This is a genomic window from Paenibacillus sp. NPDC093718, assembly GCF_050279985.1.
GTDB lineage: Bacteria > Bacillota > Bacilli > Paenibacillales > Paenibacillaceae > Paenibacillus_AQ.
Map to the genome: position 1 here is coordinate 518,394 of NZ_JBNNUS010000004.1, position 115,343 is coordinate 633,736.

Annotated in this window: 90 protein-coding genes, 2 pseudogenes and 2 riboswitches (2 of these 94 cut by a window edge); of the genes and pseudogenes, 27 read left to right on the forward strand and 65 right to left on the reverse strand. The window is 48.5% G+C overall.

Going from position 1 to position 115,343, the window contains the following annotated elements; genetic code table 11:
* The 11 genes and pseudogenes from ACQKPA_RS15215 to ACQKPA_RS15265 all read right to left on the reverse strand — a co-directional run.
* Positions 1-515, reverse strand: partial view of an isopeptide-forming domain-containing fimbrial protein gene (locus ACQKPA_RS15215; RefSeq protein WP_427493457.1) — the 5' portion only. It extends 2,728 nt beyond the left edge of the window; 515 of the gene's 3,243 nt are visible here — the first part of the coding sequence; its start codon is at positions 513-515; the stop codon falls past the left edge of the window.
* A gap of 724 nt (positions 516-1,239) precedes the next feature.
* A riboswitch (cyclic di-GMP riboswitch) is annotated at positions 1,240-1,331 on the reverse strand.
* Positions 1,332-1,590: 259 nt separating this feature from the next.
* Positions 1,591-4,670 (reverse strand): annotated as a pseudogene (locus ACQKPA_RS15220) (ATP-binding protein).
* 366 nt (positions 4,671-5,036) lie between these two features.
* Entirely contained in the window at positions 5,037-7,817 is a 2,781-nt protein-coding gene (locus tag ACQKPA_RS15225) for an endo-beta-N-acetylglucosaminidase (protein ID WP_427493458.1), read from the reverse strand.
* Between the two features lie 94 nt (positions 7,818-7,911).
* Complete coding sequence (locus ACQKPA_RS15230; protein WP_427493459.1) at positions 7,912-9,432, reverse strand: ABC transporter substrate-binding protein; 1,521 nt, start codon at positions 9,430-9,432, stop codon at positions 7,912-7,914.
* A 115-nt stretch (positions 9,433-9,547) separates the two neighbouring features.
* A complete protein-coding gene (locus ACQKPA_RS15235; RefSeq protein ID WP_427493460.1) occupies positions 9,548-10,495 on the reverse strand; it encodes a carbohydrate ABC transporter permease in 948 nt (315 codons plus the stop codon).
* A 21-nt stretch (positions 10,496-10,516) separates the two neighbouring features.
* Positions 10,517-11,446 carry an ABC transporter permease gene (locus tag ACQKPA_RS15240; RefSeq protein WP_427493461.1) on the reverse strand — a complete coding sequence of 310 codons (930 nt, stop codon included), beginning with the start codon at positions 11,444-11,446 and terminating at the stop codon, positions 10,517-10,519.
* Positions 11,447-11,688: 242 nt separating this feature from the next.
* A complete protein-coding gene (locus ACQKPA_RS15245) occupies positions 11,689-13,239 on the reverse strand; it encodes a response regulator (protein WP_427493462.1) in 1,551 nt (516 codons plus the stop codon).
* Positions 13,236-15,140 carry a sensor histidine kinase gene (locus ACQKPA_RS15250; RefSeq protein WP_427493463.1) on the reverse strand — a complete coding sequence of 635 codons (1,905 nt, stop codon included), beginning with the start codon at positions 15,138-15,140 and terminating at the stop codon, positions 13,236-13,238. The genes ACQKPA_RS15245 and ACQKPA_RS15250 overlap by 4 nt, the downstream gene beginning before the upstream one ends.
* A gap of 614 nt (positions 15,141-15,754) precedes the next feature.
* A complete protein-coding gene (locus ACQKPA_RS15255; protein WP_427493464.1) occupies positions 15,755-15,943 on the reverse strand; it encodes a hypothetical protein in 189 nt (62 codons plus the stop codon).
* Positions 15,944-15,972: 29 nt separating this feature from the next.
* On the reverse strand, positions 15,973-17,172 hold the full coding sequence (locus ACQKPA_RS15260) for an ArsA family ATPase (RefSeq protein WP_427493465.1): 1,200 nt from the start codon (positions 17,170-17,172) through the stop codon (positions 15,973-15,975).
* 63 nt (positions 17,173-17,235) lie between these two features.
* Positions 17,236-17,721, reverse strand: coding sequence for a MarR family winged helix-turn-helix transcriptional regulator (locus ACQKPA_RS15265; protein ID WP_427493466.1), 486 nt, complete (start codon positions 17,719-17,721; stop codon positions 17,236-17,238).
* Positions 17,722-17,925: 204 nt separating this feature from the next.
* Here ACQKPA_RS15265 and ACQKPA_RS15270 point away from each other — a divergent pair, with 204 nt between their 5' ends.
* The 10 genes from ACQKPA_RS15270 to ACQKPA_RS15315 all read left to right on the forward strand — a co-directional run bounded on the left by ACQKPA_RS15270 (position 17,926) and on the right by ACQKPA_RS15315 (position 28,925).
* A complete protein-coding gene (locus ACQKPA_RS15270) occupies positions 17,926-18,312 on the forward strand; it encodes a hypothetical protein (RefSeq protein WP_427493467.1) in 387 nt (128 codons plus the stop codon).
* A 178-nt stretch (positions 18,313-18,490) separates the two neighbouring features.
* Positions 18,491-21,124 carry a family 16 glycosylhydrolase gene (locus ACQKPA_RS15275; RefSeq protein ID WP_427493468.1) on the forward strand — a complete coding sequence of 878 codons (2,634 nt, stop codon included), beginning with the start codon at positions 18,491-18,493 and terminating at the stop codon, positions 21,122-21,124.
* A 461-nt stretch (positions 21,125-21,585) separates the two neighbouring features.
* Positions 21,586-23,037 carry a helix-turn-helix domain-containing protein gene (locus ACQKPA_RS15280; RefSeq protein ID WP_427493469.1) on the forward strand — a complete coding sequence of 484 codons (1,452 nt, stop codon included), beginning with the start codon at positions 21,586-21,588 and terminating at the stop codon, positions 23,035-23,037.
* 136 nt (positions 23,038-23,173) lie between these two features.
* Complete coding sequence (gene deoD / locus ACQKPA_RS15285; RefSeq protein WP_427493470.1) at positions 23,174-23,884, forward strand: purine-nucleoside phosphorylase; 711 nt, start codon at positions 23,174-23,176, stop codon at positions 23,882-23,884.
* 50 nt (positions 23,885-23,934) lie between these two features.
* Complete coding sequence (locus ACQKPA_RS15290) at positions 23,935-24,534, forward strand: ECF transporter S component (RefSeq protein ID WP_427493471.1); 600 nt, start codon at positions 23,935-23,937, stop codon at positions 24,532-24,534.
* Between the two features lie 44 nt (positions 24,535-24,578).
* A complete protein-coding gene (locus ACQKPA_RS15295; RefSeq protein ID WP_427493472.1) occupies positions 24,579-25,328 on the forward strand; it encodes an energy-coupling factor transporter transmembrane component T in 750 nt (249 codons plus the stop codon).
* Entirely contained in the window at positions 25,325-26,185 is an 861-nt protein-coding gene (locus tag ACQKPA_RS15300) for an energy-coupling factor ABC transporter ATP-binding protein (protein ID WP_427493473.1), read from the forward strand. Before ACQKPA_RS15295 ends, ACQKPA_RS15300 begins: the two co-directional genes overlap by 4 nt.
* Positions 26,182-26,988, forward strand: a complete 807-nt coding sequence (locus tag ACQKPA_RS15305; protein WP_427493474.1) for an energy-coupling factor ABC transporter ATP-binding protein — start codon at positions 26,182-26,184, stop codon at positions 26,986-26,988. Before ACQKPA_RS15300 ends, ACQKPA_RS15305 begins: the two co-directional genes overlap by 4 nt.
* Before the next feature lie 23 nt (positions 26,989-27,011).
* Positions 27,012-27,965 (forward strand): nucleoside hydrolase, encoded by a 954-nt coding sequence (locus ACQKPA_RS15310; RefSeq protein WP_427493475.1) that lies wholly within the window; start codon positions 27,012-27,014, stop codon positions 27,963-27,965.
* Between the two features lie 24 nt (positions 27,966-27,989).
* Positions 27,990-28,925: a nucleoside hydrolase gene (locus ACQKPA_RS15315; protein WP_427493476.1), complete on the forward strand. Its 936-nt coding sequence runs from the start codon at positions 27,990-27,992 to the stop codon at positions 28,923-28,925.
* Positions 28,926-28,968: 43 nt separating this feature from the next.
* On the opposite strand, the gene ACQKPA_RS15320 is transcribed toward ACQKPA_RS15315, so the two are convergent.
* Complete coding sequence (locus ACQKPA_RS15320; RefSeq protein ID WP_427493477.1) at positions 28,969-29,541, reverse strand: uracil-DNA glycosylase; 573 nt, start codon at positions 29,539-29,541, stop codon at positions 28,969-28,971.
* On the opposite strand from ACQKPA_RS15320, the gene ACQKPA_RS15325 reads away from it, so the two are divergent.
* On the forward strand, positions 29,540-29,881 hold the full coding sequence (locus ACQKPA_RS15325; protein WP_427493478.1) for an ATP-binding protein: 342 nt from the start codon (positions 29,540-29,542) through the stop codon (positions 29,879-29,881). The genes ACQKPA_RS15320 and ACQKPA_RS15325 overlap by 2 nt on opposite strands.
* Positions 29,882-29,930: 49 nt before the next feature.
* Here the strand turns inward: ACQKPA_RS15325 and ACQKPA_RS15330 are convergent, their stop codons facing one another.
* The gene (locus ACQKPA_RS15330; RefSeq protein WP_427493479.1) at positions 29,931-32,063 is read right to left on the reverse strand and encodes a multicopper oxidase family protein; all 2,133 of its coding nucleotides are present in this window, start codon (positions 32,061-32,063) and stop codon (positions 29,931-29,933) included.
* Positions 32,064-32,290: 227 nt separating this feature from the next.
* On the opposite strand from ACQKPA_RS15330, the gene ACQKPA_RS15335 reads away from it, so the two are divergent.
* A complete protein-coding gene (locus tag ACQKPA_RS15335; RefSeq protein ID WP_427493480.1) occupies positions 32,291-32,989 on the forward strand; it encodes a response regulator in 699 nt (232 codons plus the stop codon).
* Positions 32,979-34,310 carry a sensor histidine kinase gene (locus ACQKPA_RS15340; RefSeq protein WP_427493481.1) on the forward strand — a complete coding sequence of 444 codons (1,332 nt, stop codon included), beginning with the start codon at positions 32,979-32,981 and terminating at the stop codon, positions 34,308-34,310. The genes ACQKPA_RS15335 and ACQKPA_RS15340 overlap by 11 nt, the downstream gene beginning before the upstream one ends.
* Positions 34,311-34,381: 71 nt before the next feature.
* Here the strand turns inward: ACQKPA_RS15340 and ACQKPA_RS15345 are convergent, their stop codons facing one another.
* The 4 genes from ACQKPA_RS15345 to ACQKPA_RS15360 all read right to left on the reverse strand — a co-directional run bounded on the left by ACQKPA_RS15345 (position 34,382) and on the right by ACQKPA_RS15360 (position 37,832).
* Complete coding sequence (locus tag ACQKPA_RS15345) at positions 34,382-35,158, reverse strand: AAC(3) family N-acetyltransferase (protein WP_427493482.1); 777 nt, start codon at positions 35,156-35,158, stop codon at positions 34,382-34,384.
* A gap of 45 nt (positions 35,159-35,203) precedes the next feature.
* Positions 35,204-35,590, reverse strand: a complete 387-nt coding sequence (locus ACQKPA_RS15350; protein ID WP_427493483.1) for a hypothetical protein — start codon at positions 35,588-35,590, stop codon at positions 35,204-35,206.
* A gap of 629 nt (positions 35,591-36,219) precedes the next feature.
* Complete coding sequence (locus ACQKPA_RS15355) at positions 36,220-36,798, reverse strand: TMEM175 family protein (RefSeq protein WP_427493484.1); 579 nt, start codon at positions 36,796-36,798, stop codon at positions 36,220-36,222.
* 335 nt (positions 36,799-37,133) lie between these two features.
* On the reverse strand, positions 37,134-37,832 hold the full coding sequence (locus ACQKPA_RS15360; RefSeq protein ID WP_427493485.1) for a DUF4386 domain-containing protein: 699 nt from the start codon (positions 37,830-37,832) through the stop codon (positions 37,134-37,136).
* Between the two features lie 74 nt (positions 37,833-37,906).
* Here ACQKPA_RS15360 and ACQKPA_RS15365 point away from each other — a divergent pair, with 74 nt between their 5' ends.
* The 4 genes from ACQKPA_RS15365 to ACQKPA_RS15380 all read left to right on the forward strand — a co-directional run bounded on the left by ACQKPA_RS15365 (position 37,907) and on the right by ACQKPA_RS15380 (position 39,463).
* Positions 37,907-38,107: an AraC family transcriptional regulator gene (locus tag ACQKPA_RS15365; RefSeq protein WP_427493486.1), complete on the forward strand. Its 201-nt coding sequence runs from the start codon at positions 37,907-37,909 to the stop codon at positions 38,105-38,107.
* Between the two features lie 480 nt (positions 38,108-38,587).
* On the forward strand, positions 38,588-38,830 hold the full coding sequence (locus ACQKPA_RS15370; RefSeq protein ID WP_427493487.1) for a MarR family transcriptional regulator: 243 nt from the start codon (positions 38,588-38,590) through the stop codon (positions 38,828-38,830).
* Between the two features lie 200 nt (positions 38,831-39,030).
* On the forward strand, positions 39,031-39,279 hold the full coding sequence (locus ACQKPA_RS15375; protein ID WP_427493488.1) for a flavodoxin domain-containing protein: 249 nt from the start codon (positions 39,031-39,033) through the stop codon (positions 39,277-39,279).
* On the forward strand, positions 39,257-39,463 hold the full coding sequence (locus tag ACQKPA_RS15380; RefSeq protein ID WP_427493489.1) for a hypothetical protein: 207 nt from the start codon (positions 39,257-39,259) through the stop codon (positions 39,461-39,463). The genes ACQKPA_RS15375 and ACQKPA_RS15380 overlap by 23 nt, the downstream gene beginning before the upstream one ends.
* Positions 39,464-39,561: 98 nt before the next feature.
* Here ACQKPA_RS15380 and ACQKPA_RS15385 read toward each other — a convergent pair whose 3' ends face one another.
* From ACQKPA_RS15385 to ACQKPA_RS15425, 9 genes are all read right to left on the reverse strand, one after another.
* The gene (locus ACQKPA_RS15385) at positions 39,562-41,058 is read right to left on the reverse strand and encodes a serine hydrolase domain-containing protein (RefSeq protein ID WP_427493490.1); all 1,497 of its coding nucleotides are present in this window, start codon (positions 41,056-41,058) and stop codon (positions 39,562-39,564) included.
* 50 nt (positions 41,059-41,108) lie between these two features.
* Entirely contained in the window at positions 41,109-42,215 is a 1,107-nt protein-coding gene (locus ACQKPA_RS15390; protein ID WP_427493491.1) for a HAMP domain-containing sensor histidine kinase, read from the reverse strand.
* Positions 42,203-42,874 (reverse strand): response regulator transcription factor, encoded by a 672-nt coding sequence (locus ACQKPA_RS15395; protein WP_427493492.1) that lies wholly within the window; start codon positions 42,872-42,874, stop codon positions 42,203-42,205. Before ACQKPA_RS15395 ends, ACQKPA_RS15390 begins: the two co-directional genes overlap by 13 nt.
* Positions 42,875-43,027: 153 nt before the next feature.
* Positions 43,028-43,468, reverse strand: a complete 441-nt coding sequence (locus ACQKPA_RS15400; protein ID WP_427493493.1) for an SRPBCC family protein — start codon at positions 43,466-43,468, stop codon at positions 43,028-43,030.
* A gap of 501 nt (positions 43,469-43,969) precedes the next feature.
* Positions 43,970-44,518 (reverse strand): NADPH-dependent FMN reductase, encoded by a 549-nt coding sequence (locus tag ACQKPA_RS15405; RefSeq protein WP_427493494.1) that lies wholly within the window; start codon positions 44,516-44,518, stop codon positions 43,970-43,972.
* Positions 44,519-44,595: 77 nt separating this feature from the next.
* A complete protein-coding gene (locus ACQKPA_RS15410) occupies positions 44,596-45,768 on the reverse strand; it encodes an MFS transporter (protein WP_427493495.1) in 1,173 nt (390 codons plus the stop codon).
* Between the two features lie 58 nt (positions 45,769-45,826).
* Positions 45,827-46,411 (reverse strand): TetR/AcrR family transcriptional regulator, encoded by a 585-nt coding sequence (locus ACQKPA_RS15415; protein ID WP_427493496.1) that lies wholly within the window; start codon positions 46,409-46,411, stop codon positions 45,827-45,829.
* Between the two features lie 783 nt (positions 46,412-47,194).
* Entirely contained in the window at positions 47,195-48,070 is an 876-nt protein-coding gene (locus tag ACQKPA_RS15420; RefSeq protein WP_427493497.1) for a DUF4261 domain-containing protein, read from the reverse strand.
* A 357-nt stretch (positions 48,071-48,427) separates the two neighbouring features.
* A complete protein-coding gene (locus tag ACQKPA_RS15425; RefSeq protein ID WP_427493498.1) occupies positions 48,428-50,551 on the reverse strand; it encodes a bifunctional metallophosphatase/5'-nucleotidase in 2,124 nt (707 codons plus the stop codon).
* A gap of 546 nt (positions 50,552-51,097) precedes the next feature.
* On the opposite strand from ACQKPA_RS15425, the gene ACQKPA_RS15430 reads away from it, so the two are divergent.
* The 3 genes from ACQKPA_RS15430 to ACQKPA_RS15440 all read left to right on the forward strand — a co-directional run bounded on the left by ACQKPA_RS15430 (position 51,098) and on the right by ACQKPA_RS15440 (position 53,950).
* Positions 51,098-52,273 carry a sensor histidine kinase gene (locus ACQKPA_RS15430; protein WP_427493499.1) on the forward strand — a complete coding sequence of 392 codons (1,176 nt, stop codon included), beginning with the start codon at positions 51,098-51,100 and terminating at the stop codon, positions 52,271-52,273.
* Positions 52,260-52,907 carry a response regulator gene (locus tag ACQKPA_RS15435; RefSeq protein WP_427493500.1) on the forward strand — a complete coding sequence of 216 codons (648 nt, stop codon included), beginning with the start codon at positions 52,260-52,262 and terminating at the stop codon, positions 52,905-52,907. The genes ACQKPA_RS15430 and ACQKPA_RS15435 overlap by 14 nt, the downstream gene beginning before the upstream one ends.
* Before the next feature lie 149 nt (positions 52,908-53,056).
* Entirely contained in the window at positions 53,057-53,950 is an 894-nt protein-coding gene (locus ACQKPA_RS15440) for a CPBP family intramembrane glutamic endopeptidase (protein WP_427493501.1), read from the forward strand.
* Positions 53,951-54,146: 196 nt separating this feature from the next.
* On the opposite strand, the gene ACQKPA_RS15445 is transcribed toward ACQKPA_RS15440, so the two are convergent.
* From ACQKPA_RS15445 to ACQKPA_RS15475, 7 genes are all read right to left on the reverse strand, one after another.
* Entirely contained in the window at positions 54,147-60,215 is a 6,069-nt protein-coding gene (locus ACQKPA_RS15445) for a CehA/McbA family metallohydrolase (protein ID WP_427493502.1), read from the reverse strand.
* Positions 60,216-60,255: 40 nt separating this feature from the next.
* Positions 60,256-61,362, reverse strand: coding sequence for an SGNH/GDSL hydrolase family protein (locus tag ACQKPA_RS15450; RefSeq protein WP_427493503.1), 1,107 nt, complete (start codon positions 61,360-61,362; stop codon positions 60,256-60,258).
* Between the two features lie 107 nt (positions 61,363-61,469).
* On the reverse strand, positions 61,470-62,234 hold the full coding sequence (locus ACQKPA_RS15455; RefSeq protein ID WP_427493504.1) for a Cof-type HAD-IIB family hydrolase: 765 nt from the start codon (positions 62,232-62,234) through the stop codon (positions 61,470-61,472).
* On the reverse strand, positions 62,231-63,067 hold the full coding sequence (locus ACQKPA_RS15460; protein WP_071219381.1) for a carbohydrate ABC transporter permease: 837 nt from the start codon (positions 63,065-63,067) through the stop codon (positions 62,231-62,233). The genes ACQKPA_RS15455 and ACQKPA_RS15460 overlap by 4 nt, the downstream gene beginning before the upstream one ends.
* A 29-nt stretch (positions 63,068-63,096) precedes the next feature.
* Positions 63,097-64,047, reverse strand: coding sequence for a carbohydrate ABC transporter permease (locus ACQKPA_RS15465; protein ID WP_427493505.1), 951 nt, complete (start codon positions 64,045-64,047; stop codon positions 63,097-63,099).
* A 299-nt stretch (positions 64,048-64,346) separates the two neighbouring features.
* Positions 64,347-65,822 carry an ABC transporter substrate-binding protein gene (locus ACQKPA_RS15470; protein WP_427493506.1) on the reverse strand — a complete coding sequence of 492 codons (1,476 nt, stop codon included), beginning with the start codon at positions 65,820-65,822 and terminating at the stop codon, positions 64,347-64,349.
* A 193-nt stretch (positions 65,823-66,015) separates the two neighbouring features.
* Entirely contained in the window at positions 66,016-66,600 is a 585-nt protein-coding gene (locus ACQKPA_RS15475; protein ID WP_427493507.1) for a YdcF family protein, read from the reverse strand.
* A 320-nt stretch (positions 66,601-66,920) separates the two neighbouring features.
* On the opposite strand from ACQKPA_RS15475, the gene ACQKPA_RS15480 reads away from it, so the two are divergent.
* Complete coding sequence (locus ACQKPA_RS15480) at positions 66,921-68,105, forward strand: ROK family transcriptional regulator (protein ID WP_427493508.1); 1,185 nt, start codon at positions 66,921-66,923, stop codon at positions 68,103-68,105.
* Between the two features lie 157 nt (positions 68,106-68,262).
* Here ACQKPA_RS15480 and ACQKPA_RS15485 read toward each other — a convergent pair whose 3' ends face one another.
* The 5 genes and pseudogenes from ACQKPA_RS15485 to pnuC all read right to left on the reverse strand — a co-directional run bounded on the left by ACQKPA_RS15485 (position 68,263) and on the right by pnuC (position 72,482).
* Positions 68,263-69,066, reverse strand: coding sequence for a hypothetical protein (locus tag ACQKPA_RS15485; protein WP_427493509.1), 804 nt, complete (start codon positions 69,064-69,066; stop codon positions 68,263-68,265).
* Between the two features lie 218 nt (positions 69,067-69,284).
* Positions 69,285-69,834, reverse strand: a pseudogene (locus tag ACQKPA_RS15490) (NADAR family protein).
* A 2-nt stretch (positions 69,835-69,836) separates the two neighbouring features.
* Entirely contained in the window at positions 69,837-70,721 is an 885-nt protein-coding gene (locus tag ACQKPA_RS15495) for an NUDIX domain-containing protein (protein WP_427493510.1), read from the reverse strand.
* 76 nt (positions 70,722-70,797) lie between these two features.
* Complete coding sequence (locus tag ACQKPA_RS15500; protein WP_427493511.1) at positions 70,798-71,808, reverse strand: AAA family ATPase; 1,011 nt, start codon at positions 71,806-71,808, stop codon at positions 70,798-70,800.
* On the reverse strand, positions 71,805-72,482 hold the full coding sequence (gene pnuC, locus ACQKPA_RS15505) for a nicotinamide riboside transporter PnuC (protein WP_427493512.1): 678 nt from the start codon (positions 72,480-72,482) through the stop codon (positions 71,805-71,807). Before pnuC ends, ACQKPA_RS15500 begins: the two co-directional genes overlap by 4 nt.
* A 312-nt stretch (positions 72,483-72,794) precedes the next feature.
* Between pnuC and ACQKPA_RS15510 the strand changes: the two genes are divergently transcribed.
* Positions 72,795-73,901: a PRK06851 family protein gene (locus ACQKPA_RS15510; RefSeq protein WP_427493513.1), complete on the forward strand. Its 1,107-nt coding sequence runs from the start codon at positions 72,795-72,797 to the stop codon at positions 73,899-73,901.
* A 123-nt stretch (positions 73,902-74,024) separates the two neighbouring features.
* Here ACQKPA_RS15510 and ACQKPA_RS15515 read toward each other — a convergent pair whose 3' ends face one another.
* The 3 genes from ACQKPA_RS15515 to ACQKPA_RS15525 all read right to left on the reverse strand — a co-directional run bounded on the left by ACQKPA_RS15515 (position 74,025) and on the right by ACQKPA_RS15525 (position 83,334).
* Positions 74,025-74,429, reverse strand: coding sequence for a VOC family protein (locus tag ACQKPA_RS15515; RefSeq protein ID WP_427493514.1), 405 nt, complete (start codon positions 74,427-74,429; stop codon positions 74,025-74,027).
* Positions 74,430-74,735: 306 nt separating this feature from the next.
* Positions 74,736-78,044, reverse strand: a complete 3,309-nt coding sequence (locus ACQKPA_RS15520) for an S-layer homology domain-containing protein (RefSeq protein WP_427493515.1) — start codon at positions 78,042-78,044, stop codon at positions 74,736-74,738.
* 277 nt (positions 78,045-78,321) lie between these two features.
* Positions 78,322-78,420: riboswitch (cyclic di-GMP riboswitch) on the reverse strand.
* A gap of 465 nt (positions 78,421-78,885) precedes the next feature.
* Positions 78,886-83,334, reverse strand: coding sequence for an S-layer homology domain-containing protein (locus tag ACQKPA_RS15525; protein WP_427493579.1), 4,449 nt, complete (start codon positions 83,332-83,334; stop codon positions 78,886-78,888).
* Between the two features lie 529 nt (positions 83,335-83,863).
* On the opposite strand from ACQKPA_RS15525, the gene ACQKPA_RS15530 reads away from it, so the two are divergent.
* Complete coding sequence (locus ACQKPA_RS15530; RefSeq protein WP_427493516.1) at positions 83,864-84,298, forward strand: TetR family transcriptional regulator C-terminal domain-containing protein; 435 nt, start codon at positions 83,864-83,866, stop codon at positions 84,296-84,298.
* Between the two features lie 37 nt (positions 84,299-84,335).
* On the opposite strand, the gene ACQKPA_RS15535 is transcribed toward ACQKPA_RS15530, so the two are convergent.
* The 4 genes from ACQKPA_RS15535 to ACQKPA_RS15550 all read right to left on the reverse strand — a co-directional run bounded on the left by ACQKPA_RS15535 (position 84,336) and on the right by ACQKPA_RS15550 (position 89,009).
* Positions 84,336-86,378: an isopeptide-forming domain-containing fimbrial protein gene (locus tag ACQKPA_RS15535; RefSeq protein ID WP_427493517.1), complete on the reverse strand. Its 2,043-nt coding sequence runs from the start codon at positions 86,376-86,378 to the stop codon at positions 84,336-84,338.
* Positions 86,379-86,563: 185 nt separating this feature from the next.
* Positions 86,564-87,043: a 23S rRNA (pseudouridine(1915)-N(3))-methyltransferase RlmH gene (rlmH, locus tag ACQKPA_RS15540; RefSeq protein ID WP_427493518.1), complete on the reverse strand. Its 480-nt coding sequence runs from the start codon at positions 87,041-87,043 to the stop codon at positions 86,564-86,566.
* A 185-nt stretch (positions 87,044-87,228) separates the two neighbouring features.
* On the reverse strand, positions 87,229-88,353 hold the full coding sequence (locus ACQKPA_RS15545) for a cytochrome P450 (protein WP_427493519.1): 1,125 nt from the start codon (positions 88,351-88,353) through the stop codon (positions 87,229-87,231).
* A gap of 77 nt (positions 88,354-88,430) precedes the next feature.
* Positions 88,431-89,009 (reverse strand): TetR/AcrR family transcriptional regulator, encoded by a 579-nt coding sequence (locus ACQKPA_RS15550; RefSeq protein WP_427493520.1) that lies wholly within the window; start codon positions 89,007-89,009, stop codon positions 88,431-88,433.
* 265 nt (positions 89,010-89,274) lie between these two features.
* Between ACQKPA_RS15550 and ACQKPA_RS15555 the strand changes: the two genes are divergently transcribed.
* From ACQKPA_RS15555 to ACQKPA_RS15565, 3 genes are all read left to right on the forward strand, one after another.
* A complete protein-coding gene (locus ACQKPA_RS15555) occupies positions 89,275-89,448 on the forward strand; it encodes a DUF3934 family protein (protein WP_098749563.1) in 174 nt (57 codons plus the stop codon).
* A gap of 53 nt (positions 89,449-89,501) precedes the next feature.
* Entirely contained in the window at positions 89,502-89,945 is a 444-nt protein-coding gene (locus ACQKPA_RS15560) for a HEAT repeat domain-containing protein (protein ID WP_427493521.1), read from the forward strand.
* A gap of 108 nt (positions 89,946-90,053) precedes the next feature.
* A complete protein-coding gene (locus ACQKPA_RS15565) occupies positions 90,054-90,347 on the forward strand; it encodes a hypothetical protein (RefSeq protein ID WP_071219362.1) in 294 nt (97 codons plus the stop codon).
* Between the two features lie 106 nt (positions 90,348-90,453).
* Here the strand turns inward: ACQKPA_RS15565 and ACQKPA_RS15570 are convergent, their stop codons facing one another.
* The 3 genes from ACQKPA_RS15570 to ACQKPA_RS15580 form a co-directional block, all read right to left on the reverse strand.
* Positions 90,454-91,488, reverse strand: coding sequence for a GTPase (locus ACQKPA_RS15570; RefSeq protein WP_427493522.1), 1,035 nt, complete (start codon positions 91,486-91,488; stop codon positions 90,454-90,456).
* 269 nt (positions 91,489-91,757) lie between these two features.
* Positions 91,758-91,925: a CxxH/CxxC protein gene (locus ACQKPA_RS15575; protein WP_006207301.1), complete on the reverse strand. Its 168-nt coding sequence runs from the start codon at positions 91,923-91,925 to the stop codon at positions 91,758-91,760.
* A 412-nt stretch (positions 91,926-92,337) separates the two neighbouring features.
* Entirely contained in the window at positions 92,338-93,705 is a 1,368-nt protein-coding gene (locus ACQKPA_RS15580) for a S1C family serine protease (RefSeq protein WP_427493523.1), read from the reverse strand.
* A gap of 1,116 nt (positions 93,706-94,821) precedes the next feature.
* Here ACQKPA_RS15580 and ACQKPA_RS15585 point away from each other — a divergent pair.
* Positions 94,822-95,085, forward strand: a complete 264-nt coding sequence (locus tag ACQKPA_RS15585) for an alpha/beta-type small acid-soluble spore protein (RefSeq protein WP_427493524.1) — start codon at positions 94,822-94,824, stop codon at positions 95,083-95,085.
* 224 nt (positions 95,086-95,309) lie between these two features.
* On the opposite strand, the gene ACQKPA_RS15590 is transcribed toward ACQKPA_RS15585, so the two are convergent.
* From ACQKPA_RS15590 to ACQKPA_RS15670, 17 genes are all read right to left on the reverse strand, one after another.
* Entirely contained in the window at positions 95,310-96,113 is an 804-nt protein-coding gene (locus ACQKPA_RS15590) for an MBL fold metallo-hydrolase (protein WP_071219359.1), read from the reverse strand.
* 7 nt (positions 96,114-96,120) lie between these two features.
* Entirely contained in the window at positions 96,121-96,870 is a 750-nt protein-coding gene (gene yycI / locus ACQKPA_RS15595; protein ID WP_427493525.1) for a two-component system regulatory protein YycI, read from the reverse strand.
* Positions 96,871-96,908: 38 nt separating this feature from the next.
* Entirely contained in the window at positions 96,909-98,189 is a 1,281-nt protein-coding gene (locus ACQKPA_RS15600; protein ID WP_427493526.1) for a YycH family regulatory protein, read from the reverse strand.
* Positions 98,186-100,015: a cell wall metabolism sensor histidine kinase WalK gene (gene walK, locus ACQKPA_RS15605; protein ID WP_427493527.1), complete on the reverse strand. Its 1,830-nt coding sequence runs from the start codon at positions 100,013-100,015 to the stop codon at positions 98,186-98,188. Before walK ends, ACQKPA_RS15600 begins: the two co-directional genes overlap by 4 nt.
* Positions 100,015-100,746 carry a response regulator YycF gene (yycF, locus tag ACQKPA_RS15610; protein WP_071219355.1) on the reverse strand — a complete coding sequence of 244 codons (732 nt, stop codon included), beginning with the start codon at positions 100,744-100,746 and terminating at the stop codon, positions 100,015-100,017. The genes walK and yycF overlap by 1 nt, the downstream gene beginning before the upstream one ends.
* Before the next feature lie 1,160 nt (positions 100,747-101,906).
* Positions 101,907-103,475: a peptidoglycan DD-metalloendopeptidase family protein gene (locus ACQKPA_RS15615; protein WP_427493528.1), complete on the reverse strand. Its 1,569-nt coding sequence runs from the start codon at positions 103,473-103,475 to the stop codon at positions 101,907-101,909.
* 272 nt (positions 103,476-103,747) lie between these two features.
* On the reverse strand, positions 103,748-104,434 hold the full coding sequence (locus ACQKPA_RS15620; protein WP_427493529.1) for a hypothetical protein: 687 nt from the start codon (positions 104,432-104,434) through the stop codon (positions 103,748-103,750).
* A gap of 589 nt (positions 104,435-105,023) precedes the next feature.
* Positions 105,024-106,313 (reverse strand): adenylosuccinate synthase, encoded by a 1,290-nt coding sequence (locus tag ACQKPA_RS15625; RefSeq protein ID WP_427493530.1) that lies wholly within the window; start codon positions 106,311-106,313, stop codon positions 105,024-105,026.
* A 352-nt stretch (positions 106,314-106,665) separates the two neighbouring features.
* Complete coding sequence (gene dnaB, locus ACQKPA_RS15630; protein ID WP_071219350.1) at positions 106,666-108,030, reverse strand: replicative DNA helicase; 1,365 nt, start codon at positions 108,028-108,030, stop codon at positions 106,666-106,668.
* A gap of 1 nt (position 108,031) precedes the next feature.
* Positions 108,032-108,475 (reverse strand): 50S ribosomal protein L9, encoded by a 444-nt coding sequence (rplI, locus tag ACQKPA_RS15635; protein WP_071219349.1) that lies wholly within the window; start codon positions 108,473-108,475, stop codon positions 108,032-108,034.
* Positions 108,472-110,472, reverse strand: coding sequence for a DHH family phosphoesterase (locus tag ACQKPA_RS15640; protein ID WP_427493531.1), 2,001 nt, complete (start codon positions 110,470-110,472; stop codon positions 108,472-108,474). Before ACQKPA_RS15640 ends, rplI begins: the two co-directional genes overlap by 4 nt.
* Positions 110,473-110,483: 11 nt before the next feature.
* Positions 110,484-111,401 (reverse strand): DUF2232 domain-containing protein, encoded by a 918-nt coding sequence (locus tag ACQKPA_RS15645; RefSeq protein ID WP_427493532.1) that lies wholly within the window; start codon positions 111,399-111,401, stop codon positions 110,484-110,486.
* 5 nt (positions 111,402-111,406) lie between these two features.
* Complete coding sequence (locus tag ACQKPA_RS15650) at positions 111,407-111,709, reverse strand: MazG-like family protein (protein ID WP_174819218.1); 303 nt, start codon at positions 111,707-111,709, stop codon at positions 111,407-111,409.
* 262 nt (positions 111,710-111,971) lie between these two features.
* On the reverse strand, positions 111,972-112,406 hold the full coding sequence (locus ACQKPA_RS15655; protein WP_427493533.1) for a CBS domain-containing protein: 435 nt from the start codon (positions 112,404-112,406) through the stop codon (positions 111,972-111,974).
* Positions 112,407-112,629: 223 nt separating this feature from the next.
* Positions 112,630-113,616 carry an LCP family protein gene (locus ACQKPA_RS15660; RefSeq protein WP_427493534.1) on the reverse strand — a complete coding sequence of 329 codons (987 nt, stop codon included), beginning with the start codon at positions 113,614-113,616 and terminating at the stop codon, positions 112,630-112,632.
* Positions 113,617-113,857: 241 nt separating this feature from the next.
* A complete protein-coding gene (locus tag ACQKPA_RS15665) occupies positions 113,858-114,829 on the reverse strand; it encodes a D-alanyl-D-alanine carboxypeptidase family protein (protein WP_427493535.1) in 972 nt (323 codons plus the stop codon).
* Between the two features lie 215 nt (positions 114,830-115,044).
* Positions 115,045-115,343: the 3' portion of an ABC transporter ATP-binding protein gene (locus tag ACQKPA_RS15670; RefSeq protein ID WP_427493536.1), read on the reverse strand. The gene runs 667 nt beyond the window's last position; only the last 299 of its 966 coding nucleotides appear in the window; its start codon lies off the right edge, out of view; it ends in the stop codon at positions 115,045-115,047.

Here is a 115,343-nt window from a genome sequence, read left to right on the forward strand (position 1 = left end):
AAATCATAGTTATATATATCCGTGTTAGCCGGCGTTCGATCTGGATTTCTTGTACTTACATTTTGTCCGTTTTTTGTAATGCTTCCATTCCAAAAGTTAAATTCTTCTCTAGTACTATCACTCACATACGCGTCATTAAGGATTTGGTTATCTTTAAATGCGGTCATTTTATATTGGTCATTGATGATCGTTCGATTTCCACCGTATACACCAACAACCATACTCCCCTTTAAGCTACCCGCTTGCTTTGTGAGCATAGGCTGATCGGATAAAGTGGCTGTGAAGCTTTTATTGGGAGCAGGAACAATGCCATTGTAATAATTTAATTTTGTAATCATTGGTGGTAAATTTTCATTCTTCTCGACGAATACGATGTCCCAATTGGCTAAAGCGTCTGAGGCCCAAGGAAGCTGCAACGGATTTCTCAGCTCCAGGTTTTTCCCCCAGTAATGTCCGGCTCCTTCTTGTTTAACAAACTCCGTAATATCATATACACCAACTATGCTTTGATCCAAAAAGAGCCTTCCTCCTTTGGGCCCTTGGATAAAAGTTCCTAGCTCCGTGCCTGTTGTACTTTTGATATTATTTGGAGATATATACAGGAATGCTGCTTCAACACTTCCATTAGGTACATATTCCATTGAACTGCTGCTGTAAGTCGATGCATCATTATCTGCATCGATATATCTGCCCTTTATCTTAGGGTCATTTGAAACATCATAGCCAAATACATTACTAGCGCCTATAGCTTGAAGGTGATAAAACCCGATTTTATCGAAAACTGTAATTTCTTTTTGCCCATTAAAGGAGTACGTGGGGACTTGACTTGAATACATATCTCCTTCCGCTGCCGCTGCTGTTCGGGTCATGGAAGGTAGTATGCTGCTGGAAATCAGCAGCGCTACCATTAAGCATGTTATTATGTAATGAAGCCTTTTCGTCACTGTTTTTCCCCCTTATGCTTCCGGTATTATTTTCGTTAATTGCACAATCTGTTTTTTCCCATTCCATAAAGACTTTAAGATCATCTCGTTAACCATCAATTAAGTCTCAAGTCTCCCCCACCTTACCTTTAACCCATTTCTATTTACCTCTCAAAAATATGCATTCCCCTGTAGTTGGAAACTGACAAAGCTGCCAAATCAGGTATACCACAATCTTTCATACCTTAAAAAAACAAAAAAAACCTTCGTCTCAAATTGACATAAACAGAAAAAATGGACGGAGGTTTCCGTCGTATTCGGCAGCTGGCTAGCCTAGTGTTCATCCTTTACACATTAGCCCCTGTAGCTTTGCGTCACCACCTTTCGGTGGGTTTGCTATTGTCGTACGATGTATTAAATTATCGATAAAATGTATAAATTTACTATACGTTTCATTCCTATTTGTGTCTATAATCCTTACGGCCTGAACACAGACCCTTCTGAAGTCGACTTTGGAATGAGCACTGAGTCACTTTTCGACCTGAATTTCTTCTCCGGGATGGAAGTCAACCAGGTATAAAGAACCTCCTTCCATTTTTGAGTTCGGGACTACGGGTTCAATGTGATGAGGCAACGAGATAAATAATCCCCCTTCATAAAATGACATTTAATTTGTCTCGCTGCGCACGTAAAAAGTTATGCTGGTCCCCTCACCCAACGTACTCTTGATATGAAGTCCTGTTCCGAAGTGCCGCATTAAGCGCTGATGCGTATTGATCAGGCCGACCCCAGTGCTGCGATCAGCTGTTCTTTCCAATATCCGCTGCAATTGAACTTCGTCCATTCCAATTCCATTGTCTTGAACCGTTATCTCTGTAAGGGTGTCATGGACAGAAATTCGAATTAGTATTTCCCCTCCGCGAGTGCGCTTCATAATGCCGTGTCTTATCGCATTTTCAACTAAAGGCTGGATCGAAAGAAAAGGGACTTTTAACTCCTCGCAGTCATCTACCTCCCAAACCACCTGCAGCCGCTCTTCAAACCGGACCTTTTCGATGTAAAGATACGAGCGCACTAGACTCAACTCCTCTTTGATCGAAACAAGTCCATCCGTATCTTGAAACCTAAATTTATACCTCAAAAAATTGCTGAACTCATCAAGCAAATGACGCATCTTATCCAAATTAATATCACTTAAAGCGGTTACGGCACTTAATGCATTAAATAAGAAATGAGGTTGGATTTGCGCTTGCAGCCAGGCAGCCTCTAATCGCAATTGGTCACGAACCGTAATTTCTAATGCTTCCACTGGCTTTGTCACATAATCGTTGGCTCCTGCTAAAAAACCACTTTGAATATCCTTCTGCTGGCTTCTTGCGGTAAGGAGCAGCACAGGGAGCTCCGTAAGCGTGTACCGCTCTCGAATTCTTCGTGTCAGCTCATAACCCGACATCTGCGGCATCATGATATCGGAGATGACCAGATCCCACTCCTTTGTGTCCAGCATAGCCAAAGCTTCTTTACCGCTCGTTGCCATCGTTACATCATAATCGTCAGGCGGTAGTATGGCTTCGAGCACTTGCAAGTTGACAGGATCATCATCCACAATTAATAGGACCGGACGACCACGTTTCATCACAATGTTGGTTGTTTGTTTTGCCGCTGGTGGGATATCCTCTTTTTCCAAAATGGCTGAGGCTGTTTCCTGAGTGGACATTGCTTGTAATGTTATTAGGTCAAATGAGTGGGAGATATCTCCCTCATCCTCCTCCGCATTCAAATCCGCTAGCTTTAACGAAAATGTAAACTTCGAGCCCTCTCCTAAAACAGAGGACACCTCTAACGTACCTCGATGAAGCTCAATGAGCTGCTTGCTTATACTTAATCCCAACCCAAAGCCGCCTTCAATCATGGTCTCGCTCGCGCTGGCTTGCTCGTACGGAAGGAATAAGCGTCTCAGCATGTCCTCATCCATGCCGATCCCGGTATCAGCAATAGCAATATATGCTCTTCCGTCTTCTACCGAAGCCTGAATTGAAATGACCCCTTCATTCGTATACTTCACGGCATTATGAAGCAAATTGAAAACGATTTGAATCACCCGGTTCTCATCCGCAATAACGGGAGGAAAGTCCTCAGGAATCTGATTTAAAATGTTAACAGACTTCACCTCTGCGTTAAATTGCAGCATATCAATGACGCCGGTTACGATCGGCTGAATCGATATGACTTTTTTCTGTAGACGTGGATTGCCCTCCCGCAGACTCATCACATCAATCAAATCATTTAATATAAGTGTTAGCCGACGCCCTACAGATAGTACCGTTTCGAGCTCCTTGACACTCCTGTCCTGTAACAACTGTCGTTCCCTGTTCAAAACGGACTGTGACATGTTAAGGATACTATGAAGCGGATTTTTGAATTCATGGGACGTGTTTGCCAAAAATTGGTCTTTATGGTCGTTCACTCTTTGCAAGGTTGCGGCAATCTTCTTGGTGTTAGCATGCATGATGAAATAACCCTTAAACCATAAAGCGGCCAAGCATCCTATCGCTGTAATCTGGTCAAACGGATAGTGGACAATGCTCAAACCGCTCTCCCGCCAGAATAAAGACCAAAGAAAGTGGTGAACCAGCGCAAGCATAGAAAAGAGCAGTAACAGATGGCTTTTGATTTCCTTGATTACTTTTTTTAAGATGGCTATGATCGTGATTACGGCTGCGATGGATCCCAGTAGGAAATACATCGGGAAGAGCATGATCACCTGAGGGGAGTCAAAAACAACGTAACCGCGGCAGTCCCTAGATTCATTACGGTATAAACAGGATATATCCTGCGCCAATAAGGGAGCTCACGATGATTCGTACATTCTAGCAACGCATAGCATCCGATCATAAAGGCGGCATTGGATAGTCGAAAATCCCAATCACTGCCGATGTAAAACAATTGATGAAACAGCTTCTCATCATTACTAAATACGCTGGAAAGTGTGATGCAGAATGTCATCAAAGAAAAATAAAGCAGCTTCTTCTCTTTATTTCCTAGTAGAAACAAAATAAGTGCATAAACAGAATGCATAAGAAATATAATGGCTCCCAGCGTCTGCATGGAAACGGAAAATTTCATTTCCTTGGCAACGGCTTCTTCTGAACCGAATTTAATAGACCTGGCAATGCCGCTGCCTCGACTGTCCACATAGTTTGCCGCCTGAATCACTAAATCGATGACGCCGTTTTTGTCTGCTGTAAAGCTTGTAGAATAAGGCAGGTTCTTCGCCGTATATTCTTCCTTTGTCTTCGCCACCTGCCCGGATTTAGCAAGCAGTCGGCCATTTACATATAATTCTGATGAAGTGCGTACGCTGGGTACACGAATACTATAATTAACGTTCTGTTTCGGATTTACTTTAATACGCAGGCGATAGGATGCATAACCATATGGGGTCGGCTCTTCGCTATGCAAAGCCTCATTCCATCCTCCCGGAACGGAAATCAGCTTTGGATCGATCTCGGCTGACGCACGCTGCCGACGACTGCCATCCAGCAACCAGTGTGAGGGGTAAAACTCCCATTCCCCATCAAGTAAGAGAACGCCGCCATCTTCTGCATCCCAATGACGCAAATCCAATTGCCCATTCGTAATGGACACCTGCTCTTGATGAGGTAACAATGCCATCCACACCATGCGCAGGCTCGATAGAATGACTAACAGTAACCCTATTAACAAAATCATATGACTCTTTTTCATTTGGTATTTCGGTGAGTCGTTTGCCAAGAAGTATTCCTCTCCTAATCCATTCTAATGTAGGCACTGCTCCATGAAAGAACAACCATTGACGACTTCCATGCCATCAATGGTTGTTTTTAGTTGCTCCATTATTTATCCCTCAATTTATCAATTTCAGCAGCCTTGCAATCAATACTCTTACCGCCGCACGTATCAAGTGTGCAATATCCAAAAATTGTCCTACATCAGATTAACAACCCTATCTATACAAAATCTATACAGGCTGGCCTAGGGCCTTGACAGCGATTCTATGACGGGACCCAAACTATATAGACAACAAAAAAAGAGCGCCCCCCTTATAGGAAACGCTCTTTCTAGTCATCCGATTTATTTCAAGCCCAGTACTTCAAAATCATAAATCCGCGCTGCCGTATCCCCGCCTTGCGTCGCCTTCTCTATTTGAAGACGCACGTACTGTGCGGAGGTCAGTTCGATGGCATGGCTGCTGACCGCTTTCGTATTGTCCTTGACCGATACCGCATCCTTCCATTCCTTGCCGTCCGAGCTTACCTGAATGGTGAATGCCCGCGTATTGAACGCGGCCGGCTCGCCTCCGGCTTCGGCATGCTTAATCACGAATTCACTGAGCTTATGCTCGGCTCCCAGGTCCACCGTCAGCGAGTGAGGTCCGTCTCCGACAGCACACCACTTGGTAGCGGCATTACCGTCCACCGCAAATGCAGGTGCTTCCTTCTCATTCACGAAGCTGGATGCTGACGTTTTCTTGCCAAGGGCAAGGTTACCCACGCCATTCTCCGCTTCCCGTGTAACCGTGATGAGCTTCTTCCGAACCATGTCCTCCCCAACGCTATTTGTAGCGGTTAACGCCACTTCGTACGTTCCTTCCTCCGGATATGTCACTTTTGGATTCTGCTCCGTACTGGACACTGGCTGTCCACCCGGGAAGCTCCAGCTCCAGGACTCCGTCACTTCCGAGGAAAGATCCGTGAATTGTATCGTTTCTCCTGGTGCGATCAGTGTTTTATCCGCCTCGAAGGCGGCAACCGGCTTCGGATATTCCGGCCAGTCAAAGCTTATCGACGATGCTTTTCCTTGTTCGTAATGACGGTTTACAGGAATCACGACCATTTGGGTTGCCTGTTCTTTCAGCTGCCGCTTCATTTCCGGCACGTAATACACGGTATTCCCCGTCATGCCCATCAACTCGTACTTGCCGTCCGGATGAACACGGTATACCTGGTAATACATAACGTCCTCTTCCTGTTTCGGTGCCTTCCAAGACAAGCGCGCATCACCATATATCCCGTCGCGGAAATCATTATCGATGACCTGCAGACTGGTCACCTGATGCGGCTTCTTCGCCTGATCGTTCACTCGCGTAACCGCCAGACGTCCGATATTGGCCCGATAATCTGCTATATCCGCGGCTGATTCGAATTGCACAGAGATTCCCACAATTGTGCGGCCTTTATACTTGTTCAGCTTAACGCTGCCCTGCTTCCAATCCTGATCGGCACCCGTGGCGGTCCACTTGCCAGGCTCGAAAAATTCATACCGATCCGGCGCATCGGAGAATGCCAAACCAATCTTCACCTTGGCGTCCTTCGCATTGTCCGTATAGACGAGCGATACTTCCGTCGTCGCTTCTACCGGGATATTCGCCTTATACAGCTTGACATGGGTAGAGGAGCCTTTGCTTACGGCACCAGCCACCTGAAGCGAGCTGCCTCCGTAGTAGGATTTGCTAAAATCAAATCCAGGCTTGAGGGCTTCACCCTTGCCGTTTGTTTCCGTGATCCAGCGCCAGGTCGGCAAAATATCCTGCAGGCTCCGATTGCTCCAGTCTCTGCTCCGCATCACTTTGCCGTCCACCGCAAACATATGGCCGTTACCCGTATTGAAATGGGTGACAAATTCGGAATCGGTGAGCACGGTTTTGGCAACCACATCATTCGCAATCCCTCTCCAGGCGAGCGGATCGGTCCCTTCAGGCTGCGAGGTATTGGCCGGATTCATTCCAGATCCCGCCCAGAAGATCTGCTCTTTTTTCATGTACTCCTCATGCGTTTCGGAGCTGTTGAACGCCCAATCGGGACGGTAAATACCGAGGGAGGTCGTGGCTTTCTTGCCGTCCGGGAACACAACCGGCCAATTGAACTTGCCTTCGTAGCCGTTCGCCTCCACGTCGATGCCAGCGTATAGATCATACGGGCTGCGGCCAAGCTCCGCCGCTTTGGCCGGGGAGTTCAGGAACGGAGTAATATAGTCGTATTTGCCGTTCTTCTCATCCTTGTACTGCCAGCGGAAATCGATAAACATATTGTCGGAAACCCGCTGATTTCCCGCCTGGAAGAACATCTCGTTCTTATCCGTCAACGCCCCCTGCCACTTCACCGGTCCTTCCTTGATCATGGAATCGTACCAGATCACTTCCATGCCCGGCGCTTTTTTCTGCTGAAGATATGTTAAAAATTCAGCCATCTTGGCGGCATCCTCAGGCGTTCCGCCCTGAGTCTCCTGATTGATGAACCAGCCGTCAAATCCGTAATACGCAGCAACCTCAATCAGTTTGTCTGCAACCGGGAAGGAGCCATCCTCCCGCTGCTTTAACAGATCATGCAGCCACTGGATTTTGCCTCCATGCTCGGTTTGCGGCAAGAAAACGGTTCCAAAAACAGGCACGCCATTCTTGTGGGCCGCATCGATCACGTCGGCGCTTGGCGGAACAATCAATCCTTCGCCTGCCGAGCCGCCCCACATCACCAGCTTGTCGATATACTGCCAATTACTGAACGTATAGGTATGGAACTTCTCAGAGCCTTGGGAAGGAGCTCCGCTTGTGCTTGGATACATGGAAGCGATCGATAAAACCTTGACTTCCTCCTTGGCATTGCGGTTTACCTTATGACCCTGTATACGCTGATCCTCCAGCTTAACCGTTCCCCGGTTAAATAGCGCATCCTTATCCTTGGACGGCGACCATTCCAGCAGCGTGTTCGGATACCAATATGACGAGTGAGGCTGTGCTGCTTCGGCTTCTCCAGCAAAACCTGTCAGAGACGCAGCCAGAACAGCCGTGCTCATCCATACCGTCATTCTGCGCTTCCACTGGGCTTTCGTTAAATAATCCGGTTTGATTCGTTTCAATGGAACAACCTCCTAAGTTTATAATTTCAAGATATGACAGAGAGAAACGGCTTTAAAAATCAGCCGTTTCTACCCCTCATACACTTATTATGAATTACTTGTTTTGTGCCTTCCACTCATCAAACTGCTTTTGAGCTTCAGCGATAACTTTGTCAATTCCAGCATCCTGGAATTTTTGTTTTGCTTTTGGCAAGTATTCTTCAGGATCGATGGAGCCGGTGTACAGCGCAGGAATGAATTCCTTCGCTACGTTGGTGATGGCCGCAACCTCCGTTTTTACCGGAGCCGTGTCGAAGTTAAAGCCGAACGTAGGAGCTACCACAGCCGAGCTGTTAAACTTCTCGAATGCTTCCCACTTGTCTTCAGGCTCGCCTTCATGAAGATACGTCAGGAACATATTGCCGAGCGCAAATCCAGGCATGGCATAGTTTTCCTGCATAGCAGGCATATCTTCGATGTATGGCCCTTCAAGCTTCTTGTAGTGCGTGCCTTCCAAACCGTATTGAATCATATTGCGCAGTTTCTCATCCGTATTCAGCAGGTTCAAGAACATCATCGCCCGCTCCGGGTTTTTGGAGTAAGAAGAAATCGCCATCATCGAGCCCGCAGCGGAGCTGGTGTAAATGACTGGATCGTGCATCGGTCTTGTCACAATGTCATATCCCGCGTTTCTGGACCAGCCGAGCTCCGCGTATGGTTGTGTAATCTCGCGGTCCACGAGCCATTTGCCGGTTTTGATGTTATCAATCCCGTCGAGCGTCGCTACGTCCTCGCGTACATAACCCGCTTTATAATATTTGCGCATCGTGGTCAGAGCCGATTTCAGTTCAGGTGAATCCAGCAGATTCTCAAATTTAAAGTCTTTGGTGTCAAGGTACATCCCGATCGGAATTTCATCGCCAAGCGGGAAGTCGACCGGCAAGTAAGGCTTAAAGCCTTTCGGTACGGCAAGCGGCGTAATGTCCGCAGGCTCGTTCTCTTTAATCGTTTTCAGAAGCGGCTCCAGATCCTCAAGTGTTGTCACCTTGGAAATGTCCAGGTTGTACTTATCCAGATACTTCTTATTGAAGCGCCATACAAACTGCTGTGCCAATTCCTTGTTAGCCGGGATGCCATAGTTCACGCCGTTGACCTTCGTTCCTTCCAAGAAACGAGGATCCAATGTTTCCTTGATGCCTTTTCCATACTGATCAAGCAGGTCATTCAGCGGCTTAAACGCGCCCTTCGCTGCATTTGGAAGATAATCGAATGCCCATGAGCTAGTGAAGGCGATGTCGTAATTCTCGCCGGAGCTTGTAATAACCTGCATCCGCTGGCTGTAATCGCCCCAGTCGATCATGCTGATCTCGATCGTTGCATTGATTTTTTCCGTCAAATATTTATTGATTTCCTCTTGAACTACGGGAAGATCCTTCTGATTAGGCCCGATCATGTACATTTTTAGTTTGACCGGATCCAGCTTGGAAACATCGACCGTGCCGTCGCTCTGAACGGCTGCCTCTTCCTTCGCAGGCTCGCCGGACTTAGCGCCTTCCTTGCTGCCACAAGCCGACAATACGACCGTCAGCAGAAGCACAAGAGCAAGGGACAGTATAGAAACCTTTTTCTTAAACATGTGTTTTCCCCCTGTATCACTTAATGGTTATTGCTATATTGACACCGCTTACACACTTGATACATCAAAGCCGGATTTCTCCGGCAGTGTGCGATGCGGGTACAACCATATAAAATTAGCCTTTGACCGAGCCTACCGTCAGGCCCTGGACAAAATATCGCTGGAAGAACGGATACGCCATAACAATCGGCAGTGTCGCCAATACGACCATCGCCATCCTTACCGTCTCTGTCGGCAGGCCGGCTGCTGCATCGAATGAACCGATATTCTGCGCATTCTGCGTCAGGAAGTCCATATTCTTCTCGATCTTCATCAGCATGAACTGCAGCGGTGGCGTCGCCTGTGGATTGTTATAATACAGCAAGGCATTAAACCAGTCGTTCCAGTAACCCAAAGAGCTGAACAAACCAATCGTTGCAATCCCCGGCAGCGAGACCGGCAGCACGATTCGGATAAAGGTCAGAAACTCGCCGGCGCCATCGATTTTGGCGGACTCGATAATTTCATCCGGAATCGTCGTTTGGAAAAAGGTTCGCATGACGATGATGGAGAACGCGCTCAAGGATAAAGGAAATATCAACGCCCAGATCGTGTTTTGCAGATGCAGGAACTGGGTCATCACGATATAACCAGGTACCATACCGCCCGAGAACAGCATGGTAAAGAATGCAAGGAAGCTGAAAAAGCCTCGAAATTCAAAGTTTCGACGGGACAATGCATAGGCATAAGTCGTAACCAATGCCAGACTCACCAGTGTCCCCAGTACCGTAACCAGGAGCGTTAAGCTGAATGAGGACAGCAGCTCGCCCCCCGTTTCAAAAATATATTCGTACGCCGCCGTACTGAACTGACTCGGCAGCAGCCTGAAGCCTTCCAGGACCAGAGTCTGTTCGTCGGTCAAGGAAATAATAATAACAAATAGAAACGGAAAGATACAGGAGAACGAGAAGAGGCCGATCACGATATTGAAAATCGTATTCCACAATGGGGAGATGGCGTTGTAGTCTCTCTTCTTTGAACGCTTTGCCGGCTGATTCGCGGTTTGCGTTGATAGCTGCGTCATGAACGGTACACCTCCCTCGGATTAGAAGATTGCATGATCTTTTTCAATTCGTCGAACGATATAATTGGCGACTAGAATCAGAACCAGCCCTACAAGCGATTGATACAAGCCCGCTGCCGTACTCATTCCGATGTCCCCCATATTGATCAATCCGCGGTAGACGAAGGTATCGATAACATTCGTTACCGGGTAGAGAGCGCCCGAGTCCTTTGGAAGCTGATAGAACAATCCGAAATCGGAACGGAAGATGCCCCCGATTGCCAATATGGTCAGTATGATCATAAGCGGCTTCAAGAGCGGTATCGTAATGTACCGCGTTTGCTTCCACTTGTTGGCTCCATCGATAACAGCCGCTTCATAATAAGACTTGTCGATCCCTGTAATAGCTGCCAGGTAAATCACGCTGTTGTAGCCCACGCCTTTCCAGATGCCGACAAAAACGAGAATGAAGGGCCAATATTTAGCTTCGGCGTACCAGCTGATCGGCTCTCCCCCAAAATAAGTGATGATTTGATTCAACGTCCCTTTGTCTACGCTCAAGAAGGTGAACGCAAAATAACTGATAATAACCCACGACAAAAAATGCGGCAGAAACATGCCGGTCTGATATACCTTGGCCGTCCGCTTGTTGACAAGCTCGCTTAGCATGATCGCAAAGCCCACCGCAATGATCAGGCCCAGGATAATAAAAGCCAGGTTGTACAGAATCGTATTTCTCGTAATGATATAGGCATCATTGGTTGTAAACAGATATTCGAAGTTTTTGAACCCTACCCATTCGCTGTTGAACACGCTGGCAAAAAATCCGTTCGGGCTTATACGGAAGTCCTTAAACGCAAGAACGGTGCCGAACATGGGCAAGTAAGCAAAGATAAGAAACCAGATGGTTCCGGGCAGTATCATCAGCAGCATAAACCGGTTGCGTATAACCTTTTTGATGAACCCCGACATGAGCACTCCTCCTCTTCCCCGTTAAATACAAGTGATGCGACTGTTCTAGAAGATCCCCCATGATCAATACGGCTATTCTATCACTCGCCCTTAACTACATTCATTGTGCCAAGTAAGCGCTATCGCGCTCAAGTTGAAAAATACTAGAACGGGATGGATAAATTAAAGAATCCCCAGAAAATAACAAAAAACAGGCCAAAGCTTATCAGCCCTGAGCCTGCCACAAATGGTTTACGGTTAATTTAGATCCGATACATGGATCTCATTTCGGTTGGAGACACGCCCGTATATTTTTTGAACTGCCTGTAAAAGTACGAGCTGTCCGTATAACCTACGCTGAACGCAATATCCGCCGTCTTTTGATCGGTATGTAACAGGAGCTGCGTGGCTTTCTCGATGCGGTACTGGTTCAAATAATCCGAGAAGCTTGCTCCGACCTCCTGCTGAAAAAGCTGCCCCAAATAATTCGGATGCATCTGCAGCCGCTGGCTCAGCGTCTTCAGGGAAAGCTCTTCCGGATAATGGTGCTGCACCTGCTCTACAAGGAATGAGACATGCAGGCTATAGCCCTGATCGGCTTCTTTTAGACGCGCAAGGCTGCGTTCGACGATACGCCATACATGATTTCGGAGTCCCTGGAGCGTATTAATCCGGTGCATTGGCGTAAATACCTCGCTGTAATCGGGATTTTTCTCCATATCCTTCGCCGCGATCATCAGCTGGACTGCCGCATTCAGGCAGGTTCCCCGGGGTACCGTCGGCTCCCCGCTGCCGCCGCCGAGAACAGACTCGATATAGGCTTGCAAGGAGGGAACGTCTCCCTCGATCAGCAGCTTCGCGAACGTGTCGGGACGAGCGGACGACGAAGAAGCCTGAACGGTCCCCGGTTCCGCAGGCGGACTGTACAGGGTCATGTCATCTCCGGCAATCAAGTAGGCGTTGAAATGGCCCTTCGCCTTCCTGTAGCTTTCCTGAATGTCTTTGAAATCATTGAAGCCCGCATTCCCTTCGGAGCACCACATGCGCAAACCGGTCAGCTCCCGCAGCTTGGCCATGGCATTGCTCATGCCCTGCCGCGCCGCATCCTTCCGTTCATTCATCGCGACTGACATCACAACGATGTCGTCATCCGCATCAGGGAAGCAGATCACCTCATGATCTCCCCCAAGCTCTTCTGAGAAAGCTCGGCAAAATTCATCGGCTAGGCTGGTCACGCGATAGAGCTGGGATACCGGGCGTTCGTCGGATATGAGCCGCAAAACATAAACCTGGTATGACACATAATTCAGCGGAATTCCGAGAAGTTCGGCTCTTTGTTTTAATTCCGAGCTTTTGATGTCGCCGTTGACCCATCGCTGCAAAATATTGCTGCGAAGGATCTTCCAATCCTCCTCGGAGCGAAACCGTTTCAATTCCTCGCGCTCCCAATCGCCTCGGATATGCTTAATGGTGGCTTCCAGCTCCTCAATGTTGATCGGCTTCAAAATGTAATTCTGAATGCCGAGCGTGATCCCCACCTTCACATATTCAAATTCTTCGTACCCGCTTAGCACAATGAATTTGGTGCGGGGATGTATTTCCTTTACCTTCTTGATCAGCTCGAGCCCGTTCATTCTGGGCATCATAATGTCCGTGATCAGCAGATCCACGGGCTCTTCCCTCAACCTCTCAAGCGCCTGTAACCCATCGTTGGCCGAACCAGACACATGCAGGTCATAGTCCTGCCAATCCACAATGGTGGCCAAGCCCTGAGCGATCAAAGGCTCGTCATCAACAAAAAATACCTTCCTCATGTCGTCTCCCCCTTGCGAAGCATCGGTATTTCCATGCGGACCTCGGTTCCCTTTCCTTCTGTACTGTTTATAGTCACTCCGTAATCGTTCCCGTAGTTCAGCACGATTCGTTCATGAACGTTTATCAGCCCGATCGAACGGTGGCCCTTTTCGGGAGGCTGGAGAACTTTGTTCAGCGTGCCGCGGATTTGGGTCAGCTTTTCCTCCGAAATCCCCGTTCCATTGTCCGATACGGTGATCACGACCCGGTCCCCTGCCCCATGAGCTCGGACTGAAATTTTATTGTTGTCTTCCAGCGGACGAAATCCGTGAACGAAATAGTTTTCCACGATCGGCTGAACCAGCAGCTTGATAATGCTGGCACTTTGGATTTCCGGATCCACCTCGATCTCCGTCTCCAGCCGACCGTCATAGCGAATGCGGAACAAGTCGAGATAAACGGAACACATGTCCATTTCCTCTTCAACGGTAACCACCGTGCTTTTCTTTACCATGTTCTTGAACATGACCGACAAGCTGTATATCATTTGCCCCACTTCCTTGGCCCCCACAAAGTACGCCTTCATGCGAATGGATTCAAGCGTATTGTATAGAAAATGGGGGTTGATCTGGGATTGCAGGGCAACCAGCTCCGCGTTTTTTTGCTTGATTTCGGAGGTATACATTTTATCGATATATTGCTCCAAACGGTCGCCCATGTCGTTAAACCGGCGGGAAATCTGCTGAAGCTCGTCTTCGCCGGACATTTGAATGCGCGTCGACAGATCCCCTTCGCCGATCCGGTTCATCGAGCGGATGATCCGCTGCACTTTTTTGGAGAACTTGCGAACGATCGTAAACGTAATCGCAAAACTGGCCGCCATAAACACCAGGGTGACCAGAATCAATCCCGTTCTTAAACTCTCCGTGCTCTCTTCGATCAGGGATTGCGACACAATGCCCACCACCGACAGTCCCGCATTGCCGACATTCAAGATGTTCACCTTGGAGGGTTCGTCCAGCTCCACCCAGTCCCCGGCTTTTTCCTGCTCCAGGTGATAGGGATAGGTTTGACCGTAGTACTCATCCTCCGAATCGTAAATCACGGTTCCCTGTGCGTTCAACACCAAGATTCGGCCTTTTACCGAAGCACGGCTCTCCAGCCAGGATGAAATTTGCCGGGCGTCGAACTCCACATTCATCATCCCCACCCGATTCAGGGTCCACGGGTCCTTCAGCTCTCTCGAATAGGAATACGATCTTGGACTGGAGCCTCCGGATGAACGCGAAGACTCGTTTTGAGGCATGGTATCCCAGCTGTGCTGCTCCCGGCGGGCGAACCAGGTCTCCCACTTGTTCTTGGAGCCCGCTTCATTATTCAACTGCTGGTTGGTCCGGCTGATATGCATGTAAAAATTGTTCGGATAGCTGTAGATCGACACGCTTCTGGCGCTTGATTCCTGCTCCAGATAATTTTTCAGCAAAGTATTGAAAGAGCGCAAACGCTGTTCTCCCGTCCTGGTGTACAAATCCAGCCGGTATTTCAGGTAACTCTCATATTCGTGGTTCAAAAAGTAGATCAGCTCATCGCTCAGCGTGGCATCTCCGTAAATCTGCTGAAATATATTCTGTATGCCCTCATACTGACGGCTTAAATAAATGTTCAGAACATGCGCGGATTTAAGATTCGCATCGGTCTGCTCGCGGAGTATGCGCTGCGTCTGGTATTGATAAACCAGGGTTGCCGCAATCGCGAACAGCACGATCATGACGGTCGAATACAGCACAACGATTTTGTTGAACATTTTTCGCTTCAGATGATTTAAATAGAATTGGCGCAGTCTGAAAATATGAAACACACCCTGTTCTATAATGGTCGTCACTTCGGCACCCAGTGTACACCCTTTCCGTAAACCCGGCAATTGAAATTTGCATCTTTATGAAGCTCAAAGCAATAAATCACGCGCTTTCCGAGGCCCACGAATCGGCACTCCGCTTCATGCCGCCGAACGCGGCATAAACGTATTCTAGTATGGAATTGATGAATTGCGAAGGCAGCAAGGAGTGGCATCCCGTTCGTTCTGACCGAACGGGAAATGGAAATACTACACTACGTTTGGAATGGAACGGGACAAGTCAGCTCACTGTATTTATGATATCGAAGCGCAGAGGAATGCCCCGCGATGTGTTGAATATCTATAGAGAAGAGAAGAAGAGAGGTTGCTAACAACTCGTTAATTACGAACGTTAAATCATAATTGAAAGAGGATATGAAGGATGAAACTTCAATCACTATTCAATGAATATTTAAATCTAGAATTTAATAGAGGATTACCGTCCGTTTCATTGGACGACTTTGAATATGGAATTCCCAAGTATCCGAACGTAATCGAATTTTTCAATGAGGAGGCCCGGAGGATCTACCTGTAAGCCGATGCATGGCCATTCCACAAGGAATGGCCCATTTGTTATGCACGACTATCGGGGCGCCATCTCCCGATCATGCTTGAAGTAACTTCATCTCATCCAATCGTTGCTACTCTTTTGAAATATTAATTTTGCGGGCAACAGGGGCAGCTTTTTCCTCCTCGATCGTGTCGATGACACTGTCGATCACAGATCGAGAAGCAAGCAGCCATTCCTTGACCGCGTTTTTTACATGCTCCTTGGTTTGATGTCGCTCCAGATTTTCCAACAAACGCTCCACTCGAAACAGATTTTCCATCACTCGTTCCCTCCTAAACTCTGCGCTTCTCATTTATCCTCAACCTTTCCTTGTGCTGTCAATTCCCGTTTGCCAAAACGGATGATAAGCCGGTCCTTCGCATACCTCGCACCTATAACTTCGCGGCCCATCAGCGTTCTTGGTAGAATGACCTTGCGTTTATAGGCGCCTGCATCTACGGTCAATTCGTCACCTGTCTGCGTTAAATCCAGATCCGCCTTCTCGACAAAGGGAATGGAAAGCTCCAGCAGCATATCTCCGTCCTCCTCCCGGATCGTCTCCGTTCTGCCGCGATACAACATGGCAGAGGGAACCTGATTTCCATAAACGACATCCGCTAATTCTTCAAGAATAGGGAGTCCGATAACTTCCTTTTGCATCATAGGTGCCTTCAAAATCGGAAGCGGCTGAAAGTTCAACACGATTTCTTCCTCATATTTCTTTTGAATGTCCCGCCAATGTGCGAAGAATCCTTCCCCTGCCTCATCCGGCAGCACCCGATTAACGATAATTGCATCCGTATTGAAACCGAACAAATTCAAATAGGTAAAGGAGCGCTTTGCTTCGGCAAGCACCATCTTCTCCGGATTCAGCACGATCCTGACCGACGTGATCTCCGGGTCCAGAACGAGCCGCTGCATTTCCTCCAAGCCGCGTGCTAACCGCTCAATGCTGTCCAGCACGTCATCCGAAGGAAGATCAATATCCTTTACAATTTTGGCCACGGGCCGCACGATCTTGATCAATTTGCGTTCGGTCGGGAATATCTTCTCCAGCCACCAATTCAATATGTTTGGATAGCTAAGCAGCCGCAGCGTCTCTCCGGTCGGGGCGCAATCCACCACCAGTACGTCGTATTGCCCGCTTTCAGCGTGTTCCTTGATTTTCAGCAAACTGAAAAGCTCCTCCATGCCTGGGAACACAAGCATTTCTTCTGTAGTGACATCTTTAAGCTGCGCTTTGTCGAGTAATTTCGTGATCCAGCCCTGGACGGTTCCCCAATTGCGCTCCGTCTCGCGGATCGCGTTCACTTCCTGCCCCCACAAGTTGTCGCTGATTTGGACGGGATCCGGTCCGATCGGTACCGCCAGCGAATCTGCTAAGCTGTGTGCCGCATCTGTGCTGAGAATAAGGGTCCGTTTGCCTTGTTTGGCCATTTTCACTGCCGTCGCCGCCGCAATACTCGTCTTGCCGACGCCACCTTTGCCTGTGTAGATGATGATCCTCATATCCATCCGCTCCTTTTAGTACGATTTCGTAGTAAATAGCCGGAAGAATCCGGCTTGAACCGGTTATTCTTCAATCTGAATCTTTACGGGATGACGCTTCTTTTCTTGAAGCGTTACAGGTCCCCCATCCTGGAAGACTCTGGCTGCCTTGAACAGTAGTGTCGTGAATTGCTCCATTTCCTCAGGCGTAAATGCCGTCTCCAATCTGCTCAGCATCGCCATCATGATTTGCTCCCACTCTTTTGCCAGCTGCATACCTTCCTGCGTCAGCGTGACGAGCTTAACCCGTTGATCTTGTGCAGACGTAGCCCGTGCAATCAAGCCTTTACGTTCAAGCCGTTTAGCTATGCTTGTCATCGAACTTAAAGGTGCCCCCATCTCGGAGGCCAGCTGCGACATCGTCAAATCGCCACGGAGGAGCAAAATAAGCAGCGTTGACATATCGGAGCGAGTCACTTTTTGTTCGAGCTGAAGCGTATCGGTCATAAAAGCAAACGGACGCAGACCGGTCTTGAGGAAGAGGTCATATAGGTGTTGGATACCGGTCACTCCTTTTCGTACGATTTCGCAATAATACGTCTGCGCTTATTTTAATACGATTTCGTAATAATTTCAATCACCTGCTGATTTTTTAATACGATGTTTTTATTAGCAGGTAAAACCTATGATTGACAGCACTTCATTCTCAGTGTTACATTGATTCCCAGTCATTACTACGAAATCGTATTAATATTTTGTTGGAGGTGCATGGATATGGATTGGAATAGTATGGTTTTGGCAATGGCCGGTGTCATCGGCGGCGGCACGGCAGTGGCACACGGCATTCTCATGAAACGGGTGATCATTAAGCCGATGGAGACGGTTTTGGAAGCGGATGGGCGAATATCTGCACCGCTGCAAAGGCTTGGGATGCTGCTTTTACATTTCAGCACATTCAACTGGTTACTCAGTGGGCTCTTTTTGATTGCAGCCGCGATCTGGTTCGGGCAGGAGGCAAGGCTCGTGACGGGCCTGCTAGCCGGCAGTTCTTTTCTGTACGGTGCAATCATCTCTTTTTGGGTAATGCGTCGCCTTCATCCCAGCTGGATCTTGATGACCATTGCGTTCATTCTGACCGTCTTGGGACTAACGCTGCAATAGGCTCTAGTATATAGGCCAACATTATATAAACCCGAAATTATGGGACCCAACCAAAAAAATGGTACCTATCCTTCTGATTATGCAATTCGATAGAATAAAGATGTTCTTCGGGTGTAAGCGTTTTACATTACGCACATAGTCTGGGAGAATCGACAATTTTTTTAAGGGAGGGTATTTTATGAAGCGATCTCAAATTTCGGAAAGGCGGTATAGGCAAAAGTTATTGAGTTTGTTCTTAGCGGTCGTGATGCTCGCCGCCATCGGCCTATTGCCGACTTCGAGGGTTCAGGCAGCTGAGGCTGCTGGAACCACCATTACCTCAATGTCTTACTTCTCAGCTGCAGACGGACCTGTCATCACAAAATCAGGAGTTGGGCAGGCCAGCTACGGTTTTGTCATGCCGCTGTTCAACGGAGGCTCTGCCACCTGGAATGATGTTGCCCAGGACCTGGGAGTAAAGGTGAAAGTAAATGGCAGCTGGGTCGATATCGACAGTGTCGACAGCTTTGTCTATAACCAGAACTGGGGCCACTGGAACGACGGCGGCTTTACCGGCTATTGGTTCACGCTCTCCGCAACAACGGAGATTCAGCTGTATTCCAAAGCCAATGGGGTCACGCTTGAATATTCACTCGTCTTTGAAAACATCAACAAAGCAACCATCACGGCGATGACCCCGACGCAAGGACCGCAAATTACGGCAGGTTTTACGGGCGGTGCCGGCTTTACCTATCCGATATTCAATAATGATCCGGCTATAACCTATGCCGCCGTAGCGGATGATTTGAAAGTGTATGTAAAGCCCGTAAACAGCAGCCAATGGGTCGATATTGACAACAATGCAGCCAGCGGCTGGATCTATGATCAGAACTTTGGTCAATTCACCGATGGAGGCGGCGGCTACTGGTTTAACGTCACGGAGTCGATCAACGTCAAGTTGGAATCGAAGACCTCTTCGGCTAACATCGTCTATACCATCACCTTTAATGAGCCCGCAAGAAACTCTTATGTCCTTACGCCTTATGAAGCAACGACCTTTACAGCTGATGCGAGCGGCGCTATCGGCATCCCGCTGCCTAAGATTGATGGAGGCGCCCCAATCGGCACCGAGCTTGGCAATTTCGTATACCAGATTAACATCAACGGGCAATGGGTGGATTTGGACAATTCGAACCAGAGCGGATTTGTATATGCCGCTAATGGCTACAATAACATGTCCGATGCCAATCAGTGGGGATATTGGGCCGACCATATCTATGGCCTATGGTTCCAGCCGATCCAGGAGGATATGCAGATCCGTATCGGCTATCCGCTAAATGGGCAGGCCGGTGGCAGTGTGGGCAGCAATTTTGTCAACTATACCTTGATTGGCAACCCGGATGCTCCGCGCCCGGATGTAACCGACCAGGAGGATATACCGATCGGAACGCCAAGCGACTCTGCCATCGAGGGCATGAATCTCATCTGGCAGGATGAATTTAACGGGACCGCACTTGATCGTAGCAAATGGAATTATGAGACAGGTTATTATCTCAATGACGATCCCAATACCTGGGGTTGGGGCAACTCGGAACTGCAGCATTATACCGATCGTGCACAAAATGTTTTTGTACAGGACGGAAAGCTTAATATCAAGGCCTTGAATGAGCCAAAATCCTTCCCGCAGGATCCTAGTCGGTATGCACAATACTCCTCCGGCAAAATCAACACCAGAGATCATTTCTCTCTCACCTACGGCCGAGTGGATTTCCGTGCCAAGCTGCCTACCGGCAACGGCATCTGGCCTGCGCTCTGGATGCTTCCGGAGGATCATGTGTATGGGACGTGGGCATCCTCCGGAGAAATCGATGTGATGGAAGCAAGAGGACGCTTGCCTGGTGCGACGAGCGGCGCCGTACACTTTGGGGGACAATGGCCGACGAACCGGCATCTTTCCGGCGAGTATCACTTCCCTGAAGGACAAACCTTTGCCAATGACTATCATGTCTATTCGGTCGTCTGGGAAGAGGACAATATTAAATGGTATGTGGATGGCAAGTTCTTCTTTAAAGTAACCCGCGACCAATGGTATTCCGCAGCCGCGCCGAACAATCCGAACGCCCCATTCGATCAGCCGTTCTACCTCATTATGAACCTGGCGATCGGCGGTACCTTTGACGGCGGCCGGACCCCGGATCCGTCCGATATCCCTGCAACGATGCAGGTGGACTATGTCCGTGTTTATAAAGAAGGGCAAGGCGGTGGCCAGAATCCAGGAAACGTGTCTGTTACCGGCGTAACGGTGAATCCGGCCACGGCACAAGTGGAAGTCGGGCAAAGTGTTCAACTAAACGCCAGCGTGGCGCCGTCCAATGCAACGAATAAGCAGGTCACGTGGTCGGTTGCGAGCAGCGGCATCGCATCCGTGAGTGCAAGCGGTCTCGTGACTGGGCTCGCTCCGGGCACGACAACCATCACGGCGACAACCGCTGACGGCAATAAAACAGCCAGCGCCGCGATTACCGTTGTACCGGCGCCATCCACCGTGATCGTCATCGGTGATGAGGCGAAGGGCCTGAAGAAGATCGGCGATGACTTGCTGTTCTATGTCAATGGCGCGACCTTTGCCGATTTACATTATAAGATCAATAATGGCGGGCAATTAAACGTAGCCATGGCCCCAACGGGGAACGGCAACTATACCTACCCTGTAAACAACCTGAAGCATGGGGATACCGTCGAGTATTTCTTTACCTATAACCCGGGGCAAGGAGCACTGGACACGCCTTGGCTGACGTATGTTCATGGGGTAACGCAAGGAACACCGGAGTAAACCGGGTAAGCTTTGACAGACATGTCGCTGCCGGTAAACCGGTGCCTGCTCCGGGTTGCAATCGCGCAATGTCAATTAAATCAGGGCAAACAGAAGGCCGTCGACATCATCGACGGCCTTTCTTCAGCAGATCAGCTGTCGTTCGTTCTCGGTTAGCTTAATCACTTGTCTTAATATTAATGGTTCACCGTGTTATTTTAGAGATTTAGGAGCTTCTTCATAATACCGATTGATTAAAACCCCAAAGCCTATTACGATTACTTATAAGGATACTTGTCCCGAGGCATAGCTATCCTCAAAATAGAAAAAGCACATTGACTGTAAGCCGCGTGAAACGGGATGCCTTTTGAACGTTTTGTGCGGCTGTTTATAAATACGATCATTCCGTCCCATACTTAGGTCTATCAACAGGTGAGACGAATATCTCTAACCGACTCGTTAGTAAGGGGGAAAGCAGACACATGGAAAAAGAATTCATACTGACGGACAAGCTGTTGACCCTGCTCGATTCCGAATATCGTTGGTTCACCCTTGCTGAGATTGAAGAGCAGCTTGGCGTATCGGACAAAACGATCCGTAAAATTATCGACGAAACCAAGCAGGAGCTCCCTCCTTCAATTCATTTCGAGATTTCGCGGGGAAAAGGCGTCATTCTCCATTATGATAAACGGAATGTCGCGATTGGCGAGGTCATCTCTTCCATGTACAGGCAAAGAACCTTCTACCAGCTGCTCGATGTGCTATTCGCCGGGGGAGGGCGTTACTCCTTGGAAGAGCTTGCTGACAAGCTGTATATGAGCTCTTCCTCGCTGAAAAAGCTGATCATCCGGCTGAACAACCATGAATTGAAGCGATACCATTTGCGCATTGCGTATTCCATGCCTGAGGTCAAAGGCAGTGAAATCAGTATTCGTTATTTTTACTGGAAATTGTTTTACGATGCCTATGAATTTTCCGGCTGGCCATTTGCCGACATAGACCAAGCCCAGATCCATGAGTACATTACGGCGATTGAGTCGGAGAATGACATCGTGTATTTCCTTAATGCCAAGCGAAGCTTGTCTTTTCTGGCGGCGATCATGATTACCCGAGTCCTGCAGGGCAAATACGCGGATGTTCAGAGCGGGCCATATGACTGGGAGAATCGCATGCTTCACGCCTCTGTTGCCGCATTGGCCAGAGCGCTGGAGCAGCGGTACGCCATTCATTTGCCGCTGGACGAAATCCGGTTTCTGCAGGCCATGTTCAGCTTGGGCCAATACAATTATTATGATGAAGCGAAAGTTAGCGCAATGATATCAAGAGAGAAAGCAAATCTGGTGCAAATCGGGGAGGAAAAATATCAACTCCTCAATCATTTCCTCATGCTGGCGCTTGCTGCGTTCCCTGCGATCGATATGAACGACCGGTTCATCTGGGAAATCGGGGATTTCTTCGAGAAGCTCCGGCTGGAAAATGCACTTCCCGATCTAATCGCCATCTCGGCAAGCAGCCTGACGGAATATGTCCAAAGGGATTGCCGCCCCATGTACCAAAGCGTAAAGAGCTGCATGCAGGAATGGAGCCAGCGCTACCCCGGCATGCGGTATAACGACTATCATCTGACGAAGCTGACGCTGTTGATCAGCTCCAGCCTGCGCTATAACAGCAAAAAGGCTTTCCTGCTGATCGGCGAGGAATTCTCCATCCGCCATTACGTCGCCAAGCTCATCAAGAATGAAATCGGTGACGAGTTGATCATCAACACCTCTATTATGGAGGGGCTTACCGATGAAATGATTCAGAAACACGGCATCGATTTCGTGATCAGCACGTTCCCCGTTGAGCTGCATACAGTGCCGGTGGTCATTATTTCAACGATACCGACCAAACGGGATTTGGAAAATATCCGCAAGGAATTAATGCAACCATGAGACCTCATGGTTGCATTTTTCCGTTAAGCTCCGTAACTTTCTGGTCTTGGTTATCCCTCCGATTCTGACTATGATGAAGGCAGATCAAGAATAAAGCGCTTTCTTAAGAGGGAGGCCAGTAAGCAGGAGGAACAAGATGAGCATACACTTGGGAGCAAATCAGGGAGAAATCGCGGAACGTGTGCTGCTGCCCGGCGATCCGCTACGGGCGAAGTTTGTGGCAGAGCACTTTTTGGAGGAGGTATATTGTTACAACGAAGTGAGAGGCATGTACGGGTACACCGGCCTTTATAAAGGCGTTCCCGTTTCTGTCCAAGGTACGGGAATGGGCAACCCGACCATGAGCATATATGCGACGGAGCTGATTCAGGATTACGGAGTCAAAAAGCTGATCCGCATTGGTACTTGCGGCGCCATGCAAAAAGAGCTTCAGGTCCGCGACATCGTACTGGCCCAAGCCGTATCCTCAGACAGCAATCTGATGGAAAAAATATTTCATGGCTGCAATTACGCGCCAACCGCCGATTACGGCATGTTAAGCAAAGCGCATCAACTGGCTCGGGAGAAACAGGTGAATGTCTTTGTCGGCAACATCTATAACTCCGATGAATTCTATAGGGAAACGTTGGACCGTCTTCATAAATTCATGGATTTCGGCGTGCTCGCAGTCGAGATGGAAAGTGCCGCCTTGTACACGCTGGCTGCGAAATACGGCGTCAGGGCCCTGTCCATATTGACGGTAGGCAGCCATCTGCTGACCAATGAACGCTCGTCCCATCAAGACAGCGAGAAGTCCTTCCACGACATGGTCGAAATCGCGCTCCATACCATCTTGGCGGACGAATAGTCTGCTACAGGATTGCTTGAAAACAAACTATGCTCTAGGGGGAAAAATCAATGGGAATCAAACGCGGATTTAAATATGATTTTTCGTTGTTGGCCATTTTGTTGATCCCGATCGGGATCGCAATCAACTTTGTCGGGGCGCAAATCATTCTGCTGCTCAAGCTGCCGATTTACCTGAACACCATCGGGACGATTCTGACGGCCATGATTGCCGGTCCTTGGGTCGGTATGATTACGGGGGCCAGCACCAATCTTGTTGTCGGCATAACGAACCCGGTCTCGTTCGCATTTACGCCTGTACAAATGGCCGTCGGTCTGGTGGTCGGGCTCCTCTCGATGAGAGGCATGTATACGAAGCTGTGGAAAGTGATCTTGTCTTCATTCGCTGTCGTACTGACGGTTCTGATCGTGGCCTCTCCGATCCAGGTGCTGATGTTCGGCGGAGCGACCGGCAACTCTTCGGATGCCGTAGTTGCTACATTCCTGGCCTCCGGTCAGCAGATCTGGACAGCGGTATTCTCAACCAAAATCCTGGTGGAAAGCGTCGACAAAATCATCAGCAACGTCATTGCCTTTGTCATCGTGATGAAGATGTCCCCAAGATACTTGTCCAAGCTCAATTACGGTTCAGCTTTTATCAAAAAGAAATGACGTATAGCTCGTAATGGATACGCTTTCATAAAGGAGGGGTTCTTGTGAATAACGAACGGTCCTTGTTGAGCCGTCTTTATCCAACAACCAAGTTTATGATTACCATCGCTTTATGTTTGGCCGCATTTATCGTGCCCGGCTACGGGTTCAGCTACGCTATTCTGCCGATTTGTATGGTGCTCGCCTACTTTGCCGGCAGCTTCAAGGAGTTTTCCAACCTGGCGATCAAGGCACTGCTGATGATTGTTGTGTTCATCTTTATCCTGCAGAGCTTCTTCTATCCTGGCAACGACATTCTGTGGAGCTGGAGCATCTTCTCCATCAAGCGGGAAGGACTTGAGTTTGCCCTGTTCCTGACATCCAAAATCGTGGCGGTGGCCTCGGCCTTCATTCTGTTCTTCCGCATCACCAGGGTCAAGGATTTAGTCCATTCCCTGGAACAGATCGGCCTGCCGTCCAAAGTAACCTATGTCATCTTGTCGACCTTGCAGCTCATTCCGGAGATGAAAAAGCTGACCCACGTCATCATGGATGCCCAAAAAACACGAGGCGTTGAAACCGAAGGCAAGCTGCTTGTCCGCATGAAGGCCTTCCTGCCCACCCTCAGTCCGCTCATTCTCGGATCCGTGGCCAGCACGGAGGAACGAGTACTGACGCTGGAGTCGAGAGCCTTCTCGGCCAATGTCAAAAAAAGCAGCATCTACAAACTGGAGAAAACAAAGCATGACCGGCTGATTCGAATGCTGCTGGTCGTACTGCTTTCTATCTTAATCGTCTGGAGAGTTGCGCTATGAGTATCATTACGATCAAGAATCTATCCTACCAATATCCGATCAGCGAGTCCGATGCACTCAAGAACGTGAATGTAACGATCGAAAGAGGCAAGCTATATGCGCTGATCGGGGCCAACGGAGGCGGAAAAACGACCCTGTGCAACGTCATCCGCGGATTTATCCCCCACTTCTATAAGGGAGATCTGCGCGGCGAGGTGCTGATCGAAGGCAAGGATATCCGCGAATGGGAAATGGGCGAGCTCTCCCAAAAAATCGGCTATGTGTTCCAGAATCCTTTTACACAGATCAGCGGCGTGAAGGATAACGTGTTTGAAGAGATTGCCTTCGGCCTGGAAAATCTGGGCATGGAGCCCGGACTTATCCGGGAGAAGGTGGATCAGGTCATCAAGATGCTCGAGATCGATTATTTGCGGGAGAAAAACCCGTTCGAGCTCTCCGGCGGCCAGAAGCAGCGGGTTGCGCTCGCTTCCATCATCGTTATGGAGCCAGATGTGCTCGTTATTGACGAGCCGACCTCGCAGCTTGATCCGAAGGGAACGGAAGAAGTGTTCAAGATTATCGAGCTGATGAAGAAGAAGGGAAAAACCATTATTCTCGTCGAGCACAAAATCGAGCTGATTGCCGAATATGCCGACGATGTCATCCTGCTGAACGAGGGTGAAGTTACCATGCAAGGCAGCTCGAAGGAGATTCTCACCGATGAGCGCGCACTAGCATTCGGAGCCGCGCTTCCCCAATATTCGCTGTTCGGCCTGGACATGCGCAAACGGGGAATGGATCTTGGCAGCATCCCGTTAACCGAAAAAGAAGCCATTGATGCCGTGAAGACATGGATGAAGAAGGGGGTTAACGCATGAGCTTTCTGACGTTGACGAATGTTTCCTTTGCCTACCCAAACGGCTACAAAGCGGTGGACGGCGTCAACATGTCCTTCCGAAAGGGCGAATCCGTTGCCATTGTCGGCCAGAACGGGGCGGGTAAAACGACCACCGTCAAGATGATGAACGGGCTGCTCAAGCCCTCCGAGGGGAATGTCGTCATCGACGGCTGGAACACGCGGGATTATACCACCGCCCAAATATCAAGAAAGGTCGGCTATGTATTCCAGAACCCGGACGACCAGATCTTTCATAACGACGTGTACAGCGAGATTGAATTCGGTCCCCGCAAGCTGGGCCTACCGGAAGAACAGGTCAAAGCAAACGTCATGAAAGCGGCGGAGCTGGCAGGCGTCGTCCCGTTTCTTAAGGACAATCCGTACAATTTGCCCTACTCCATGCGTAAATTCGTAACGATTGCCTCCGTTATTGCGATGGATTCCAGCGTCATCATTCTGGATGAGCCGACGGCAGGCCAGGATCTTCCGGCTATGGCGCGGCTCGCCCATCTGATTGAGGCATTAAACCAGGAAGGTAAAACCATCATTACGATCACGCATGATATGGAATTTGTCGTGAACAACTTCCAGCGGGTCATCGTCATGGCGAACCGTCAGGTCATTGCGGATGACGACAAGCGGGCCATCTTCTGGAATCTGGATGTGCTGGAGCAGGCGATGCTGAAGCAGCCGCATATCAGCAGGCTCAGCCACTCCCTGGATATCGGCCATAACATCCTGGCAATACCAGAGCTTGCGGACGAGCTTGCCAAGCATAAGTGAGGGAATAAGGGAGTGACAACGATATGGAGCAGGAGCAGGTGAAACACATCCTCTTGGATGTGGATACCGGCGTGGATGATGCCCTGGCGCTCATCTTTGCCGTGAAGTCCAATAAGCTGCATATAGAAGGCATTACAACGGTATTCGGCAACGTAGATGTGAAGCAGGCGACGGAGAATACGCTCCGAGTGCTGCAGCTGGCGCAGCCCCGCTACGAAATTCCCGTTGCCATGGGAGCGGATACCCCTTTGTTTCGCCCTCGCCGGGAGAACGTAACCGCCATTCATGGAGCAAACGGCCTGGCCGGATATGAACTGCCGCAGGCGCGCCAATCGCCGGTGAACGAGAGGGCATCCGATTTCATCGTGCGGAAGGTGCGGGAACAGGCGCATGACATTACGCTTGTATTCACCGGCAGGTTAACCAATTTAGCGGTGGCGCTCGCCAAGGACCCGTCGATCGCGCAGAAAGCCAAGCTGGTGCTGATGGGAGGCGCCATCAAGGTGCCGGGCAATATAACGCCCGTATCCGAAGCCAACATCCACGGCGACCCCGAAGCGGCGCATCGGGTGTTCGAGTCCGGTATTCCAATTACGATGGTGGGCCTGGACGTGACCGGAAAGGCCAAGTTCGGCGAAGCTCATTTTCAACAGCTCATGAACGGTTTTACGGATGAACAGGCAGAGCTAAGAGCTTTCATGCAGCATATATTCACCTTCAGCTTTGAAGCAAGCGACCGCTTGAACGAGGGCAGATACCGGCTGATGCATGATCCACTGGCGCTGGCTGTCGTCGAGGATGCTTCCCTGGTGGAGATGGAGGATTATTACGTCTATATCGAGACAAAAGGACAGGTATCTTCCGGCGCAACGCTGGTCGACTTCAGACGCCCGCAGTCACGGACCAATGCCTCCGTCTGCATGCAGGTCCGTGATGAGGCATTCCTGCAGCATTATATCCAAACGGTGTTATCGTAACCGTCAGAGGAAGGAGCATGATTGATGCATCGAATCGTTTTGGATGTGGATACGGGCGTTGACGACGCGCTGGCGATTGCCTACGCTGTCCGGTCTTCGGCTCTCGATATCCTTGGAATAACGACCTGTTTTGGAAACGTACCGGTAGAGCATGCGACACGCAATACGCTTCATGTGCTGGAGCGACTTGGCGCGGCCGGAATTCCTGTCGCCATGGGGGAAGCCGCCCCCTTGTTCCATCCCTCGATGAAGTCGTATCCCGTCCAGTTTCATGGCGAGAATGGTCTCGGCAACCTGGCATTCCCCGATCCGGCAGCCAAGCCGGTCTCAACGTCCGCCGCGGCCTTTATAGTGGATCAGATCCGGCGATATCCGAAGCAGGTAACGCTGATCTGCGTCGGCCCGTTGACCAATCTGGCCGCAGCCATTCTGCAGGCGCCGGAGATATCGTCGCTGGTACGTCAGATTATCGTGATGGGCGGAGCCGTGGGCGTCGCGGGCAACCGCCGGATGCATGCGGAAGCGAATGTATATTCCGACCCGGAGGCGGCCCAGCTCGTCTTCCAATCGGGAGCTCCGATTACGCTGGTCGGACTGGATGTGACTATGCAGACCGAACTCAGTCTGGAGGATATTCAGCGCTGGAGAGACCTGGATTCGGACCTGACCCGCTTCTTGGCCGACATGACTTCCTACTATATTGGAGGCTACCGGGAAGCCTATGGCGACCGGACCGGCTGTGCCCTGCATGATCCACTGGCGGTAGCCGTGGCGATCGACCCGAGCCTCATCGAGGTTCAGCCGATGGTGCTCCAGGTCGATCTGGAAGGCATCCACTCCTATGGCAGAACCATAGCCGATCTGCGTCCGCGTTGTACCGACCAGCCGAATGTTAACGTATGTATCGGTGTCGACGCCAAGCGGTTTCAGGAGCATTTTATGGAGACATTAATGAGTTAAGCTGCAGCATAAGGAGCGGACGCCGGGTGCGTCCGCTCCTTTTTTATGTTTCCCTCCCTGCTCTCTCCTCCCACTTCTCCCTCAACCCTCTCAAATCCTCGACAAAGAACCTTAGCAAATTGGGCCTTCTTCTTACCGCCAGCGGATGATAGGTAAAGCTAATCGGGATGCCCTGGAACTCATGCCAGCCCCCCCGCAGCTCCTTGACGGTGGCGTTCTCCTTCTGCGGGAATAATCCTTCGACTACGACATTCCCAAAGCCTAATATTACGAGCGGCTGCTTCTGAAGGAGCTGCGACTGCAAATGCGGAAGGCATGCGGCTCGAGTTGCAGGCTTATCGTAAGCACGGGTTGGCCGACGTTTCAGCAAATAGGTGACGTAAACCGAGTGGATATCGATACCCGCTTCCTTCATGCCGAGTTGGAGGGTTTCCCGGGTCCCGCACAAGAAGGGATTTCCTTCCCGGTCCTCCCTGGCTCCCGGATTATCCAGGATCAGCATCAGCGAGCCTTGCGGATTGCCTTCCCCCCAGATCACGCGATTCCGCTGTTTGCACAATTCGCAGCGCTCACAATGCGTATCGGTACAATCAGACAAAAACTCGAGGCATATCATGGCAGACCCGTTGTTGATGACGCGCGTCATCCAAAATATCGTTCAAAATATCCTTCGTTATGCCAACAGTCAAACTGTGATCAGTTACCAGGATGAGGGCAATGATCTAATACTTAGCGTTACAAACGATATCAAACCCGACAGCAAAGTCGCCATTGAGAAGGTATTTACGCGTTTCTATACCGAGGTCGCCAGCAGAACGAACACGGAATCCAGCGGGATCGGCCTTTATCTGTCTAAACAGTTAGTTGAGAAGATGAACGGGAAAATGGATGCAGCGTTGCAGGACGGCTGGTTTATTCTTAATGTCCGTCTTCCTATTCATCGAAGTCAAATCTAATACTTCAACACTTTCCCCTATTCGCGTTCATTTGCCCCCATCCCATTCCCTAATCCGGCAAGTTCCCTGACCGTGTCCCTACCTCATAAGAAGGAAGAACATGATCATACATGAGATGCAGCGTCATCCCGGTCGCCGCATGATCCAGGTTATGGCAGTGGTCCATCCACATGCCCGGATTATCCGCGATAAAGGCGACCTCATACGATTCGCCTGGCAAGACATTTAATGTATCAGTCAGCCATGGCGTGGCCACCTTCTTGCCGTTCTTCTTCAACACCGTCATATGATGCCCGTGCAGATGCATCGGATGCTCGCCCAAGCTTTTATTTACGAACGTTGTTTTGACCCTGTCGCCTTCTTTGACGACGAACGTCGGAACCCGGGGGTACACCTCCCCATTGATCGTCCACAGAAAATGAAACCTGCCGTTGTAAAATCCCATTTCGTTGCCGAGGATCATATGAAATTCCCGATCGAATGGGCTTGCTGCCGTAACATCGTTCACAACCGGCCTGCCATAATTGGAAGGGTCAAACTCAGTCGTTTCCGCCTGGAAGATGGGTTTCTCCGGTACGCTTTCGCCATAAAAAACGACTCCCGGGTTGCTCTCGTTCTTGGCATCGCCGAGTTTAAGGAAGACCGGACGATCCGGCATCGTAAAGACCACGTCGTATCGGCCGCCAGCCGCGAGCCGAAATGTCGTTCCATCGGAGAGGGGCTGCGGGTCTTGGATCCGCATGCCATCAATGCTGGCGATTCGGAACCCTGTTCCCTGCAGCAGACATTTTTCCGAGAGATTATGGGCATTGATGATTCGCAGTTTCACGTTTTTCCCTGGCTTCACCTGCTTCCACTGGAACTGGTCGTGGTACCCGAATGCTTTCTGATACCCTTGATCGGTCTCCCATCGATGGTTAATCAAGATGACCTCTTCATCAATGACATCGGTTTCCTGTTTCGGCTCAACGATCAGGGTGCCGAACAACCCCTTCACCACTTGCTCCGCCGCTTGCTGATGTGAGTGAAACCAATAGGTCCCTTCCTGCTCGGCCCGAAACTTGTAGATGTACGATTCTCCGGGTTTGACGATGTTTTGCGTCATCCCCGGGACACCGTCCATCGCATTCGGCACGTTATAGCCATGCCAATGAATAGTGACTCCGCGATCGATATCTTGATTGACCAGCTTCACTTCAATCATTTCGCCTTGCTTCACCCTAAGCTCGGGAGCGATCTCACCGTTATACGTCCAGGCATCAACGACGGCACCGGAAGCAAGCGTCACCGTCTTCCGCTGCGCCACCAGCTCGAATGTCCGATCGGCGGGCTGCGAAATATCGCCTGTCAGAGAAGCTACTTCGACTTGACTTGGATCGGCTGAATCGGTTGAATCGGACGGTGGATGAGCGTGATGCTGATGATGATTGGAGCTTCCCGACATCCGGGTAGGAGCGCCGCCTCCCTCGTCAATCCAGTCGTGATTCATCATATCGGAGGCTTCCGGCAGCTTGGAGACCTGCACTCCTACCAACACGTTGGATACGAGGATGGCGATGGCTACAATGATGGTGAGAATGCTTGCAAACACGAGTTTTAGCAGCCTAACGGCAAGCCCGCGCCGCAGCGGTATCCCCTTCTTCACCTTCATGTACCTTCGATTTGCAAACATCGCTGGCACAAGCAATAGGAGCGCAACCAGCAAGAAGCGATAACCGACCTGATACAGGCCGGGCAGAACCGGTTGGGCAAAGACCGTGCCGAAGGCGGAGATGCCGGATGCGAGCGCAGCCGCTAAAAAGGACAGCAATATGGAAGGATGGGCCGCGGCTTCAAGTGCTGCCGACGTTGGCGGTTCTCCGCCCGAAATCCGTAAGCTTTTTAACCGCGGGAGAATCGCTCCACCGATATACAACTGAGGAAGCAGCGTCAGCGGGACCAGCATCTTGACCGTCCCTTCGACAAACAACCAGCCGTCCTGGATAAGCTGCAGGGTGATCGTTCCGTACCAAGCAGTGCTTATTACAAGGGCGGTGCCAGCCACCCAGAGCAGGAATGTGCTTCTATGGTTTAAGCTTCGGCTGGTCTTAGCGTAGGGAAGGCCCGCAGCCGTTATCCCGGCAATTCCCCACAACAGGGTCATAGCGACCGTAAGCATGATGCTGGATATGGTTTCGAACATGGTGTCCACTCCTTGTCACCGGATGCTTCGCCAAGCTGCACTCCCGGTATCATTTTCTCGATGGATGATCGGATCTGTAACCCATGTCTCCATCGGTCAAACGTTATCTTTGATGGCTATATTACCAGCGAAATGTTGCGAACTTATGGTGAAGGTATTTACAGATTGTGGAGGCAGCCCATATTCTTGAAGTAGTAATCAAAATGGATAGGTCTGGGAGTGTGGGAATGGGAACCAAGGTGCTGATCGTTGAGGATGAAACGAAACTTGCGTCGCTCATGGAATCGTATCTTCAAGCTGAAGGATATGATTGCCTGACCGCGATGGACGGCAAAACCGCCCTGCAGCTGTACACGCAGCATAAACCGGATATCGTGATATTGGACTGGATGCTTCCGCAAATGAACGGGCTGGACACCTGCCGGCAGCTCAGACAGTCAGGGTCTCCCGGCATCATCATGGTGACGGCCAAGTCGGAGGAAACCGACAAAATCGTGGGTCTCGAGATGGGCGCGGACGATTATCTGACGAAGCCCTTCAGCTTAAGGGAGCTTTCCGCACGCATCCGCTCCTTATTGCGACGCATGCACCATCATGGGAATGACGGGGCCGGCAGTGTGCTGCGAAGAGGAGATCTGATGATAGACGAGGAGAGTCTGCAGGTGTTTAAAGGGGGGCAAGAGCTGCATCTCACACCAACCGAATTTAAGCTCTTGCACCTGCTAGCGTCAAAACCCGGGAGGGTGTACAGCCGCATGCAGCTGCTGCAGCATGCTTTTGAGGAGGAGTTTATCGTTGACGAACGGACGGTGGACTCTCATATCAGCAAGCTTCGGAAGAAGATTGAAAAGGGCTCCTCGTCCTCAGACTACATTCAAACGGTCTACGGCTTCGGCTACCGATTCGGAGCGGACCATGAACATTAGAACCAGGCTGACTCTGTCGATGGGCGTTTTGATCGTGTTTATTATGCTTGTTCTGCTTGCGGTGACACATGTGCAGTTTTATATCACCCGCGATTTGGCATATCTTGAGGAGAAGGAAGCTTTTGAATCCTTGAGGAAAGAGTTTGAACAATATTACCGGAGTAACGGGGATTCTTGGGAGAATCTTCGGAGCGCAAGATTTGAATCTGCTGCTCCCTTCGTCGAAATCGTGTTATCCGCGGAGGGGCAAATCTTGTATCAGCAAGGAGAACTAAGCTCAGATGAGCTTCGCAGTGACGGCTACATGCTAACGCTTGATCAGGGGGACCGGAGGATCGGCAGACTGTACGTGATGAACGAGCAGCAGTACAAGACCTATGAATTCAAAACCATGTGGTACAGCATGCTGCCCAATATCGGCATCGCTTCGCTGCTGTTCACCGGCATTGCCGCGCTGTTGACAATCCTGTTGTTGTCTTGGAGGCTGACAAGCCCGATACGGAAAATCATCAGCGGGATCGGGACCATCAAACAAGGAGGCGCACCCGCGGTCTTTCCCGAGCAGAGGAAGGATGAATTCGGCGCCATTTCCAGGGCCCTTCGCGAGATGAACGATTCGCTTGCGGAGGCGGAGCGCACCCGAAAGCAGCTGATGTCCGACGTCGCCCATGAATTGAAAACCCCGCTGATGATCATCCAAGGAGAATTGGAGCTGGCTCACGAGACAGGGGCCCCCATGACTGCCGACAAGCAAGCCTCGATCCTTGATGAAGTATTAAGGCTATCGCGTTTGGTTCACGATGTGCTGGATTTGTCCAGGCTTGAAGCCGGCATGACGGAGTTGCACCCTAAAGAGGAGGACCTGGTTGCGCTGCTGGAGGACTTACTGGCGAAAACCCGGTTTATGGCTGAGGATAAAGAAATCCACCTGTCCCTGCATGCCAAAGATGAGGCTATCCTCGTCTCGGTGGAGAAATTCCGTATTCTTCAGGCGCTGTACAACATCTTGACGAATGCCGTGTATTATACGAATGCCGGCGGACAAATCCGCATCCATGCGGAAACGGTACACCTTCCCGATCGACAGCAGCGCTATGCCCGAATCCGGGTTGAAGACAACGGAGCCGGCATCGCCAAGGAAGATTTGCCCCATATCTTCGACCGATTCTATCGGGCGGACCATTCCAGGGCTCGTCCCGGCGGTGGAACCGGGCTGGGACTTGCGATAGCGCAGAACAACATCCTTGCGCACCAAGGCTGGATTGAGGTGCAAAGCGTGGTCGGCGAGGGCTCAGTGTTTACGATCTATTTGCCGGTGTGACGTATGGAGTCAAGGAGGGGCCAGTTCCCTCCTCAATATGATATTTTCTCGGCTCGCTGCCGCCTTTTCGATCAATCCTTGTTGACTGTATGGTCCAAGGGATGATTATCCGAGAACAAATCCGGATTGTCCTTAAGCATGTCCGTAATGACATCCGCCACCGCGGCCGCATTGCATACCCGGACAACGGCATCGCCAAAATGCCCCTTATGCATCGCGCCCCGACTTTCCAGAACCTCATCGACTTTCCAGAAATGCTCCGACCACGATAACCCGCAATGTCTCCGGGAAGGCACCGGGATTTCCGTTCCATCCAGTAAAACCGAGTACAGCTTCTCATGGCCATCCGTTAACCTGCCTGGAATGTCCACCCACTCTTCGACTCCATGAATAAAAGTGTTGCGCTTTAAATCGACCCCAACTAGCAAGATGGTCGCCCTTCGGTCGAGCAGCTTCCCCCAGGCAGAATCTCTAGCGCATGGCGTATCGAAACGATGATCGTCGTTTGTGAACGCTTTGGCATCCTGACCTAATGCCGCCACGGAATGAGTAGGGTGCAGCGAACGCACCACACCAGGCCGTTTGCGAAAAAGCTCGGGTAAGATCCCGACACAAGAAGGTGACTGATCCACGTAAAATTTCGGATTATCCGCATTGATGTAAGACCACGTATGAGTAGGTAACACCAGCAGCCCATCTTTCATATAGGCTGTCAACGCATCCAGAACCGTGTCCGCGCCACCCTCGACCGGCCCCATACTCTTCATCGAAGAGTGGACCAACAACGTCCCTTTGCTGTCAATGCCCAGCTGTTCTAATTGCTTCTTTAAGCTCTCCATCGTGTGCATGTTCTTCTCCTCCCGTGCCAGGATATCAAAAACTGGCTGTCACTATTATTTTTCGATGATTTCCCAGTGCAGCTCGGCGGATGTATCGGTTAGTAATTGCTGAAGCGCGGATTCAACAAGCTCAAGGCTCACAATGTACTGCCGAGGAAACTCACAGGCTTGGCCGCCTACCGTAATGTCAACAAACTCGTCTTCTTCCTCCTGTGAGCCGAGAAGGTTGTGAATCGCCGTGCTTGTCTCCACCGTGACAATGAACTCGTGACTGCCGCCACCAATCATGATCATTGTATCCATATGCTGAATGCTGACCTGACTGCGTGTGAAGCCATCCATCTGCCGGATGACGTCCAGACACTTCTTCAGCGATGCTTGAGCATGTTCGACCGTGTGCGCCACAGCTCCTTGCCGCTGTTCCTCGTAAATGGTGATCACCGATCAACTCTCCTTTGGATAGGCTTTTTACGTAAGATACGTCCATGATATAGAGGGGGGGGAATATTTGCAATGTTTCTATGAATATTGGTTCTAAAGTTGCCAGCTTCGCCTCTTTGCGCCTAATCGGCTACAAATACTTTCTTCTCTACATCAGGGTAATCTGATCCGCTATGTATTCAGCGCTATGCTCGGTACCATCCTTAATCCACCACATAATAATTCCGAGAAGTGATGATGCCACAATATCAACGGAGGCAACCCCACTTGTGGAATTGAAATTGCCGGCGCCATTGATACTGCCGTCGTGATTACGATTTATACCGTGCAGGCAACAAGCCATGCAGCTGATATGATGCAGAACAATCCTACAACGACTGCTGAGCTCCTTAAATCCCTCACATCCATTTTAGGGGCAAGTGACGCCTATTACTTCATGATGATTCTCTCGGTTGTCGCGTTGGTTATAACATTATTTATACCTATGAAAAACAAAACCATGATCGAACAAAAGCAATCGTAGTTAGCAAGGAAGGCCCTCTGTTATAACTGTCGCTAACTATCATGGCAGTATATGAACTAAAAAACTCTTCGAAACCCGCCAACATGCGAGAATCGAAGAGTTTTTCTTAGTGGCCTCTCAGAACGTGCTCGATTCGCTTATCCGGCATGAACCAGATCACGGCAACAAGTACGAAAAAAAAGCCGGATATCCAAACACTCACATATGCGGTCAAGGCCGCAATCAAGTAGAGTAAAGGAGATAGTTTCCCCTTCCAATCTTTGCCCATCGCTCCGACGAATGAGGAATCGCCGGAATGCTGGTTCATAATCATACGCTGAAGCAGCCAGTACGAGAACGCCGCTAGCAATAGAATAATACCGTAAAGCGCAGTTGGTGTAGGTGCAAAATGGCTTTCCCCCATCCAAGCCGTCGTAAACGGCACAAGGGATAGCCAGAAGAGAAGCAGCAAGTTGAGCCACATCAACCGTCCGTTCATTGTTCGAACCATATGCAGCAGATGATGATGATTGTTCCAGTAGATGCCGACATATACGAAACTAAAGATATAGCTAACAACTTTCGGGCCAAGTTCGATCAGCGCATGCCAGTCATGGCCTTCCGGCACTTTGAATTCCAGCACCATGATCGTAATAATAATGGCCAGCACGCCATCGCTGAATGCTTCCATCCGATTTGCTTTCAAAGCGTCTCACCTATTCCCCTCGCTTCATGTTATCCTAGGGGCTGTCTCCCTCCCCGTAATTGACAGCTCGATTATTTAATCGTTGATAAATTTGACCTTCTTCACCGTCCTACACACAAAATAATCGTGGCGAACGCTAATCCGGTTCTCGTCACCATACATTGCACTTTAAACTGGAGAACGTGCGTCTCTTATTTCCATTATAGAGATCGTTTGTTTTGAGTCTACCTACTTTTCACCTGAATTTTGGGGATTGTTTCACACTCAAGCGATTCGCCTTTATTTAGAGTTTAATATTATGCCCCTAATGAGCTTTACAGATGAGGTCATAATATCTATTTCGCTTTTAGTTTTTCAAGGTTTTGCTGGTGAAACCCCTTCGCAATTAACCAGACCGCTAAACTCATTTCATAAACTCCCACAGGTAGAGCAATGAAACCTTTTGCTGCGGAGAGAGGTTCGATCAGACCGAACATTTCCAATAGACCGGCTGCGAGTACGAGTGCTGCTGTAATCATACCAAACACCGCTAACGGTCTCGGCACCAAACCTGTTCTAAAGAGCAAATAACTATACAATGCCGTATTGATACCCAGCATGAAATTGGGACCTAACATCGAAGTCCAACGATGGAAAGCTTGCAGCATGTAGCCGATCTCATGAAGATGGTCTTCACTTACTATGCGGTTTGCTTCATAGTGAATACTAAGCTGCAATAAACCTAATATACTCACCACTCCTATGGCAATAAAAACAGCTTCCATAAATCGAAAGCATAGGTACCCTAGGGCTAGATGTTCATTCCATCGACGAAGATAAGGAAACAGCATAACCGCTGTACCTACTGCAGTCAGGACGAGCAAGAGATCGTTAATAACACCAATCAAAACCCGTGTTTTCAATCCATGGGCCACGGACATATACCATTGTTCCGATAATACCGGATCATAAGAAATAACAGCGATGACCGAAGTGACCGCAGCGGCAATATAAAAAATTCCGAGCAGGATTCCATTCATTCTGTCTTGCGTCATAAATATTCCTCCTTTGGCTACTCACCATGATTGCAATAATTACAGAACATTCCATAAATTGATTGGGGATTATTATGGACCATAATGAAGTCATAGAGCATGCTTTAATCCATATTGAGAGCAATTTAGACCAACCACTATCGCTCGAGTCTGTGGCTAACTCCTTCAATATGTCCAAATATTACTTTCACAGACTTTTTTCTGCCATGATGGGTTGTTCTTTAAACAACTACATCCGATCCAGAAGATTGAACGCCTCCCAAGCAGGAAACTGAAAATTCACACATCGAACTCATTCAAGCTTTTGATGATATTCACAATCTTGAATCAACCTACCACATCTATGCACCTGTTAAAAAACTGCCTATTGATTTTGGATTATGAATAGGTCTCTTCTGGCCACCCCTGATTTCCTTTAAGCCCTCCATTCTAATGCAATAATGATTGGATGCTCACAAGATAACATAATGGCTAGACTTGCACTTTCCCAATCTTGCTGTAACGAAAAAAAGCACCTCCTTCGAGGTGCCCATTCATCAACGATGTGCCTGTTTTTTTTGTTAGTAATGCTAACTTTCAAATCGCCGTCACTTGTTATACAGCTGGTTCTTAACGAGGCTATCGGCGAAAAATGCAAAAGGAGCTGCCGCGGCAGCTCCTTCGTTATTTACATTGAACGAGCATTACGTGTTTCCCGCTGACGTTTGCCAAATAATCAACTCGAACAACCCACAGAGCAACAGGAAAAACTTACGATGGGCATGCGCGGATTAGGAACCAGAACGGTACTTTACCAGCAAAGTGTAGCTGCTTCCCTAGGGCTTTATAACAATGACTTTTTATCTATCGATATTCTGCATGAAAAAGGCCCCGTGACTGCCGGCGAGCTGTCAAGACTAACCGGGCTGACAACAGGCAGCGTTACCTCTTTAATCGACCGACTAGAAAAAACGGCTTCGTGCGCAGGCAACCGGATCCCCATGATCGCCGAAAAGTGATTATCGTCCCTCTATATGAGAATAAAGAAGATGTCAGTGCTACTTATCTCCAGCTTCACGCTGCGATGGTCAAACTGGCCTCCTCATATTCGGATGAAGAGCTTGAGCTCATTACACAATTTCTAAACAAAGCAAGCAGCGTGCTAGAGGAGCAAATTCATCATCTTAATTCAAACACTAAACGATAAGGAATGAGTCATATGGCTGTATTAGCTATCTATGCTACGAAAACAGGAGCAACCGAGCAATGCATAAAAATTCTTGCAGATGAAATTCCACATTGTACGATTTGCGATATTCAAACGGAGAAACCGGCAATCGAAAATTTTGACAGCATTATTTTGGGTGCCGGAGTTCGAGACGGGAAAATATACAAGCCCATTCGCGATTTTATCAAAAAATCACCAGGAATTGTTGGAAAAGAAAATGGGCTACTTTATTTGCAATGAAAAGCCAAAGGAAACAGAAGAAATAATAGCGCGGAATATCCCCGTTGATCTAAGAGAAACCGCGATCTGCATGGAATCGTTTGGCGGCTATAAGGCCTATGCTGCACCAAAAGAAGGCACCGATCAACTGAAAGGGATTTTCGTGGATAAAATAAAAGAATTCTCCGGAAAATTCAAACGCTAGAATAACTATTGTTTCTAACGACCCAACTGTTCGTCAAGCCATCTGTTCAAACGCAGGACAGGCCATTTGTCGATGATTAGGTTTCATACGGATTGAGGTTACCTTGAAGGGTTTCCTGGATAAGGTGCGGTGGTTATACCCTTCATCTTTTTTGCCTGGTGATACAACCTGAAACGGCATACCATAACCGTTATATTTACAAGCGATAATACAACCAGCCATATGATCAGCGATGACATGGCAGTCCATAGTCCATACCAAGGCAATACTCGCCCGGCGCCAATAAATGTAGCTAACGGCGACAGAAACAAGAGAATCAAGATAGGAAGCAGTCCTCCGGCTAATGAAACAATCAATTTACCGGTTGTCATGGCCTTTTTGCTTTGATGGATACGATAGAGCCTATATATCCCCCAAGCCATCGTCGCAAGCACCAGCAGAATCATAACCGCCTCCATGTTTTTGCTGTTGACAATCGTCGATTCGGTCTTTTCGCCCTTCATTATCTTTGCGATTCCGTCGACAAAAGCCGAATAATCGACAAAGGCATTTAAACCGGAGTTAAACATCATCGCAATGCCCAGCCGCTGATCCAAATAGATCGTCTCTTCCGCCTTGTACGTCCATAAAATTCCGCTATGAGAAATCGTTCGGCCCCCTTGCTCATCCTCTTCCGCAAGCCATCCCATTCCATACGGGCCGTTCTGTCCGGCTGCATGGTACTGCTCCATCATCTCTGGCGTAAGAAGCCTGCCATTATATTGGGCGAGCATCCACTTGGCCATATCTTCTGCAGTCGAAATCATACCGGCGGGCCCGTCAACGAACCACGAAGGTTCAGACTGGCTTACAGGATGGTCGAGCAATATATAATGTCCACGCGGAATGGTGTAATTCTCATTGATCTGCCGTGTGTTGCTCACATTAAAGGTATCTCTCATTCCAAGAGGCTCAAAGATATGATCCTCCAAGTAATCGGAGAGGTTTTGTCCGCTCATTTTTTCGACCAACAAGGCCAAGTATTGATAATTCGGATTGTGGTAGCTATAGGCTGCTCCAGGATCATTCGCTAGCTGAACCGCGTTCAACGACTCGTTAACCTGTCGCAGCGATTGATATGGGGACGAACGGATCATGTCGGGATTCACCTTGTCATTAAGACCGCTTGTCTGGTTGAGCAAATCCCGAACGGTAATATCGCGAACGCGCTCGTCCTTAGGTGCGAGGTCGGGAAAATAAGATGCGTACGGCGCATCAAGCTCGATTAGTCCCTTGTCCACCAGCTGAAGGACAGCCAGTGCCGTAAAAGATTTGCTTAACGAAGCAATCGGAAAGGGGGTGCGATCGTTTATATCACGTCCCTCTGAAACAGCGCCGTATCCTTGCGTATAGAACACCTCTTCGTTATGAACGATGGCAAGGGCTGCACCCTGAATATGATTGGCGCTCATCGTTTTTTTGACGTACTGATCGATTTCCTGCTGGACTTCGGCTTTGCTTCGGACTTCAACGGCGGAAACGGGTCTGGCCAGGATACCCATCATTAGCAGGAAACAACTCAAGCCTAACCACATTTTCTTCTGTACGATTCTCATACTAGCACTCCTTAATTCATGATAAGGAAATGCTAAACGGTCTTTTTCAACTATTTATCAACTCCGTACAAAAAACTTGCCGTTACGTTCCCACCGCCATGGAGGCCGTTGGTTACCTGGAGACTACCCTCATGCTTTTCGCAAAGAACTTTGCAAATGTAAAGCCCTAGTCCGTGATGTTCGTTCGCATCCCATACCTCTCCGCGATAAAAAGGAAGTACGGCCTTACGGAGCGTCGCTTCGGAAAAACCTGCGCCGTCATCCGCGACGGTCATAGAAAAGAAACCCTTACTGACGTTATAATCAACGCTTACGTGACTAGAGGCATAACGCGCTGCATTTACGATCAAATTCTCAAAAACCTGCATCGCCAAATGGACATCGACGGTTATTTCGTTCGCTTCCGCGGCAATGGACGAACCAAAAGTCTTACCATACCGTCCGGTAACTTGGCGCGCGCTGTCATTCAGCAAGGAGATGAGTTCATCCGTTTCAATCATACGGGTCTGTACCGGCATATCCTCCAGCTTCTGAATAGAATTCATCGCCTCCGTGTAGCTCTCAAGACGGACGATATGCGCCTGCATCGTTTGAATCGTGTCCAAGAGTTTCTCCTCGGATATCTTGCGCTCGGGCAAGTAGGCGGTCAGAAACTCGGAGTATCCTTTCAGAACGGATAGGGGCGTTCTCAGATCGTGGGCAAAAATAGCGTTAAGTTGTTTCCGTTCCTCGACCGATCGCCAAAGCGTTTGATAGTTTTTCTCCAACTGACCGCGCATGTTCTCAAATACACGGCATAATTCCCCCATCTCATCCCGGCTGTCGTAAGAAATATGAAACCCCAAATCGTTCGCCGAAATTTTTTCCGATGCATGCATCAAGATTTCAAGCGGTTTTTTCAGTTTCCACCGATAAAACAAACTGCCCATCAGGACGATGCCGACGGCAACCGTTAACAGGACAACCGCGACGAGGGAAGGCAGCAACCAATCGTTCACGGAAGAATAGCCGGCAAACCGCAACCGTATACTTTCCGCCCATCTAAACTCCAATGTGATGACGACTAGAACGGCGATGAGCGTAAGGCAGCATAGTAGGATGAACGATTGCAGCAAGGTTAACCGCTTCAGGCTCAGCCAGTTTATCATTTTCGCCATTTGTAACCCACTCCCCATACAGTTTCAATCCTGTCGCCGCAACCATGCTCTTTCAATTTGACACGAATTCGCCTGATATGTTCCGCTATTACGGCGCTGTCGCCTTCGCCGTCCAGTCCCCACACTTTTTCAAAAATACGTTCTTTGTCAAACACCATTCCGGGATGCATGGACAATAGCTCTATAATATCGAACTCTTTTTTGGCCAAGGGAATTTGTACATCGTGGATGTAAAGCGCGCGAGCCGAATAATCAATGGCCAAATCTTCGCTAAACCTTACGGACGTTTTCGTTTGGCTTCGCATCTCCCTGCGCAAATGCGCCTCTACCCTCGCGCCCAGCTCATGAAGACTGAACGGTTTGGCTATATAGTCATCCCCTCCGGCCTGAAATCCCGATATTTTATCCGCATCCTCGTCGCGGGCGGTTAGAAACAGGATCGGACAGGACACAAAATGCCGGATTTTCCTGCATAATTCAAGACCGTCAAGCTCCGGCATATTGATATCCAGCAACACAAGATCCGGTTGATTCTCTATTTGCCGCAGCGCCTCACTGCCATCCTTCGCCGTCATCACGAAATACCCGTTTATTTCAAAGTAATCCGTGAGCAGTTTGCGAAGATCGACTTCATCATCTACGATCAGTATCTTTTTCATCTTGCCCTCTCCGCCTCCCATATCAACTTCTCTAGATCCAGCATAACAAAAATCGCCGTCCGATTCCCGGCAGGAATCGTGAACGGCGACAATATTAGAGTCATCACATAAGTAGCAGTCTTTTCGGGTAAATGCAGATATCACTTTGTAAAGCTAGTTGGCCAATTCCGCCAGCACCTTGCCAAGTCGGTCAAGCTGCTGTTCATTAGCTTCTATGCAGATGGGCTTAGCTAGTTCAAACTCCTCTTTTTTCTTGAAACGTTGACGGAAGGTGACCCTGGTCCGGCCATCAATGTCCTCGAAGGTAGCCGTAACCCGAAATTCGTGAACGTTTAGATGATCAATCACGACCCGCTCCGTCGGCACGAACTCAACAAAGACATTATGGTTAGGATAATCCACGCCATCCGGCCCGTGCATGGTGAACTTCCACGTACCTCCCGGCCTCATATCGCACTCGTGAAACGTATTCTTGAAGCCTTTCGGTCCCCACCACTTTGCTAATAAATCAGGAGTTGTCCATGCCCGAAACACAAGCTCCTGTGGGACATCGTACTCGCGCGAAGCCATAAGTTCATTTTCACCTATAGTCATGTTCCTACCTCCTCTTCTACTACCTTGCCAGTGTATCCAACATGATGTTTGTACTGTGTTTTTGTTCTGGCGTATCATCTTCGTCAAAGAACGTTCTTCATGAACCATCTCCACTCATTTGCGCTAGCTATGTACCGGTAACTCTAATGTAATTCATTACGTTACGTAAGGTTCAAGCGATCGTGGCGCTCTCCCAGAAATTTTTTACACCCTAAATTGAGCACAAGCTATTGGTTGATCTTGCCTATGTAAACCCGGTAAGCGTAGGTGTTGTATTAGATAGCAGAAGATCCGATACCCGTATTTAGCAAACGATCGTAGATCAATTGCATTATCCTTCTTCGTCAAAAACGAGGTTTCGGATGTAATCGCCTGGAATAAGGCAGCGGATCCAAAATTTCCTACCCCCAAGAATATCTACATCGTTGCAGCAATGCGAACAAGCTCCCCCATAATCGGAAGAGCTTGTTACAAGAATATAACGAACCGAGCCGTATTATGTTAACCGCGTAATGATTGTAATGCGGTAGACCAGCTAATCACTTGATCCATCATACCATTCACATGTGAATGGTGTAATACGGCAGGCTTAAAAGTTGTATAATTCTCAAAGTCTGTAAATAAATTAAGCGCAGGATGCGTGCGAACGTCTGCCACTTGCAATTCCGCCAAAATTCCGCGTAAATGTTCGGCGGCACGCGTACCGCCAGAGGAACCATAGCTGACAATACCGGCTGCCTTGTTGTACCATTCTACTCGCGCAGAATCCAGTGCATTTTTTAAAGCAGCCGTAATGCTGTGATTGTATTCCGCAGTGACAATCACGAATCCATCCAAACTGGCGATTTTGTTCGCCCAAGCCTTAACTTGCCGCTCGCCTGCAGGATCCCCGAAAAATGGTAAGTTGTAGTCTGCGATATCCACGATCTCATAACATGCATCACCCCGTTGATCTCCAATACTCTTGATCCATTTCCCGACTTGCGGACTGACCCTCCCTGGGCGTGTACTACCGATAATAATGCCGATTTTCAATGGAGCAGTTGTCATTGTCTTTTCCTCCTTGGGTGTGGAATTAATTGATTTGTTAGTTATCCATAACTAACACTCATGCTAAAAAAATATGCTTAGCTTGATTGATGAATATTACCGATATGTTCCTCCTTTCCGTGTAGTAAGGTTCGTCTTACAAAACCTATGAAGATCAGTACAGCAATGAACCCGGAAACCGCGCATGATGCAAATAGAACAGGATAGCCGAATCGTTGGGAAATGAATCCAAGCAAGATAGAGCCAAGCCCAATCCCTAAATCCAAGGCGGTAAGAAAAGAAGCATTGGCCATACCCTTATGGACAGGAGATACGAGGCGTAGTGTTGCTGCCTGAAGTGTAGGTAGGGCTGATCCGAACCCAATCCCGTACAGTATGGCGGAAACAAGGATCCCCATTAATCCATCGGATAAGCTCAAGATCAATAGTGCTATGATCGCAAGGATCATCGACAGGATGATGATCGTTCCTTCGTTATAACGATCTGCGAGCCTCCCGGCAACAGGCCTGGTGACTGTAAGCGCGACGGCATAAACCAAAAAGAAAGTGCCCGCGTTGACTTGGATGGAACCTGCAAACAACGGCAAGAATGTGGTGATCCCCCCGTACGTAAGAGATAAGAAAAGAATAGACGCCGATATCGGAAGGATGGATTTATCGAAAAACACCACTCTCCGTTTGTTCTCCGATCGTATAGCAGGCACCTTCGTCACCAGGGCAATTAGGATAGCTGCAACCGATAGACAGGAAGCTAGAACAATTACGTGCCGGAATGAATAGATTTGGATCATCCAAACTCCGAGCACGGGCCCGATCGCCATAGATACGCTCGTGGATATGCCATACCATCCCATTCCCTCACTTTGGCGCCGAGCGGGGATGATGTCTGTGATCGCAGTTCCGATGGAAGTGCTTGAAATCGCCCAACCGCTGCCATGAAGAATTCGCAGAAGAATCAACATAAAAATTCCGCTTGCCCAGTTGTACAGAACCATCGCGATGGCGAACAGAATCAGTCCCGCGATGACAAAATAGCGCCTTCCGAATCGATCCAACAGACCGCCGATAAATGGGCGAACAATGACAGCCGTTAGGGTAAAGCTGCCAATGATGAATCCGAGTTGTGATTCACCAAGGCCTAAATTTTTGAGATACAGCGGCAACGTTGGAAGGAGCAAATAAAATCCGAGACATAGAAAGAACATAGACAGCGTGAGCCCGATGAAAGATTTTGTCCATAAACATTCCAATAGCAAGCACCTTCCCTCGATGTTTAGTTATTGCTAACTAACATTATGTTTAAAAAAATTACGTGCTTAAACCCTTGGCTATAACGGCTATCGAATCTTGCAGATTATCCTCCGGGAAACCGGGTGCAATCCCCACTAATAGCAATCCAGAGATGAATTTACCGTAATTGAACCGCATAAGCGTTAAGGCATGGGCTTCCGGGTTGCCCTTGATCACTTTGCCTTTCTCCTGCATGACGCGGAAATATTCCGTAACGATACTCAGAAATTTTAATGCCTTATTGTGCAAGCTCTGATGGATTTCAGGCATCGTTTTTCGTTCCATGATGGAAATCAAATATATTTTTTTGTTTCTGCCCAGCACATTATGGTACAACTCACTGATCATCAATAAATCCTGCTCGAGCTCGTACTTGATATTTTTTTGAATGGTCTCTTCGATCGGTACAGAGAACATATAATTATCGATTATGGCATCCAATATAGCTTTTTTGGAACCAAACGTTCGAAATACGGTCATTTCGCTTACGGATGCAGAAGCGGCGATTTCCTTAATAGTTACCGCCTTATACCCTTTTTCGGACATGAGATCGATGGTAGACGATAGTATTTTATCAGCCGTATTTTCGGTTTTAGTGCTCAATAGAATCCCCCCTTCATTGTTAGTTATAGGTAACTAACATTATTCATTATCATATACCTTAGGGAACTGACTGTCAATCGTATACGCGTTACTATAGAAGTGAATGGAATATGTTTTCATCACACACCCCATTCATTCCCACACTAACCCCTCAACCCAATTTTGCGACGCCGCTTATGATAGAACTCAACTTAACGGGGCTACCCGGCGAAAAACCCTCAGCGGCCTTCCCCTCCGATATTGCACTTCCTTCAGGCCTGCCGGGCTCACTCACTCGCTAACGAGACTCAGGAATGACCGCAGTTAGGGATTTATTTTCAATGGGAGAAGAAAGTACGATGGACGTTGCGAATTTCTGCGCTGCTTAGTCTATACATTAGGAGAAGAACTGGCGCCTCATGGCATTCATGTGGGTACCATCACAATCGCCGGTACAGTTGCGGTGAACACAAACTTCGACCCTGATCGAATCGCCCAAGCGTATTGGGATATGTATGAAAAGCAGAACGAACGTGAATTCATCTATCAGTAAGTATTCCATCTGAAGCCTCAAAGGGTTTAATTAATCTATCCTGCCCGTTAATTTAACCCGTTTATGCCGGGTCCGCGGCCATGTCCGTGGAAATAAAGGTATTAAAAATGAGCTGGCGGAAACGTACCACCAGCTCATTTTCGTGCCGTATCATATTGCATGTAAGTTAGTATAAAGACGACGGCTCATTCGGCTATCGATACACCTCTCGCGACTCTCGGCGCGAGTACTCGGTCATACGCCGGCCTATTTTATTCTCGTTCTCCTGCCGCATATTCGCCTGGACAGACGTCCATCACTTCTCTGGTAGGCTGGATAAGCGACATTTCGAACCTGCAAGGCCAATGCACCTCCGGTGCCATCTCCCCATTCAGCAAGCCGGCGATCGTCTCGCCGTCGTTCACCGGCACATTCGCTTCAAACAAGTAAGCTGCGACATTGAATGCATGCCGTGACACGTCGTTCGGATCCAATGTATGAAGATGGTACTGGACATCCGGAAGTCTAAGCGCAAAGAGGCCGAGCGAATCGATCAAGCTATCTTCGGTCCCATGAATGGTAAAATAACGGATATTCATGCCGAACTGCAAGAACCTCGCGGCTCCTTCGTACGGATTATCGGCAATTTCGGCCGGATGCAGCAATTTCCCGCTCGATGGAATCCAGATCGCTTTGCAGGTCGGGAACAGGCTTACGGCAGCCTCCAGCCAGTCCGCCAATAAGGCGCTGCGCGATTTATAGTCCAGCCCCGCCGCCATGAAGTCGCTGATCAGCAGCTTATAGCGGCATTGTTCCAGAACGTCCTCAGCATCTGGCATCGTCCAAAACTGGGTGCGCTCCATGTTGGTAATCGACTCCGGTTGAAAAGGCGTAAAGTCCGCCATCATCACCTGAGCTGGCAGTTCCCCATCCTCGTAGGCTACTTTATAAGCCTCTACGGCAAACGACGACAATGCGTCGGCTCCCGACACGGTATCCGTTTTACCGCATCGGGTTTCTAACGCGTTCCGGACGGCTTCCGCATTCGGCCGTTTCGCTTTCTCCTCAAACAGCAGGTACATTTGAAACAACCGCTGAAACTCACTTTTTTCGTCTAAACTTTGCTGAAGTACGCGTTCGCTCTCCATTTCTCCCCTACCACTCCGTTCGTATGTCTTTCCCCTCAACTATAGAGATTGCCGCACGGTCCACGCAAGCCCGTCCAGGAAAATGATTCCAAAGTCGGATCTATGAGACATACGCTAAACCATTAAATACAAAAAGGATACCTTTGACTCTCATTACAAAATAAAAGTACCACCAAACCACAGATTAGTTATAGTCATGTAAGCATGAAGAACACATCCTAAATTGGGATATAGCATTCTCCTAGATAAACTTTTCATGAATTGAGGGACTAATTGAGGTTTATCAATAGAAAAAAGCTTATTCACCAAACTGGATGTGCTTTCCTGTCTTAGTATAAGGTTTGAACAAGTGCTAAATTATGAAGCTTTTGCTGCAACAACTTTTTGAATTAAAGCTTTTGCTTCGTTATTAGACAAAGTTTGTTTAGGTTGAAGCAGGTTTTTCTCTGCTGCACTAAGAATACCTTTGTCAATCAATTTTGCCATGGATTCAACCGCATAGGTAGAAACGGTTTTGCCATCTTCAAAACCTGCAATGATTGTAGCCGCATTTTTATCAGAAGCTTGATTGTTCAACAATTTAGCAAGAATTGTAGCAGCTTCTTCACGAGTGATATCACGATCAGGGTTGAAATTACCACCGTAGCCTTGAATTAATCCAGCATGAGTAGCTTCAGCGATTGCATCAGCATATGCAGCATCAGCAGCAACATCCTTGAATTTAGATGCTCTAGCTACTTCGTTTAGTTTCAACTTGTCTACCAGAGCACTTACAAATTCAGCACGAGAAATGAATTCTGTTGTTATAGGTGTATCTGTTTGCTCTGTAGATGCAGCTAGGTTCGTGATACGTCCTTCGATTTTAGCCTCAATGCTACCACCTTTATACGTATCTACAATGTACTGGTAGAATACATCAAGATCGATAGGACCTGCTAGAGATGATTTAGCTTCCAATAGTACTTTATAGTTATCTCCACCTGCTGCCATAAAGTTGTTAACTACAGCCGTATATGTTTGTCCAGGATCAATGGGTGTACCATCTTCAAGACTAAGACTAGTAACACGTTCTGCAACTGGCTTATTGAAATCTGCAGTATATTTCAAGCCAGAGATTTGTAGTGTTTTTGTGTTTGGTGTACCGTCAGCATTTGTTCCCCATTGTTGCTCCAACAAGGTTTGAATTTGCTCACCAGTCAGCTCTAGTTTCACTAAAGTATTGCCAAAAGGTTGGATTTTAGCAAGATCAGCAAAGGTCACATCGCCTTGTGGCAGATCCGCACGAATACCACCTGGGTTCATAAATGCAAAGTCAGCAGCGCTTGCTTTATCACCAAAGTCTGCTTGACGCATTGCATCTGCAATGACGTTTCCTAGAGGCGCTTCGTTATTATAAGCATCTGTACGAGTGATAGAACCATCTGTTATACCTACCGGCTTAGTTAGCTCAGGATGCTTGTCTAATAATTTTTTAATAATAGCTAAAGATTCAGGATCTTCTTTTACACCCTCTTGAAAAGTCGTTGTAACTGTAGCTGATTTTTCGGTTACATCCCCAGTAGTAGGGTCAATCATCAACTTAATATCTTCGAATGCCGTACCATAAGAATAAGCTTGAACGATCAATTTTCCATTAACTTCACCATTAGCTAAAGCATGATTGTCACCTGCAACAATAACGTCAACAGGGGAATCTGCTGGCAAAGCCTTTGCTAAATCAGCCGCTTCTCCAGATGTTACGCCGTCTTTGGTTGTTGCTGGATCATGAGCCAAGACGATGATCGTTTCTACACCTTGATCTTGTAATTCTTTTGCATATTTATTAACGGCTTCAACTTCTTCTTCTGCGCTTAAGAAACGCACGCCTGCTGTACCAGATGGAGATACTTTAGCAGGTGTAGCTTTCGTCACTAATCCGATAAATCCGATTTTGACTCCGCCCACTTCTTTAATAACATATGGCTTAAGCAATGTTTCGCCAGTGGAGGTTTCAATGACGTTTGCATTTACATAATCAAATTTTGCACCAGCATGAGTTACCTTGCCTTCTTTTGGATCAAGGCCACCAAAGATTTGTGCTTTTAATGCAGCGATGCCTTGGTCGAATTCATGATTGCCTAAAGAAGCTACATCAAAACCCATCATATTCATCCACTCCATAGTAGGCTCATCACGATCTAGAGATGAGACTGGAGCAGATGCACCAACAGAGTCTCCATTATGGAAAAGTAGGGAGTGCTCATATTTTGCTTGAGCTTCTTTTAGATAGGTTGCTAGAATTGGAGCTGTTCCTACTTTTTTATCATTAACAATCGATGTGGTATCTAACTGACCGTGCAAGTCATTGATTCCGATCAAGTGTACTTCTACATCTTTGCTTGCAGCAGAGACAGAACCTACTGCGCCTAATAGTTGGGAAAGTAATAGTGCAGCAGCAGCCACACGAATAGTGCTTTTAGCCACATTTTTTTTCCATGACATGAGTTATAAAACCCCTCTCAAATTTCTATTCCTGAAATACTCTAACATAATTAAATTCATAAAAATCGCAGAATATATGAAGTCTATGTAAAAAAGTTGAAAAATGAATAGAGAAGAAACGTACCTATATCTGGATCTACACCAAAGGTTAGTGCTTGAGGATTTGGTTTACTCTAACGGATGGTGGTTGTCCCACGCCCAGAAGATGCAGGTTTATGAGGCTGTGGACGGGGACGGAGAAGAAGGCTTCGTTATCTCGGGGCAAAGTGAAATCCCCCCTAATGCAAGCTGAGCCCCGTTTCGGATTGAATCTAATTCCACTTCTCCTATGGCCTTCTCCAAAACGACTGTGCTTATAAGGAATGCAACGGAGTGTTCTCCCTATATTCATGATTACATCTCTATGATATGCGTGTACATTCGCCGCTTCCGGGGTGAATTTATCGATGCTCCGCAGCAGTTCTCTCCACTCATGCGAGATCAACTGCGAAGCAACCTTCTTCTATTTTCCACCCAAGTTTTTCAAATTTCCTGTATGATGATGTTATGAAAAGAATATTATCTTTCATGGATTGGGGTATATTCGCTCTTCGTTTATACCATTATATTTTGCTGTTGTCCCGGGTTCTGGCAGTAAGTGAGTTTTCGAACCGAACGTTAATAAACGTGATCTGGCTGAGCATAGCCCTTGTCGTCCCTTTGCTGTTCTGGTTTCCTGGGCACCGGATGAACAAGGTCTGGTTTTGCATACTGGAGCTATTGCTTGGCGGTTCTTATTATGTGAATTCTGTCATTCATCCTGATCTGACTTCAAAAGCGGACTATTTGCTGCCGAGTCTTACAATGGGGTACTTATTGACTAAGCAAACCCTTTGGCTCATTCCCTTACTTGTTTTCATTCCCTTTTCCTTTCAGTCTTACCTAAAATCATCTTGGGAGCAAACCTTAAGTATCGGAACAGACAATCTGCTGTTCTGCTTCATTGGTATGTGGGCAAGCTTCGTAGCCAATGCGTATGATCAGAAGAATAAACTGGTAGCGGAAGTGGAGCATCAAAATAAACTGTTAACTCACTACTCGGCCGAGATCGAGAAAATGACGTTGCTTGAAGAGCGCAACCGCATGTCGAAGGAGCTTCATGATACACTGGGGCATTCCTTTATCTCACTCATTCTGAGCCTCGATGCTTCTATTGCCCTTATGGATAGCAAGCCTGCCGAGGCCAAAGATCGGTTAATTCGCTTAAGAACATTGGCAGAGAAAAATCTGGACGAAATGAGGAACATCGTACACGAGATGGGGGAAGAAGAGGAATCCAGTCTGATCCGACAGGTTGAATCCCTTGTGGTCCGTTTCCGGGAGCACACGGGTACGGCCCTGACTTGGAGTCTGCCGGGGACAGAGCGTTCCATACGTTTTGAGGTACGGCAAGCGATCCTTCGGGTTATCCAGGAGTCCTTTACAAATGCACTAAAACATGGAAAGGCGTCTCAACTGCATCTGAAGCTTAGATTTTCTGAGAGCAATCTGCAATTGTCCATTCAAAATAACGGCAAGCCGATCGACAAGCTAAATTATGGCTTCGGCTTGACCACGATGAAACACCGGGTTGAGCGGTTGGGAGGCAGCCTACACCTATCATCTGGGGAGGGAACTCCAGTGATAACCGAAGTCAGATGCGAGATTCCGCTGAAAGGAGTGATACCGTATGGTGAAGATTAAAGTGCTGCTTGCTGATGATCAAGAGTTAATTCTCGAGAGCTTACATATCGTGTTGTCCATGGAACCGGATTTGGAAATTGTCGGTTTAGCCAAGAATGGCGAAGAAGCCATAAAGGGCTGCGAGCAGTTTATGCCAGATATTGTGTTGATGGATGTCAACATGCCTGTCATGGACGGCGTCGCTGCGACAGCCCAGATTAAAGAGCGGATACCTTCAACCAAAATTATCATGCTGACCTCCTATAAGGAAGTGGAATATGTGTTAGCGGCGTTAAGCTGTGGAGCAGAAGGTTATCTGCTCAAAGCCATTCATCCCAGAGACCTGGCTGCAGGCATACGGGTGGTTCAGGCGGGAGGGACATTAATTTCGCAGGAAATGGCGAGTAAAATGATCAAGAACCTGAACACTGCCACCCCTGCGAGAAATAATGAATTCGGGCTCACTGGCCGTGAAATCGAAGTGCTGCATAAGCTGGCTTCTGGCCTTCGTAATCAAGAAATTGCCGAGGTGTTGTATCTTAGTGAAGGCACGGTTAAAAATTATATCTCAACGATTTATTCAAAGCTTAATGTGAAAGGAAGGCGGGAGGCTACCCGTAAAGCCCGAGATTCGGGAATGCTGGATCATTCATAAGCCGATCCCCAAGAAGCTGGTAACTCATTAGAGTTACCGGCTTTTTTCGCATATAGCCATAGATGAAATGATGACAAAAGCGCACTGTCTCTTATGACTTTTTCAGCCTATACTCATAGCATCAAGCAACACAGGAGGCGATGTTGGACATGAAGAAAAAAGCATCTGAAAATAAAGAGAGCCTGCAGAATGGCGGGAAATTAAGCGCTCGGAGTTCATTTTGGCGTTTTCCAATCGTCTGGATGCTTGTGGGAGCTATCGGTATTGTTCTTATAGATACGTTATTCCGGCAGCTGACTGAGCGAGTGGATGGGGTGATTTCCCTTGTCCTTACACTAGTGATGGGATTGCTGGCCATCATGGTTTATAAGCTCACGCTGACATACCTGGCCCGGCGTTCCACTCCAGAGATAGCTAGACAACGCGCAGGGATTGAAACCTTGCTGGGCGTACTTACGGGGACAATCTTTATCACAGGGTCCGTCTTTATTATTACGGCTCTGGGAGGTTACTCCTTTCAGTGGGCAAGTTCTGCGAATGCAGGTTCAGTTCTGACGTCTTCCATTGGAGCAGCTTTAGCAGCAGCCATTGTCGAGGAGCTTATCTTTCGCGGACTTATGTTTCAAGCCATTGATATATTGGGGGGGAAACCGCTCGCACTCGCTGTGACCTCACTATTCTTCGGAATTGCCCATCTTGGCAATACAGGGGCAACATTATGGAGCGCGTTCGCCATAGCCCTGGAAGCAGGCGTTCTGCTCGGTGCCGCCTTCCTGTGGCGGCGGAACTTGTGGTTTGCCATGGGACTGCATTTTTCGTGGAATGCCATTGAGGAGTTGCTAGGCATTCCTGTTTCCGGACACTCATCTGCCGGTCTATTTACTGTAGAGGTGAACGGTGCCGCACTTCTCACAGGTGGCGATTTTGGACTTGAAGGTTCCATTGTTCCGGTTTTGGGCAGTCTTCTGTTGTCTATTCCTATGCTAATTGGGGCTGCACGGTATCTTAGGGTTGAGGCCCGGAACCTTCCTGTATCAAAGTAAACGGCAGACCTGATCCCTCTAAATAAATTTCAGATCTAGAAAGACCGTTGTACCCACCAATATAAATCACTTGCGGACATAAATCGAAATGAGCCCGGTATAATTACCGGACTCATTTCATGAAACTGCCCAATACATATGATATCTGGCTATTTAGGGTCACTTCACAGGTGGAGCAGTCTCTATTTCATTAAGGCTACGACACGGATACGAGAAGCTTGTTATCGCCTGAAATGACCGCCACTTCAGGCGGTCCAGGAGGGTGCGGCATCCGGTTCACGATCCACCACTTCCCCGTTCCGACTAAGGCCGAAGAAGTGAGTGGAAGCGTGACTTCCGCATCCACGCCTTGGTTGACCCCCTCCATATCGATTTGCTTCTGATTCAAGGTTAGCTCATAGGATGAAGTCAAGCCATTATACTCTGCCGTGATGAGTACGGTTCCTTCCGAAATCGCCGTTACTACACCGCTAGCGCTGATCTCCGCTTTATTTGGATCACTGCTTGTATAGATGACGTTTGTCTCTACCTTTTCTCGGCTTCCATCACTATATACTGCGGTAGTCACCGTTTGATAACTCTCTCCAACGACCAGTGTAGACATTCCTTCGAGCTCAAGCTCAATCAGGCTAACTGGCTCTTCCTCGTTGCCTGCTGATACCGATTGTAAAACAGGTCGTTTAGCAATATCGTCCCATCTCCAAATAGCGTTAAAGTCCCACCCTAACCTGTCAGTATAGGTGGATGGAGTCTTTATTTCAGTTTCAGATAGTCCTAATCCTTTAAGGGTTGTTAATGCTCCTTCAGCGACACCTTCTTTATTCACAATCATGCCGTCATATGCATAATTATTTTCGAGAGTCGCGGTGTGCCCCGCAAGAACTCGTCCCATCACCCGGTTCGCCATCGTTGGTGCCGTAACCGAAGGGCCCAGGGCAATGACATTTCTGACGACCGTATCATTGTATCCGTAGCCAGTCACTCCACCCGCATTGCTCGTAATCGCCCGAACGGTTCCAGACGCATACACGTTTTCTGTTAGGCTGCCCGAATTCGTAATTCCGATGAGGCCGCCAGCCTGACTTACCTGAGCGGTTACATCTGCGGTAGAATAACTGTTTCTTACGATGCCATTGGAATAGCCTACTAGACCGCCGACTGTGCTGGAGCCTGTAATAGAGCCTGTTGAAAGACTATTCTCTAACTCGCCATTGTTTGTGTTGACGAGTATGCCTATTCTGCTCCCGCCAGTGACGCTGGCATCAATCATGGCTATATTTTTAATCACTCCGCCATTGAGATGGAATAAGCCGCCGCTCGAAGAATTAAAATTAACTATTTTCTTCCCGTCGCCATCCAAAATACCGGTGAACGAAACCACTTTAAAAAGTGACTCAGCCGGTTGTCCAGAGTAATCCAAGTCATTGTCCAAAATATACTTTTCAGCCGGGAAGTTTTCCATAACGTTCAAATCAGCAATGGATTTGATTCTGTAATAACCTGCTTCATTTCTTTCCAAAGGCACGACAGGCTCGCTTGCCTCTTCAGGATTACTGTTCAATACCGGACGCTTTAAAGCATCATTCCACATCCAAACCGACTCAAAATCCCATTTCAATATATTGATATACGTATTGGAATCTTCAACCTGTTGCTTTGATAGCCCTAAACCTTTTCTGTTGTCAGCAGCAGCAATACTTTCGCCTTCTACATCCACAATCATGCCATCAAACGCATAATTATTCTCAAGCGTTGCGGTATGCCCGGCAAGAACTCGTCCCACCACACGGTTCGCCATCGTCGGCGTTACGACTGAAGGACCCAGAGCAACAACGTTTTTAACAACCGTATCATTATAGCCGTAGCCAGTTACTCCGCCTGCGTTACTTCTAAGCGCCTGAACGGCTCCAGATGCATACACGTTTTCCGTTAAACTGCCTGAGTTTGTAATTCCGATCAAGCCGCCAGCCTGGTTCAACTGGGCCGTTACATCTGCAGTAGAATAGCTGTTTCTCACGATGCCATTGGAATAGCCCGCTAGGCCGCCCACTGTGCTGGAACCTTCGATTGAGCCCGTTACATAACTATTCTCTACCGTTCCGTTGTTCGTGTTAACGAGTATGCCTATATTACTCCCGCCAGTGACGCTTGCATCGACCATAGCTATGTTTTTAATCATTCCGCCATTAAGATGAAATAAGCCGCCGTTTTCTGATTTGAAATTGGTTAACGATTTATTATTTCCATCAAATGTGCCGAGGAACGGCGTCCCCTTAAATAGGGGTTCAAAAAGCTGCCCTTCAAAATCAAGATCGTTTTCCAATATATAGTTTTCATTTGGAAATTCTGATATGGTCTTTAATTCGCTAATCGAACGAATGATGTAGTACCCATCTTCGTTTTGATCAAGCTTCGGCTTTGGAATATGATCTTCGTTAATTTGCTCCAAATTACTTTGCAGTAATGGACGCTTGGCATCTTCATTCCAGATCCAGATCGAACTAAAATCCCAACCGAGGGTCTCCATGAAAAAAGATGGCTTCGTGAACGCTTCTGCACCCACCCCCTGTCCTTTTTCATTGTTTGGATCAGCAACCGTCACGTTCTCACTGCTAACAAACATATTTTCATCGGCATAATTATTGACTAAAATTGCCGTCTCTCCAGCTAAAACTCTGCCGACAATTCGATTCGATGCCGTACCCGTAACAATCGATGGATTTAATGCCATACTATTTTGAATGACCGTATTGTTATATCCGTATCCGCTGATGCCGCCAGCATTGGATTCTTCTGCTGTTACGGTTCCCATGGCATAGACCTGTTCTGTTATACTCCCCCGATTCGTAATTCCGATCATGCCGCCGGCTTGCTTGCCTCGTGCATGGACTCGAGCTGTTGAATAACTGTTTCTAACGATACCGTTCGAGTAGCCCACAAGACCGCCAACCGTAGAATTGCCTCTAATAGATCCGGTACTGTAGGCATATTCCACGATTCCATCATTCTGATCAACCAGGATTCCAACATTGCTCCGACGAACATCAATGTCAGCATGGATGATTCCTACATTTCGAATCGTCCCTTCATTAATGGCAAAGAGACCCGCGCCGCCTGAGGAGACCATAACGCCTGTAATCGTATGCCCTTTCCCATCAAACGTACCGGTAAATGGAGCCCCATTCGCGCCAATGGCTTCAAAAAACACGCCATTCCCATCAATGTCCCGATCTAAAACAAAATGTTTGTCCGGGAATTCATGCATTTTATAGAGTCCACTGGCACTTTTGATTTGATATGGGTTGCCTTCCGAACCATCGCCCAGCATTCCTTCTTTAGCTATGAACGGGTCCGTTAACGGCTCTTGATCGATTGGATTATTAACCAATCTTACGACGATCGTATGTTCATCGCCAAATGCAAGAGGGTTATCAAATAAGATGATTTGTTCTCGTCCGAGATGTTCCAGCGTTGCTTCTTGAATAACCGTTTCCAACAGCTGTTCACCTGTATGATCCCGCTTTTCCCCGATCACGGTGACACGTTCAAGCGAGCTCGGGTAATTCAAGACCCCAACGCCCTTCAAGACGTTATTTTCTACAATTGCGCTCGTTAATTTCATATAATTGGCGGGTTGTTTCATCGTAAATGAATCAATTTCAACACCGTCGCTGTTGTAAGCCTTCAACGTGAGAGATTGATCGTTTGATTCTAAAATAACACCCGTCTGCTTATTTTCATCATAAACGATATGATCCCAGTCAAATGATTTGTTATCAAAGAACGTTGGACCTGATGAACCAACTGTCACAAAAGTTGTTCCTAAATTCATCGCTTCTTCCGATATATCTTTTACACCGTTTCGTATGGTTGTCCGTTTATACACATGGTCATGACCGCCAATATACAAACTAACGCCAAGCCGTTCAAATGCTTGAGACAATTTCACTCTCATTATGTCCATACCGGTCTCATCGCCGGATTGACCGCCATAATAAGGATAATGCCCCATCACGATTTTCCACTTCTTGTCGGTTGCCCGCAAATCTTTCTCCAGCCATGACAGCTGCTTGTCAAAATCCAGCACAGAATTCAGAACAGCAATGTGCATATCGCCATAATCAAACGAATAATTCGTTTCCCGGTAACTGCCTTCACCGTTCTTCGGCAGGTTGAAAAACCCGGAGAACGGCCCGAGCTTCCGCTCCGTCGCACGTTCACGGTCCCCGACAATGTGAGCAGAGACTAGACCCATATCGTTGTTGTAAATATTGTTAAACGCATCATCCCAAGCATACATATTGCCGCCGTTCTCGACCAAGTCTCCGACTTGAATCACAGTCTGTCCGTTTGAATTTTTCTCCTGCAGAACATCCAGCATATTTTTAAACAGTCGGAAACTTTCCGGATTTCGATCCGGAACTTCAAGATCTCCCATCACATACAATACGTCTTCCTCTGAAGCCGGCGCGGTCCTAAAGCTATAACTGCCGCTCCAAGGTCCCGTCGGTGACATTCCATACCGATAGTCATACTTAGTCCCTAAGTCGAGATCTGTTATATTCGCTTCATGAGCTGCAAGCACGCGATAATTACTCTTCGCAAACGTATCGCCATAGGCGACTTGAAAATAAGAGACTTCCGCTTGTACCACTTCAGCATGGTCCCACGTCGCCGCTGACTCCGGTTTATACTGAACATACGACGTTTCTAACGCCTTATCCGTCACCAAATTTATTCCTACTTCGCGTTCGTTCCCACCTACATTAACAATGGGCTGAAATTCATTTAGAACTTTATCGGCATCTAGTTTTTGTTGATCAACAAGTAATCGAATAAGTTCCACACGCGTATTTCCTTGAGCGTCGGTTGCTACATACTTAATGAAATAGTCTCCATACATGTCGACCTTGAAATGCTGATTTAGAGCGGCTACTTCTCCTTTATCATTTAACACAATGGCTTCCACCGATACAGATTGACCGTGATGATCCGTTGCCGAGGCGCTCAGCACTTCCACTTGATCCCCAAGCTTAATCGTGTCAGGATATTGTCCATGAACCGTAATTTCAGGCGCGTGCACCGTGCCCCTTGTTTCATCACCAATCCAAATCGGAGCACTCATCGCTTCTTCACCGTCTGCTTGGAAAGCTCTAACGATAAAATAATCCCCGTCTTTAGTTGCTAAGGTTACTTCCTTTTTAAATTGATTGCTGGCAATATTGCCGTACTCCTTAACGATTTCACCGCTGTTTTTGTAAACAATGACTTTGTCCAAAATATCGTTAGCATCAGGGTCATTTATCCGTACTTTAAGTTCTATTTCTTTTGTTTTGGCTGGAAGGATCGCTCCCATCATCTGACCTTTTGCTGAAATCGCCATTTCTAGGTTCCGATCAAATGATACATAGGTGCGGTGGTTTCGCATCGCCTCGTAAAGACCTTCTCTTGTAAGGTTATCTCCCCACATACCGGTCACATGGGGCTGAACCATTCCCCAGTTTCCTTTGTGCTCGTCTCCGCCAAACACAGGAGAAACATGCCAGCCTTGATCTAATGCCTTGGTATAGATTGCAAAATCATTTGAGGATTTGTATTCCATCAGATTAAGGTTTCTGTCCACATCTCGGTTATAATGTTTAAATTCATTGAAACTCCAATTTCCTGACAAGCGTGGATGATTAAATTGAGCAATCGCATCAGGATCTTGGGCAAGTCTTGCGTAAAAGGTTGGCAGATCATATTTGATGTCGCTCCAGCCCCAAGTGCCATCCGCACCTACTCCATGTGTTCTTGCAAACCATGGGGCATTAAATAGGTTGATATGACCGGATTCATCATACCAAGTCACTTCCGTACCAGGCAGCGTAATAAATTCGTGATCATGATTGTGAGCATCGGATTGCTCATGCAGCAGCTTGTATTCTTCGGAATAAGAGTCTTGAACATTCGTAATAAAATCACTGCCCGTACTGATATCATAAGTCACGTCGTGTTCAGTCACTGCAAAAAAATCAAAATCTGTATTAGCCTTCACGAAATTATAAGCATCATTAGGCAACAAGATCCCATCACTGAGAGAAGTATGGGAATGCATATGGCCTTTGAACAGTGAAGTTCCTAAGTACTTCGCTCTATCTTTTTTAGAAATACCTTCTTCTTTATCTGAAGACGCAAATACATTAATGCTGTAACAAAGACTAACAACCCCCGCAATGAAACAAGCCATCACAATAAAAGGCAGACTTCTTCTTTGGGACCTCAATCAAAATCCTCTCCTTTTTCGGCTTAAATGGTACTGTTCATCACAGTCGCAACAATGGCTTAATGATAGGTGCAAGCGACTGTGCCATGCGCAAAAATCCGAGATCCGTTGGATGTGTTCCGTCAACCGTACAATCATTGACGAAATCATCGCCTAGCAGCTTAAAACCGTCAACGAAATGAATATGACGGTCTCCTTCCGCCCACCTCTGTTCAACATTTTCGATCTGAATCAGCCTGCGGCGCTCATGAAGCTCCCTTCTCCCCGTATAGAACTGGTCTTCGGCAGTGCAAATCCTAGAGACTACTAATATAGGAACTTCGGGATGTCGCTCTCTCAAAATTCGGATGAATGCAGGCAGCGTTCGTGCGATGTTTCCGGCCTCGCCCGTATTCCCTTCATAATCAAGAATGAATAGAGCCGGATCATCGATTTCCGACATGATATGCGCGAGCTCCGGCTCGCCCTTTCCATTCCCCGAGAAGCCAAGATTGACGAACTCCACCGGAATCATACGGCTGAGAATATTAGAATAAGCCATACCCGGCCGGGAGGCGCATCCCCCTTGCGTAATTGAAGTTCCATATATAATTACGGGTCTACTGCTTGCATAGGCAGGTGCATCGCTTATGACAGCATCCTTATCTACACCGATCCATACCTCTTCTACCCCTTGATAGAGCGGCAAGTTTAAGGTGACGGCCACATCTTTTTTGGTATCCCACTGATAAAGCTGGGATTCATATTCACTTTCCGTTGGTTTGAATCTAGCCGTGGTGATAAAGCTCTGCTCTCCCGGCTCTCCAAGATAGCAGTCAACCCCGCACTGCCCTGTAGGCGGCATATGATACATATTCGCCGGTCCGGCAAGACGCACCCTTATGACCAGCCTTGAAGAATTGGTGCGAAAGCGAATTTGCCCGCCTGCCGTACAATAAGCAAGCGTATCAACCGCAGGCGGCAAAACAGCCCCGGAAGCCAAGGGCAGGCGTCTGTATATCCCATCCTGCGCAAGCCAAGGGAAACCCGCGATGTGAAAGGGCGCTTCAAGCGGAGAATGCCATCTCAACTGTTCGCCATTTGTTGTCTCCGGGTATATCGTTCCGCCCAGTTGATCTAAATTTATCTCTTTCGATTGAACGGTCATCTATTTCTACTCCCTCACTTTCAAGATTCGATGCCGAATTACTTCTTGACTCCCTTCGTGATCAAAAGGCGACTTTTTGAACAACCTCTAAAATACGTTTGCTGCGTTTACTCCATTTGGAATACATATTTCCGAATCGCCTGAGCAACACCGTCTTCGTTGTTGGTAGCCGTGATGACGTCCGCTATGGATTTGATATGCTCTTCACCGTTGGCCATCGCCACACCGAGACCTGCCGCCTTCAATAGTCTCGCGTCATTATCACTGTCTCCCATCGCAATGACATCGGACATCGAGAAGCCCAGCATCTGGCAAACCTCACGCACTCCACTTTCCTTGGTAGTTCCTCTAACTGATATCTCCATATTCGTAGGGGCCGAACGGGTAACTTCGAGCGCCCCCCAACGGAGCAGCTCCTCCTTAATTTCCGCGAGCTTCTGTTGATCATGGCTGCCGATCCCGAATTTCATCCAATCCCGTTCAAACATCTCAGGCGTCCAATCCTTGTCGCCCGTCAAGCTCTCCACGCTGTAGCCCCAGTACCACTCGGCCCGTTCGGCAGCAACGGCGTGCATTTGGCGGACCGTATCCCGCGGGAGGAAGATTCGCTTCTTGAGCTTCCCCGGCCCCTCCCAAATTTCCGCGCCATTGAGCAGCACCATCGGGGAATCAAGCCCCAGCTCATCCCAGAAGCCCTGTGCGGTTTGCAGGCCTCTTCCGGTGGAGAACATCACTTTAACGCCCTGATCTACGGCATATTGAAGCCACTTTTTGGTCTCTTCCGTAATGCACTTTTCATCCGTCAGAAGAGTCCCGTCCAGATCCAACGCAATCAGCTTATATTTCGCCTTCACTTGCTGCACAGTATTCATCCCTTCACCGCTCCCATGGTCGCGCCTTCCATAAGAAGTTTTTGGAATAAAATATAAATAATAATGGACGGTACCATCGCAATGGTTACACCGGCAAACAAAGTTACCCAATCCGCAGTAAACTCCATTTGCTTATTCGCAGAATACATTTGCACCGCAATGGGATATTTCTTTGGATCGCTCAAATAGATGAACGGCGCTAAGAAATTGTTATAGAACCCTAGGAACTTGAATACGCCAACGGTTACAATTCCCGGTGTAGACAAAGGAACAATAACACGCCAAAACTTTTGGAATAATGTAGCGCCATCCATCGTTGCGCTCTCCTCAAGCTCCATCGGCAGAGAGCTCATAAACCCTCCGAGCAGCATAAGGTAGAACACGCTTTCCCCCAGACTGGACAGGAGAATTAATCCGGTCAAGCTATTGGTCAAATTCAGTTCCCTCATAACTACATACTGGGGTACAAGCGCATTGATGCCAGGCAGGAACAGGGACAACATAATCAAGCCCCAAATCAGTTTTCTACCTTTGAACTGCATTCGAGTAAGCGCATAGGCGTTAATTGTCGTAAAGAAAAGCCCAAGCACCAGACTTCCGCCCACATAATAAAGGGTATTTAAGAGTGATTGCCCAAAACCGTATTGATTCCAAGCCTTCGAATAATTCTGCCATCTTGGTTCCGAAGGCAGCGCCCATATATCTTTAAAAAACTCAGGATTGCTTTTTAACGATTCATAGATAACCCAGACTAAAGGAAATAAAATGGTCAGCGACCAAGCATAAAGCAGCACACGCCACACAACGTCCATAAACGTTCGTTTTTCCTTCAAACTTTATCCCTCCGAACTTCATATGGAAACTAATACTCGTAGCCTTTGTTCGGCACAAATTTATCGATTAACAGCTTTGCCGTTACTAATATGACGAACAGGATCATACCGACTGCGGAAGCGTAGCCGTAATTCCGATACTCTACGCCAAAAGCCAAGTTAAACATGTAGAGGCCGATGACATCCGTCGACCCGAATGGGCCTCCATTTGTCATAATGAGGATGATTTCAAAGCCCTTCATTGTGCCAACGACCAGGAACAAAGCGCTGACCCGAATAATGGGCGTAACAAGCGGCATTGTGATTTTAAACAAGCGCGTCATATGTCCGGCCCCTTCAAGAATCGCCGCCTCGTACAATGACTTTGGAATCGCCAGCATAGCATTGGCAAAGATTATGACATACAAGCCGACGCCGCCCCAAACCCATGCCGGGATAATCGACACAAGCGCCGTGCTTTCATCGCCCAGCCAATAGAAATTCCCGATATTAAATCCGAAGAATTTTAGAAGCCCATTCAGCAAACCGTACGATCCATCGTAAATGAAAGCCCAGAGGAGAGCGACTACGACCGTAGATAAAACATTCGGGAAGAAAAACAATACCTTCAAAAATTTATTCTCTTTATACGATTTATTAGTAATTAAATAGGCAAGTACCAAAGAGATGATAATAACAAAGAAGGGCACCGTTATCATTAAAATCAAGTTGTGGGTAAGCGCGCGCCACACATATTTATCCTGGAATGCGGTGACGAAATTGGACAGCCCGACAAACGTTGCATCCGTAAACCCGTCCCAATTAAGCAGCGAATAATAAACGGATAAAATGTTCGGAAACAACGTAAAAAGCAAATATCCGCCAAAGGGAGGCACAATGGCTATGAACAGAAATATCCACTTCTGCGTATTCGCTTTATCTAGACCCAGTTTGCGCAGCACAGAGGGCCTTGGTGTCTTCACAGCGGTTAAATCTGACACGAGAGATCAACTCCTATCTTACTAGACGTTTATAAGAGGTTGTTAAATAAGTCGTCTTTTGATCACGAAGTGGATCAAGAAGCAACTCGGCATCGAATCTTGAATTCAGCCGGTCCTTCCGGTGCTCACGTACCCAAAACGTACGCTCCGCTCCTCACTCCCTACCTTCATCCAACCTTCTCGGTGCTGAAAATCCGACTTATTGAACACGCACTATTAGACATACTCAGCGTGTAGCCTATGGGTCGCAGAAGTTAAAACGGAAGAGCGGAGATGAATCCTCCCCGCTCCATCACGTCTTATTTTTTCTTTTCAGCCTCTACAGCTTTCTTCAGCAGCTCTTCAGCTTGCTCCAGAATCGGCTTCGGATCCTGCATACCCATAGCAAATTTAACAATATTCTCATTCAACAATTTTTCCGCTTGAGCAAGATTCGGATCCGAAATACTGATAGACCGGCTTGCTTTATAAGTTTGAGCATTATTATCCGCAATGTACTTCAGAACAGATTGGGCAGAGCTGGAAAGGTTAGTCGTTCTGGAAGGGTCTTCCGTCAAATCCTTGCGCATTGGCAAAGCGCCTGCTTTTTCAGCAGCAAACTGTTGATTTTCAAGCGTAACCATCCATGTGATCAATTCTTTGGCCCACTTTTTGTTAAGCTCCGGCTTAGCTGCCCAGATATAGTTGAAGTTTGAAGTTCCGCTTCGAATCCAAAGCGTTTGATTTGTGTCATCTCTGAAAGGAACAGCCATGAAGCCCCAATCGAAATCCTCGGGTGTTGCTTCCTTCATCTCATTCTCGACATGAGTCCCTGTCGATACCATCGCCGCTTGCCCCTGAATAACCTGCATTTGCGATTGCGTATGGTTCAATGCCGGAAGTCCTTCTGCAAAATATCCTTGTTGGCCAAGCTCATAGATGCGCGTCCAGGTTTCAACCGTCTCCGGATTTGTGTATTGCGGCAGACCATAGGTTCTATAATTTTCGATAAATTCATCGACATGGCCATTGATATCAGCCAGCTCAAAATTTTTGGCTGTTCCGAAAGCCCAGTTATGGTAGCTTGGATGAATACCTGGGAACGTTATCGGAGCAATGCCGTCCGCTTTAATGTCTGCGAGAAGTGTTTTAAATTCATCCCATGTGTTCGGGTTTTGGTTCCAGCCATGCTCTTCGAATAGCTTTTTGTTAAAAAACAACCCGCCAAAGCTGCTCGCCGTCGTAAATTCATACCTTTTCCCATTGATCAGCTGCGTTGACTCGTACATGCCGGGCATCATAAGATCCTTGACCTTTTTGTCCGGCACGTCTGGAAGAGGGTATTCCCAAATGTCGTCCATTGGTTCAAGCTTGCCGGCTTCAGCGAGCCCCACAATACCTCCCGCTGGTTCTGTATTGAATAGATCAAACATGTCATTATCATTGCCTGCAGAGATTTTTGTAGAAAGAATCGTCTTCATATCGGCCGAAGCCGTGATGTCTATTTTGACATTTGGATACTTGGCTGTGAACGATTCAACTGCATAATCGAACCACTCCCGGCCGTATCCGCCTACAAAGAAGCCTACCTTTAGCGTTACTTCCTCATTCTTCGGCAAACCATTCTCGTAAACATCCGCTTCTGCAGATACACCCGGCTTATCCGAACCAGCAGGAGTAGTACTTGGGCTAGCCTCGTTCTTTCCGCTGTTTCCACCGCAACCAGCCAGCATTGCTAAAGATAATGCCGCTGCAACACCCGTGCTCATGAATCGTTTCATTTTTCCATTCAACATTATTTCGCCCCCGTTAATTAATAAATAAATTGGATTAACTATTTAAGCATAACTATGTTTTGTTAATTACCAATCAAATCCGGGTAAATAATTTGTAAATAACTTTTGGCTTATAGCCACTTAAGCCTCACCTCCTAGTATTCTGTAAACGCTTACATTCTAATCACTTATTGGCCAGTTGTCAACCATTTTGTCAATTGTTTTGATCATTGATCTCTCGCCTGATAATGGGGAGAGTTAATCGAAACGCCCGAATTTCTAAAAATGTTAATTTCAGCTGATATCCCACAATGCTTCTAAGGCTTCGATTAGCGCTGAAACCGCCATTCATGCCAAGACGATGCATAATATACTTCGAGCGGCGGACATGAAATAAATTGGTTATGATCATAAAAGATTTTAGCTGGTACTGCTCCATCAATTGCTTGCTAAAGATTAAATTCTGAACGGTGTTGTGTGACTTGTCTTCTTTTAATACTCTTTTCGCCGGAACGCCCTTATCAACCAGATACTTCTTCATCAACTCTGCCTCCGAGCGACGTGAACCAACTGCTCCACCCGATACAATGATGTATTTATGCCCATACTGCTGAAATCGTTTGTAAGCCTCATCCAGTCTTTCCTTAAGCAAAGGGTGTATTCGGCCGTCTTTAGATACATAGCCAAGTACGATAAGCGCATCTGCCTTACCAGGCTTTAATATAACTGCATGCAGCCAGCATATGTAAGCCAGCACCGTCATCGCTGCTACTGCAATTATCCATCCGATCCATACCATTACTTACTCCTCTAGGCGTCATTTTTTGTATTTAATCAAATCAGTTTACAAATATAATATCTTTTTTTATTGCAATGTCAATACAATCCCTTGCGTTTTTTAAGTATTTTTGGATTAAAACTTTTCGTATGGATTGTATCGTTCTGCATAATACCGGCAACTATCGTCGTTTTTATGAATATTTAAACCATATGATCGTTGAATTAAACGAACTTGCAACTTTTATTCGCCTCGTATTAATGCTACACTTGAAGCAAAGTATGTTCCTAATTTGTCAAATGTTTTGAATCTATATTAGATAAAATGTTGTTGGAAAGAGGATGCATATTGTGAGTGATTCGGTTAAACAAACCAGCCATATGTTATTAAAATCAATTAATCAGCAGAAGGTTCTTTTTCTCATTTATTCAGAGGGGCCGATCTCTCGCGTAGAGCTTGCGGAAAAGACTGGACTAAGCAGACAAACGGTAACCAATATCGTGAATCGGCTGTTGAAGGAAAAAATAATCGTGACAGGGGAGCTTATCGACTTGGAGGCAGGCAGCGGAAGGAAAAGAGTCGGCCTTCATATCAACAGCGGCCACTTTTATGCCATCGGGCTTGAGCTCGCCGGCAAATACATTCGCGGAAAAGTGTTCAACCTGCGTCAAGAAGCTGTCGCATCCGCAGAACGCACGAGCAACAAATATGGTTCTATAGATGTGCTGATGCAGCTGTTGCATGAAGTTATCGATGAGCTGCTCACCCAGGTGCCCAACACCTCCAAAGTTAAAGGGATCGGAATCAGTATGCAGGGCCTGGTAGATTCTCAGCATGGCATCGTTCTGCGGACACCCGGCATAGGCGTTCATCGCCTGCCGCTCAAGCAGTTGCTTGAAGACCAATATAGCATCCCCGTGTATATCGAGAACGATGTCAATCTTCTCTCTGTCAACGAGAATATGAACGGCTGCTTGAAGGATTCCAATAACAATATCACAATCAAGTTTGATTATGGTACAGGCGGCGCGATCGTCCATGATAAACAAATTATAGCAGGATCAAGCTTTGTTGCAGGCGAATTCGGGCATTATAAAGGCTTCTATGGAGAAGATGCCTATCCATGCCATTGCGGCAGATCCGGATGCTTAACAACGCTGGCTTCCAGCAGCGGACTTAGTGTTTCCATCAAATGCACGCTAGAGGAGTTCGCAGAAGGCATAAGAACAGGAGATCCTAAGTTCCTTAGCTTATACGAAAAAATTGTCGATGGCATCGCGATCGCCGTTACCAATATCATTACATTTTTAAATCCGGACAGTCTGCTTATAACGGGCCGAGTCATTCATACCATCAGTCCCGAAATGTTCAACGAGATTAGAGCCAGGGTGATGCACCAGCTGCCTGTGACAGTTAATAACGTACAATTGATCTACCTTCATAACAAACCGGATGAAACAAAGCTTGCTGCCGGGTTAGTTATAAAACGCGCATTTGAAATACCGCTGGATACTTTATCTCTTTAATTGACCCCGTTTTTTGATGTCATTCCTAAAATGGATAAGTCGATCGTACGCAATAAACAGAACTCTCCAGACTCGGAGAGTTCTTTCTTTTTTATTCATATACTACGCCCATATCGAAAGTACGCTGGTATTACCCCTTAGTAGACGCTATTGTGCGCTAGTGCGTCGAATCCGTTTTCGCATCAACTCGGCAAGTTAGATAAGCCAATCGCCGTATCTCATCACTTAACCTTCGATTGACTGGATACACTTCTTCTATGAAATTTAAAATGTGAAGTGCCGATTCGGGAACATGGTCGTATCCCTGTATCATGTCTCCTATGATTTCCGCAAAACGGGGGTATCTCCTCTCTAACCGCCTCTCATTGCCGAATGGGTCGGGAAAATAGTCCACCTCTTGCTCCAGCAGATGGAGCACGGATAGAATCCTGTCCACTGCGTATCCTTGAACAAACCTCGTCGCGGATAGACGCTCCCCCCTAGCATAGCGACCGAGCCCCACGTATAGATTGGTTAAGGCTTCATTCAAAGGAAAGTCCAAAGAATCCACTTTTAGGCTGGGGACCGGGTTGGAAGGTTTGGCGATTGCCGTATTGGCATACATAGGGTCCTTCCAAATGACCCGGCCTTCCGTATAGGTGGCGTTCGCCAGCTCCCATTCCTCGAATACAGCATATTCCCCGAAAATACCGTCCTCGAACAGTACTTTGTAGCCAACATCTGAATTCTTAAACGAATAGGCAAGAGGGTGTACGTCCTCGAGCCAATCCAACCGGTCTATATATCTGTTTTTCTCTCCGGGCTTTACAATGACAAAGAAATCTAAATCCGAATATTCATCCAACCGTTCTGTCTCGACCCCAACGGAACCAACTCCTAATAATAAAAGAGCTCCCCCCTTGCGTTCGAGCGACTTGCCGATCTCGCCCAGCCGCTGTAACAGCGATTCTGTTCTCAACATTACGAATCCTCCTCTGGTTTTGAAATGCAAAAAGGGTCCAACCCACTTCTCAGCGAGGTTGAACCCGAAGGTTGCATTGCCTTTATTATCCTACCGTGAAATTATCACGTATACTTGTTGCTGTCAATCGAAAAACTTGCCGTTACTTATGATATGGTTCAGCTTAGCGGGTCTATCGGCGAAAAATGAGAAGAGGAGCTGTCACGCTACGAAAAAAACTATCTCTGCAGCATCTCGTCCCGCGCTTCGGTCAGCGCGAACCCCAGCAGGTTTCGGCCCCGCCATTTCACGGGATTCTCCGCATCTGGATTGGACTGGCCCATGCCGATCCCCCAAATGCGGTCCTGCGGGCTGGCTTCGACGAGGATGCGGTTCTTCGTCGACTTGAGATAATCGCCAAGCTCCGGATTCTGCGAAAACTTGGCCAAGCTGGCTCTTTTGACGATGCCGTAGCATTTCTTCTCCCAAGTATCCTGGTCAAAATTTTGGACCGCGCGCCCATAAGCCTTCATCTCCTTCGGATGCTTAGCCGTAAGGATCGACTCCAGCATTTCGTGGTCGCCGAACAGCCTTGCCTTCTCGGCCATCATAAACTGCTCGGCACAGGAATACTCCGTCCCCTCTACCGTGAGCGGGCACATCCACCACTGGCTGAAGCAGCTTTTGTCGATGCTCCCGTCCTTAGGCGTATGGCCCCAAAAGAATACAAACTTGAACGTTTCCCCTTCGTTATAAGCTTTTTCTTAGCTCATCGAGATTGTAAATCATCGTTATTCCTCCAATTTCCTCCGATACAAGCGGGATGGCCTATGTCCCGCATTTTCGGTGTAATGATCGGTCTCTGCCACGAGATCGGCCACTTTGCGCCGGAAGGCCGCCTTCAATAGCTCTTTATCCATAATGACCTCATAAACCTGCTGCAGTTCCGTCAAGGTAAAAAGCTTTGGCATTAAGTGCAGCGCAATATCGGTATAATTCACTTTTCCACGCAGCCGCTCGATAGCGCATGCTATAATCTTCGCATGGTCGAAGGCCAACCCGTTATTCGATACGATCTTATAATCCGTGCTAGTCGATGTCGTCTTCACGGTCAACGTCCTCGCCACGATCGCCGAAAGCTCCTCTTCACCGCTTAGCTTGAGTTCATACTCCAGCGTCTTGACGTATCCGTCCTCCATCAGCTCTTTCTGCTCCCGCAGCAGCCGATAGGAGACCTGGAACCAGGCGGCGTCGGCCGCATCCTCTCCCGCCTTAAGCTCCAACTTGTCGCTGTTGATCAGAGCCATGTAGCTGCAGCTCATCACCCAGGTTCGGGGGTCGCGCCCGATATCACTGAACGTATACAACTGCTCCAAATAAACGTCGTCCACGCCGGTTTCCTCGCGCAGTTCCCTTGCCGCGGCCTGCTCAGTCGTCTCGCTCGGCTGGACAAAGCCGCCAGGCAGCGCCCATTTACCCAGGAAGGGGTGACCTCCCCGGCGAATGAGCAGGATGCGGAGCTCTTTTTCGGGTAATTTCCGATAACTGTCGGCCTCCTCATCCGTAACCGTGAAGATCACCATATCGGCTGCCACCGATGGCCGCTCGTAATCTCCTGCCCGGTACTGCTCCAAAAATTCGCGTTCCGTAAGTCCGTCCCGATCCAACATATCCAATGGGGGCGCCTCCTTGTTTTTTGATTCTAATGAGCTTTCGTTATGGGTTCATTTTACTCCCTGCCTGCATCTAATTCTAACCGTTCAACTCCCCGAAGTAGTTTCGATAGGGCTCGAACTTCGCCAGCACCTCGTCTACCTTGCGCATGCGTTCCTCCAGGCTCCCTCGCAGCGTAATATAGGGAATCCGCCGATCCTTCAAATCCGCAATGATCTGTTTATGAAAAACATGCCGCTTCTGATCCCCGCTTCGATCCCACGTATCGTCGTAAGGAATATCGTCGTCGCACAAGAAGAACAGATCGTACCGCTGTGCATTCTCCAGAGCAATCCTGGTCAATAGCTCCGGGGCCTGGCCGTGGTAATCCTGGGCGAACATATATGTCGTAATCGCATTGGTATCAACGAACAGAAATCGGTTCGCCGCAAGCAAAGCCTGCTCTTCGCGCTCGATATGACCCACAGCGATTTCATCGAACGCTTCCAGGCCGATTCTGCGGTCCACCTGATGCTCAGCCCAATAATCGCGTCCGTATTCGCTCGCGTAGGTCGTGTTATGCCGCCGTGCCAGCGCTTCGGTGATGGTCGACTTCCCCGTCGACATCGCCCCAACAAATACCACCTTCGTGATCAAATCCCGGTACACGATATCACTTATGAATTCCCTGTACTTATATGGGTCGGAACGGATCATCGTTGCAGAGATCGGAACCCGCTCGCGAACTTCATCGACCCGCCGGTCGACCGAGCCCAAAGCAAGACTCATATGCCTGCCGTAAAACTCGCTCGAATAAAAATGCGTTACTTGCTCCCCGTTCAGTAAACGGAGGATATACTGTTCTTCCCGAATCTCATGCTCCCTGTCATCCGAATACCCATCCGGTCCGTCCCAAGCTTCGATGACCCGGACTGCCGGGTATAGTCGTCGAATCCAATTCGCCCGAATATGAAGCGGGATCGGCGTGACCGTCGTCTCGTAAATGACCACGATTAACTCATCGACCTCCCGCAGCGCCGTTTCGATCATGAACTGATGCCCTTTATGCAGCGGGGCAAATTTCCCCAGCGTTAATCCGAGCGTTTTCATGCCGCCACCTCCTTGACCCCTTTGTTCCAATTGTAATAGCCGTATACCGCATTGACCAAATACGCGCTCCACATGACGATCATCAGCATGCCTTCGCTGCTGCCCTCCAGCAATCGAATCGCCCACAGCAGCACCGTAAACAAATTCAGGACAATATAGACCAGCCATTGCTCCTTGAATCTACGGACCATTAAAAAGGTGGCCACGACGGACAGCACCGTCGTAGTAGCATCGATGTAAGGCGAGTTCTGTCCCGGGATGAACGAAAGCCCAAATCCCAGCAGCAAACAGCCTAATACACAGACTGCGCCAACGAGAAGCAGACCTCTAAGCTCCATTTGGCGCATGATCAGCTTGCCGTCTTGGCGGTTATTTTTCCACATGTAGAAGCCAATGACGTTCATCGGAACGAAGAATAGCAGATTCAGCATAACCTCTCCAAACAACCCGTTAATATAGGCCAGATAAGCGTAACCGATCGTATTGTACATGCCGAAAACATAGCTCATCAGGTTGCCCTTCGCGGCAAGTACCACGCATAACACTCCAGTAATAAAAACGGTAAAACCGAATAAAGAGTCCTTGGAAATCACCGTAAAGCCGACAGCGATCGAGGTAAACAGCACCAACCACGCTATCTCGAACAGGTTCCAGCCACTCGCAACCTTCTTCACAGTACATCCCCTCTGCTTTCTCCACTGATTTATAGAACGAAAATACCCCACACACTTAGTATCACCTTGTTAATAACATTTTGTTACTATCAAAAATAACAGAAAAACCTGCGCAGGGCAAGTGAAATCTCCCAATTTATCGCAGGCTTGATCTTTTACCTTCTGTAGTCCCTTCAACAAATAGCGAAAATCATGGGAGAGGACGAGCACCACTTGTTACAACGCGGAATATACAAATGAATAGGCACTTATCCCAATCATGCTTATTCTGTCTACTTTGCGAATCGGAATAGGCACTAAGGAGGGTTTAGGTTGGTACTAACATCATCTCACTATTTTGCCCAAGGCAACACTGCGCGCGGGGCTCATTTCTTGTATGAATCCGCATTTGGCGGGCTGAACAAGATCTTTGTCCTTACGGGGCCCCAAGGTACGGGGAAATCGACGGTCATGCAAAGCTTGGCGGATAGCCTGCTGGATAAAGGCTTCCATGTGCAATGCTTCCACTCCCCTCTCCGTCCCGACGAACTGGATGGCATCATTTTTACGGAATTGAAGGTTGGTATTGTCGACGGGCGAGTCTGTAAGGGGTTTTCGGATAGCAGGGCTGATGACATCGTCTTTATCGATTTTGGGGAAGCGTTCGATAACAGCCTTATTTCACAGGGAGACTTCATCACGATAGAAGATCTTAGAGGCAAGCTTGAGAATGCCTATTCAACTGTGTATGAAACATTCGCAAATGCACTACGGATTCATGACGAGTGGGAAAAATATTATATCGAAAATATGGATTTCGCGAAGGCCGACCAGATTGCGCTGGAATTGATTCAAGAATTATACGCCGGTCATCAAAGCGATACGTCAACCGCTTCACGTCACTTATTTTTCGGAGCTGCTACTCCGAGGGGGGCATTCGATTTTATTCAAAGCTTAACCGCTCAGCTGGAAAGACGGATTTTCATTAAAGGAAGGGCGGGATCCGGCAAATCGACGCTGCTGAAAAAGCTTGCCTCCGCTGCCGAACAGAAAGGAATCGACGTTCAAGTGTTTCATTGCGGCTTTGATCCGAACAGTCTGGATATGCTGATATTCCCGGAGCTTCGAACAGCGATCTTCGACAGTACCGCTCCGCATGAATACTTTCCCGATCGGGACGGGGATGAGATCCTAGATATGTATACACGGACTATAGCTCCTGGAACCGATGAAGCCCATGCTGACGAAATAGCCGGTATCAAAGCACGCTATTCGGCAAAAATGAAAGAGGCCACCTCCCATCTGGCGGAAGCCGAAGCCATCGATTCTCAGATTAAGGCCTACTATGTTGCGGCCACCGATTTTTCAATCGTAGAGAAACTCCATCTGCAATTACAGTCCGAATTGAATGAGCTGATCAGCTCTATTCAGCCTTCATAATAAGACACCACCCAAAGGCGTTATATTTCAGGCGGGGCCCAGCAGTCTAATGCAAGCTGAGCTCCGTTTGAGATTGAATCTGCTTCCACTTCTTCTATGGCCTTCTCCAAGCCTTACTGCCCGTCAATGTCTACCTTTGAACCGTTTAATCGCATCCTCGGTCACCGGCTCGAAGAGGTTAAGAAGGTTGCCATCGGGATCGCGGAACAGCATAGAACGGTTCCCCCACGGCATCGTGGTCGGTTCCATTACCCAATGATCGACAAATGGCTTCAAGCGTACATATTCGGCTTCGACATCGTCGACGCGGAACTCAATAATGACAGTGCGATTATTGGCCTCCACTACGGAACCGGCGCCGAATAGCTGCGCCGTCTGAGAGTGGCCGATTGCAAGGGTGCATGATGGCACAACGAGTTCGGCAAATACGGGCGCGGGTCGCTCCGCCGAAACCCCCATGACTTTCTCATAGAAATCGACGAGACGATCCACGTCGTTAGTAATGATGCGTACAGAAGCGAAATTCACAAGATATCATCCTTCCTAATAATAATAGGTTTAGCTGTGTCCCACAGCCGTTGTAAAACATACTTTTTACTTATCTATCTCCTTTACATTTACATGTCCAATTATAAAAAAGCGCTACTGACAACGTTATGTCAGTAGCGTTTTAGAATTTTTTGGGCTTTCTCACGAATCCGATTTTGGAATGTTTCGGGTTCCAACACTTAACGGGGCTATCGGCGAAAAATATATACCGGTTTACAATTGCGAATATATATGAAAAAACAACCATTGACGACTCCCGCCATCAATGGTTGTTCGTGTGATTCATTACTTGTCGATCAGGTTCTTCTCTTTCAGCATTCTTGCGATCAGTGCGGTTACTTCGACACGGGTCATTTGCTTTTTCGGACTTAGAATCTCAGGCCCGTTGCCTTGAATAATTCCCGCAGTGATCAATTGCGCAACATCCGCTCTTGCCCAAGCTGCTACGTCAGCCGCATCTTTGTATCGGGACAGTACAGATGCCGCCTGCCCTTCGCTAAGTGCAGCTTTCGCATCGATCATACGGTGCGCGCGGGCAATCATCACAAATCCTTGCTCTCTCGTTATTTGCTGACCGCCTTTAAAGCTGCCGTCCGCATAACCGCGAACGATATCATATTCATCAGCAAGCGCAACGGCATTCCGATACCATGCGGAAGCCGGTACGTCCGGGAAGATATTTTGCATTGCGTCTTGGCGCATTAACCCGAGACCGAGAACCACGATTTCGGCGAATTCAGCTCGCGTTACATTCTTGTTCGGCGAGAACGTGTTGTTGCCGGTTCCTTCAAGATCGAGTCTTGCGGCAATATTGTTTACGTCCGCTCTGCCCCAATGATACTGCACATCATCGAAATCCTGTGGATTCCAGATGACCGAATAGGTACCGCTGCTGCGCAGATCATTGATGAGTGCGAAGTACCGGTTATTGATCTGCGTTACGACCGTCGGGACATGGAATGCGCTGCCGTCCGGATTGATGATTACGCCTGTCGTGATGCGGTTCGGATCAATGCCTTCCGGAAGCGCGATGTATTTCGGCGCATATCCGTTCAACTGCCCGGAACGAACCGTTTTGTCGCCATGCGTGAAGGTCATGTCAAGGTCCACTGGATGAACCAGCAGCTCGTAACCTTTGGCTGCCGCCTGCTTGCGGGCACTGTCCGCCAAATCTTGAGGGGAGCGTTTGATGTTGATGCTTACTGCAATATCCTCAAGCTTTGCGTCCCACTGCTTTGCGATCGCGTCCAGATCCAACTGCTTGCCGGGAACTGGGTAGATCGCCAGCAAATCTTCGATTTCCAGCGTCGAGGCGGTGTCGGCCAGCTTCTTAATATCAGCTGCCGTCAAGCCCTGTACCTTGGTGTCTCCACCGACAGGAACGCGAATGGCAAGTTTTTGTCCATCGCCCTGAGCCAGAATATTTGACAGCTTGCCCGAATCGACTTGAACCGTCGTATGGTTTCCATCGCCTTCCGTCTTGGTGCTTCCGGTGGCGAACGTAGAATCTTTACCGTTTACCGTAGTGGTAACGCCGGAAGAATTCGTGTTTGGAGTCGAAACCGTTCCAGAATTAGTCCCTGAACCGGTACCCGGTGACGTTGTTTCTCCGCCGCCATTGTTTCCAGGAGTCTTCGCTGGGACCAGTCCTTCTTGGGCTTTCTCTAATGCTTCAAGGGCTTTATTCACTTCTTCTTGGGTTGCTTTCGGATCATTCAGTACGTTGTTAGCTTCTTTCAAAGCCTCTTGAAGCTTGTCCCAGCTCTCTTGAGTATAGTCGGTCGAATTTAGTGTTCCGATCTTGTCTACTTTCGATTGAAGTGCCGTTTTATCGGTTTTTACAATCTCAACGGTATAGATGTTCGTTCTGTTTCCGATCGTCACTTCAACTTGAATGACATTCAGGCCTACTTGAAGCTGCAGGTCATTCCAATCGGAAGGATCGGAAACTTCGCTGCCGTTAAAGCTCAATTTGGCCTTGCTGTCGGGATTCACCAGTTCAATGGCAGCAGCAACGCTGTAAACATCCTCCGTTACGGAAGCCTTGTAATTTAGATACTTATTGCCGTTAAATGGCGGAGATAGTTCAATCTCCTCGTGATTAGTCGAATTGGCAACTCGAAGGTCAAGCTTGTCCAGAACAGCGTCAATGGTTACGAGATTTTCGTAGGCATTCGTCAAGTTCTCATTCGCCTGGTCGATCTCCACCTGCGTGGCATCCGGATCTTGCAGAACGCGATCAGCCTCTGTCAATGCATCCTGCAGTGACTGCCAACTTGACGGAGTATAATCCGCCGGCTGCAAGTTCTCACCCGCTATCTTATCGACCATAGCTTGCAGTTGCGTTTTATCTGTCATAGCCACGGCTTCGCTCGTCACGCTGCCTGACGCATGTATACCATCGGCGGTGACCTTTACGGTAATGGCCGTCCCAACATCGTCAGCCGTTAGCGTATAACTTATGCCGGTTGCATTCGGTATAGCAACGCCATTACGGTACCACTGGATGGTCGGCACATTGTCTGTCGTATTCGGGGTATATGTGATCCCGGTTACGTTCGCGGTCAATGTCTCGCCTACCTCGGCTGTTCCGTCGATCGTTACACTGCCGCCCATCACTGGAAGTTCGATATCTTGTGTGGCCGTGATGAAGTCACTAATGACACCGGAATTATATTCAACAATAACTCCCGGGTCTTTATATGCGCTGGAGCCTCCGTGTGTATTATTTACGGCCAAGTAACCAATTTTATGATTCGTGGTGTCTAGCAGAAGTGTGAGGTGGGTTAATTGTCCATTGGGTACAAATTCTTTTGAGGTCTCCAGATTTGTTGGCAGACCGTTTGATACATATTTGCTCACGGTAGAAGTTTCAGTGTCCCAGTTAGGTGCTTCAGTCTTCGTAGCGCCAATAAAACTTAAAAAGTTCCAACTACTAGCTCCAAAGGGGCTCTTAAACTCCTCAAACATATTGGCAATCGCAAACATTTCCCCAGGATTATCTGCTGTTGGCTCTACAAGATGTCCGTTATTACTCGCTGCAGTCGTTACAGCATCTTTAAATGTCATGGTGCTCTGTCTGGCGACATATACAAAATAGCGTCCATCGTAGGTCCGTACCGAGGTTTTTCCATCGGTCAATGGCGCTCCTGGTACTACGTTTACAGTGACACTCTGCGTTTTCCCAGGATCTTGTGTAAACTTCATATTTCGAATAACAGCTTGAATGTCTTCGTACGTCGTATTACTTGAAAAATTGAACACTCTATTGGTAGGTGTAGACTTGTCAGTAACAATGCCACTAATTTTGATACCCTCAGTCAACTCGGTAATTCCGCTTGCAGCCGTCCCAACGGCAATGGAGCCGCTATTTACAGTCACAGTAAAGTATCCGCCCGCATCTTTAATGGCGCCTGTGCTATCAAATGTGGCATTGGGCAGTTGATAGGTTGCTTCGGTTACACTAACAGGATTACCAAGATTAAGTGTTGGCGTGGTTGCTGCTCTTGCTTCTAACGGGTAAAAAGGTAACATCGTCAATACCATAACGATTGTCATTAGAAGAGATAACCTTCTTTGATTTCTTATTTTCATCTTTTTTTCTTTCCTCCTGACAAAAGCAAATTCTTTCTGTTGAGCTACCTCGAAGCAAATTGATCTGCGATTCTGCCATTCCACCATGTCCAAATACAGCGCATCTTGGCATTGTAATCGCCGATAACTATCAAATCCAATTTGTTATGCGGACGTCTCGCCATTCAAAACAGACGGACACCCTCACGGTAAAAACAGCCCTCCTCTTTTTAAGATTACAAAAAAACCTCCATCCAAAAGCGGGCATACGCTAATAGACGGAGGCTCTTCCGTCGTATTCGGCAGCTGGCTGGCAGTAGCATTTGCATGTTCAGCAAATCCGTTAGCCCCTTTAGCTTTGCGTCCCCATCTTTCAATGGGTTTGCCATTATCGTACGAGTTTGATATATTTGAAAAATTTAAATATTAAACTAAAAGTATATTATAAAAGGTTTATAAGTTAGGCTCTAAAGACTCATCTTTGTAGTATTTTGTATCCATTTGTCGAATCGGGAAATTTATGACTTTATCAGCAGCACCAAAATAAATACTACTGGAGGCATCGTAGTAATAACCTTTCAAATCCCTCGGGCACACACCATGGGGACGCCAAACAAAAGGCATCTTCGCTAATTAATGCAAATAAAAAATCACCAACCCTAATGGAGCTGGTGAATGCTGTTAACCCAAAATTTTGATGTCTTCGCCGTTACTTGTGATACGGTTCAGCTTATCGGGTCTATCGGCGAATATCGCCATCCAGAGGGATACTGAAAAAGGTCCAACTATGCATGATTAAAAATAAATGAAAAACAACCATTGATGACTTCCATGCCATCAATGGTTGTTCTTAGTTACTTCATTATTTATCAATCAGATTAGTCACTTTCAGCATTCTAGCAATCAGTGCAGTTACTTCAGCACGTGTCATTTCTGCTTTTGGACTAAGGAGTTTAGGGCCATTGCCTTGGATAATTCCCGCATTGACCAGCTGAGCAACATCGCCTTGTGCCCAACCCGCTACGTTTGTCCCATCCGCATAAGGTGCCAGTGTAGAAGCGATCTGCTCCTGATTTGGCACATCTTCGGATTGAATCAAGCGGTACGCGCGGGCAATCATAGCAAAACCTTGCTCTCTCGTGATTTGCTGACTGCCTTTGAAGTTGCCGTCATCATAACCACGAACGATACCAATTTCATCCGCAAGGGCTACGGCATTACGATACCATGCCGAAGCTGGCACATCTGGAAAGATGTTTTGCGGTGCGTCCTGACGCATCAAGCCTAGGCCCAACACGATAATTTCAGCAAATTCAGAGCGTGTCACATGGCGCTTCGGCGAGAACGTGTTATCTCCGTTCCCCTTCAGACTCAGTCTTGCAGCAATATTGTTGACATCCTCTTTGCCCCAATGATACTGTACATCGTCGAAATCCTTCGGATTCCAGATGACCGAATAGGAGCCGCTGCTGCGAAGATCATTGATGAGTGCAAAGTACCGATTATCGATCTTTGTTACGACCGTCGGTACATGGAATACGGTGCCGTCCGGGTTAACGATAACGCCTGTCGTAATCCGGTTCGGATCTACGCCTTCCGGAATTGCGATGTATTTTGGCGCATATCCGCTCAGCTGACCGATTCTTACCGTCTCGCCTTCATGGCTAAACGTCAGATCCAGATCGACCGGGTCCACCAGCAGCTCGTAGCCTTCTGCTGCTGCAAGGCTTTTCGCCGAAGCAATCAGGTCTTCCGAAGAACGCTTGATGTCGATGCTTACGGCAATATCGCTAAGCTCTGCATTCCCCAATTGACCTGCTACGGAAGAGAGGTCCATATTAGCTGCAGGAACCGGATAAATCGCCAGCAGGTTGCCGATTTCCAGGTTGGCACCCTTATCGCTCAGCTGCTGCAGAGCGTCCGCCGTCAAGCCTTCCACCGTCATATCGCCTTCCTTCGGCGAATGAATCGCCAAGCTCTGACCTGTGCCTTCCGAGATGGCATCGGCCAGCTTGTCCTGATCCACCTTAACCGCCGTTATCGTCCGGCCGCCCGAAGTAGAAGCCGTACCCGTTGCAAAGACATTGTCATTGCCGTTCAATGTGACGTCGAGCTCGGAAGAAGTCGTAGGTGAAGTCGTGCTTCCTCCACCGCCGCTGCCTTTGTTGTCATCGTCATCGTCGTTATCGTTATCTCCGCCGCTGCTGATTCGGTTAACTGTGATTTTGTATAACGTTTCCCGGCCGTTCGCGGTAACTTTTACGACGATCGTATTGGCGCCTTCGTTCAATGGCAAGCCTTCGCTCACCGTTCCATTGTCCGTTTCCATCCAGGAGCCGCCGTTGAGCGAAATCTCGATTTTGGCGTTCGGATCCTGACCGGCGATATTATTCAAGATTGGCGTGGTATATACGGCATACGTTACGGTAGTAACGGTGTAATCGTAGGTGCCTCCGGTAAACGCCGGTGTCAGGGTGATCGGTCCATGTTCCGCATCATAAAGCTGTAAATCATCCAGCACGGCCGCATTCGATGCAGCTATCGTCACGGACTTATATTCGGTAACGGACTTGCCGTTTTTCACGGCCGTAATTTCAAACGTGTAATCGCCGTCAGCCAGCTCGTTATCCGGCGTAAAGCTCCACGTACCGTCTTCCAGAACCGTTACCGTCGGAGTATCCACGATATTGCCGTCTTTATCCTTGATCGCGACCGTAATGCTCGAGCCCGGGCTTGCCGTTCCGCTAAATTCAGGTTTGGATTCGGTCACAACCGTGCCGCTTGGTTCCTCTATGGTCAACGTTGGGGCCGAAGCGGCCACCGTCAACGATTTGGTCTCTGCAGCCGTCAGGCTGCCTTTGACCCCCGTGACTTCTACCGTATAGCTGCCGTCGGTCAAATCTACGCTTGGCGTAAACGACCAGTTGCCATTCTCGTCTACCGTGGCGATGCCGCCCGCACCTAGAACCGCTTGTCCGCCCGCATCTTTAATGACAACGGTAACTTCAGAACCCGCCTCCACTTCCCCTTTAATTTCCGGGTTGCGGATATATACGGTGTCTTCGCTTGGTTCGGTGATCCGCAGAGCAGCGGCAAACGGATCTTCAGCGTTCAGGCTGAAATCGCCGACAGCCGTTCCTTCTTCTTCAGCGCCGATCAGATGTCCGATGCCGCCGTCATAATTCGCATGTACCTCGTCGTCGCCTGACAGCGCGGTTCCCTCGGGCAGCGTTATGATGACCTTCGTCGGATCGTTCGAGTCTACTGCGACATCTTGAACGGTTACTGCAATTCCGTTAACCGTTACCGTAAATCCGTCCGTTGCCGCTTCTCCGGCACCAAGATTAAACTTAACCGCTTTATCGAAATCAATCGCAATCGTATTCGAGCCTTCGATGAAGCCTCCGGCTTCCGCTATCGGCGGATTCTTTTCGAGACCGTCAATAGCTGCCTGCAATGCGTCTATAGCCGCATCCACTTGGGCTTGCGTTGCCTCCGTGCTGTTTATAAGAGCTTCCGCTTCCCCGATTTTAGTTTGCAGGGCTAGCCAAGAAGCTTCCGTGTAATCCTGGTCGGTAATGAGTAAAGCCTCATTAACTGTTTTATCCAAAATAAACTTATTCGTGATCACAACGTCATTAAACAGCTCTACAGGAATACCGGTTTCGCCGTCTTTCAGACTGCCGCTGCCGTCATAACCCACGGAGATTTGACCGCCGGACGCTAACTGCGATTCCGTTAACGTAATCGAAATGGTCGACCCGTCAACAGTATAAGCAATGCCGGTAAGATCTCCATACGTTGCGTCCCCGATCATGATCGTGAAGCCCGTCAAATCTTCCAACGTGACATCGCGATCGAAGGTCAGATTCAGCGTATGGCCATCCGTTGCTTCCGCTAACTGCAACTGCGCATTATCCAGTTCCGGATAAGCAGCCGCAAACGTAAAGAAGGAGCCGTCCTCCAGGCTTGCACTGTCTAAAGTAACCTTACCGCCGATTACAGGATAGAAGGAATCGTTAGCATCAAACGTTTCATCATTGCTAATGATTATATGGCTTGCTTTTATTCCTTCGGCATCGTCGATTTGAAGCGTGATATACTGATCATTCCAATTCGTTTTTTCCACTTGGTAGGCACGATCCATCACTTTCACATAAATACCGTCCTTGATGATAGACGTATCGGCGTAATCCGCCGTGTCATCCATACCGTTATCTCCGAACACAAAATAGGAGTTGTCCACCATTTCTGCGATATTATCCGTATTGTCCGAATAAATCGTATTTCCAATCGCAATCGTTACATTCGCGCCTTTGGCTTGCGATTTGGATTGTTTTTGGTTTTGCGCTCCAAAGTCGTCGCGGCCGATTCCCGTAATACGGTTACTGTAATCCGCATGATTGGTCGAGCTCCAGAACACCGTACCGTCAGTTCCGTTCCAGTCGCTTGCTACATAATCGTGAGTTAACGTGATCCCGTACTTAAGTGCCAGGTAGCTATTAACCTTATCTCTCTCGTAGGTTTGTAATTCCCGATCATAAAGTATGGTTTCCGTCATTAGGCCGGTAAAACGACGGTTATGCCCCGCTCCGAAGTAATAGCCGCCGGAAGCCGAAGCTTTGTTAAAGCTTGGAGCATTACTGGTCGGCGTTTTCTCTGACAACATCTTTTCATTTAAATACATGCCAAAGGAATTTTGTGTACGCCGAACATTAAATATATCGGCCGTCCCTAATTCATATTGTCCGCTTGCATTATTAACTGATAAGACATCCGATACCGCATTGCCAAACGAGGTTACGATCGAGCCTGAAGTGAAAGTATCGCCGCTACCTTGTCCCCCAAAATGCCACGGAAAATTGCTCATCGTTCCTTCGTATGGCCCCTGAATGGAGAAAACTTCACGAGCCGTATCCGTCGTTTGGAATGGAGTTCTAATATAATAGCCTTTGGTGCTATTGATCAAAATCCCGCTGTTAAAGTTAATGGCGCCCTTTACCAGTGTATTGGGATTGGTAATTGTCCACACATTATCATTTTCAACATCAGGATCTAGGTCAACGAGGTCGGTTAATGATGTAATGCTTATATTATTCGCTGCCAAGTTCATGCTATCTTCGATATTGACCCATGAAATGAGCCCTTCGCTTACGCCGCCGGGGTAAACATCCTCCGTAACGGTAACCTCTTCCGCAGCGTAGGCTTCCTGAGGTTGAATGATGCCCGGCAATGAAAGCGTGCTTGTAACCATCAGGGCCGAGAGTGCCGTTGACAATCCGCGAACCATCTTGCTCTTGTGTCTTCTCATGATCTTCACAAACTATCACACACCTTTCCATTCTTCTAAACTAGTATCGAATAATGAAATAATGATTAGTCTTAATACAACCCCCTAATTTAGGATGATGTAGTATGCAAATCAGAAATAAAGAAACCATTTGCATGGTAACAAATGGAGTATAGTTTGACCTGCACAATAATTATCGGCTATTCATCACCTATTGTTTATAAAACCCTGGACTTATTTTCTTAATTAGAAATAGACGGAGGTTTTTATCATATTCGGCAGAAGCAAGGCCCTTATGCATTAATTTATTGAATTTTGAGGGCTCAGATTTCAAATGAAGAGAGAGATTGAAGAAAACAAAGCAAGAGCTAGCCGAGCCTTGAACGATGTAATGGGAATACTGACATAGTACCCGCCCGGTTCCAGTCAACTTCCATAATTTCGCCGTTTTTTATAGTACGGTTGTTTAGAACAAAAACTTGTCCTTACCTACGTTACGGTTCAACACCGCGACGATTGATATGAAAAGCTTGGTGAATGCTGGACGAAAGTGCCTGTACAGTTTCTTTTTCGGAGAGGAACTCCATCGTTATTCGGTGGCAGACAACTCGAAACATTAAGATTGGCCGCGATTGTCGAAGGCTTGACAATCCTTGCATTGCTCCGCCCGGAGCTCTACACACCGGAGACCGTTGAGCAGATCGTCACCCGCCATCTTCAGGAGCTATGCTCGCAAGCTACGAATGGAGAGCATGTAGACTTTTCCCGAAAAAACTTGCCGTCACTTATGATACGGCTCAGCTTAACGGGTCTATCGGCGAAAAAGTTGATAATTAGCTCCATGCCTTTTAATGATAATTTACTTATAACCCTCCCTACCGAGAGTTTTAACCTGCCGCGCCTAAAAATTCATTCCATATATAAAACGAAAAGGACCGGATTCCTCCGGTCCCTTCGTACTATTTTAGTAACAACTGCCTCCTAAAGCTTACCTTGAGGGGTTGCCCTTTTCACCTATATATTTATGTTTTTTTTCTCTTTAACAGGAACAGTCCTGCAAAGAAAATGATGCATCCAGCCATTAAATAGTTGTACATATTTGTAGCTGTATCCGGCAACTTGTTACCTGTGCCTTTACTGTATCCGGACTCTACGTTCGCCGAGTCATTCGAATTACCGGATTGCCCAGGTGCTTCCGAGTCACCGGCCACATCCGTGTCATCCGAACCATTGGATCCTCCGGATTGGCTGGAGTCTGGGGATTCAGAATCGGAATCCCCAAATCCCGGATTCGGCTTATCGGTAGATCCATCATTCGTATCTCCTGGGATACCTGGATTACTTCCGCTTCGGCCACCAATGATGATATCTTCATATGGATGATCTGGATCGATCAGATTATCCCCGGTTACTTCACCTACGTTGCGGATCGTCTGCCCGTCTTGCCCTGCTATCAGTTTGGCACGGAACACGATGGTATGCCATGCGGTATCCGTAATGTTGCCGAACTGTCCGTTAACCTTACCGTCAGCATAGGAGCCTTTATCGCTGTCTGGGGCATCCGTTACGGAGACGCCGTCCACTTTCAAGCTGCCTGCCACATATTTCAGCTCGTTCAGCAGTTCGTCCGCAATCACAAGGTTCGTTACCGAAGTCGCAGGTGCGGTGTTGCGTGTCCGGATCGTGTATTCGATCACGTCCCCGACTTGAATCGTACCACCATTAAGATCCTTAACTTCTTTCCCGGATTCCAAGGCAGGAGCCGGACCGACAGGATTCGGTTCATTGATCGTGACCTCTTCACTCGGACGATTTGGAACATTCAGGTTATCTCCGTTAACTACGCCAACATTCTTAATGATGTCGCCATGCTTACCATTGACAACCTTCGCCTGGAACTCCAGCGTATGCCAAGCAGTGTCCGTCACGGTTCCAAAGCTTCCTTTAACTTTACCGTTTACGTATTCGCCTCTGTCGCTGTCAGCGCTATCCGTTACAGAGACGCCGTCCACTTTCAATGTCCCTGTTACGTATTCAAGCTCTTGCGGCAGTTCATCCGAAATCACCAGGTTGGTTACTTGGCTGCCAGAAACCGTGTTGCGGGCACGGATCGTATACTCAATCGTATCCCCGACTTCGATGCTGCCTCCGTTCAGATCATTTGCCAATTTCCCGGATTCAACGACAGGCGGCTCCACAGGTGGTTCTGGCTCAACAATAACTTTTTCCGTTGGTGTGCCTGGCTGGTCAATATTGTCACCTTTCACTAACGCAGTATTTTGGATCGTCTGACCGCCTTCTCCCGCTTGAATCACAGCCTGGAACTCCAGCGTATGCCAGTTCATATCCTTCACATTGCCAAATGAACCATATACTTGCCCTGTAACCGAATAACCAGCGTCATTGTCATCCGCATCCGTGACAGATACACCGTCCACCTTTAAGGTGCTCGGAACGTATTCCAGCCCTGCCGGCAGAGTATCCGTTATCGTCAGATTCTCCAAATAAGTATCGTTAACCACACCTCTCACACGAATCGTATAAGAGATGGTATCCCCGACTTCATACGTGGCCTTGGTTACATTCGTATTTGCTGCAAATTTCTCCGATTCGACATGCGGATTCCGTGGATATATTTCCACTTCTGCTCGCGGCCTGTCCGGTGTAGCGACATTGTCGCCATTTACAGTGGCGATATTGATAATTTCCTTACTCGCTTGTCCAGATTGTACGACCGCTTTAAATTGAACCGTATGGCAATCCATATCCGAGACGTCACCGAACTCGCCGACAACTTGGCTTGATGCATAATGACCACTATCGTCCCCTTCAGCATCCGTAACAGAAACGCCGTCCACGGTGAGACTGCCCGGTACATATTCCAGTTCTGAAGGAACCGAATCCGAAACCATGAGATTTTTCACCGTGCTGTCTGCAATTGTGTTTCGAGCTTTAATCGTATACAGCAGTGTATCGCCTACTTCAGGGTGCGCTGCGTCCGTGTTTCCAGCCGCTTTCTCCTCAATGCTTACTATTTTACTGGAATCAAATTCAGGAAAAATCACCTTTCAATTTCCATACCAGATCATCAGAAGAACCGTCAGGAATTTGATCCATTAACTCCTTGGAAATTCCCTTGTCAGAAAGAACTAAAAGCCCCTGAAACTCAAGGTAACAGAGGCTCTGACATTCCTTTATATCACACGATCACCAACACTCTCAACTCCCCACACAACCCAATTTATCGCCGTCACTTATGATACGGTTCCCCCCGATTAATCTTCACCGCCCGGTAAATCTGCTCCACCAGCACCAGCCGCATCAGCTGGTGCGGCAGGGTCATCCGCCCGAAGCTAAGTTTCGTCTGGGCGCGCTTCAGCACGTCCTCAGAGAGGCCGTTGGAGCCGCCGATGATAAAGGACACATTGCTGGTCCCGTACGTGCCCAGCTTGTCCATATGGGCCGCCAGGTCCTCGCTGGACCACAGCTGGCCGCCGATCGCAAGGGCGATGACATGAGTGTCGGGCTTGATATGGCTGAGAATGCCCACGCCCTCCTTCTCCTGCACTTGGCGCATTTCCGCTTCGCTCATGTTCTCTGGCGCTTTCTCATCCGGCACCTCGTGCACGGACATGCGCACGTAAGGCGCAAGACGCTTACTGTATTCGGCAATGCCCTGCACCAGGTACTTCTCCTTCAACTTGCCTACGCATACGATCTGTATATTCATGGCGTATTTTCGCTCCTTAAACTCTGCTGTTATGTCGTTCATTCTAACATTGTACCGCCACCAATTAAAGGACATACCCGATACCCATCCCACCTTCTGAGAGAGCCTTCATCCTCATGTGAGTTCCATTAGCTCAAACATATCAAAAAAAGCCGCTCTCCCTAGAGCAACTCTTCTCTTCGTATCTATTTTAAAATGATCGGCAGCTCTCTCAGCGCAAACATAATCGTGCTATCCATCCGTGCCAGTTCTACGGAGCGATCACGACGAAATTGGGGATAACGGTCCAGCAAGGTCTGAAGGGCAATCCGGGACTCCATACGGGCCAGCTGGGAGCCCATGCAGTAATGGATGCCGCTTCCCAGGCCCAGGTGCGGGTTCGGGTTGCGGTGGATGTTGAATACATCCGGCTGATCGAACACATCCTCGTCATGGTTGGCCGAGGCCATCCAGATATAAACGTACTGCCCTAGCTTCAGCTCCTGCCCCCGCAGCACCGTGTCCTGCTTCACGCTGCGGAACATTACTTGAACAGGCGAGAAGTAACGGAAGACTTCCTCGATTGCCCCTGGAAGCAGCGCTGAGTCTCCAAGCACCTCTGCCCGGACCTCAGGCAGACTGTCGAAGGCAAGCACCGCCGATGAGATCAGATTGGTTGTTGTTTCATTACCCGCTACGAGAAGGAGAATACAGAACCCGATAATCTCCAGTTCGGTTAGGTGTTCATTGTCGATACGCGCCTCCACCAGCTTCGTGATCAGATCCTCCTGCGGATGGCGACGCCGGTTCTCGGCAATCTCCGAGAAGTATTCGCTCATATCGCGCTGGCACTGATAATAAGCCTCCCCATTGTCACCCACCAACGCGTCCGACCAGGCCTTGAATCGTTCCCGATCTTCCATCGATACACCGAGCATTTCCGCGATTACCGTGATCGGCAGCGGACTTGCGAGATCGGCCACGATATCCATCTTCCCCTTCTTCTCCGCTTCGTCCAGCAGGGATGTCGTAATCTCCTGGATCTTGGGGGCAAGCGATTCAATCATGCGAGGCGTAAAAGCATGGGATACCAGCTTACGCAGCTGACGGTGTTTCGGCGGGTCCTGCCGAAGAACACTGGATTCAATCGGATCATCGGAAGAAGAGCCCCCTTGGGAAGAGAACACTTCGTAGTTCGTGAAGACGGCTTTGACATCCTCGTATTTAAAGACATTCCAGGCTCCATGGCCATCCATCGTCGTCACCGGTGATTCCGTTCTCATCTGGCGGAACCATTCCAGCGGGAGTAAACCGTTCTTATTCCATTCCATGCTTAACACCTTCGCTTTCTATCGCAAAATTTGAACTGACTGGTCAGTTATATGCATGTAAAAAAAGAAGGCCCTGCTTAATCAAGCGATATAAACAGGCCTTGAGTAATCATCGTGAAGGCGAACCGCTCCAGATCCTCACGCGAATACGTATCCTGATGATTCAGGTAATAATTACAGGTGCTCTCCAGCGTACCCACGATGCTGGCAGCGGCCAGATTGGGATCAACGGCTCGACACAGATTCTCTTCACACTGTCCCTCCTCGATGATGCTGGCCAGGAAGCTTAAATACTTCCGTTTCAGCTCCTTTAGCTCATCCAGGACATCCTGCTCGATGCCGTTCGAAATCTCATTAAATACGATGTGCGAGAAATGGCGGGATTCGAGAAACAGATCCAGATGATGGCGAATCGTGCGCTCAATCTTCTCCTTCATTGGCAGGGAGGAATTCAGATCCGCCTCCGTCCGCTGCATGATATCTTCGAAGCCCTGCTTCACCACCGTTTTGAAGAGCTGGGATTTACCCGGGAAGTTATAGTACAGCGTCCCCTTGGCTACCTGTGCGCGGGCGGCAATCTCGTCCATGCTTGCGCGGTGATATCCGTTCTCGGAGAATACTTCAATGGCTGCTTGGATAATTTTATCTTTGCTCACAATTGGATCGGCCCTTTCACATCTATATTTCAGTTCACCGTTCTTATTCTGACTGGTCAGTTCAAAAATAAGATACCACGCTGGGAAAAATTAGTCAACCGAAAGACATGCCTATATCAATACCGGAATTTTTGCCCATATATTTCGATTCTTATGCTGATTTCCGTGGTATCCTATACATATGGCCCAATACAGTGTATATTTCAACAGTGCTGGTAAACAATCAGCATATAGGGACAAGAATATACCGTAACGGAGTGATTGATTGAGTAAATCCAAGGGCAAGGGCGGAACAGGCAGAGGCACGGGCAAGAAGGGCTGGAGCCGTTGGGATGCAAGTGCGAGAAGAGCGAAGAGTAAACCCAAACCTTATACCAGTAAAGGGGCCAAGCAGGCAGACGGTACATCGGAAGCCGAGAATCATAAAGGTACCCCATAATGAACATATGGTACAGATCGACCTGATACATCATATTGAAGGAGATGAACGGATTGGACAATCAAGAATTGATAACGGATATGCCCGAGAATTATGAGGAGCTCAAAAGCTCCGCCAACCGGAACGCCAATTGGAGAGAACGGTTAGACGCGGTGGAAGCGCTCGGGAATTGGAAAAATCAGAAATCCATTGATATCTTGCTGCATAGACTGAATACGGATGCGGTTTATCAGGTGCGAGAGGCAGCCTATCGTAAACTCCTGGCCTTTGGGGAGAACGTGCAGATGCCGGAAAGACCCAAAGGCGAGCTGATGAAGGACGTTTCGAAGGTGCTGCTGCGCATCAAAAAAAGCCTTCCCCGTGACCACACGTATGAAGACTTCAAAGAGAAATTAAAAAAAATGAGGGTCGACATCTACGATACGTACGAAGGTGACAAAGGCGCTGACTTTGATCACTGGCTGGAACAAACCTGGTCTTCGTTATTAAGACGATAACAGCGTGCCAAGCTTTCCGGATGCTGTCATGTATATGAGAAATCCGGTTATGTTATACTGAACACAAATATTAGTTATAGGAGTGGTACTCTGAGAAAGCAAAAGCCCATGTCGTTTGATGATCTGTTGAAGGAATTACAAGGCCAAAAATCGGTACAGGAGGATCCGGATAACATCTCTCTGGAAAAGCTGTTCAATGAATCGTTTATGCGTAAACATTCATCCCACAGCAGTTTTGGGGATTTTGTCGTAAAAGGTAACTTCCAAGTGGAAACGCACGAAGATATCGATAACATTCCGGATGAACTGTTTGACCGTCATGTTTCAAGAGAAACCGATTTCCCGGATTGGAAATCAATGCTGGAGCAAGCAAAAGCCGATTACGCGGCTGCCATTAAGTAAATCATGATAATGTCGCTGCTATCTCGCAGCTATGAAAAGGGGCCCCAAGGCCCCTTTTTCTATTCCATTCGCCATCCGTGCGGGCATATGACATGATTCTCCATACTTACTCGGACTTGGATTCCGATTCCGTCCCCGCCTTATCCCTGAACTTCTTGTAGAGTTTCGTAATATTCGCCGTATTGATCTCAATGTTGTGCTCGTAAGCGTATTTCACCGCATAACCAAGCGCCAGGGTGGTGGCACCCGCTACCGTCGCTCCGGCGACCGATCCCGCTCCAGGGAAGACTTTCACGATCTGCCGAAAAAGGCTCTTGCCGATATTCCCAAATATCGTGGCAATGACCAGTTCCTTCGCCGTCTCCTTGCTGATCGGCCTATTGTACAGCACCGCAAGCCTGGTAAGCAGGCTCACCTGAATGCCGGTAATCGGAATAATATCCGATCCCGGTATAGGTGATGCGCCTACCGCTCCTGCAGAGATCGAGGCTCCGATAATCCATCCGTTGGCAGTCGCCGACTTCTCCTTGATACTTTTGGCAAAGAGAATGTCTTTAGACTTTTTTTTAAGGATCTCCAGAATGCTGCTCCGCAGCCGGTCGATATTCTCACCCGTCCGTGAGGATACCGGCGCAACCTCATAGCACCCTCCGGTCTCCTTCCTGATCCGCGCCACCAGACGGTCGATTTCATCTGCGGCATCAATTTTGTTCAGCACGATCAAGATGTTTGTGTTCACGGCCTGAATCATCTCAAAGGACTTCTTCTCCGACTCGGAGAAGACCGTGCCCGCAGCGTTCAGGAAGAATAGAACGATATCCGCTTGTTTATAGTATTTCAAGGTTATCTCCGAGTTCGCGGTGTTCACATCATTCAACCCGGGTGTATCCATGAAGTAAATATGTTCCTTGTACTTATGCGGTTTAATTTCCGTCGTTTCTCCAGGCTCTGCCCCGACGCCAGCGACCTCTTCGCCCACGATCCGGTTCATGGTGGAGGACTTGCCTGTGTTCACATCACCAATCAGAGCGATGAGAATTTCCTGCTTCAGCTGTCGGTTGATTTCATCCATTTCCTTCTCATAGGCCTCATCAGCTGCCCGACTGATCTCGTCTTCCCATGATCTTCTGTAGTCACCCATTTCTGATCGTCTCCATTCACGATAGGTTATCGCGCCTCGCTGTAATCTATACATCCATCATACACTATGAAGGTCTGTACAACGAAGCCGGTTGCTCATTCCAGAGACAACGATCGGAATGTTTGGCCGTACTTATTATTTACCTCTTCGTACACTCCATGAAAAGGCTGTTCATGAACGAAACCGCTCCTCAAGAACGTCTAAACAAAAAAAGCGTGAAATCATCACGCTTTCTCATTCGCATTATTTATTTAATTAACATGTTCACGTTACACAACTAAAAACTCAGCATGCTTCTCGCACTCCGCGCACTTCACCGGTGGGTCCCAGTCCGAAAACTCGGTCTCCTTCAGATCAACAATATCCGGGGCATCCTCATATTCATCCACGAAATTTTCGATCGCTAGTTCCACATGTTCCTTGCATACGACGTACATTCTATGCATCCTTTCTATCTTTCGCCTCATGTTGTGTTTATCTTCAAACCAGTATAGCCACTCTTCTGTTCTACCACACTCTACGAGAAAAAGAAATGTTTTTAACCCATTTGCTCATCCCGGCCGGATTTCAATCCTCAAAAGCTTCCTATCTATCCATGGATTTCACATCAAAAGTCCTTATTACCCCCATCATTTCAATGCGGACAGCAAAAAAGAGCGTAATCCACGCTCTTCTTCGCGGCCGTTTCACGGCTCGTATCTAACCCTTTTCAAATCTCTCTATATGGGATACTATTCAACGCTAACCATAATATATACCCATGAATGCTGCACTAAACAATGGACAAGCACGTTCACTCCAAAAAATCCGCAGTGATTCGGCCAACCAAGTCAGCCGATCCAGCCTGCCTTATTCTCCAGGCTTCTCTTCCAGCTTCACCTTCAGCGACTGCAGCTTGCCGTCACGATAGAAGGTCACGTCCAGGTCTTTGCCTACCTTCGTGTTATAGTAAAGGTGCTTGCGCAGCTCCAGCGTTGTCGTAATCGGCTTGCCATCCAGCTTGACGATCACGTCATTCAGCTGCAGACCCGCATCCAGCGCAGGTCCAAGCGCATCCAGAACGACCACGCCTTCGGTTACGGACTTCGGCAGCTTGAGGCCCTCCTTCTCCTTCTTACTCAACGGAGCATACGGATTACTCAAGTCTACGGTGTATACGCCAAGATAAGGGCGGGCAATATGCCCCTTCAGCATCAGCTCGGTTACAACCTCCGTAATTTCATTGACCGGAATCGCAAACCCAAGGCCTTCGACGCCGGTGTCTGCAATTTTCATCGTGTTGATGCCGATAACTTTACCGTTCAAATCCACCAAAGCGCCCCCGCTATTCCCTTCATTAATGGCAGCGTCGGTCTGAATGACCTCCTGCTCCCAATCGTAGATGCCATCCTGGTTCAAGGATACGGGTATCACACGGTTCGTATAGCTGACAATCCCGGATGTGAGCGTGTCGCCAAGGCCCAGCGGGTTGCCGATGGCGATGACGGTTTCGCCGAGACGAAGCTTGGAGGAATCCCCAAACTCTGCAACCTCTCCGATGCCTTTACTGTCAATCGACAGAACGGCAATATCGCTGACGTTGTCCGTGCCAACCAAGGTCGCCTTCTTCTTCTCGCCTCCTACCAGCACAACCTCCAGGGAGTCGGCGCCTTCCACCACATGGTTATTCGTAATCACGAAGGCTTTGCCTTCGAGTTTCTTGAAGATAACGCCAGAGCCCAGGGCGTCCTCCTGTGAACCGCCGAAATCTTCGCCAAAATCAAAATCTTCGCCGAAGTCGAACCCTTCCGGAAGCTCGTAGTCCCCTTCATCCTCAGACAGCGTGTCGGACTGCTCCTCCAGACCTTCACCCTCGATACCTTCCTCTTCAGGAAGCACGGTCTCTTTATGCGTCAGCACGCTAACAACGGCCGGACGCACCTTCTGGGCAGCGCTAATAATCCGTTCATAGGGATCTCCATCGGACGTGGACAGCTGATGGCTGCCATTAATCATGGTAATCGGTGAAGAGGTCGCTGGATGTCCTGTTATGAAGCTGAATAACATCACCGCAATCAGAGCACTGCACACAGAACTAATCGCGGAAATCTGAAATGTGGATAAACCCCTTTTACGGCGGGTCGTCCGCCACTTCGTTCGCTCAGGTCGGTCCTCGCTGGTATTTTTGCTCCGTCTGGAAATTTTAGTTGAATAGAAATCATCGTCAAATAATCCCATTGCGATCCCTCTCTCCCCATGGTTGCTACGCGTCAAGATACTTTACCAGCTTCAGACTCTCCGCCATTACCGACTGACCTATGAAATCATCTTGTCGTCATAACAACCTGCCCTGCACCGAGTGTATCTAGCTTCCTATGAAATCGGCAGCGTGCCACCTGTAAATATCTCTCTATTGTAATGACTCTTCAGCGGCTCAAAAAGTTGCATTTTTGAGCATTCTATTTGAACTTTTATCGAAATATCGCTCTACATCGAATATCTCAATCCATCGCCTGAAATCTAGTTCCATAAAAGGTATGTATTGCCACCCGACAGTTCAAAAAAAACCCTGTATTCTTCTATTACCACAAACAGGGCGACTTAAGCGCGAAACATCTGTTTTTTCTAAAAAAAGATGGGAAAACTTGGGCCATCCGTATTTTAAAAATGCGAAATGCCTGGTGCCTTGTTCAATGCAAGTGCTTAACAGAAGCATTCAGAACTTCTAGTGTTCCTATTGTACCACACGAACAGAGGTTCACGTCAGCTTTCTTTGATAAAAACAAATGCCAAATTGATGGCAATTTTAAGAGTCGGTATAATGACAGATTCTTCAATCCATAACAATGAATAGCCCGGATGAACATATTAACCTTGTATACGTAACAGACGACCAAACGGTTCCATAATGAAGGGATTTTCTTCAATGGTCCAAATACTTCTCTTCCGGCATATCCGCTATCCCCAACAGCCTGCAACCCTCATTCGCACATTCCCCCTTAACATACTACCGGACAATTGTGTAAAGAAAATGGCAATACCATCAGTCTTTCATGACGAAATCGATCCTGTTTGAACCGCAAGTCGAAGGATCTCCGGGGACCCACACATCATTCCTATTTGGATTCCCCGCAACTTATTCTTCCTACACCATCCATTGAAAAAACTTCCAGCCTCCTTACGCTTCGCTCCTACAGACAAGATCGGCCTATCCCGTTTGGACTACTCGAATGCCTCGGTTCCATTCTCTTCAGCTCTCCCTCATATTTGAACTGGTTAGGTTATCCATTCATCTGCAGGTGACCCGCAGGGAATGTTATGAAGGGGAAACCATACTGCAAGGAGGGTTATGGGATGGCAAGAAGATCAAGGCGGCGCCGGAGTCCCGAAATGCAGCAATTCATGACCGACGTCATGCGGAACGAAGGCTATCAAGTGGACCCGCAGAGACAGCAGGACGTCAAATATGAGGTGGCCAAGTCACTCGGTGTCCCCCTTAAACCGGGCGACAACAGAGACCTGACCACCGGGCAGGCCGGCAAAGTCGGCGGTGCGATTGGCGGTTCCATGGTCCGGGAGATGGTGCGTATGGCACAAGAGAGTCTCAGTAAGCGTTAAAACGAGCCTCGTCTCTCGGAACTCGGTATCCTTAAAACAGCAAAACAGCTCCACATCATAGTTCCCTATGATAGTGGGGCTGTTTTAGTTATGTCTATATAATGATAACTAATATAAAATTGCTCAAAAAGGAATACTTCATTGATAAGAATGTCGTTATCTAAACTCCCTGTGCGTACGGTGTGTGATCCGGGGCATGCCTTGGATGGCTGTCGACCATATGCCTATTCGCCCACCTTATCCCAAGGGGTCGGGCGGTCATAATACGTATCACACAATTTAAACTCGCTGTCCTTGAAGAAGCAGCCGCGGTCCTCCATCGTATCGCGGACGGTCATTCTCGCCAGCTCCATCATGTTGTGATCCAGGCTGAGATGGGCCAGATACGTTCGTTTGGTATCCCCCGTCAGCAGCTCGCTTAAGGCATCGCCTGCCGAATTATTCGACAAATGCCCCATATCGCCGAGAATCCGGCGTTTGGTATTCCACGGATAGCGTCCCATCCGAAGCATCTCGATATCGTGATTGGCTTCCAGCACCAGGACATCCGATCCATCCAGCGCTTTCTTCACCTTATCGCTGACATAACCGAGGTCCGTGGCAACGCCCAGCTTCTCGTCGCCGTCATAGAAGCAATAACCGACCGGTGCCGCAGCGTCATGGGATATTTCAAACGGCTCCACCCGCAGCGTGCCAAAATCCTTGACCTCATGACTCTCCAGCACAATCCGGTTCTCTTCCGCAATCTTGCCCAGCGACTTGCTCATCGCTTCCCACGTCTTCTCATTCGCATAGATGGGCAGATTATATTTGCGCGCAACCGCGCCAAGCCCCCGGATATGATCCGAATGCTCATGCGTGACCAGGATCCCGTCGATTTCTTCCCCCATCATTTCGCGTTCTTTCAACAACTCATCGATGCGCCGTGCACTTAAGCCCGCATCAATCAGCAGTGTCGTATCCTCATTGCGGACAATGGTCGCATTGCCCGTTGAGCCGCTCGACAGCACGGAAAATGAAATCCCCATAGTCTTGTTACTCCTTTGTTGTATCGCTTTTTGGCGTCAGCACGTCCCCGCTGATCCCTTGTACATAGATCATCTCGCCATGATCCAATGTAAACCGCCAGGTTGGTGCTGCTAACTGGTCCTCCGTATTAAACAACTGTCCATAATAGCCTAGCTGAATGTCCCTTACCGCCGAATCAGGCGGGATGAAGTTACGTTCAATGAGCGTTTCCAAAGCTTTGGATGCGGGCAGAACCTTTTGTTCCTCCATATCGTCGGTTGGCATAATCTCGAACACCGGCTCCCGGTACGCATGGATCTTCTGGGATTCGTAAATGAACTCCAACTCCACATTAAACAGCGGCCATTCCTTCTGTACCAGCGGCCGGAATACGATGATATTCTCTTTATCCGACTGCGGATCATGGCGATAAATCCCGAGATCCTTGATCTTGCCCTCCAGCGCATTCCGCAATTCCTTCTCATCGGCGTAAATCAGCTCCGTGTCAATGGGCTGCTCCAGCCCTACCGGCCCTCCCTGCGCTTCCGCGCTGTAGATATAATTAATCTTGGGGAGCTGCGGCGTTTCTGTCGGGATCGGGCTCAGCAGTTGAATCCTATTCTCCTCAATCACCTGCTGCGTGCTCTCGGAAAGCGAGGTAAAATCCAGATTGGAGCCGACCTGCTCGCGGTAATCCATCCAGAGCTGATAGCCCAGCACCAGATTCAGCAGCAAAAACGCGTAAATCAATACATTTTTGGCACGGCCCCAATCCATGATTTTCCCTCCTTATAATTCAATACCGATCTCTATCATTATTCGAGTGTGATAACCGACCCGTTCTGGAGCTCTAAGGCCCATACAGGCTTCAGCAGCAGCCCTTCTCCCGTCCGAACCGGTAAATAGGCAGGATCCAGACCCATAACCATATTTTTCTCCTCAATGTATGGCTTCAACTTCACTTCCAAGGCCTCGCCCCCTGTCAGCTTCACCATCTGTTTCTTCAAGGCAGCAGACTCAAGATATAGCAGCGAGCGCTCATACGAGGTTACCGTCCCCTGCTGTAAATCCAATTCCATGACACCATACTGGAAGCCCGGTGTATTCAGGATCGGGAATCCACCATAATACTGCTGGAACTTCACCAGCGTTCGATCCTCGGATTCACCCGCCTTATCCAGCCTGTACGTGCCATTCCAGCCCCCGTGCTGATTCACGAAATCGATGGCGGACAGCACATCCTTGCCGGGGCTGCTCTCACCGGATGGCGGCGCAGCCGGATCGGTATAACTGATCCATTTTTGCCCCTGATCCACCTGCAGGCTCCGCTTACTGTCTGTATAAATCTCGGAGCCGTCTTTTTCCCGGATATTGCGCGTGATGCTAGGGTCAAAGAACAGGCTGCGCTGCATCTGCTCTACCGTATATTCGCCAATCGGCAGTTCAATGCTGACCATATTCAGTTCCTTCGCCGGGGTATAATACCGGCCATCCACCATCTTATAAGGCGTCCAGCTCAGCCCGAAGTCCACCAGTTGATCCACATCCTGGACGGTCAAATCCGCCTGCGCGGCTTCATAGACCACATCGCCCTCCGTGCTGAAAAACATGACATGGATCTTTGCTTCGCCTTCCACGCTGTACAGCCATATTTTATTGATGCTTTCCCCTTCAAACAGGGTGTCCGGGACGATCTGCATCACTCTTTGGAGCAGCGTAACCGGAATGCCCGAATCAAAGCTTAGCTCAATACCCCGATTCTCGGAGCGAACCTTGGCCCAGTCGATATTGCTGACCATCCGACGCTGAAAATTATCAAAGGTCCTCCCTTTAAGCCTGTTATATACGAGATTGTAGAACGTATCGTTCGGATAGAACACCGTATGCTGGTCTTCGCCCAGATGAATGATCATCTTGTCGGGGAAGAGCAGATTCTCGGCCTTTTCCTCCGGGCCCATTTCCTCGGTTCGGATATAGGCGTTCTTGGATTGCACAACCGAATCACTGCCCGGGAAGCGGAAAATCAAAATGTAACTTTGCAGCAAACTGCCCACGACCAGCACAACCAACAGAATGGTCTTTAATCGTTCCTTCACGTTACCACCCTCCCCTCGTTATCCAGGGGCAAGGTAAAGGTCACCGTGGTACCTTTCTCCAGCTCGGATTGAAGCGTAATAAAACCTCCATGTGCCCTGACAATTTCCCGGGCAATGGATAATCCGAGGCCTGTTCCGCCTAAATTGCGCGTCCGGGCCTTATCTACCCGATAGAAGCGCTCGAAGATCCGGTCCAGATCCTTCTTCGGAATGCCGATCCCGGTATCCTTTACCGATAAGGACAGCATGCCTTCCTCCGTTATGCTTGCATCCATCGTGATAGTGCCTCCGTCTGGCGTATATTTAAGGGCATTGGATATCAGGTTATCGAGAACCTGATCAATGCCATCCCGGTCCAGCATAGCTGTCGATACGCCCGGTTTCACCTCAATAATGGTGCGGATATGCTTTTGCTTCATTTGGAATGAGAAGCGGTCCCCTACGTCCTCCAGCATCTCCACAATGTCCGTCGGCTCCTTATGCAGAGCAGCCTCCTTGGAATCAAGCCGTGACAGATGCAGCAGGTCCGTTACCAGCCGGATCATCCGGCCGGTCTCGTTCTGGATGACGCCGACAAATCGCGGCCCCATCTGTTTATCCTCCAGCGCCCCATCCTCCAGCGCCTCGGTATAACTCTTGATGGTGGTCAGCGGCGTACGCAGCTCATGGGATACATTCGCCACGAACTCCCGCCGCGACGCTTCCAGCTTCTCCTGCTCCGTAACGTCTTGCAGCACCGCAATCGTACCGGTGATGCCGATTTCCCGCCGATGAATCGGAGTAAAGGTCACACGCATCATAAACGGTTCGCTGCCCTCGCGCGGCACAATCTCCAGCAGTTTGGAATCGTGCCCTTCGCTGCGCGCCAGCGCCTCCGATTCGGACTCCTCAAGCCCCAGCAGGGACACGATATCGTGTCCTGCCAGCTCTTCTCCCTCCACGCCCAGCATTTCCCCGGCGCGCCGGTTCATCAGGATGACACGTCCCGCTTCATCGGTTGCGATAACGCCGTCACTCATATTGGTCAGAATCGATGCCAGCTTCTCTTTCTCTTCTTCGTTCTGCGAGAGGGCTTCGCGCAGACGACTGGTCATATAGTTGAACGCCTGGCTGAGCTGGCCGATCTCATCGCTGCCGAACACCGGCGTTTTCTCGGTAAACCGGCCGTCCGCGACGGCCCGGGCATGCTTCGTCAGCTCCTTGATCGGATGGGTAATCGTATGCGACAGGATGACGCCAAGCACCGCCGTCAAGCCAAGGGCCAAGAGAATGCCCGATATAAAAATATTGTTGATCCGCTGCATCGTGCTATACAGCTCGCTCATGCTGGCTACGATATAAATCGCGCCGACGATTTTCTCGTTGTACATGACGGGCTTGGCCACCACTTTTTTGCGGATGTTATCATCATCGATAATGTACTCTTCATTATCCTGTATGCCCTGCAAGGCCCGGCTGACAACCGTCTGCGTGTTCTTCGTGTTCACGTAATCGGCATGGGAGGGCAGCGAGGTCGTAAGTACCCGCCCGGTGGAATCCAGTACCTGAATCTCGGCTCCGTTCAGATTGAACAGATTGTTCACCATGACGCGCAGGCTCTCATACGGGTCCTCCTCCGTAACATTCTCGCCGCCAAGGGTCTTGGCCGCCAGAACCGACATCAGCTCTGCGCGCTCCTGCAAGTCCTTCGTGAAATTGCTGGTCAGCGAGTTCTTCATCGCACTAACAAAATACACCCCGATCAGCTGCATCGCGATCAGAATGAGAAGGACATAAATGATGATGACCTTCGCCTGAATGGTGCGAAAGAAGGACAGCCACTTCATTACAGGCCTCCGTTTTTAGCGCTGCGCATCAGGTAGCCCAGACCGCGCCGAGTCAGGATATATTCCGGCTTGCTCGGATTCTCTTCAATCTTCTCGCGAAGTCGGCGAATGGTAACATCCACGGTCCGCACATCACCAAAATATTCAAACCCCCATACCGCCTGCAGCAAATGTTCACGAGTCATCACTTTACCGGCATTACGGGCCAAATAATACACCAACTCGTATTCGCGGTGCGTCAGATCGAGCGCTTCCCCGCTTTTATATACCATGTACATATCGGTATCAATGAACAGCTCAAACAGCCGCAGGCCTTGTCCGCCTGCACTTGTGCCGCCTGTGTTATCTGCTGAATTGTCCGGCTTTTGCTGACGGCGCAGATGCGCCTTCACGCGTGCCAATATTTCTCTGGTGCTGAACGGCTTCGTCACGTAATCATCCGCGCCAAGCTCAAGTCCAAGCACCTTGTCAATCTCCCCGTCCTTTGCCGTCAGCATGATGATCGGGATCTGCAGGTTCGCGGCACGTACCTCGCGGCACACATCCATTCCGTCTTTTCCGGGCAGCATCAAATCAAGCAGCATTAAATCCGGCCGCTTCGTAAGCGCAATCTCCACCGCGCTAATGCCATCAAAAGCGCAGATGACCTCATAGCCCTCTTTTTCCAAGTTAAACTTTAAAATATCGGCGATGGGTTGTTCGTCATCCACCACCAGAATGGTTCCCTGCATCGTCCTGTTCACCTCATACCTTCACTTAAAGAGGATGTTCAAAAAGTCCCTCTTTGATCACGAAGTAGCACTAGTAGCCCACTCGACATCGAATCTTGAATTCAACCGGGCTTTCCGGTGCTCTCGTACCCAAAACGTACGCTCCACTCCTCAATCCCTAGCTTCATCCAACCTTCTTGGTGCTGAAAGTTTGACTTTTTGAACTCACCGCTTAAACGATCTTCTTCCCATTTTACCACACCTGCCGCCGCTACACACCAGTGTGGACTCCCTTTGCTTCATGAGTATGCGGATTGAAATGATGATAAGGATAGAATCATTCACTTGTAAGACCGTCTCGATAGTTGAAATTCATAACTTTTCTGGATTATGATGGGATCATCCTTTGAGGGAGTTTCATCCGTTTTATTTAAGTTAAGATTCAGAGCTCAATCTATAAATACAGGGGGGAGTTATTTGGATGGAAAGTACAAATATAGTTACTCATTTTAGACCCATATATATTCTGTTTATCCTCATTCTGATCATCACATTGTTCATCATGATTTTTCGGAATCGCCATAAAGTAATCAATGGTTTTACAATCGCAATAATTACCCTTATTAGTTTGGCAGTATCCGCTCATCTAACCTATCAAATAGGTTACCTTGCAGATGAATTGGGAACCGGCGGCGACGCTGTATCCTTTAATATGTTTATTGCTGTAGTGATACTGTCGTTGGTTAATCTCCTAGTCTACGCCTACAAAAGAGAATAGTTTTTATTGAATGTTTCCCACCCACACCGCCTCCCAACGGCCACCCCTATTCAGGGGGGCGGCCAACCGCTTCCCGGCGGAAAGCACGGGGATGGATTCGACAGATAAGGGAAAACCTCCGGCAGCAGCGAGCGGTGTCATTCGGAGAGCGGCAGCGATCGCCTTTGAATTCGGAAAATCTCATCTTACGCAACATTCCTGTTTTCCGAATTCAACAGCGACGGAGAAGGACACCGCTTGCGCCCCCACTGCAGATTATTTCCCGTTCTGTCCCACATCCCCAAATCACCGCCTGCAAGACGCAAAGATGGCCGCCCCCGTTAAGGAGCGGCCATCTTCACTATTATGATATATGAACCAATAATGGCTTATGTCGCATTGGTTTACCTAGTATAACACAGAACTACAGATATTTCATCGGATTTTGGGCAACTCCATTTTTTTGCACTTCGAAATGGAGATGAGTTCCAGTAGAACGGCCCGTATTGCCCATGACGCCCAGCTTGGAGCCTTGTCCAACCGATTGTCCGTTGCTCACGGAAATCTTGCTCATATGCCCATACAGGGTGCGATATCCATTGCCATGATCGACAATGACGACCTTGCCGTAACCGCTCTGCTGACCGGCGAAGACCACTCTGCCCGAGGCGGCTGCCATAATCGTGCTTCCGCCAACCATATCGACACCTTCATGGCTTCTTCCCCAGCGATGACCGTAGGAGCTCGTAATGCGTGCCCCGCTGACCGGCCATGCGAACATGCTGCCGCTGGATTTCTGGGTCACCGTTGCCGCTTTTTTCTTAGGCGCTACCTTGGTGCCTTTATACACCACTTCCGGCAGGGATTCCTGAACCACCTGTTGGCCTGTCCATTGCTTAGAGATGACCTTGCCGTTCTCTTTGGTTACGATGTAATCAACGGTTTTGACGCCATCCCGCCCGGGACGAACGACCTTTCGTTTCCCCAGTGGAAGCTCGCTGCTCTTGCGGACAACCGTTTCCGGCTTGCTTGGCTGCTTCTCCGACACCGTCTCCACCGTTCTTACCGTCAGCGGCGCTTCCGGTTTCGTTACCTGCAGCTCGGCCCCGATCTGAACGTATTTCTCCTCCAGCCCGGGATTCAGCGCCATGACGTCAGCAGACTTCATGCCAAAATGCTGCGCAATTGAGGAAATCGTATCTCCCTCTTTCACCGTGTATACCACCGGCTTGTCCTTCGTGCCCGTAAGCACCTTCACTGCTTCTTCCACATCCAGCACCTTGTTCGGGTCGACCTTCGTGTTGGCAAGCGAGATCTTCTCCTTAATATCTACCGACTGAAGCCCGCTTCCGTCATCGCTCTTCTTGCTCGATGCCGATGCCGACGTCTTCGTGAAAGCGACCCTCTGGGTCTTCTCCTTCTGGGCAGCTGCCGGAGCGAACTTCAGCTTGGCCGCTTCGACGGCAGATTTGGCTGCCTGCTGATCCTTGACGATGGCAACTGTCTTGCCGTTCACCTTCAGCTCCACACCGCGGGCATATGCCTTCAGCATGTTATCAAGCTTTAGGAGAGTCTCCTCGCTGTTCACCTCAGGTTTAAAGGAACGATCGGCCTTCGTTGTAATGCCGTCGGTGTGAAGCACCATAAGTACATCAGGGTGCTCCTGCTGATACTCCTTTTGCTTCTCTTTGAGCAGCTGGTCAAGCTGGGCATCATCTTGAATGGTACCGATGGCTTTTCCATCTACATACACATGATAGAACGGAACCGTATTCGCGTTCACATACGCTTTTCCGCCCGTATATATCGATCCTGCTATGAGCAATGCCCCTGCCGATATCCAAATCCACCTGCGCGGTGAAGTCCATCCCCGTTTTTGTGGATTCGACGGCTCCGAGGGCTCTCGATTCGAGTTGTTGTTGTGGGCAGAATGATCGGCTGCTTGCTTGCGCAAGAGGCTGTCCATCCACCGTTTCCCCTTAGATCCTTTCATGTCTCTCTCCTTTAAGCCTTGTTCATATGTAAGAATCTGTTCATTTGAACTCGCTGACTTAGCATTGAATATGACACAACCTGTCAAAAGGTATCAAAATTTTAACCTTTTCGATCTTCGTATACTTTAACATAGCCATTACAATCATTTCAAGTTTACGAAAACAGCGAAAAACCCGCGCTGGGCGCGGGTTTCCTGATTTTCCCTAATCTATAACCTCCGCAAGTCAGTGACAAAACAGTGACAGAACAGGCCTGATAGCCGTTATACCGTTATTCTTTAAGCATGGTGATCAGTTTATCGAATTCCTCGGCATTCAAATATTTGGATATGCCCTGCTCGATGTCCGCAAGTTCCGCTGCGGTCAGTCCATCCTCCATCGCCGCGGAGATCTTCTGCATTTCCGATTGGGGCAGTTTATTCATCAGCATGGTAAAAATCTCTTCCTTCTCCTCTGTTGGCAAACTGTCCTTCCGATCCACAATTTCCCCCGGTGTCATCACAATCTCCTGATCTTCCAGCGAGGAATCGTCAGGCAACTCTGTCGTATTCGTGCCCATCACCGGCAAGGAATTATCAGGTGCCTCTTCATCAGCTGGCGGCTCACCCGTCGTTCCCGCCGGGTTCGAATTCGCCTCGTCATCCTCTTGTGCCCCTCCATTACGATCCAAGCCGCTCCCTGGCGTTGGTTCATCGGACGTGGCATTCTTATCTTCTGCCCTATTGTTATCCTCCGTGGGGTTGACACTGTCGACATCCGGCTTGGTGCCGGATCCCATGCCCAGCATCGACATCATAATGCCCCCAACCCCCATCGGCTCCGTCTCCAGCTGAATGTTAAAACTGGACAACACCGATTGAATATAGGCATTGACCACGATGCCTGTTGTCACAATCGTGAGCGTGCTCACCAGGATGGCGGTCAAGCTAACTTTCAGCAGCCATTTCGTCCACTTCATCCCGTATTCCTCCTTCCTCATACATGCTCTGAAATGACATGGCGATAATTGCTTTCTTTTTCCAGTATTGACGACTCGGAATCGCTTCAATCCTCTTTCCCTCATTTTTTCTACCTCCATTTGATATATTTCATGATTCCGTTAGTTTTAGGCCCATTCCAAAATGAAAAAACCGGAACCATCCCTAGCAACCTAGTAGATGAATCCGGTTTTATTATGCTGAATCATGTACCTTGTCCAGCTCTCAAGAAGACCACACGCCTCATTGAATTCGTATGGCTTCTGTCCACCCTACATTGATCTGACTGCATATACCCGCTGCCTTTAGCCCCAATTCCAAATATCAGCGTGCTGTCCTCTATGTCTCTCTCCATTATAGGGTGGATGGACAACCGGCTAAGGGATAATATTATTCAAATGCAGGGACAAATTCTTCCACATTTAGGCATCAATGTTATCGGCAGGATGCGTTCTGATCTCCACCTTCTTTGCCAAAAAGAAAACCCGCCGACACGATCATCGGCAGGTTCATAGAATCTTATCATTGAAGTTGAACTTCTAGTCTCTCTTCACTTGGTCCAACGCTTGATTATTTCTCGTAAATCGGAAGCACTTGATTCGTCTGCTCCCGGTTGCGACCCACAGAGAAGATGGCAATCGGAATGCCGGTCAGCTCGGATACGCGCTCTACGTAGCGGCGGGTGTTCTCCGGCAGATCCTCCAGCGTTTTCGCGCCGGTAATGTCTTCACTCCAGCCTGGCAGCTCTTCATATACCGCTTCGCACTCGGCAAGCATTTTCAGGCTTGCTGGGTAGTGCGTAATCTCTTCACCGCGGAATTTATATGCGGTACAGATCTTAACGGTCTCAAGACCGCTCAGCACATCCAGCGAGTTTAGGGACAAGCCGGTAATTCCGCTCACACGGCGGGCATGGCGTACAACTACGCTATCGAACCAGCCTACGCGGCGAGCGCGTCCGGTTACCGTGCCGTATTCATGTCCTTTTTCCCGAATGTACGCCCCGATTTCATTGTCCAGTTCCGTTGGGAAAGGTCCGTCCCCTACACGCGTCGTATAGGATTTAGCCACACCGATCACCTGCTGAATCTTCGATGGTCCTACACCGGAGCCGATACATACGCCGCCGGCAGAAGGATTCGAAGACGTAACGAACGGGTACGTGCCTTGATCGATGTCCAGCATGACGCCCTGCGCGCCTTCGAACAAGACTTTTTGATTCTCATCGATCGCATCATTCAGGATGACGGAAGTGTCACGCACATATTTACGAATGATTTCGGCGTATTCCAGGTATTGCGCTAAAATCTCTTCAACATTGAGTGCTTCCCCGCCATACACCTGGGTAATGACTTGATTCTTCTCCTTCACCAGATGGCGAAGTTTCAGTTCGAACTCTTCCGCATCCATCAGATCTGCGATCCGGATGCCGTTACGTGCCGCTTTATCCATGTAGCAAGGGCCGATTCCCTTGCGGGTTGTACCGATTTTGTTCGGACCTTTCCGGTCCTCTTCCAGAGCATCCAATACCATATGATAAGGCATGATAACATGAGCACGATCACTGATGACCAGATTATCCGTGCTGAACCCGTTATCATGAATATAATTAATCTCTTCAATAAGTGCAGCCGGGTTAACGACCATACCGTTTCCGATCACACAGGTTTTATCTTTATAGAATACTCCGGATGGAATCAAGCTAAGCTTGAATTTTTTACCGTCAATCAGAATGGTGTGGCCAGCATTGTTGCCGCCTTGGTAACGGGCTACCACGTCAGCGCTTTCCGCTAAATAATCCGTGATTTTCCCTTTCCCTTCATCTCCCCATTGTGTTCCCACAACGACTACCGTTGACATATTCATTCCTCCGCCCGGGCTGTTACACCCTTAATATTTCGCGAAACACTGATGAAATAACCTTTACAAACTGATTAAATTTCAACCTCACTGCACTAAAGCAGCAATACCAGTGTAACAGTCCCCATTTTTAAAGTCAAATACAAAAACGAACAATCGCACATCAGTGTGTACGATTGTTCGGAATTAGGACGAGATTATCGAATGATTGCAGCATTATTTGGGGAACCGCCATAAGAAATGCCCTTAGCTTACAACCAGCGGCAGATATCTGCCTGGTCTTTCGAGCTTTATTCAAGCTGCCCCGGATATTGTTAAGACACCTAAGAACCGCGGCTAATCTGTATACTCGTCATCCGGCAGCAAAGGCGTCGGCATGCGTTCGCTCGTAATTGACGAATTTATTAAAGTTCTTTAGGAAGACCAGTTCCACTGTACCTACAGGACCGTTACGCTGTTTAGCAATGATGATCTCGATGATGTTCTTCTTCTCGGTTTCCTGATTGTAATAATCATCCCGGTACAAGAACGCAACGATATCGGCATCCTGCTCGATCGAACCGGATTCCCGAAGGTCACTCATCATCGGACGCTTGTCCTGACGCTGCTCCACGCCCCGGCTGAGCTGTGACAGCGCGATAACCGGCACTTCGAGCTCACGGGCGATTTGTTTAAGCGTACGTGAGATCTCGGATACCTCCTGCTGCCGGTTCTCCCCGGCCTTGCCGCGCCCATGAATGAGCTGGAGGTAATCGATCAGGATCATGCCAAGACCCTTCTCTTTCTTCAGACGACGGCACTTTGCACGAATATCGGCAACCGTTACACCCGGTGTATCATCAATGTAGATCTCGGCTTCCGACAGAGCTGCGATGCCCATCGTAAGCTTGGACCAATCCTCATCACCTTTGAAATCACCGTTACGCATGACCCCTGCATCCAGGTTAGCCTCCGCACAGATCATACGCTGTACAAGCTGCGGCGCTGACATCTCCAGACTGAAGATCGCTACGGTTTCTTTGGCGCGAATGGCTACATTCTGGGCAATATTCAATGCAAACGCGGTTTTACCTACGGAAGGACGGGCAGCTACGATGATCAAGTCGTTGCGCTGGAATCCACTTGTCATTTTGTCCAAGTCCACGAAACCGGATGGAATTCCCGTTGTATTCCCCCGGTTCTGATGGAGAACCTCCACCTTCTCGAATACTTCCATCAACACGTCGCGGATCGCAATAAATCCGCTGCCCGTGCGCCGATTGGAAATCTCGAGAATGCGCCGCTCCGCCTCGCTGAGCATACCGGATACATCTTCTCCTCCGGTATATCCTTCACTGACAATCTGTGTTGCGGTGCGAATCAACCGCCGCAGCATCGATTTCTCTTCGATGATCTGGGCGTAATAATCCACGTTCGCAGCCGTCGGAACCGCATGGGCCAGCTTTGCTAAATAGCTGACACCTCCGACCTCTTCCAGCTGCCCTTTATCTTGCAGGAGAGATGTAAGGGTCACCAGATCGATCGGTTGATTGCCTTCCCCGAGCTGCACCATAACCTCATAGATCATCTGATGCGTTTTGTCGTAGAAGTCCTCGGCCTGCACCCGCTCCATCGCTGTAATCAGCGCTTCACTTTGCAGCAGAATGGCACCCAGCACCGCCTGCTCTGCCTCAAGGTTCTGCGGGGGGACCCGATCGAAATAGAGTTCTCCTCCCATATTACTCCTCCGTAATTTGAACCTTGAGCGTCGCCTTGACGTCAGGGTGCAGCTTCACCGGAATCTGGGTAACACCCAGACTGCGGATCGGATCGCTAAGTTCAATTTTGCGTTTGTCGATTTTAATCTTCTGTCCTGCCAGCGCTTCAGCAATTTGTTTGCTGGTAATGGCGCCGAACAGACGGCCGCCTTCTCCAGCTTTAGCTTTCAGGACAACCGTCATCTCTTCCAGCTTTTTGCCGAGCGCCTGTGCTTCTTCCTTCTCCTGAGCCTTGCGCTTCTCCTCGGAAGCCTGCTGCTGCTCTAGCGTTTTCATGTTGCCGTCGGTTGCCGGACGAGCGACCCCACGCGGAATCAGGAAGTTTGTTGCATATCCTTCTGAAACTTCCTTCACTTCACCTTTCTTGCCTTGACCCTTCATATCTTTTATGAAAATGACTTTCATTCAAATAACCCCTCTTTCGCTTCGATGTCCTTCAGTACTTCCATCAACTTCTCCTCGGCTTTCTCAGGCGTTGTATCCAGTTGTACTGCGGCGTTCGTTAAATGTCCGCCTCCCCCGAGACGTTCCATAATCATCTGAACATTCATCTTGCCCATGGAGCGGGCGCTAATGCCAATCTTGCCGTCTGTTCGTTCGCTTATGACAAACGATGCCTGCACATCCGTCATATTCAGCAGCATATCCGCCACTTGAGCGATCAATAGCTGTGGCATGGGCTCCCCGCTCTTCGATACCGCAATAGCGATATGGTCATATACCATTTTAGCATGTTTCACGATTTCTGCCTTCGCTATAAATTCTGTCAGATCTTCCTTGAGTACCCGCTGAATCATCATCGTATCGGCTCCGTGACGACGCAGGAAACCGGCAGCCTCGAACGTTCTCGATCCCGTGTGGAGGGCAAAATGCTTCGTATCCACCGTGATCCCCGCCAATAAGGCCGTTGCCTCAACCGGAGTAAGGGATACCCGTTCGTGAATATACTGCAGCACCTCCGTAACCAGCTCGCAGGTTGATGAAGCATACGGTTCAAGATAGATCAGCACCGCATCGCTAATAAACTCTTCCCCGCGCCGGTGATGATCCATTACAACGACCCGGCTTGCGCGATGAACCAGCCGCGGCTCCATCGTCATGGAGGCTTTATGCGTATCAACCACAACGAGCAATGTATGCTCTGTCATGATCTGCATCGCTTGCTCGGTGGAGATGAATCTGTTCATTAAGGCTTCGTCCTTCCGGACCTCTTCCATAAGCCTCGATATGGACGGATTCATTCCCTCCATCACGATATAAGCCTCCACTTTATACATCTGAGCTGCTTTCAACACGCCGATTGCAGCGCCGACCACGTCCATATCCGGCAGCTTATGACCCATAATGATCACTTTGTCGCTCTCCTGCATCAAATCACGCAGCGCATGGGAGATAACACGTGCTCTTACGCGAGTCCGTTTCTCCACTGCATTGGATTTACCGCCATAGAAGGAGAGCCTCTGGCCCGCTTTGACAGCCGCCTGATCTCCGCCGCGGCCAAGTGCCATATCCAAGCTGGATTGTGCCAACTGCCCAAGCTCCGTAATGTCGTCTGAACCGAAAGCAAGACCAACACTTAGCGTCAGCGGTACCTTTAGATCGGCGGTCATCTCCCGGACTTCATCCAAAATAAGAAAACGGCTGTTCTCCAGCGCATCAAGCGACCTGTGGTTGAGCATCATCAAGTAACGGTCCGAGGAAAGTCTCCGCAAATAGACGTTGAATTCACGCGCCCAATCGGTAATCTCACTGGTTACCTTCGCAATCAGCGCCGTCCGCTGTTGATCATCCATCCCCTGCGAGGCTTCATCAATGTTATCCATCATGATAATGCCCAAGGCCAATCGCTCATCCTCATACCGCTGCCTTAGCACCGCCAGCTCGGTAATTTCATCCAGATAGATTAATCGCTCATCCGGAATGACCGTTGCTCCATAGAACTTATCCTCGTGGGAGATCTCCAGACGAATTTCTTTCGGCAGCTTCTCCTTGTTATCCTTCTTCTCTTGGGCTTCCTTCATCGCGACAACCAGCTGGGGAAACAGCTCATCTAAGGATACGCCGACCATCGACTGCTGTGGAAACATATTGATCACGAATTGGTTATGCCACTCCACGGTCTTGTCCTCGCTGTACAGGACAATGCCAAATGGCAGCACGCTGACCGCTTCGCCTTCGACCCGCTGAATCCGAAATGACAGATCCCCAATATAATCGACCAGCTCGCGGCGGAATTTCATCTCCGTCTTCAGCATCGCATAACCGCCGACCACCGCAAGCAGCAGACCTACCAGCCCCAGAATGGTATTGTAGAACGACAGAAAAATAACAAGCAGAAGCACCAGCGCAAACGCCCAGACGGTATGATAGCCGTGCCAGCGCTTCTGCAGAAATTTAGGCATGACTCATCACCCTATCTTTTGGTTTTACTAAACGCCTGACGAAGTGGAAATGCCAGGTCCAGGATTCCGATAATCATAGCCGGCGGGAACAGCACAATCGGTATAGCCGTCAAAAGCGGTACAATCGGATGCCACTTTCGTTCGTGAGTGAGATAGTAGAAGAACCCCAGCGCTTGGATCATGAAGCAGATCTGCAGCAAAGGCGTAGCGTTTGCCACTATCATCTTCATGAAGGTATTGTCCGAATTGACGGTTGCTATGTTGATGAAAAAAATGAGCAAGTAGTACCAGATCAGGGAACGCGGCAGCATCCATTCTCTAGCCGGCTTCAGCCGCGGCACGGACAAGCCCATGCTGCCCAGCGTCGGACGAGCCAAAGCATGGGTTATTACCGTCATAAGGAACGAGCTGATAATCATCGCAAATGGAACCAAGCGCATCGTTTGATCTTTAATTAATTGTGTATCGAGTTCGGTGCCAAGGAACTGTCCTCCCAGGCCTCCTTCTACACCCATCTCAGTGAGCGGAGCCGTCGTCATCTTCACAATCTCATCCACATACTCCGACAGATTTAATTGGAAGAAGGCTGTGCTGATCATAAGCAGAACGAGCATTTCCACCAGCATGACAGCCATTCCATACTTCAATACCTGCATAGCTGCCTTCCGCTTCCGGTACAAATACCCCATGACAATCCCCGGAATGGCAAAATAGATCGCAAATAACACATAAATGGGGTGAATCAGAAGCGCGATCAGCCACACTGGCACCACATGCATGATAAATGATTTTGTATTCAAAGCCGTAAACAGAATCGCAACCGGCAGAACTAACAAGAAAGCCGTTACGATCGAAAAGGGTGTGAGTAATGATAGCAGCAGTAGCAAATAAATAACGCTCCATACCGCCGTAGTCCAGCGCAGTTTCAATATGTTCACCTCTTACGCAAATGTTCTTCGAGCGCGGAAATATCCTGATACCAATCTTCCAGCTGATGTCCTTCCTGCTTATGCTTTTTCAATTTCTCTAACAAGAGATCATCCAAATCCCGATAGGTCAAGCCGAGCCTTCGGCCCAGTATGTATGAGCTCATCATCAGGCTTACCAAACTGTCTCCAACCTTTGTAGTGCTGCCTTCCCATAGAGCTTTGAATAACCGGGATACATTGTCAATTACTTCGGTTTTGAGCCACTCAATCACTTTGGCACGTTTAGCTACATCCAAGTCCTTCGGCATATTTGGCATATCCATCTCTCCCTGAAAACAGCTTTATTCTCCATTATAGCATAAAAAAAAGCCGCCCACACAAAGGCCCATGCACCCTGTCCAACCTTAGTCCCAGTCGGCACTCGGTAACCCACCTTCTCTTTGTACTCCAATCGGGCCCCGGTTATTCCTCCCCGCTTTTTCGCTGCATCCCGTTTCTATAAAAATAGGGCGTGTTACCCACATTGTCATCCGTGGTCCCACGCCCTTGTTTATTTTCAAGCCTGCTTGATTATGATGCCCCGTGGGACTCCACTGTCTCCTTGGAGACAATTCGTTCACAGTACTCTATGATGAGGCTTCTGCGTACAATGCCGATAAAGCGGTTCATATCATCCACGACAGGTACAAAGTTCTGCACCTTGGCCAGATTTATCAGATCCTCCATCCGGGCGTCAATCGACACCGGCTTGATATCCATACGAAAAGGAACATCTTTCAGTAAAAATTTCGAAGCGTTCTCAAAAGTGATTTTGCCTTCCGAATTCTTCATATGCCATAACAGGTCACCTTCCGTTACAGTCCCTGCGTACTGGCCGTTCTTATCCAGTACGGGCACAGCTGTATATCGGTGAAACTCCATCCGTTCCAGCGTCTGCCTGAGCGTAGAATCCAGTGTTAAACAGATCACTTCCTGCTTTGGTAATAGAAAAAAAGCGATATTCATAATGCATTATCCTCCTTATGACTCCAACCTCTGAAGTCATGTTAAGTAACCTTCCTGATTTAAAGCCTAGGTATGCAGGTTACTCCTTCCCCTATCCATACTCATACATACGTTAACTTCGTCATTCTGATTCCTTATATAGGGCACAAAATCAGCAGCCATCCGACTGCTGATTGAGATGAAGCAACGTACTATGACATCATCCGGGTGTACCGGTGTTTATTTATTTCAACTTTTGCTTCTCAGCATCTTTAGGCTGCAGCAGTTGGTCAGCCGGCGTATCGGGGTTCATCCAATTGTCAATTAGATCCCGGGCTTCCTGCACGTCTTCCATGTCGGGCTCGTTATAATAGACGCCGCCAATTTTCATGCCTTCCCCCATGATCGTATAGCTGGTCATATCCACTTTGCCACCGGTCAGCATCTGCTTCGCCAGGTCAATAATGAACTTGGGCTGCATATCGGTCTGGAAATTATCACCCATGATCTCAATCAATTCAGGCACCTTGCCGATCTGATCAAGTTTCATCACCCGCTTGGCCGCTACGTCCAAAAACACTTGCTGTCTCTTCGCACGATTAAAGTCGCTGTCCTCCCGATAACGGACATAATTCAATGCTTCTTCACCGTTATAAATCGGTTTGTTGGCTTCAATCGTGAATTTCTCATGGTCTCTGCCTTTATTAACGATATCCTTGCCGATCGGCAGCTCCACGCCCCCAATGGCATCAACAACATCCTTCAAGCCCTGAAAATTAATGGAAGCATAATAATTAAGATCTTCCTCAAAAAATGCCTCCATCGTATCTTTGGCCATTTGATGACCGCCAAATGCAAACGCGTGGTTAATCTTATCTTTCTTGTCCTTACCGATAATATCGACATACGTGTCCCTTGGAACCGAAATTAAGAGCACTTTGGACTCCATGGGACGCACAACCGCATAGATCAACGTGTCCGAACGCGCAGGTTCATCCTCACGCTGGTCACTCCCGAGCAGCATAACCGAGAACGGCTCGCTCTGGAGTACAACAGGTTCAGGTGTCTTGTCGCTCTGGAGCGGTTTATACGATTTCTGTAAAGATTCCTCTACATCCTTTGCCATAAACAGATCAAATGCAACAACCGCTAGCTGCGTTCTGAATAAAAACGCGGTTGAGCCAAGCAGTATGACCAAAGCGAGAGTAATATATATTGATTTCCTCTTCATGAGTTCAATTCCTTCTTTATTATAAAATAAATTAATGGATAAGTCAGATCGTTAAAGGTCCTTGCTTGCACCCCAAGCTACTTGGCTCACCCTCCTCTCCTTATTAAACGGGAATTCCTCCCGTTGACTCACTTCATATCAGTAGGCCAGTTTCACACATCATCTATTGTAAACCAGATTATTGTCAAATGTGAACCCTTCGCGGGCAGTTCTATAAATCTACCAAATCTTCAGCGATCTGCTAAACAGGTCTCTTATCATGCGTAAGAGCAGCTGAGATCCCCGAATATTGAAACCAGTCATCCAGCCGCTCTCTCCATGTTAACGTTTTAGCAAATCCGTAGTCAAATAGCTTTCGCGTCTCTTCAAATCTTGCTTCTTTGGACTCGGTACCCATGACAACGGCAACAAGCCGACTGCCTTGTTTCTCCGCAGTTCCCGTGAAGCAGTATCCTGCATTCGCCGTATACCCTGTCTTTAATCCGTCAGTGCCTTCATAGGAATAAGGGCCTCCTACCGATGGCAGCATCCAATTGGTATTGCTTAAATATAAATTCCGTCCGCTTATCTTGGTTTGGGTCTTGCTGGAGGTGCTAAGAATATCCGGGTGGCTTCGAATCAAATGCGCTGCCAGCTTGGCCGTATCCTCTGCGGTCATCGCCGTTTCCCCTTCCGATGACCAGGCTTGATCGTTGGCTGTGCTTCGCTCGACTCCCGATGCATTCACGAATCGCGTAGCGCTGGATAAGCCAATCTCTTTTGCCTTGGCATTCATTTTTCGGACAAACGCTTCCTCGGAGCCTGCAAAATGCTCGGCAAGCGCTACGGCCGCATCATTGGCCGAATAAACCGTTATGCTCTGAAACAATTCGCGCACCGTCAGAATTTCGCCCGATTTCAGGGCAATCTTAATCCCTCTGACGTCCGTTGCGAGATCGCTTATTATGACTTCATCGTCCCAGGATCTGTTTCCGGTTTTGATATCATCCAGAATAACCAACTCGGTCATCAACTTGGACATGCTTGCCGGCGGTAAAGGTATATCGCCATTTTTGCTGAGCAAAATACGCCCGGTGTTTAAATCCATCAAGACAACCGCTCGCGCGTCCACCTTCGGTTTAAACCCCGCTCGTTCTATATTTCCTATGACAACCGCCCCAATCGGGACGATCATTAACAACATCATGACCAACCAAAGCCACCGTTTTTTCATAGAATTAGCCCTCCATAATAATAGACGGATAAAGAGGGCATTTAGTCTGCTTTTTTTCAAAAATTTTAATTAGGAATTTTTGTAAAAACGTTCAATTAACCACTCAGAAATGAAAAAGACCCCCGTCCGTCCGCAGACGGAGGAAGTCCCCCTAGAAATTTTTTTCTAATAATCGCTCTGGTTGTTGTCAGAAACTTTAGATATGAAGAGTCATATTATGCGTAGTGACAAGCAACGAAGTGATTGTTACCCATATCGCGATACTCTGGAATCTCCTGCTTGCACAGGTCTGAAGCCAGCGGACAGCGAGTATGGAACTTGCAGCCTGATGGCGGGTTCGCCGGGCTCGGAATGTCGCCTTTCAGTACAATTCGATCGCGCTTCAGCGTTGGATCCGGTACTGGCACAGCCGATAGCAAGGCTTTCGTATATGGATGCAGTGGGTTGCGGAACAATTCTTCCTTGCTAGCCATTTCCACCATCGATCCCAGATACATTACCCCAATTCGGTTGC

Coding starts and splice junctions, on each gene's coding strand:
- dnaB (WP_071219350.1), bottom strand. CDS start 108,030: ATGGGAGGAGAACTCTATTTCGATCGGGTCCCCCCGCAGAACCTTGAG.
- ACQKPA_RS15470 (WP_427493506.1), bottom strand. CDS start 65,822: ATGTTGAATGGAAAAATGAAACGATTCATGAGCACGGGTGTTGCAGCG.
- ACQKPA_RS15305 (WP_427493474.1), top strand. CDS start 26,182: ATGAGCTTTCTGACGTTGACGAATGTTTCCTTTGCCTACCCAAACGGC.
- ACQKPA_RS15240 (WP_427493461.1), bottom strand. CDS start 11,446: ATGTCGGGGTTCATCAAAAAGGTTATACGCAACCGGTTTATGCTGCTG.
- ACQKPA_RS15365 (WP_427493486.1), top strand. CDS start 37,907: ATGGACCATAATGAAGTCATAGAGCATGCTTTAATCCATATTGAGAGC.
- ACQKPA_RS15260 (WP_427493465.1), bottom strand. CDS start 17,172: ATGAGGATCATCATCTACACAGGCAAAGGTGGCGTCGGCAAGACGAGT.
- ACQKPA_RS15335 (WP_427493480.1), top strand. CDS start 32,291: ATGGGAACCAAGGTGCTGATCGTTGAGGATGAAACGAAACTTGCGTCG.
- ACQKPA_RS15625 (WP_427493530.1), bottom strand. CDS start 106,313: ATGTCAACGGTAGTCGTTGTGGGAACACAATGGGGAGATGAAGGGAAA.
- ACQKPA_RS15565 (WP_071219362.1), top strand. CDS start 90,054: ATGTCGTTTGATGATCTGTTGAAGGAATTACAAGGCCAAAAATCGGTA.
- ACQKPA_RS15435 (WP_427493500.1), top strand. CDS start 52,260: ATGGTGAAGATTAAAGTGCTGCTTGCTGATGATCAAGAGTTAATTCTC.
- ACQKPA_RS15665 (WP_427493535.1), bottom strand. CDS start 114,829: ATGAAAAAACGGTGGCTTTGGTTGGTCATGATGTTGTTAATGATCGTC.
- ACQKPA_RS15430 (WP_427493499.1), top strand. CDS start 51,098: ATGAAAAGAATATTATCTTTCATGGATTGGGGTATATTCGCTCTTCGT.
- ACQKPA_RS15280 (WP_427493469.1), top strand. CDS start 21,586: ATGGAAAAAGAATTCATACTGACGGACAAGCTGTTGACCCTGCTCGAT.
- ACQKPA_RS15255 (WP_427493464.1), bottom strand. CDS start 15,943: ATGGAAAATCTGTTTCGAGTGGAGCGTTTGTTGGAAAATCTGGAGCGA.
- ACQKPA_RS15480 (WP_427493508.1), top strand. CDS start 66,921: ATGCATATTGTGAGTGATTCGGTTAAACAAACCAGCCATATGTTATTA.
- ACQKPA_RS15545 (WP_427493519.1), bottom strand. CDS start 88,353: ATGGAATGGAATAAGAACGGTTTACTCCCGCTGGAATGGTTCCGCCAG.
- ACQKPA_RS15620 (WP_427493529.1), bottom strand. CDS start 104,434: ATGAAGTGGACGAAATGGCTGCTGAAAGTTAGCTTGACCGCCATCCTG.
- ACQKPA_RS15400 (WP_427493493.1), bottom strand. CDS start 43,468: ATGACTATAGGTGAAAATGAACTTATGGCTTCGCGCGAGTACGATGTC.
- ACQKPA_RS15640 (WP_427493531.1), bottom strand. CDS start 110,472: ATGCCTAAATTTCTGCAGAAGCGCTGGCACGGCTATCATACCGTCTGG.
- ACQKPA_RS15650 (WP_174819218.1), bottom strand. CDS start 111,709: ATGCCGAAGGACTTGGATGTAGCTAAACGTGCCAAAGTGATTGAGTGG.
- ACQKPA_RS15525 (WP_427493579.1), bottom strand. CDS start 83,334: ATGAGAAGACACAAGAGCAAGATGGTTCGCGGATTGTCAACGGCACTC.
- ACQKPA_RS15440 (WP_427493501.1), top strand. CDS start 53,057: ATGAAGAAAAAAGCATCTGAAAATAAAGAGAGCCTGCAGAATGGCGGG.
- deoD (WP_427493470.1), top strand. CDS start 23,174: ATGAGCATACACTTGGGAGCAAATCAGGGAGAAATCGCGGAACGTGTG.
- ACQKPA_RS15590 (WP_071219359.1), bottom strand. CDS start 96,113: ATGGGGATTTCATTTTCCGTGCTGTCGAGCGGCTCAACGGGCAATGCG.
- ACQKPA_RS15475 (WP_427493507.1), bottom strand. CDS start 66,600: ATGGTATGGATCGGATGGATAATTGCAGTAGCAGCGATGACGGTGCTG.
- ACQKPA_RS15420 (WP_427493497.1), bottom strand. CDS start 48,070: ATGGAGAGCGAACGCGTACTTCAGCAAAGTTTAGACGAAAAAAGTGAG.
- ACQKPA_RS15275 (WP_427493468.1), top strand. CDS start 18,491: ATGAAGCGATCTCAAATTTCGGAAAGGCGGTATAGGCAAAAGTTATTG.
- ACQKPA_RS15235 (WP_427493460.1), bottom strand. CDS start 10,495: ATGACGCAGCTATCAACGCAAACCGCGAATCAGCCGGCAAAGCGTTCA.
- ACQKPA_RS15425 (WP_427493498.1), bottom strand. CDS start 50,551: ATGTCATGGAAAAAAAATGTGGCTAAAAGCACTATTCGTGTGGCTGCT.
- ACQKPA_RS15245 (WP_427493462.1), bottom strand. CDS start 13,239: ATGAGGAAGGTATTTTTTGTTGATGACGAGCCTTTGATCGCTCAGGGC.
- ACQKPA_RS15315 (WP_427493476.1), top strand. CDS start 27,990: ATGCATCGAATCGTTTTGGATGTGGATACGGGCGTTGACGACGCGCTG.
- ACQKPA_RS15585 (WP_427493524.1), top strand. CDS start 94,822: ATGGCAAGAAGATCAAGGCGGCGCCGGAGTCCCGAAATGCAGCAATTC.
- ACQKPA_RS15330 (WP_427493479.1), bottom strand. CDS start 32,063: ATGTTCGAAACCATATCCAGCATCATGCTTACGGTCGCTATGACCCTG.
- ACQKPA_RS15660 (WP_427493534.1), bottom strand. CDS start 113,616: ATGAAGAGGAAATCAATATATATTACTCTCGCTTTGGTCATACTGCTT.
- ACQKPA_RS15655 (WP_427493533.1), bottom strand. CDS start 112,406: ATGAATATCGCTTTTTTTCTATTACCAAAGCAGGAAGTGATCTGTTTA.
- ACQKPA_RS15390 (WP_427493491.1), bottom strand. CDS start 42,215: ATGGCGAAAATGATAAACTGGCTGAGCCTGAAGCGGTTAACCTTGCTG.
- walK (WP_427493527.1), bottom strand. CDS start 100,015: ATGAAGTGGCTGTCCTTCTTTCGCACCATTCAGGCGAAGGTCATCATC.
- ACQKPA_RS15395 (WP_427493492.1), bottom strand. CDS start 42,874: ATGAAAAAGATACTGATCGTAGATGATGAAGTCGATCTTCGCAAACTG.
- ACQKPA_RS15580 (WP_427493523.1), bottom strand. CDS start 93,705: ATGGGATTATTTGACGATGATTTCTATTCAACTAAAATTTCCAGACGG.
- ACQKPA_RS15570 (WP_427493522.1), bottom strand. CDS start 91,488: ATGGGTGACTACAGAAGATCATGGGAAGACGAGATCAGTCGGGCAGCT.
- ACQKPA_RS15345 (WP_427493482.1), bottom strand. CDS start 35,158: ATGCACACGATGGAGAGCTTAAAGAAGCAATTAGAACAGCTGGGCATT.
- ACQKPA_RS15270 (WP_427493467.1), top strand. CDS start 17,926: ATGGATTGGAATAGTATGGTTTTGGCAATGGCCGGTGTCATCGGCGGC.
- ACQKPA_RS15520 (WP_427493515.1), bottom strand. CDS start 78,044: ATGAAAATAAGAAATCAAAGAAGGTTATCTCTTCTAATGACAATCGTT.
- ACQKPA_RS15230 (WP_427493459.1), bottom strand. CDS start 9,432: ATGTTTAAGAAAAAGGTTTCTATACTGTCCCTTGCTCTTGTGCTTCTG.
- ACQKPA_RS15385 (WP_427493490.1), bottom strand. CDS start 41,058: ATGAGAATCGTACAGAAGAAAATGTGGTTAGGCTTGAGTTGTTTCCTG.
- ACQKPA_RS15290 (WP_427493471.1), top strand. CDS start 23,935: ATGGGAATCAAACGCGGATTTAAATATGATTTTTCGTTGTTGGCCATT.
- ACQKPA_RS15300 (WP_427493473.1), top strand. CDS start 25,325: ATGAGTATCATTACGATCAAGAATCTATCCTACCAATATCCGATCAGC.
- ACQKPA_RS15340 (WP_427493481.1), top strand. CDS start 32,979: ATGAACATTAGAACCAGGCTGACTCTGTCGATGGGCGTTTTGATCGTG.
- ACQKPA_RS15450 (WP_427493503.1), bottom strand. CDS start 61,362: ATGACCGTTCAATCGAAAGAGATAAATTTAGATCAACTGGGCGGAACG.
- ACQKPA_RS15575 (WP_006207301.1), bottom strand. CDS start 91,925: ATGTACGTCGTATGCAAGGAACATGTGGAACTAGCGATCGAAAATTTC.
- ACQKPA_RS15320 (WP_427493477.1), bottom strand. CDS start 29,541: ATGATATGCCTCGAGTTTTTGTCTGATTGTACCGATACGCATTGTGAG.
- yycI (WP_427493525.1), bottom strand. CDS start 96,870: ATGGATTGGGGCCGTGCCAAAAATGTATTGATTTACGCGTTTTTGCTG.
- ACQKPA_RS15360 (WP_427493485.1), bottom strand. CDS start 37,832: ATGACGCAAGACAGAATGAATGGAATCCTGCTCGGAATTTTTTATATT.
- ACQKPA_RS15375 (WP_427493488.1), top strand. CDS start 39,031: ATGGCTGTATTAGCTATCTATGCTACGAAAACAGGAGCAACCGAGCAA.
- rlmH (WP_427493518.1), bottom strand. CDS start 87,043: ATGAATATACAGATCGTATGCGTAGGCAAGTTGAAGGAGAAGTACCTG.
- ACQKPA_RS15405 (WP_427493494.1), bottom strand. CDS start 44,518: ATGACAACTGCTCCATTGAAAATCGGCATTATTATCGGTAGTACACGC.
- ACQKPA_RS15380 (WP_427493489.1), top strand. CDS start 39,257: ATGGGCTACTTTATTTGCAATGAAAAGCCAAAGGAAACAGAAGAAATA.
- yycF (WP_071219355.1), bottom strand. CDS start 100,746: ATGCAGGGAACCATTCTGGTGGTGGATGACGAACAACCCATCGCCGAT.
- ACQKPA_RS15615 (WP_427493528.1), bottom strand. CDS start 103,475: ATGAAAGGATCTAAGGGGAAACGGTGGATGGACAGCCTCTTGCGCAAG.
- ACQKPA_RS15500 (WP_427493511.1), bottom strand. CDS start 71,808: ATGAAAACGCTCGGATTAACGCTGGGGAAATTTGCCCCGCTGCATAAA.
- ACQKPA_RS15485 (WP_427493509.1), bottom strand. CDS start 69,066: ATGTTGAGAACAGAATCGCTGTTACAGCGGCTGGGCGAGATCGGCAAG.
- ACQKPA_RS15455 (WP_427493504.1), bottom strand. CDS start 62,234: ATGAATACTGTGCAGCAAGTGAAGGCGAAATATAAGCTGATTGCGTTG.
- ACQKPA_RS15370 (WP_427493487.1), top strand. CDS start 38,588: ATGGGCATGCGCGGATTAGGAACCAGAACGGTACTTTACCAGCAAAGT.
- rplI (WP_071219349.1), bottom strand. CDS start 108,475: ATGAAAGTCATTTTCATAAAAGATATGAAGGGTCAAGGCAAGAAAGGT.
- ACQKPA_RS15310 (WP_427493475.1), top strand. CDS start 27,012: ATGGAGCAGGAGCAGGTGAAACACATCCTCTTGGATGTGGATACCGGC.
- ACQKPA_RS15325 (WP_427493478.1), top strand. CDS start 29,540: ATGGCAGACCCGTTGTTGATGACGCGCGTCATCCAAAATATCGTTCAA.